This is a genomic window from Bradyrhizobium sp. DOA1 (assembly GCF_001593325.1).
Classification (GTDB): Bacteria; Pseudomonadota; Alphaproteobacteria; order Rhizobiales; family Xanthobacteraceae; genus Bradyrhizobium.
Map to the genome: position 1 here is coordinate 6,154,709 of NZ_JXJM01000001.1, position 91,207 is coordinate 6,245,915.

The window sequence follows — 91,207 nt, forward strand, 5'->3', positions numbered from 1 at the left end:
GCTTTGCCGCGCCATTCGCCGGAGCCGATATAGGCCTGGATGTCGTCCTCCGACAGGCGCTTGAAGCGGACGCGAGTCTCGACCAGACGCTGGCGGAAGGCCTCGCGCGGCGTGACCAGGCAGATCGCGGTGTAGACGCGGTGGTTGCGGCCCGACAGCAGCCGCAGGCACTGCGCGGCTTCGTCGACGAGGTTCGCCTTGGGCAGGATGCGGCGGCCGACCGCGACCACGGTGTCGGCGGAGAGGATGAAGGCGCCGCGGAGCTCGTCATCCAGCTGCACCGATTTGAGCGCCGCATCGGCCTTGGCCCGGGCGAGCCGATTGGCGCAGGCACGCGGCAGCTCGCCCCGCCTCGGCGTCTCGTCGACGTCGGCCGGCCGGAGCGCGTCCGGCTCGATGCCGGCCTGGTTGAGCAGCGACAGCCGACGCGGCGAACCGGAGGCAAGTACGAATTTGGGGCGGCCGAGCATCAGGTGATTTGGGGGATGAAGCGGGGTGGATTGCGCGCGGAACCTATCGGAAGGGGGCTGATTTCACAACCCGGGAACCGGAGGTGATTCAGTTGCCACCACGCGTGTGCCCTCAGTCTGTGACGCAGGTGTTACGGCAGGTCTCGTCTCCCGGACGCGTCGCGGCATTGAAATGCCGCGACGCTGAGCCGGGACCCATGGCCTTGCGCATGTGGTGAGATGGGCCCCGGCCTGCAGCGCATCGCGAAGACACAGCTGCGCTGCGTCCGGGGCTCGATCAGCCCGACGCCGCGCCCACCTTCGCGAATCGCCGGCGGATACGCATCAACAGCTGATCGCAGACCTCGCGATAGGCGGCGAGCTTCTGGTCGCGACTGCCTTCGATGGTGGTGGGATCCATGGTCGGCCAATATTCGACATCGGCCGCGAGGGTCCGCGTCAGCTCCAGGGCCTTGTGGTGCGCCTCAGGCGACAGCGTGATGATGAGGTCGAAGTTCAGCCCCTCCCAGTCCTCTAGCTCCTCGAAGGTCTGCGGCTTGTGCGCGGAGATGTCCTGCCCGAGCTCGGCCATCACGGACACCGCAAACGGATCGAGCTCGCCCTTTCTGGTCCCGGCCGATTTGACGTAGAGCCCTTGCGGAAACATGCGCTGCAACAGGCTCTCGGCCATCGGCGAGCGCACACTGTTCATCGCGCAGGCGAATAGCACGGACTGGGGATTGCTTGCGCGTGGGGGCGCAGCCATCGCTTACGCTCTTTTGTTTTTGCGCATGATCCGATCCGAAAACCGGTTCCCACTTTTCGGGATCATGCGCGCTCACCCCTTCCAATGCAGGACGGTGATGAGCGTGAACAGCCGGCGCGAGGTCTCGAAATCGACCCGCACCTTGCCCTTCAGACGCTCCTGCAGCGTGCGCGATCCCTCGTCATGGATGCCGCGGCGGCCCATGTCGATGGCCTCGATCTTGTCCGGCGTTGCGGTGCGGATCGCCTGATAGTAGCTGTCACAGATCATGAAATAGTCCTTCACGATCCGCCGGAACGGCGTCAGCGACAACAGATGCGCGACCACGGGCGTGCCGTCCTCGCGGCGAATGTCGAACATCAGGCGGTTACCGGTGATGCCGATATGCAGCGTGAACGGGCCCTGCCCTTCGGCGCCGTCGGGCGCGAACAGGTTCTGCTCGATCAAATCGTAGATCGCGATCGCGCGCTCATGCTCGATGTCGGGCCCGGAACGGCCGATCGAGTCCTCGTCGAGCGTGACGCCGACGATGCGATTGGTCGAGTCGTCCTGTTCGGGCGGCTTTGTCATGACAGATTGAGGCGCAATCCAATCGAGCGCGAATGGGCATCTAACCCCTCCGCTTGTCCGAGCGTCATCGCGGCAGGTCCCAGCGCGCGCAGCTGGTCCGGGCCGCATTTCAGGATCGAGGTGCGCTTCATGAAATCGGCGACCCCCAGCCCTGAGGAGAATCGCGCCGAACGCGCGGTCGGCAGCACGTGGTTGGAGCCGCCGACATAGTCGCCGATGGCCTCCGGCGTGTGCGCCCCGAGGAACACCGCGCCGGCGTTGCGGATCTTTGCAGCGAGCTCCTCGGGATCGACAGTCATGATCTCGAGATGCTCGGCGGCGATGGCGTCCGCGAGCGGGATGGCATCGGTGAGATTTTTCACCATGATGATCGCGCCGAAATCATTCCACGAGGCGCCTGCGATCGCGGCGCGCGGCAGTGCCTTCAGCTGCGCTGCGACGGCCTTTTCGACGTCGGCGGCAAGCCGCGCGGAATCGGTGATCAGGATCGACTGCGCGCTCGCGTCATGCTCGGCCTGCGCCAGCAAGTCTGCCGCGATCCAGTCGGCATTACCGGTGTCGTCGGCGATGACGAGCACCTCGGAGGGGCCGGCGATCATGTCGATGCCGACCTTGCCGAACACCAGCCGCTTGGCGGCGGCGACATAGGCGTTGCCGGGACCGACGATCTTGGCGACCGGTGCGATCGTCGCGGTGCCGTGCGCTAGCGCGGCCACGGCCTGCGCACCGCCGACGCGATAGATCTCGGTGACGCCGCCGAGATGGGCGGCCGCCAGCACCAGCGGGTTGAGCTTGCCGTCGGGCGAGGGCACCACCATGACCAGGCGCGCGACGCCGGCGACCTTGGCGGGCACCGCGTTCATCAGCACCGAGGACGGATAGGCCGCGGTGCCGCCGGGCACATAGAGGCCGGCGGATTCGATCGCGGTGTAGCGCCAGCCGAGCTCGACGCCGAGGGGATCGGTGAAGCGCTCGTCCGCCGGGAGCTGACGGCGGTGATAAGTCTCGATGCGGTCGCGCGCGAGCTCGAGCGCATCCAGCGTCGCGGCATCGCAGGCCTTTGTCGCGGCCTCGATCTCGGCGGCAGTGACGCGCATGGAGGTTGCGTCCAGCGTCAGCCGGTCGAATTTCTGCGTGGCCTCGAGCAGAGCCGCATCGCCGCGCCTGGCGACGTCATCGACGATCGCGCGCGCGGCGGCCTCGACGTCGGCCGAGACCTCGCGCTTGGCGGCGAGAAAGGCCGCGAATCGCTGGTCAAAATCGGCGCTGCTGCGGTCGAGACGAACGGGCATTTTAGGATGGTCTTTTGGCTGGTCTTTTGGAGCGGGCTGGCTCACCCGACCCCTGCTCAATGGCGCGGCGGCCCCCCGCCGTCAACCCTTCCACTGGTGCCGCCCGGGCGCTGGGGACCACCTCACCCCTCCCCCTCGACCCCCGCGCCCGTTCCCAGCGCGTCCGCCCCGAGGTCGGTCAGCTCGCATTCCAGGCATTCGACGTCGAGGCGGATGGCGCCGCCCTGGGCGAACAAGAGCAGGGCACTGCCACCAGGCTCCTCGTTGCGGCCGTCCCGGGGGTGAAATTCGATTCCGATGAGGTCCAAAACCTTGTCCGGCGCGGCGAGGTCGATATTGCGCGACTTGCAGGCGAGCACGCGGTCGAAGCGGAGCGCGGCGACCAGTCGGCGCGGCTCGGTCTCGCCCTCCAGCGTCTGCTCCCAGTCCAGCCGGCTCATGCCGACCACCAGCCGCTTCTCGTTCTGCCGCCAGATGATGTCGGAGGCCTGGACACGGGCGTCCTGGACATGGGTCGAGATGACCGCGAGATCATCGGCGTCCAGTGCAATCAGTTTGAGCTGGGGAGACATCGCCGGCGCTCCTCCTTCAGGATGGGGGGACTCAACGCGCGCGGGCGCCGAAATTTCCGCGACAAGCTAACGAGGCAGCGACCTAGAGGCTATTGATATCCTCCATCTCCAGCACTTTCCGCTCATATCCCTCCCGGGCGACGCGGATCATGCCGCGGCCGATCTGCTCGGTCGAAGTGACGAGCGACGGCGAGATTCGGCGCAGCACCGACCAGAGTGGCCAGGTTGCGGTGTAAACGGCCTGCACCCAGGCGGTCTTGGACCGGGCGCCGTGCAGGGGCTGGATGGCGCCGGGACGGAACATGTAGGCGGCTTTGAACGGCAGCTTGAACAGATCGTTCTCGGTCTTGCCCTTGATCCGCGCCCACATCCGCGATCCCTGCTCGGTGGAATCGGTGCCGGCACCGGTGACATAGACGAATGTCATCTGCGGATTGAGCTTCGCCAGCGCCGTCGCAGCGGCAAGCGTGAGATCATAGGTCAGGTGACGGTAGCGCTGCTCGCTCATGCCGATCGAGGACACGCCGAGGCAAAAAAAGCAGGCATCGAAGCCCGTGAGCTGCGCCTCGATCGCCGAATAGTCCGTGAAATCGTCGTGGATGATCTCGGCGAGCTTGTCGTTGCGCACGCCGGTTGGGCTGCGTCCGACCACGAGCACGCGGTCGATGCCGCGATCAACCAGGCATTCGCGCAAGACGCCCTGCCCGACCATGCCCGTCGCGCCGAAGACGATGACTTTCATCGGAACGGTCCCATCGGGCTCGCAGCTCCAACCGCGAGCCCCATCTTCTGAAGCTTTACGCCTTGAAAAAAGCTAGCAGGTCCGCGTTGATCGTCTCGGCGTGCGTGGTCGGCATGCCGTGCGGGAAACCCTTGTAGGTCTTCAGCGTGCCGTTCTTCAGCAGCTTGGCCGACAGCGGCGCGGAATCGGCGTAAGGAACGATCTGGTCGTCGTCGCCGTGCATCACCAGCACGGGCACGTTGATCTTCTTCAGATCCTCGGTGAAGTCGGTCTGCGAGAACGCGACGATACCGTCGTAATGCGCCTTGGCGCCGCCCATCATGCCCTGGCGCCACCAGTTCTGGATCACGGCTTCCGACGGTTTTGCGCCGGGACGGTTGTAGCCGTAGAACGGGCCGGCCGGGAGGTCGCGGTAAAATTGCGTGCGGCTGGCGGCGAGCTGCTTCTGGAGATCGTCGAACACGCTCTTCGGCAGGCCGCCGGGATTGGCCGCGGTCTGCACCATCAGCGGCGGCACCGCCGAGAGGATCGCGGCCTTCGCCACCCGGCTGTCGCCGTGGCGCGCGATGTAGTGCACGACCTCGCCGCCGCCGGTGGAGTGGCCGACGTGAATGGCATTCTTGAGATCGAGATGCGCGGTGAGCGCGGCGAGGTCGTCGGCATAATGGTCCATGTCGTGACCATCGGCGACCTGCGCCGAGCGGCCATGGCCGCGGCGGTCATGGGCGATGACGCGATAGCCGCGCGCGACGAAATACAGCATCTGCGCGTCCCAATCGTCCGACGACAGCGGCCAGCCATGGCTGAACACGATCGGCTGGCCCGAGCCCCAATCCTTGTAGAAGATCTCGACGCCGTCTTTGGTGGTGATGGTGGGCATTGTGGGCTCCTATGAGTAGAGACGTCATTCCGGGGCGCGCACCAGCGCGAACCCGGAATCTGGAGATTGCTGATCGAGATTTCGGGCTCATCGCTGCGCGATGCCCGGAATGACGAGAGATTGGTGATCAGGCGAACGCCATCGGCCTGAAGCGGCGCCAGGCACCGATGGTGAGCACGACGAAGAACACCAGCACGATGCCCTGCACCACGGCGAAGACCGGACCCGACGGCGGCGCCGGCGGCACGGCGGGCGCGAGCGCGGCGAGCGCCGGTACCTTCAGGAACGACTGGATCACCAGCACGAAGACGTTGAAATAGAGCGAGATCATCGCGGTCACGATGTACACCGGACGCCAGACACCTTTGAGCTTCATGCTGTAGAGCGCGAAGCAGGCGATGGCGAGCAGCACCAGGGAGATGATGCCGATGACGTGCGATGGCAACAGCTCCTTGAACGGAAACAGGAAGCCGGTGGCGCTGGTGAGAATGGTGAACAGCAGGAAGGTCGCGGTGAGGGCCGGCATCGGCTTCGAGCCTAGCAGGCCGAACATCACCACGAGGCCAGCAGCGATGGCGATCAGGCTGATGATGACATGGATCAGCGTTAGGGCTTGCAGGCTCAATCCAAGCATCATGGCATCTCTCCTACTCTCAGCATTGAGATGATGAGAGTAGTATTACGGTCCTCATCGGATTGCCACATGCGCTATCGCCGCATATGCGAAGCAAGCCATGCGCCGCCGTGCAAATTGACAACGCCTGCCCGGATTTCTTGCAGTGCTGCAACGTGCGACGGCAGGCTTTCGACGAAAGTTGAATCGAACGCCTCAACATCGGCCCGCGACCGGCGAGCCGATGTTGTTTATTTTGAGCGTCAAACTTCCTTGGTGTCGAAGATCAGCAGATCGGCGCCGCCGCTGGCGAATTTCGGCACATCGGCGCCGGTCGCCTTGCCTTCCGGGCTGCCGAATGCCGCCTGGACGTCGGCCACGCTGTCGAAGGTGAGGACGGCGACGAGATGGATTCCGGATGGTCCAGCGGGAGACGCGACCGGTCCCTTGCTCACGGCGTATTTCTTCAGGCCGGGAAGTTTCTTGGCGAGGGGAATGTGGGTCTCGGCATAGTATTTGTCGAAGGCGGCAGCATCTTTGGGCGTCTTGTAGAGCACGACGACTTCAGCCATTTGGTCCTCCCGTTGTGAATATTGTTCTTCGAAGCGCAATCGGCCTCGCGACGAAGCGATAGTCCGCAGGATGCGGCGCGATGGCAAGCCGGATTCCGCTTGCCATTCGCTTGTCTTGTCCTTGACTTATATTTTTGAGCACGATCTTGCCGGCAAACCGCTTCACACTTTGCCGGACCGTGCTCAAAGCGCCGGTTTGGCGGCGTCGCCGAGATAGCCGTGCAGGGACGCCACGACCTGGGCGCCTTCGCCGATCGCGCCGCCGACGCGCTTGACCGAGCCGGAGCGGACGTCGCCGACGGCGTAGACGCCGGGCACGGAGGTCTCCAGCGGCGCCACGAGCCGCCCCTGGTTCTGCTCGGACTGCGCGCCCGTCACGACGAAGCCGCCGCGATCGAGCGTGACGCCGCAGCCGTCGAGCCAGGAGGTGGCGGGATCGGCGCCGACGAACAGGAAGAGGTTGCGGATGTCGGCGGCGTCCTCATCCGACGACAGCCGGCTCTTCCACCGGATGCGCCGCAGCAGCGCGGCCTCGTCGCCTTCGAGCGCCGTGATCTCGGTGTTGAACATCAATTCGATGTTCGGCGTCGCTTCGATGCGCTCGATGAGATAGCGCGACATGCTGGCGCCCAAGCCGCCGCCGCGGATAATCATCAGCACTTTTTTGGCATGGCCCGAGAGGAACACGGCCGCCTGCCCGGCCGAATTGCCGGCACCGACCAGAGCCACCTCCTCGCCGGCGCAGAGCCGTGCCTCGACCGGCGAGGCCCAGTACCAGACGCCGCGTCCCTCGAACTTGTCGAGGTTCTCGATCTCAGGCCGGCGATAACGCGCGCCGCTCGCGACCACCACCGCGCGCGAGCGCAAGGGATCGCAGCCGTCGAGCGCCACCGAAAATGCGCCGTCCTTGCGCGTGCAGTCGAGCGACTTCACCGTGACGGGGATCATGATGTCGGCGCCGAACTTCTGCGCCTGGGTGAAGGCGCGTGCAGTCAGGGCCTGACCGGAAATGCCGGTCGGAAAGCCCAGATAGTTCTCGATTCGCGCACTGGCGCCGGCCTGGCCGCCGAAGGCGCGGATGTCGAGCACGGCGACGGACAGCCCTTCGGACGCCGCATACACGGCGGTGGCGAGTCCGGCCGGACCGCAGCCGACGACCGCAACGTCGTAAATGCGGTCGCCCTTCGCCCCGCCGATCATGCCGATGGCGCGCGCAAGCGCGGTCTCGTTGGGATTGCGCAGCACCGTGCCGTCAGCGGCGACGACGAGCGGCCAGTCTTCGGGCTTCGGCGAATAGCGCGCGATCAATTCGGCGGCGTCGGTGTCATGCTCGGGATCGAGCAGATGATGCGGCTGGCCGTTGCGGGTGAGAAAGCCTTGCAGGCGCACGACGCCGGTCGAATGCGACGGGCCGATCAGCACCGGGCCGCCGACGCCGCCCTGGATCAGATTGACCCGGCGCAGGATCAGCGCGCGCATGATGCGCTCGCCGAGCTCGGCCTCGGCCACCAGCAGCGCGCGCAGTCGGTCCGGCGGCAGCAGCAGCGTCTCGACATCGCCCTCGGCGCGGCCGTCGACCAGCGCCGGCTGTCCCGAGAGCTGGCTGAGCTCGGCCAAAAATTGTCCCGGCCCCTGGTCGATCACCGGGGTAACATGACCGAGCCCGTCGCGCTGAGTGATGGCGACATGGCCTTTCAGCACGACGAACATGCCGGGACCGGGCTTGCCGGTCTCGAATAGGAACTCGCCGTCTTGGTAGCTGCGGACCTCGCCGAAATGCCTGATGCGCTCGATCTCGGCGGGCGTCAGCGCCGGAAAGGTCTGCTCGGGGCGGGTGAACCGCGCCATCTGCGCGTCGCGGTCGGTTCGTTGCTGTTTGTCCTGCCCCATGGCCACTGTCATGCACTCCAAAATAATTCGAGTCGGCCTGCAACGGCCGGTCTTCACTTGCCGGACTTCAATTCCCGGTCTTGTCGGCGGCCCCCTCATCGAGGGAACCATGGTCGTCCTGCGAGGGGTCGGCGATTGCGGCGCGTTCACGCGCCTGCACCTTCCGCCGCTTCAGGTTTTCGCGCAGGGCCGATTTCAGCCGGTCCTGCCGCCCGTCCCGGCCGCGCGCTGCTTTATCGGTCTCGTCGGTCATACCTGGGCTCTTCAAGAGGGCTGCTAGCATGCCCAAGGAATACGACAGCTCAAGAGGCGAGCGCGAACCGATCGCGCGAACTTCAAAGTGGGCCGAATCCGCCGGCACGGCCAACTGGCCAGTTGGCTGGGACATCAGCGGGACCAAAATCGTTCAAAATCGGTCATTTCGGGGCAAACGGGCCGATTCCGGCCGGCAACGGCGCCGATTTTCTCAATTTGACGGGGCCGCCAAGCTTGCACATGAGGGGGCCTTGTGGCATCCATCGCCCCGCTTGGCGGGCCCGGTCGCGGCCCGATTCTGTGCCAGCATTTGCTGCCGTAGCTCAGTGGTAGAGCACTCCCTTGGTAAGGGAGAGGTCGACAGTTCAATCCTGTCCGGCAGCACCAGCTTTCCCCATTGAAGCGTGCGCAACACCGTACGGATGCCATCGTGATCAAACGTTCCCTGCCCTATGAAGGACTGCTCCACGAGATCGTCGAGCACAACGGCGTGCTCTATCTCGGAGGCATCGTTCCCGAGGATACCGCCCTCGACATGGCGGGCCAGGCAGACGACGTGCTTCGCCAGTTGAAGACGCTGCTCGAAGGGGCCGGCTCCGATCTTTCCTGTGTTCTCCAGGTGACGATCTTCGTGACTGATCTCGCCGACAAGGCCGCGCTCAACCAGGTGTGGAAGCGCTATTTCACCGCGGAGCATCTGCCGGCGCGCGCCGCGCTGGGCGTTGCGGACCTCGGCCCGGGCGTCAAGCTGGAGCTGACGGCAATTGCAGCGCGTCGCTGAGACAGGCCCATTGCATAGGACATCTTGTAGGGCTGAGCGCGGGCCTCGTCCTTCGAGACGACCGCTTCGCGGTCTCCTCAGGATGAGGCTCAGCAGCATCGATGCGTTGAACGGACAGCCACGCACTAGGTCCTCATCCTGAGGGCCCGCCAACGGCGGGCGTCTCGAAGGATGGCCGCGGGGGGAAGTCGATCCATATGCACCGGCGAGGCGCGACCGTTCGGTCATTCTGATGTCCACACATGACGCAGCGTTCTCGCGGCTGGAAGCGCCCGAGTTTTGCCCGTTTCCTTGACCCTCTTCCTTGAAGAGGGCGCAGGGAAGGCCGGGTGCCGACAGGCACCCGCGGTCCGCTGCGCGAAATGCACACGCAGGAAGAACCGCACAGCAGCATACAGGTGGTGCCGATCACTCGGCCTTCCCTGCGCGATGGTCGGACGGCTTATGCCGTGCTCTCCCGGGAGCCGAGTTCTTTCTGGCCTCCCTCGCCCCGCGAATTGATGCAGTCTGCCCGGTTGGGCTCGCTCGCATCTCCGCGAAAGGCTTGACCGTAGCAACGACGGCCAGGACCACACGGTTTTGCCGTACGCGCATTCGTCGGCGCCACAGGGTTCGACGGCATTGTGCACATCGCCATCGAAATGTCGGCGCGACGAACTGAACAGCGCCGCTCGTCCGCACGCGGGTGTCGGGCTCACAGGGACTACCCGCCCTGCCCGCCCCATCTCGTGCCGACGCTGCCGCGTCCACCGCAAGCCCGGCTCGCGATCAAGACGACCTCGAGATCGCCCCTCTTGGTGAGCCGGGATGAAGCGACACATACGCCAAAACCGAATTTCGGCAAAGTGGAATATTTTTGCGCCGGGGACTTGACGGGGCTTAGGTGCTTTGCCCGACGGGTCGCGATCGGCCGCGCAGGTAAGGTTAATCCTTCCTTTCGATTGTCGGTAAAATTTTATCCATTATCGTCTTTGTCATTCATGACGAACCAGGGGGCTCCGATAGTGCTTGCATTTTGCCTGATCGTGATTGGGACCGCGTTGCTTCTTTCCGGCATTGTTGCCTTCGGCTTCCATCGGAACTCGCTGCATTCGATGGCGTTGCTGTAGCCGCATCGAGGCGCCGGCGCGCAGGACGGGTGCGAGCCTTATGCGCCGTAGCGCGCAGCTCGTAGGATGGGTAGAGCGCAGCGAAACCCATCACGTCCTTGCAGCGCGGGCCAAAAACGATGGGTTTTCGCAAGCGCTCTACCCATCCTGCGCATCTACGCATCGTCATTGTCTTCACGCACCTGACGCGCGGTAAACCGCTCATCCGCCCGGCGCAGCCGCCGGCATAGCTCGCGGTTGATGTTCTGCAGGACGATCACATAGGCGTGGATGTCGGCCTTGTAGCAGGCGTAGAGATTCTTCGCGGTCAGCTCAAACAGCACCGTCGGCACCTCTGCGACCACCGTGGCGGAGCGGCTTTGCATTTCGATCAGCGTCATCTCGCCGAAGAAGTCGCCTCGCTCCAGAACGGAGATCGGGATGATGCTGCCCGAACTCGTCCGCTTGCTCACCGCGAGCCGACCGGATTCGACGATGAACATCGAGCGTCCCGGCTCGCCTTCGGCCACGACGGTCGCGCCGGCATCGAAGCGGCGCTCGACCAGCATCGAGATAAGGAGATCGAGCCCGGCCTCCGAAAGACCGCCGAAGAACGGCGTCGCGAGCAGGAACGTTTTCAGGTCGGGAGCGCTGACAGCCATGACCATCCTCCGCGCTGCGGAGCTATCTGGGCCTGCGCCCCTTGATCGCGTGTGCGCGCGCACTGCAGGTGATGCGGCCGTCGGCATCCGCCGGCAGGTTCGCACGGACGCGCGAGATGAGCATCTCGAGGTCGCCAGGCTTCATCGCGGCGATGGTAGGCCGAAGCGCCGGTGACTTCAGACCTGTGGTCCAGAAATCATCGAAATCTGCGAAAGTCCGGTGCACGGTGATCTCTCGCGTTTGCACCTCCTCCAGACCTGCTCCGATCCACAGGTCTTGCAACGCTTGCATTCGAGACGCGTCCATCCGCGGCGGACGGGTCGCCTCAAGACCCATGGCCTTTATCTGCTCGTAGATCGGATCAAGCGGAAAGCCGCCGCCCAACATGTCCCACATATACGTCGCGACGACGCCGCCGGGAGCAACGACTCGCACCATTTCGCTGATGCCCTTGGCGGGATCCGGAACGAACACGAGAACCAGCGCCATCACAGCCGCATCGAAGCTGCCATCGGCGAAAGGGAGTGCCATGGCATCGCCCTGGCGAAACTTTGCCACGCGCGCTCCAGGCCGAGTCCGTGCAAAAGCGAGTTGCTCTGCGGAGGGATCGATGCCCTGGACTTCGGCGGGGCTGCATCGCGCGACTAACAGCTCAGTGAAGGCCCCGTTGCCGCAACCGATGTCGATCCACCGCAAACCCGCGGGTGGTGCCATCCAGTCGAGGAATATTTCGCCGGCGAAGCGGCTCCAAATTCCCATCATCTGCTCGTAGGCGGCACCGTCGTCAAAGCGAATGGTCTGCTCTGCCATGTTGAGATCCTCCCGGCCCGATGACGATCCTTGGCGGGCGCATTCTGCGCACAAAGGTTGGGATCGGGAAAGTGTCTGGTGGACCCTGGCCCGCGTTGGCCTACTGCCGTGCGACACTCTCACCGCGCAGCGTCCGCCTCCGCCAAAGATCGGCTATCACCTTTGCGGCCGCCACAAGCACCAGCACGCACAGTGCCGCTTTCGAGATCGTCTCCATCGTCCCCTCGATCAAGAGGCAATGGACCACGCTGCCGACGACGATGACGATGGCGAGCGGGATATGGATGATGCGCCAGGTTCGCAGGCGCAGGCCCAATCGCCGGCGCAGCAGCGCCAGAAGCGCGACGATGAAGATGGCCCACATCGCGGTGACGCCGAAGGGGGAGAACGGGGTCGGCGACGCATAGGTCAGGGCGTCGATCATGTCGGGCGGGCTGGTGATCCAGAGGCCGGCGACGTGGATCACCACAGCCAGCACCAGTGTGCCGCCGATCCAATGATGGGCACGCCGCCCGCGATAGGCCGACAGGCCCGGCAGGTATCCGCCGATCAGCAGCGGCTGCACCAGCACGAGACCGAGGGCGATGATCCCGGCGAAGCCGGCGAGGATATAGACCGGACCGCGCCATGCGAGCTGCTCGCTGGTCTCGGCCAGCGCGACCGGCACGCCGATGGCCAGGGCAAGGGCGACCCAGATCAGGATCGCCCGCGCCGATCTCCACTCCGTCATTCGCTAGCCCGATCAGGCCGGCTGCAGCACGAAGTGCGCCTCGAGGCTGGTTTCCTTTGCGCTACGCATGATCGGCCGCAGAAAGACTGTCTTGAACTCGCCGCTGTCATAGGCGAGGTGGCCGTGCGGCTGGCCGAAGATGGGAATGATCTGCGGCATCTCGAGCCGGAACTTGCCGTCCTTGTCAGTGAGCGTGGCGCCGTGGCTCTGCGGCTCGTGCTCCTGCCCTTCCACCGTGTGCGCCCAGATCTGGATGCGCTGCCCGGAAAGCGGCGCGCCGTCGCCGGCGCGGCGGACGGTGCCGCTCATCCAGAAGCCGCCCTTGCCGATGCGGTCCACGATCGCCGCGCCCTTGCGGTAATTGTTCGCCCCGCCCGACATGGTTTCGGTCGGCGCGAGGCCTGCCGCACGGGCGGGCAACAGGAGGCCGGGAACGGCGGATGCCAAGACCCCGGTTGCGAGGACGGAGCCGCCCGCGACGAGCAGGCTTCGGCGGTTGAATACCGTGGTCATGTCGGTTCCTCCTGGCACCCCTGCGGCTGCCTCCGCAGGCTACAACAACAGGCGCAAAACGCCCAGTTGCGACGAAGGGCGCCAGAGGCCGCAATAACAGTGTTGTGAACGGGGACGGGGGCTGTCCGAACCTTCAAGCGAGAGTGTCTTCCTGACACTACATGTGTCCTTACGCGGCTCGCCGCGCAGATCCCCTCACGTCAGGTTTCCCACATGATACCCTTTTCCGTGCTCGACCTCGCGCCGATCCGCCAGGGCGGCGACGCGTCGCAGGCGTTTCGCAATTCGCTCGATCTCGCCCAGCATGCGGAGAAATGAGGCTACAAGCGGTTCTGGCTGGCCGAGCACCACAACATGACGGGCATCGCGAGCGCGGCGACATCCGTGGTGATCGGGCATGTCGCGGGCGGGACCAGGACGATCCGGGTCGGCTCCGGCGGAATCATGCTGCCGAACCATTCACCGCTGGTCATCGCCGAGCAGTTCGGCACGCTGGAATCGCTCTATCCCGGGCGGATCGATCTCGGGCTCGGCCGCGCGCCGGGCACCGACCAGTTTACGGCGCGGGCGCTGCGGCGCGACCTCGCCACCACGTCAGAGAATTTTCCGCATGACGTGCTGGAGTTGCAGGCACTGCTCGGCGATGTGCAGCCGAACCAGGCGATCCGCGCCGTGCCTGGGATGGGCACCAAGGTGCCGCTGTGGATCCTGGGATCGAGCACCTTTGGCGCACAGCTTGCGGCGATGCTCGGGCTGCCCTTCGCCTTCGCCTCGCATTTCGCGCCTCAGATGATGATGCCGGCGCTGCGCGAATATCGCGCCCGCTTCGAGCCATCGGCGCAGCTCGACAAGCCCTATGCGATGATCGGCGTCAACGTGTTCGCGGCCGACAGCGACGCCGAGGCCCGGCGGATGTTCTCATCGCTGCAGCAGCAGTTCATCAATTTGCGCCGCGGCACGCCCGGCCCGCTGCCGCCCCCGGTCGACGACATGGACGCGCTGTGGTCGCCGGCGGAGAAGGCCGGTGTCGGCCAGTCCCTATCCTGCTCGGCGGTGGGCTCGCCGGCCATGGTGGAAGAGAGGCTGAAGACGCTGATCCTCGAGACCGGCGCGGACGAGCTGATGACGACGGGGCAGATCTACGACCATTCCGCGCGGCTGCGCTCGTTCGAGATCGCGGCTGAGGTGCGGGAGAGGTTGGCGAAGCAGCCGGTGGTGTGAGCGGGATCGTGCTCGTCATTGCGAGCGAAGCGAAGCAATCCAGCCTGCCTCCGCAGAAACAGTCTGGATTGCTTCGTCGCTTCGCTCCTCGCAATGACGGCGGGGCTGTCTAATCCGTAAACCCGAACAGCCTGGCCGGATTGTGCACCAGGATCTTCTCCAGCTCGGCCTGGTCGCGCGCGTAGCGGTACATCAGCTCGAGCAGATCGGCGTCGTTCGGCGGCTGCTTGACCGAGACCGGATGCGGCCAGTCGCTGGCCCAGACGCAGCGGTCGGGGGCAGCCTCGATATAGGCGCGCGCGATCGGAATGACGTCATCATAGGGAGCGCCGGCCTTCGAGGTCTTCTCGCCGAGCGACAGCATGACCCAGAAATTGCCCTTGGCAAGGAGCTCCAGCATCTTGCGCAGGTTCGGATCGTTCCTGCCGGCTTCGGGATCGGGGCGCGCCATGTGATCGATCAGCACGGGCACGTCGAGATTCTCATACTTGGCGACGGAGGAAACGATGCCGTCCTTCTCCGGCTGGATCTTGGCGTACCAGCCGAGCTCGCGGATGCGCGCGATGGCGCGGGCGAAATCGGCGTCGGACAACACGGCGCCGAGCTCCTGGCGGAAGCTGAAGCGGGCGCCGCGCACGCCTGCGTCATGCAGCCTGGCGAGATAGGCATCGTTCGCCTCGGCGAACACCAGCGCATTGGCGCAGCCGCGATAGTTCGGGCCCATCGCTTTGAGCCCGTCGAGCACGACGGCATGGTCGGCGCCATAGGTCGTGGTCTGCACAATGATGCCGCGCTCGATGCCGAGCTGCTTGTGCATGCGCAGCGCCGCTTCCCAGGTCGCGGTCGGCATCCGATAGGCCGCACCGGGCCGCTCCGGATATTTCTCGATCGGGCCCAGCACGTGAAACTGGCTGTCGATGGTCTTCGGCGGCGGCGCCTTGACCGGGCGGCGCGGATTGGGATCGAACGGCAGATAGGTCGGCATGCAGGCGCTCCTTCAGTCGATCACGGCGGTGAAGTCGCACTGCACCAGCGCGCCGCCGTCCATGTTGTCCATCGGCAGCGCGTGGCGCGCGGGCCGAGAATGCTCGTCCGGAAACATCTTCAGCCACTCGACATTGACGGGGCCGCGTTGCGAGCGGTCCTTCAACCACACCGTCATCTTGATGATGTCGTCCGTGGTGCCGCCCGCGGCTTCCACCGTCGCCTTCATATGCGCGAACATGTTGGCGCATTGCGCGTCGAGGCTCTCGGGCATCGCATTGGTCGCGGGATCGCGGCCGAGGATGACGCCTGACATGACGAGATTACCGATGCGGCAGGCGTTCGGAATCGGATTGACGTGCTTGAAGCCGCCGATGTGAATGCTTCTGCGCCGCGATTGGCTCGTCATGGTGCGCTCCCTGCTTGTTGTTGCTTCAGACGAACTGGCACGACACCGAGCCGAACGCGCCGTAGTCGGCATGGAAGGTGTCGCCGCGGCGGATGTCGACCGGACGCGTGAACGACCCCGCCAGCACCACCTCGCCGGCGGCGAGATGCTCGTCGTGCGGCGCGAGGCGATTGGCGAGCCAGGCGATGCCGTTGGCGGGATGATTGAGCACGCCCGCGGCAAGCCCGGTTTCCTCGACTTCGCCGTTGCGGAACAAGAGCGCGCCGATCCAGCGCAAATCCGCATCCAGGGGACGGAAGGGCCGGCCGCCGAGCACCAGCGCGGCATTCGCCGCGTTGTCCGAGATCGTGTCCATCACCTTGCGGGTCCTGCCGGTCTCGGGGTCGACGCGGTGCATGCGCGTCTCCAGGATCTCCAGAGCGGGGGTGACGTAGTCGGTGGCGTTGAGCACGTCGAAGATGGTGCAGTCGGGCCCGCGCAGCGGCGCCTTCAGCACGAAGGCGAGCTCGACCTCGATCCGCGGCGCGTGAAAGCGGCCGAACGGGATCGGCGTCGCATCGGCGTAGAACATGTCGGCGAACAGCACGCCGTAATCGGGCTCGTTGATGCCCACCGCGTTCTGCATCGCCTTGGAGGTCAGGCCGATCTTGTGTCCCTTGATGACACGTCCGCGGCCGAGCTGGAGCTTGGTCCAGGCACGCTGGACGGCGTAGGCATCCTCGATGCTGAAATCGGGATATTCCTTCGTGAACATCGGGATCAGCGATTTCGTGCGCTCGGCCGCGTCAAGGCGCGCGGCAAGCCGTTCGATCGTGGCGGCATCCAGCATCGTCTATTGCTCCGCGGCAACGGTGTTGCGCAGCACGCCGATGCGGCTCGACTCGACCTCGACGACGTCACCCGCCTTGAGCCAGCGCGGCGGATCGAAGCGAGCGCCCGCCCCGGTCGGCGTGCCCGTCACGATCATGTCGCCGGGCTTCAGCGTCGCGAAGGTCGAGAGATAAGAGATGAGGAAATCGAACGGGAACATCAGCCGCTCGGTGGTGTCCTGCTGCCGCACCTCGCCGTTGACGCGCGTGACGATGTCGTGCGGACCGCGCGGATCGAGCTCGTCCGACGTGACGATCCACGGGCCGATGCTGCCGGAGCGGTCGAAATTCTTGCCCTGCGTGACGTTGAACTTGCCGTGGCGCAGCCAGTCGCGGATCGTGCCCTCGTTGCACAGCGTCATGCCGAAGATGTGCGACCACGCTTGCTCACGCGGGATGTGGCGGCCGCCCTGCCCGATCACGATGACGAGCTCGCCTTCATAGTCGAGCTGATCGGAAACCTTGGGCTTCTCGAGCGGCTGGCCCGAGCCGGTCATCGAGGACATGCTGCGCACGAACAGGCTGGGATATTTGGGCAGGTCCGAATTGTCTTTGTATTCTGCATTGCGCTCGGCGTAGTTGACGCCGATGCACCAGAGCTTTTCCGGCGCCAGCACCGGCGGCAGCAGGACGAGCTTGTCCAGTGCGTGGTCCGGCTTCTGCCCGGCCACCGCTTCCTGCACATAGGCAAGCGCGTTGGCCGCAATCAATGCCTTCACATCCGAATAGTCGCGGCCGATGCGCCTGGTCAGATCGACCACGCCGCCGTCGACGGCGGCGCCGTAGCGCGGCGCTCCGTCCAGGAGATAGCTCAGCAGTCGCATAGTCATTTCCTCCGATGATCTCGAGGCGGCTGGGCGGGATGACCGGCCCGCGCACTCAATCTTTCGATTTGGGAGTCTGGAACACGGTGTTGAGTGTCACGATCTCGCCGAGCCGGGCGTAGCGCGGGCCGCCGATGCGCGCGATCGGGTCGAGCGCTTTGGTCTCGACCTTGCCGTCATTCACGAGGCGGTCGCGCAGATGGAACATAACGACCTCGCCGACGATGAGCCGGCTCTTGGCATCGCCGAATTCGAGGCACTGCCGAAAACGGCATTCCATCGCAACGGGTGCTGCGGCGAGCCTGGGCACCTTGATGCGCTCGCAGGGCAGCGTCTCCAGACCGAGATGCTCGACCTCGCTGATTTCAGGCGGATGCTCGATCGATGAGTCGTGCACCGCATTCATCAGCGGCGTATCGGCGATGTGGATTACATATTCCTCGGTATCGAGGATGTTGTGCGCGGTGTCCTTGTAGTCGGCGCCCTTGCGGCCGACGCTGATGGCGAGCATCGGCGGCTTCTGCGAGACGAAGGTGAAGGCGCTGAACGGCGCGAGGTTGAGCACGCCGCTGCGCGACAGGCTGGTGACCCACGCGATCGGGCGCGGCACCACGATGCCGGTCATCAGCCGGTAGATGCGCTCCGCGCCGAGCTCGGTGGGATCGATCCGCATCGATCAATCAGCCCTGATATTGGCCTTGCGCACGACCGGAATCCACTTGGCGTCCTCGCGCACGAGGTAGGCCTTGAACTCGTCGGGCGTCATCGCGGTCGCCTCGCCGCCGAGCTTCTCGAACTTGTCGGCAATGGCCGGGTCCTTGAGGATCGCGACCAGCGTCGTGTGCAGCTTGTCGACAATTGGTGCCGGCGTACCCGCGGGCGCGAACAGGCCGGTGAAAGTCTGGCCGTCGAAATCCTTGTAGCCGAGCTCGGCGAAGGTCGGCACGTCGGGCAGTGATTTCAGGCGATGCGGGCTGGTGACCGCGAGCGGACGGAACAGGCCGGCCTTGATGTGCTGGAGGCTGACCGTGAGCTGGTCGAATGCGAACTGCACCTGGCCGCCGAGCAGATCGTTGATCGCCGGCGCGTTGCCGCGGTAATGCGCGGTGACCCATTGCAACCCGAGATTCGACTGCATCAGCTCGCTGAGCAGATGGTTGGTGGTGCCGGGACCGGGCGAGGCCATGGTCAGCTTGCCGGGCTCGCGCTTGGCGAGGTCGATGAATTCCTTGAAGCTCGTCGCCTGTACCGAGGGATGCACCTCGAGCACCAGCGGCGTCATCGAGATCGTCGAGATCGGCAGGAAATCCTTCTTCCAATTATAGGCTTCGCGCTTGTTGATCTCGGTCGCGAACAGCACCGGGCCGTTGGCGCCGACGAACAGCGTGTAGCCGTCGGGCGCGGATTTCGCGAAGGCCTCGCCCGCGATCATGCCGCCGGCGCCGGCCTTGTTCTCGATGACGAAGGGCTGGCCGAGCTTTTCCTGGAGCTTGTCGGCGATGATGCGCGCCGCGCTGTCGACATTGCCGCCGGCCGGATAGGGCACGATCAGCTTGACGTTGCGCGCCGGCCATTCCTGGCCAGAGGCGGGCCCCGCCAGCATCGCCGCCACGGCGGCAATGCCAATCCAGATTAATCTCATGTTAACCTCCCAGCAGCGCTTCCAAATTCCTTCGGTGCCCTGACGTCGTGCGGGGCAATCCAACCTCGGCGCAATCTTCAAATGCGTGCTTGTTCTGTCGAGAGAATTGTGGCGTTCTTGTCCATATTATGGACAGAACGGCACTCGCTCGCAATGCAACAGAACCGCGCGAGGGCGCGCAGGCGATCCGCCGCGCGCTCGCCGTGCTGCGCATTTTGGCCGCAGGGCGCGAGGACGGCGTTCCCCTGGCCGAAGTGGTCCGGGCCACCGGCCTCACCCGCCCGACCGTGCATCGCATCGTCCACGTGCTGATCGAGGAAGGCATCGTCGAGCGGCACGAGCGGACCGGCCGCTATGCGATCGGCAACCAGGTGCCGGAGCTGGCGCTCGCGCGTCCGCGGCCGTCGCGGCTGTTGGTTGCCGCCAATCCATCGCTGCGGCGCGCCTCCTCCGAGATCGGCGACACGCTGTTCCTGACGGTGCGCACCGGCAACGACACGCTGTGCGTCGACCGCAGGATCGGGGTCTATCCGATCCAGGTGCTGTCGATCGAGGTCGGCGCGCGCCGGCCGCTCGGCGTCTCCAGCGCGGGTGTTGCGATCCTCGCCGCGATGCCGGCACAGGACGCGCGCAAGATCGTCGCGGCGAACGAGAAGAGGTTCGAGGCCTACCGGACCGATGTGGCGACGGTGATGGGCGAGGTGACGGCCGCAAGACGGCTGGGCTACGGCAAGCGGGAGATCGGCCTCGTGCAGGGCACGAAATCGATCTCGACCTGGATCAAGACGGCGGACGGCCAGCCGGCGGCGGCGATGACGGTCTCCGCCGTTCGCACGAGGCTCGGCCCGCGCCGCGAGCAGGAGGTCGCCGAGATATTACTGCGCGAGGCGCGGATCATCGAGCAGGCGATCGGCGGTTAGGCGGCGCTGTCAATGGGCTGACGCCGCGTGCAATTTTGTGGCACAAGAACCACCTCCACCGATCGACCAACGAGGCCACGCATGCCCGCGCCGAAACCGCCTGCCTTCGAGACCCTGAGCCTGCATGCGGGCCAGCATCCGGATCCCGCAACCGGCGCCCGCGCGGTGCCGATCTACCAGACCACCTCCTACGTGTTCCAGGATTCCGATCACGCCGCCGCGCTGTTCAATTTGGAGCGTGCCGGACACATCTATACGCGCATCTCCAATCCGACCACTGGTGTGCTGGAGGAGCGGCTTGCGGCTCTGGAGGGCGGCGTCGGCGCGATCTGCACCGCCAGCGGCATGGCCGCGCTGCATCTGGCCATCGCGACGCTGCTCAATGCCGGCGACCACATCGTGGCGTCGAGCTCGCTCTATGGCGGCACCATCAACCTCTTGGCGCACACGCTGCCGCGCTTCGGCATCACCACGACCTTCGTCAAGCCGCGCGACCTCGACGCGTTCCGCGCCGCGATCAAGCCGAACACCAGGCTCGTGATCGGCGAGACCATCGGCAATCCCGGGCTGGAAGTGCTCGACATTCCCAAGGTCGCGGCGATCGCGCATGAGGCGAAGATTCCGCTGCTGATCGACAACACCTTCGCCACGCCCTATCTCAGCCGCCCGATCGAGCTCGGGGCCGACATCGTCATGCATTCGGCGACCAAGTGGATCGGCGGCCACGGCATCGCGATCGGCGGCGCCATCATTGATGGCGGCCGGTTCGACTGGCGCGGGTCCGGCAAATTCGGCGTGCTGACCGAGCCCTATGGCGGCTATCACGGCATCGTTTTCGACGAGCAGTTCGGCACCGCCGCCTTCATCATGCGGGCGCGCACCGAAGGCTTGCGCGATTTCGGCGCCTGCCTGTCGCCGACCAACGCGTTCCAGCTGCTCCAGGGCGTCGAGACGCTCGGCGTGCGCATGGACCGACACATGCAGAACACGCACCTCGTGCTGGAGGCGTTGAAAGCCAACAAGGCCGTCGACTGGGTGTTGCATCCGTCGCTGGAGGATCACACCGACTATCAGCTCGCCAAGCAATTGCTGCCGCGCGGCGCGGGCTCGATCGTCTCGTTCGGCATCAAGGGCGGCCGGCCCGCGGGCCGCAAATTCATCGAGCAGCTGCGCATGATCAGCCATCTCGCCAATGTCGGCGACGCCAAGACGCTGGTGATCCATCCCGCTTCGACCACGCATCAGCAGATGAATGCAGAGCAGCTCAAGGCCGCCGGCATCGGCGAGGAGCTGGTGCGGCTCTCGGTCGGCATCGAGACGGCAAGCGACATCATCGACGATCTCGCTCAGGCGCTCCGCATCTCGCAGAAGGTTTAAGCCATGAAGCTCTCCGTCAACGGCACCGAGGTGTTCGCCGCAACCGGCGGCCGCGACTTCGACAAGTCGCTGCCCACGGTCGTCTTCATCCACGGCGCCGGCTTCGATCATTCGACCTGGGCGCTGCACACGCGCTGGTTCGCCCATCACGGCTTTGGCGTACTGGCGCCTGATCTGCCCGGCCATGGCCGCTCGGCGGGACCGTCGCTGTCTGATATCGCCGAGATGGCCGACTGGACCGCCGCGCTGCTGGATGCGGCGGGAAGCGCAAAGGCGCACCTGATCGGCCATTCCATGGGATCGCTGATCTCGCTGGAGACGGCGGCCCGCCATCCGGACAAGGTCTCGGCGCTGAGCTTGATCGGCACTGCTGCCACGATGACGGTCGGCCCGGATCTGTTGAAGGCGGCCGAGGCCAACTCGCAGGATGCCAACGACATGGTCTCGATCTGGGGCCTCGGCTTCAACGCCGAACTCGGCGGCAGCCTCGCGCCGGGCCTGTGGATGCATGGTGGCGCGCAGGCCGTGCTGAAGGCTTGCGGGCCGGGCGTGCTCTTTAGGGATCTGTCCGCCTGCAACGCCTATGCGAATGCGCTGCAAGCCGCCGCGAGCGTAAAGGTCCCGACGACGCTCATTCTTGGAGAACGGGACATGATGACGCCAGCCAAGGCGGGCAAGGCCCTCGCGGCCGCAATCCCGCATGCCAAGACCGTCGTGGTATCAGGCGCCGGCCACATGATCATGGCCGAGCGTCCGGATGAGTTACTGGCAGCGCTGAGGAACTGAGCGGATCGATCCTGTGCCTTGCGCGTTGCGGTCAGATATCCCTCTCAACTCGAAGAAGGGGAACTCGACCCATGCCAAGACAAGAGATCATCCGCAAAGCCAAACAGGACAAGCGCGCCGGCAAATCGGCGAGCACGCAGGCCGGCGAATTCGTCAAGGACCAGATTGACAAGATCAGGAAAGGCAAACACGGCGCGCGCTCGACCAAACAGGCCATTGCCATCGGCCTCTCCGAAGCGCGCCGTGCCGGCGTCGATCTGCCGCCGCCGCGCAAGGGAAAGACCAAGAAGTCGACACGCCGCAGCGCCAAATATGCCTATGAGGTCGGGCAGGGCAAACGCACCCCCAAACGACGGCCTCGCGTATCACGTGCCGTGGAGAGCGTTCTGAAGAAGGAGCCGCGCTCGACCGCGTCCCGCAGCGCGCTGTCAAAGCAGGCCAAGAGCGCCGCAAGCCGCCGGTCGGCCGCATCGCGATCGGCCGCGGCGCGGAAAGCCAGCCACACCAAGGGCGCCAAAGTCCGCTCCGCCGCCGCCAAGAAGGCGGCACGCACCAGAGCGCGCCGCAAGGGCTGATCAGCTCAGACGCCGGCCCCGCTCCGCGAACACCGCACGGGCGGCGCGCTCAGCTTCGCGCGCCGAACGGAACTGTCGGCCTTCGAGGCTGTCGAACAGGCGCTCGGAGGAGAAGAAGCGGAAACCGCGCTCTTCTCTCGTGATGATGCCAGCGGCTCGGTCGTGAATCTCGATGATGTAGGCATTCGATTGCGCGTGGGACATGGCTGCTCATTCGCCGAAGTCTCGGCGTTCCTGGCTTGGATTGTACGATGCTGGGAGGCTGCTAGGAGGCGGTCAGCAACAACAACAGGCGCCGGTTGCCGCCGAGAAACAGCGCCGCACCATGCAGGCATGCATGTCGTTCTGATTGCGCTGGTGATCGGTTCTCATATCGCGGCTTGGGGGCTCGAGGAGCAGTTTCGATGCCGCGAATATCGTGCGATCGGCCTGGTTGGTCAATGAAATGGCTGTCCATATTTGCCCTGACGGCGCTGGAGCGCTTCTCCTGCGGCGAGCACCGGCAGCCGGATTCATCTCGCGATGAGTTCAACCCCGGACCGCAGCCGGCATGATAGGATTCCAGCGGCCACAGAACTGAAGAACCGGGAGGTCCAGCGATGACGCATGATCTGAAGGGACGCACCGCGCTCGTGACCGGCGGCTCGCGCGGGATTGGCGCAGCCGTCTGTCGCGCGCTGGCGACATCAGGCGCTGCGGTGGCGATCAACTGCCGCGAACAGATCGGCCAAGCCGAGCAGCTTGCGGGCGAAATCGTCCAGCATGGCGGCCGCGCCATCGTCGTCGCCGCCGACGTCTCACAAGCCGAGGCCGTGGCCGGCATGATCGAACGCGTGGCGGGCGGGCTCGGGCCGATCGACATCCTCGTCAACAATGCCGGCATCGCCATCACGCGCGGCGTCGAGGATCTCACCGAGGACGATTTTGACCGCACCATCCTGGTCAATCTGAAATCCGCCTTCCTGTGCACGCAACGAGTTCTGCCCTCGATGCGCGCGCGGAAATGGGGTCGCATCGTCAACATTTCTTCCGGAGCCGCGCGCGGCGCGGGGTCTATCGGCCCGCACTACAACGCATCCAAGGCCGGGCTGGAGGGCCTCACGCGAGGCTATGCGGCGCGGCTGGTGAAGGACGGCATCACGGTCAACGCGGTGGCGCCGTCGCTGATCGAGACCGACATGATGAGCGGACAGACACAGCTCGTAAGCCGCATCCCGCTCGGCCGCTTCGGCACGGCGGACGAGGTGGCGAAGGCCGTGATGCTGCTCATCGACAATGCCTACATGACCGGGCAGACCGTCGCGCTGAGCGGCGGGATGGCGTTTAATTAGAGGTTACACCGTCATGGCCGGGCTTGTCCCGGCCATCCACGCCTTTCAGGTGGTGCGAAGAACGTGGATGCCCGGGACAAGCCCGGGCATGACCGATCAGTTGCAGATCGAGAGCGCTAACACTCACCACATCGTCGCGGCCGCTCGCTCCGGCCAGATCCGATCATACTCCGCGCCGCCGACCTTGTTGTCGCTCATCTCGGCAAGGATCTGGCCCGGCGTCGGCAGCGTCTTCGGATCGACGCGCTTGTCCGGATTCCAGAGATCGGAGCGGACGATGGCGCGGGCGCATTGGAAGTAAATCTCGTCCACACGCATCACCATGACGCTGCGCGGCGCCTTGCCTTGGACCTTGAACGAGGCCAGCAGATCGGAGTCGATCGACAGATGCGCGCGGCCGTTGGCGCGGACGGCGTTGCCGGAGCCGGGAATCAGGAACATCAGCGACACCCTGGGATCGCGCACAATGTTGCGCAAGGAATCGACGCGGTTGTTGCCGCGGCGGTCCGGCAGCATCAATGTCTTGGGATCGTGGATGCGGACGAAGCCGGGCAGATCGCCACGCGGCGAGCAATCGATGCCTTCAGGACCGATGGTGGCAAGCGCAGCAAATGGCGCCTTCTCGATGAAGACGCGGTAGAGCGGCGTGACATGATCGGCGACTTTCACGGTCGACGCGTCATTGGTGGCACCGTAAATGGCTTCCAGCTGCTCGACCGTTTCGATCACCGACATTCCATTCTCCTGGTTGCGCCGGCTATTCCTGCCAGCCTTCGTTCCTGATCACGCGCAGGAGCTGGCGGCCGTGATACTCCGCGCTGCCCGCATTGAGGATGGTGATATCGGCATGCGCCGAGGCGTCGTCGATGCTCCGGGTGAGACGCTCGGCAATGTCGCCGTCGCTGTTGCGCCTCCGCGCGGCAAGCCGCGCCGCCAGCACGTCAGGCGGCGCCGTGATCGCGACTACGACGACGTTGGCATAGGCCTGGCGCAGGGCACCAAGCACGGTGCGCGAAACGTTGACCACGACCGTGCGTCCGGCGCGGATATCGTCGTTGATCTGGGCCGGCAAGGCGTAGGAATGCCCGTGTGCTTCCCAATGCATGGCGAAATCGCCGTGCTCCCGCGCGCGGCGGAATTCTTGGGGCGCCACCGCGACGTTGTCCTCGTCGGCGGAGGCTTCGCGCGTGACGATCCGGCGCGGAAAGACGATGTCGTGGTCGTCGACGCACGCCGCCCGTGCCAACCGCAGCAGCGTGTCCTTGCCGGCACCGCTGGGGCCGACCACGAGCACGAGCCGGCCGGAACCGATCCCGCCTGCTGCATCCTGCGCCGTGGCGGCGGTCTCGCTCATGCGACGCGGTGTCCTTCCCGCCAGACGCTGCGGACCACGGGAACGCTGCCGGCGACATGCACGCGGATCAGATCGGCGCGCTTGCCCATCGCGATCTCGCCGCGGTCGGTGAGGCCGACGGCATCGGCGGGCGCCTTCGTCACGGTGCGGATCGCGGCGGGAAGGCTGATCGCCGGCACGTGCTCGGGCAGCTGCAGCGCCCCCATCAGCAGGCTCGACGGGATGTAGTCAGACGACAGGATGTCGAGCAGGCCTTCGCGGGCGAGATCGACCGCGGCGATGTTGCCGGAGTGCGAACCGCCGCGCACGACGTTGGGCGCGCCCATCAGGATGTCGATGCCGGCCTGATGCAGGCCGCGCGCGGCTTCCAGCGTGGTCGGGAATTCCGCCACCGCGACGCCGTCGCGCACGGCGTCCGCGACGTTCTCCTCGGTGGTGTCGTCGTGGCTGGCAAGCGGGATCTTGTACGCCTGCGCCAGCGCCACGATCTCGCGCATGTTGGCTGCGGCATATTGCTTCTGATACTCGAAGCGCTTGGCGAACAGCTCGTCGAGCTCGGCGTCGGTCTTGCCGCCGCCCTTGCCGCGGTAATAGTCGCGCAACTTCACCTCGTCGCGGAACTGGCGCTGGCCGGGGGTGTGATCCATCAGCGACATCAGCTTGACGTCGGGTCGGTCGATCAGCTCCTTGGCTTCCTCGACCACGCTCGGCATCGGGATCTCGCAGCGCAGATGCAGGAAGTGATCGGCGCGCAACAAATTGGCATCGCGCGCGGTCGTGATCGCGGCGGCAAGCACGCCCGAACGACCATCGACCTCCTCGGCGCCGTCCTCGCGCCAGACCCGGAGCGAATCGAACACCGTGGTGATGCCCGATGTGGCGAGCTGGCCGTCATAGGAGATGACGGCCGCGACCGGATTCCAGAACACCTTCGGACGCGGCACATAGTGCGCTTCGAGATGATCGGTGTGGAGCTCGATCAGGCCCGGCATGACCAGATCGCCGCCGGCATCCTCGGCGCCGGCGGGCGCCCTACCCTCGCCGATCTCGGCGATGCGGCCACCGACGAGCGCGAGCCAGCCCTGCTCGATCACCCGGTCGGCGAGCACGACCCTGGCATTTGCGATGACAATGTCCTTGGCGTTCATGTCCATTTTCCTCAGGCCGCGGCGGCGAAGCTGGTGACGTCGACGATGCGGTCCGCAATCAGATGACGGATTTCGTCGTCATGGACAATGGCAACCATGGCGACACCCTGACGTTTCTTTTCGGCGACCAGCTCGACCACGACGGCGCGGTTGGCGGCGTCGAGCGAAGCGGTCGGCTCGTCCAGCAGCAGGATCGGCAGGTCCGAGATGAAGCCGCGCGCGATGTTGACGCGCTGCTGCTCGCCGCCCGAGAAGGTCGCGGGCGGCAGTTGCCAGAGGCGCTCGGGGATGTTGAGACGATGAAGCAGGTTGCCGGCGCGGGCCTGCGCATCGGCCCGCGACATGCCATTCACGATCAAGGGCTCGGCCACGACGTCGATCGTGGCTACCCGCGGCACGGCGCGCAAGAACTGGCTGACATAGCCGATGGTAGAGCGGCGGACGTTGAGCACCTGCCGCGGCTCGGCACTGGCGAGGTCGATCACCGCGCCGCGATGGCGGATGCCGATGCGCCCCGAGTCACAGCGGTAATTGCCGAAGATCATCTTCAGGATCGACGATTTGCCGGCGCCCGAAGGGCCCGACAGAACGACGCATTCACCTGGATTGACGTGAAAGGTCACGCCGCTGACGACGGGCAGCTCGATGCCACCCTGCAGGTGCATCGTGAAGGTCTTTCGGGCATCAGTGACGTCGATCATGGCAGTCATCGGAACACTCATCTGGGAAAGTTCATGGCGGCAGGATCGAGGAGACGAGGAGCTGGGTATAGGGCTCGCGAGGATCGTCGAGCACCTGATCGGTGAGGCCGGTCTCGATGACGCGGCCGCCCTTCATCACCATCACACGGTGCGACAACAGACGCGCGACCGCGAGGTCGTGCGTGACGATGATGACGGCGAGGTGCAGCTCCGCGACCAGGCCGCGCAGGAGGTCGAGCAGGCGGGCCTGAACCGAGACATCGAGCCCGCCCGTCGGCTCGTCCATGAACACCAACCGTGGCTCCGTGACGAGATTACGCGCGATCTGGAGGCGCTGGCGCATGCCGCCGGAATATGTCCGCGGCGCATCGTCGATGCGCGCGACGTCGATCTCGACGCGGGTTAGCCAGTCCGACGCGGTGTCGCGGATGCGGCCGTAGTGGTTCCACCCCACGGCCATCAGCCGCTCGCCGACATTGGCGCCGGCGGAGACCGCCATGCGCAGGCCCTGTGCAGGATCCTGGTGCACATAGCCCCAATCGGTGCGGAACAGGAAGCGCCGCTCGGCCTCGCCCAGCGTCGTGAGATCGCGGGTGATGCCATCGCGCATCCGGTAGGAGACGTGACCTGCGCTCGGGGCGAGCTGGCCCGACAGCATTTGCAGCAGCGTCGACTTACCCGAGCCGGACTCGCCGACGATCGCGAGCACCTCGCCGGGATAGAGCGAGAACGACACGTCGCGACAGGCTGCGATGCGTCCGAACGACTTGCTGAGCTTGTCCGCGATCAGAAGCGGCTGATCATTCTCAAGCGCATCAACCATGGGAGCCCGCCTTCTCCTTGTACGGCGCGGCGCTGAGGCTGCCGTGATGGCCGGCGGCCTGGCGGCCCTCGCAATAATCAGTGTCGGAGCACACGAACATGCGGCCGCCCTTGTCGTCGGTGACGATCTCGTCGAGATAGGAGTTCTCCGCCGCGCACAGCGCGCAAGGCGCGTTGAAGCGGTAGGGCTCGAACGGGTGGTCCTCGAAATCGAGCGACACCACCTGCGTGTAAGGCGGGATCGCATAGATGCGCTTCTCGCGGCCGGCGCCGAACAGCTGCAGCGCCGCGCAATTGTCCATCTTGGGATTGTCGAATTTCGGCGTCGGCGACGGGTCCATCACGTAACGTGCGTTCACCTTGACAGGATAGGCATAGGCGGTCGCGATATGACCGAACCGCGCGATATCCTCATAGAGCTTCACATGCATCAGCCCGTATTCGGCCAGCGCATGCATGCGCCGCGTCTCGGTCTCGCGCGGCTCGAGAAAGCGCAAGGGCTCGGGGATCGGCACCTGATAGACCAACACCTGATTCGCGTTCAGCTCCGCCTCGGGAATGCGGTGGCGGGTCTGGATCACGGTCGCATCATTCGTCGCCGTGGTCGTGGCAACGCCCGCAGTCTTGGCAAAGAACTTGCGGATCGAGATCGCGTTGGTCGTGTCGTCGGAGCCCTGGTCGATCACTTTCAGCACATCGTCAGGACCGAGGATCGCGGCCGTGACCTGCACGCCACCGGTGCCCCAGCCATAGGGCATCGGCATTTCGCGGCTGGCGAATGGCACCTGATAGCCGGGGATCGCGATCGCTTTCAGGATCGCGCGGCGGATCATCCGCTTGGTCTGCTCGTCGAGATAGGCGAAATTATAGGCAGGCGCGTTCATTCCGCGGCCTCCTTCATGGCATCGGGCGCATTGGCTTCGGCAAATTCCTTCCGCAACTTGCGAAGCAGGCCGAGCTCAGACTGGAAGTCGACATAGTGCGGCAGCTTGAGATGCTCGACGAAGCCGGTCGCCTGCACGTTGTCCGAATGCGACATCACGAATTCTTCGTCTTGCGCCGGGGCGAGTGCCTCTTCACCGAGCTCGCGGGCACGCAGCGCGCGGTCGACCAGCGCCATCGACATGGTCTTGCGCTCGCTCTGGCCGAAGGCGAGGCCATAGCCGCGGGTGAAGCACGGCGCTTCCGTCACCGAGCCCTTGAACTGGTTGACCATCTGGCACTCGGTCAGCTCGATTGAGCCAAGCGGCACGGCGAAGCCGACGTCTTCGGCGAAGAATTCGACCTCGACCTCGCCGAACCGGATCTCACCGGCGAAGGGATGGTTGCGGCCATAGCCGCGCTGGGTGGAATAGCCCATCGCCAGCAGAAATCCTTCGTCGCCGCGCGCCAGATTTTGCAGGCGCAGGTCGCGATCCGCCGGAAAGTTGAGCGGCTCGCGGGTGAGATCGCCGACGCTGGAGCCCTCCTCGGCCTGCGGCGAGGATTCGATCAGCCCGTCGCGACCGAGTATATCCGTCACGCGCGGCGTCGCCGCGGTGGAGGCTTCGGCCGTCGCCGGCGCCTCCGGCACGAAGCCTTCGGCGAGCGAGGGATCGAGCAGGCGATGGGTATAGTCGAAGGTCGGCCCGAGGATCTGGCCGCCGGGGATATCCTTGAATGTCGAGGACACCCGCCGCTGCACCCGCATCGCGCCGGTGTCGACCGGCTCGCTGGCGCCGAAGCGCGGCAGCGTGGCGCGGAACGCGCGGACCAGAAAGATCGCCTCGATCAGATCGCCGCGCGCCTGCTTGATGGCGAGAGCGCCGAGCTCGCGGTCATAGAGCGAGCCTTCGCTCATGACGCGGTCGACGGCAAGGCCAAGCTGCTCCGAGATTTGGTCAAGCGTGACTTCGGGAACACTGGGGTCTCCCCGCCGGGCGTTTGCAAGCAGGCGATGGGCGTTCTCGATGGCGCGTTCGCCGCCTTTGACTGCGACATACATGCTTTCAGCTTCCCTTGCTCACGACGCGCGTGGTGCGGGGGATCGCGACCACGGCATCATCGGCGACCAGCACCACGTCGATGCCGCGTGGAAACAGCGCCTCGTTCATGCTCAGGCGCTCGAACAGATCGAACGGCTTGATCGACGCCTGCAACGTCGCAACACCGTCGATGCCAGGGCCACGCAGCTCGAAGCTGCGGCCGGAATCCAGACCGTCAACCTGCAGGATCAAGGTGGTCGAGCGATCGGGATATTCGCTGGTGCCGAGCGCGAAACGCTCGAGCGGGGGCAGCGCCGCGCCGTCACTCATCAAGGCGAAGCTCGCGATCGAGGTGTCATGCACCACCGGCGCACCGGTGTGGAACTTGAGCCATTTCACAACGTCGGAGCTTTCCGCCATGCGCGCATCGAGCCAGAGCGGCGTGTCGTGATCGAACAGCGTCAGCGCGATCGCGGCCGTACCGCGCATCATCGCCGCGGGCGCTCCCGCCATCGGCACGATGCGCTGGACCGAACCCGGCCGCGCCATCGCGTCCATCACCGAACGAAAGGTCGACTGCGCCGACAACACCTTGTCGGCGAAACCTGGCGGCAGTTCCGCAATCGTGGTCATGATCTCAGCCCTCACCGCGCACCATGGTGTAGAAATCAACCTTCGTCGCGGCGGTCTCGGCCGCGGCCTGTTCGCGGCGAATCATAAGCTGCTCGCGCAACGGGGCGATAACGGCGCGCTCGACAGCCGAGCCGAAATCACCGGATTGCACCAGCGCATCGCACAGCGCGATCAGCCGCGCCTTTTCACCGTCGCGGCCGAGCGTGTAGCCGAAGCCGACCTCGCCGCTGGCGAGCCGCACCGCAGCGCGCGACACGGTGGCTTCGCCGAGGTTGAACGGCGCACCGTCGCCGCCGATTCGGCCGCGCAGCATGACGAGACCGTTTTCCGGTGCGCGCAGATCCTGATGCTCCGGCAGGGCCAAGTTGCGGAGGCGGGCGGCGATCTCGCCCGCCTCCGCGTGCGCCAGCACGGCCATCGCGGCCTTGCGCTGGGCTTGCTGGTTGTTGTGCTGGGTCACCGCCTCACCGATCTTGCCGCCATGAAGTTGTCTATGATACTAGACAACTTCATACGGGAGCGCCATGACTGTTTCGTGACAAAGCCGTGATTTTCGGGCTAGGCTGACCAGCGATATGAGCATGCAAGACACTGCATCGTCGGGCGTTGCGTTGTGGCGCCTCGTTGCCGACGGCATCGAGCGCGGCATCGCCGATGGCCGCTTTGCCGCCGGCGACAAGCTGCCGGGCGAAGTGGAGATCGCGGAAACCTATCGCGTGAACCGCCACACAGTGCGGCGCGCGCTGGCGGCGCTTGCCGAGCGCGGCCTGGTGCGGGCCGAACGCGGCAGCGGGACCTATGTCGAGGCGCAGAAGCTCGCCTATCCGCTGCGCTCGCGCACGCGCTTTTCCGAGATCGTCGGCGCCGAGGGACGCGAGCCGCATGGCCGGCTGATCGAGACGACCGGCGACGTCGCCACCCGCGAACTCGCGCGGGAACTCGGATTGAAGACCGGCGCGCCGCTGGTGCGGATCGAGGCGATCCGCCTCGCCGACCGCACGCCGATCTGCGTCTCCACCACATGGCTGTCAGCGGAGCGGTTTCCGGACGCCGGCACGGTGTTTGCGGCGAGGCGCTCCATGACCAAGCTGCTGGAGCACTTCGGCATTCGCGACTACCGCCGCGGCGCGACGCGGATCACGGCCGGCATCGTCGACGCGACCGACGCCGCACGGCTGGATCTCGCGCTGGGCCGTCCGATCCTGGTGGTCGATGCGACCGACCACGATCTCGACGGCAAGCCGCTGGTGACCAAGCATTCGCGCTTCGCGGCGGAGCGGGTGGAGTTTCTGGTGGAGTCGTAGGGGATTCTATCCACGACACGGGAGCCGTAGGGTGGGCAAAGGCGCGACAGCGCCGTGCCCACGATCATTCTCGATCGCAAAAGCGGTGGGCACGCTGCGCTTTGCCCACCCTACGGCACCGTCGATCACGCCACCGCGCGCTTTCCGATGATCGCGAAGCGCAGCTTGCTCGAGATGAAATCGATCGCGGCGACCGCGACCAGAATCATCAGGATCAGGAACGACACCTTCTGCCATTCGAGCACGCGGATCTGCTCGGCGAGCTGGAGGCCGATGCCGCCCGCGCCGACGATGCCGATGATGGTGGCCGAGCGGGTGTTGGATTCGATGAAATAGAGCACCTGGCCTGCGATCACCGGCAGAACCTGCGGCAACAGGCCGAAGCGGATCTCGTGCAGTGCGCTGCCGCCGGAGGCCCGGATGCCTTCGACCTGCTTCTGGTCGGCGCCTTCGATCGCCTCCGAGAACAGCTTGCCGAATGCGCCGAAATCCGCGACCGCAATGGCGAGCACGCCGGCGAACGGGCCGAGCCCGACCACGTTGATCCAGACCAGCGCCCAGATCAGCGTGTCGACGCCGCGGATCGAATCGAGGACACGGCGGACGGGGAAACGCAGGATTTTCGACGCCACCACGTTACGCGCGGCGAGCAGACTGACGGGGAGCGCGAAGATGGCGGCGAGCGTGGTGCCGAGCAGCGCGATCGACAGCGTCTCGCCCAGCGCCTTCAGGTAGACCGGCAGCGAGGAGCCGGGATCCGGCGGGATCATCATCAGGCCGATCCAGCCGAGCTGGCTGAGGCCGGCGACGAAGCGTGACGGCGAGAAGTCGAGATCGACCAGGCCATAGACGAGGATCGCGAACGCCGCCACGATCATCGCCGGCATCGCCAGCCGCGCCGAGGCGGGCCGGTCGAACACATCAGGGTAGCGCGCACGCATCTCTCGCGTGTCGACCTCCTGCTTCGTCACGCCCGCGCCTCCTTGCCGAACAGGCGGCCGCGCAGCCAGCCGGTGGTGATGTCGATGACGAAGACCGTGACGATGATGGTGAGCAGGATCGCGCTGACGTCGGAGTAGTAGAATTTGCGGATGGCGACGACGAGCTCCTGGCCGATGCCGCCGGCACCGACGAAGCCCATCACCGAGGCCTCGCGGACGTTGATCTCGAAGCGCAGCAGCGCATAGCTGGCATAGCCCGCGGTCACCTGCGGCACCACGGCGAAGCGCATGCAGGCGAGCCAGCTCGCGCCGGTGGAGCGGATGCCCTCGACCGGCTTCATGTCGGCATTCTCGACGATCTCGGAGAACAGCTTGCCGAGCGCACCGGTGGAGTGGATGGCGATCGCGAGCACGCCGGCCATCGGACCGAGCCCGAAGGCGATGACGAAGACGAGCGCGAACACGATGCCGGGAACGGTGCGGGCGAATTCGAGCAGACGCCGCACTACGAAGCGCAGCCAGGGCGCCGGCGAGGTGTTCTCGGCCGCGAAGAAGTTCAGGATGAAGGCGAAGGTCGCGCCGATCAGCGTGCCGACATAGGAGATTAGTAGCGTCTCGGCCAGCATCTTCAGCCATTTGCGCCAGCCCCACAGCCACTCGCCGACATCGGTCCAGACCCGCTGGCCGCTGTCGAGCGTGAGGATGCGGTCGAAATAGCTGACGAAGTTGCCGAAATAAGTGAACAGCGTGCGCAGATTCACTTCGGCGCCGACTGCGGCGAGGAGGAGCGCGGCGGCAAAGACCACGGTTCCAAGCAGGATACGCCACCGCCTGCGCGCGACCGCTTGCCGGTAGGCCGCGTTGAGCACGCCGAGCTGCTGCTCGGGAAGGATCGAAACCGCGACGGTCATCTTGTCAGGAATTGGCTCGCAAAAAAGAGAAAGAGCCGGGCCCATCGACCCGGCTCCAGTTGCATCGTCCTGAGATCAGGACGCCTTCTTCTTGCGCAGCGCGTCGACGAACTTGATCAGCTCGATCGTGCCGTCCCAATCCTTGGTCGTGGCGGCATGGAAGCCCTTCTTCTGGCCGTCGGAGAGACGGTCGAACGCGGCCTTGTCCTTGGTCGGCGCATCGAAGAAGGCTTTGGCGATGGCGGCCTTGGCGTCATCGGGCAGATCGGAATTATAGGCATAGGGTCCGTTGATGATCGGCGCCGATTTGTGGACGATGCGGAAATCGTCCTTCTTCATCGGCGAGCCGTCGGCATTCTTCAGCATGCCCTTGGTCAGCATCTGCGCCAGCGTGGAATCGTTGTCGCTGGTCCACTGGTTGGCGGCGACGTCGACCGTGCCCTGCGCCAGGGCCAGCATCGCGTTCTCGTGGCTGCCGGTGAAGACGACCTTGCTGAAATAGGTGTCGGCGTCGTGGATGCCCAATTTGTCGAGCTCGAAGCGCGGCACGTTGTTGCCGGAGGTTGAGTTGGGGTCGACGAGGCCGAGGTTCTTGCCCTTGAGGTCGTCGATCTTCTTGTAGGCGCTGCCTGCCTTGACGAAGAACACCGAGTAATAGCCGGTCGAGCCGTCGGCGTTAATGTCGTTGGCGAAGGCGTCGGTCTTGACGCCGGTCAGGCGGGCGCGGGCGAACGAGGCCGAGCCGTAGCTCGCGATCTGGATGTTGCCGGCGCGCTGGCCTTCGATGACGGCGGCGTAGTCGTTGGCAATGCGCAGCGTGACCTTCACGCCCAGTTCCTTTGAGAGATAGCTGACGAACGGCGCCCAGCGCTCCGTCACGCCGGAGGCGTTCTCGGCCGGGACGACCGCGAAGGTCAGCTCGGGATATTTGGCCTTCCAGTCGCTTGCCGAGGCGGAGGCCGTGAAAGCGAGCGCAGCGGCGCCGGCGAGGACTAATCTACGAGTGAACATGGTACCCTCTTCATCATCAGTTGGGGTCGGTTGACGCAAAAACTTGCAACGCAACACGGCTCAGGCAGCCGCAGCCGTTCCGAGTGCCGGAACGCCCTCGGGCGCCGGGACAGGCGCGCCGCCCATGACGTCGGCGGCTTCGAGATCGTACAGCTCGCGCGCCACGCGGTCGGTCAGCGCGGACGGTGCGCCGTCGAACACCACGCGGCCCGCGGCCATGCCGATCAGGCGGTCGCAATAGCCGCGGGCGAGATCGAGCGAATGCAGGTTGCAGAGCACCGTGATGCCGAAATGCTTGTTGATGCGCAGCAGCGCATCCATCACGATCTTGGTGTTGCGCGGATCGAGCGAGGCGATCGGCTCGTCGGCGAGGATGATGTCGGGCTGCTGCACCAGGGCTCGGGCGATCGCGACGCGCTGCTGCTGACCGCCGGAGAGCTGGTCGGCGCGCTGTGCGGCGAGCGTCGCGATGTCGAACTGCTCCAGCGCGGACATCGCCAGCGCCTTGTCCTGCTCAGGCCAGATCTGCGAGAGCGAGCGCCAGGCCGGCATCGTGGCGAGGCGCCCCATCAGGACGTTGGTCAGGACATCGAGCCGGCCGACCAGGTTGAATTGCTGGAAGATCATCGCCGAACGCGCCCGCCACTGACGCAGCTCCTTGCCGCGCAGCGCGGTGACGTCGAGACCGTCGAACAGGATCTTGCCCTGTGTCGGGGTCACCAGGCGGTTGACGGCCCGGAGCAGCGTCGATTTGCCGGCACCGGAACGTCCGATCACACCGACGAAACCGCCGGGAGAGATTTGAAACGAAGCGTCGTCCACCGCGGCTTTTGCGCCGAAGCGGCACGTCAGACCTTCAACCACCAGCATGCAGGGCTCCAGAGTAGCTGGGGCCCACCGCTAACGCCGGCGCTTGACACTTGTGTGACATCAGCGTTGCGGTGCGGCGATCCTACACAGCTCATCCCCTGTCATCGCTACGTCATGATATCGTCATCAAACCGCTCGAAGAGGAACGCTCCGCCCACGCCTTGGATACGATATGGCCGCCAAAGCTCTTTCGATTCAGCCGACCATCGACCCTTCGGCCACACTGCACGAGACGAGGCTCGGCGCCTATACCGAGGTCGGCGCGCGCACCATCCTGCATGAAGTGGCGATGGGTGATTACTCCTATGTCGTCAACGATGCTCAGATCACCTACGCCACCATCGGAAAGTTCTGCTCGATCGCGGCGATGACGCGCATCAACCCCGGCAATCATCCGATGCACCGCGCGACGCAGGCGCATTTCACCTACCGATCCAGCGCCTATTTCGAGGGCGAGAGCGACGACGCCGAATTCTTCGCCTGGCGGCGCCAGCATCACGTCCATATCGGCCATGACGTCTGGATCGGCCATGGCGCGATCGTGCTGCCGGGCCGCAACATCGGCACCGGTGCGGTGATCGCGGCCGGCGCCATCGTCACCAAGGACGTACCGGCCTACACCATCGTCGCCGGCAATCCCGCCCGTATCGTGCGGCGGCGGTTCTCGGAGGAGATTTCCGGACGGCTCGCGAAGCTGGCCTGGTGGGACTGGGATCACGACAAATTGCGCAAAGCGCTGCCTGATTTCCGCAAGCTCGGGATTGAAGATTTCCTGGCGACATACGAAGCACAGGCGAGCTCCTTCCCCGGTTCTCCCAACAAACGAAGCGCGGTCGCGTGACAGAGATATTCCTTGAAGGCGGCCGGGCCCTGATCGGCGCCGAGCTCGTCGAAACCTCCCTCCTCGTGTCCGGAGCGGACATTGCAGAGATCGATGGCTCCCGCGGCCGTTCGCGGCTGGCGATCGATGCGCGCAACCTGCTCGTGCTCCCCGGCATCGTCGATCTGCATGGCGATGCCTTCGAGCGCCAGATGATGCCGCGCGCCGGCGTCCACTTTCCGATTGACGTCGCGCTCGCCGACAGTGACCGCCAGGCGATCAGCAACGGCATCACCACCGTGTTTCACGCCACGACCTGCTCGTGGGAACCGGGCCTGCGCAGCGCCGACAATGCGCGCGGCCTGATGGAGGCGATCGAGCGACAGCGCCCGCAATTCGCCGCCGACACCCGCTTCCACCTGCGCCACGAGACCTACAATCTCGACGCCGAAGCCGAGATCAGCCAGTGGCTCGCCGAAGGCCGCGTCGACCTGTTCGCCTTCAACGACCACATGGACGGCACCGTCGCCGACATGGCCAAGCCCCGCAAGCGCAACCGCATGGTCGAGCGCACCGGCCTTTCGAGCGAGGATTTCGACCGGCTCGTCGGGCGCGTGGTCGCGCGGGCTGGCGACGTGCCGGCCTCGGTAGCGCGACTGGCCGCGACGGCTCGCGCGACGGGGGTGCGGATGCTCTCGCACGACGATGCGACGCCGGCGATGCGTCAGGAGTTTCGCGAGCTCGGCGCATTGATCGCCGAGTTTCCGATCAATGAGAAGACGGCGCGAGCAGCCGCAAGCCACGGCGATGCCATCGTCTACGGCGCGCCGAACGTCGTGCGCGGCGGCAGCCACACCGGCTGGACCAAGGCGTCGGACATGATCGCCAAGGGTCTCTGCTCGGCGCTGGCGTCGGACTATTATTATCCTGCACAGCTGCTCGCCGCATTCCGCCTCGCCGCCGACGGCGTGCTGCCGCTGACGGAAGCGTGGGACTTGGTCTCCGCCGGCCCCGCGCGCGCGGCCGGCCTCACCGATCGCGGCGTGCTCGCCGAGGGACGCCGCGCCGACATCCTGCTCGTCGACGACAGCGTGGCGCTGCGACCGCGGCTCGTCGCGGTGATCTCGGGTGGCAAGCTCGTGCACCTCACCGATGCGACGCGGCTGCTCGCAGCGGTGGCAACGCCGCGCGAGGCTGTCGCCGCGGCCTAAATTGGCTATGCTGAGGTGATGACAGGTTTTCCCCGCTACGCGATCTATTTTGCCGCCGGCTCTGACAGCGCCCTCTCCCGCTTCGGAGCCGAGCTGCTCGGATATGATGCCTACACCGGCGACGAGCTGCCGTTTCCGCGTCAGGCACTGGATATCGCGCCGGATTGGCGCGACGTCACCGCCGACCCCCGCAAATACGGCTTCCACGCTACATTGAAAGCGCCAATGGCGCTCGCGCCTGGCCGGACCGAAGCCGAGCTCGCGGCCGCCTGCGCGGCCTTCGCCGGCACGCCGCGGCCGATCCCGACGATCCGGCCGATCGTCGATTCCATCAGCGGCTTCATCGCCGTCATTCCGGCCGAACCGCTCGATGCGCTGCAAGGGCTCGCCGCCGATTGCGTCCGCGCGTTCGATTCGTTCCGCGCCGCGCTCACGGCGGAGGACCGCGCGCGGCGCAAGCCCGATAAGCTGAGCGAACAGCAGCGCGACCATCTCGACCGCTGGGGCTATCCTTATGTGATGGAAGAATTCTGCTTCCACATGACGCTGACCGGGCGGCTGGACGCCGCGCGACGCGGGCCGATATTGGAAATGCTGCGGCGACGGTTTGCAGCGCTGGGGCTTGATGCACTTGAGATCGACCGGCTCGCGCTGTTCAAGCAGGACGATGCCAAGGCTCGCTTCCGCATCATCGGTGAGTGGGCGTTGACGCGGTAGACTTCGCCGTCAACTCGCAAGATTGAAGGCGAGCGCCAGCGCGCCGACCAGAATGAGGCTGGTCGCCCAGACGGCATCCAGATTGAACCAGCTTCGCGAGACGAATTTCAAACCCAGATAGCGGTAAACCAACCACGCCAGACATCCGCCGGCGCTGACCATGGCGACGACGTGCACCAGGGACACCAGCATCGTCATGGCGAGACTCGCCTTCATCAGCGCGCCCGCCGCCTGGTGGCCGGCATCCAGCTTGTAGGCCTGGCAGAGCCCGAGATAGATCGGCACGAGCATCAAGGCGGCGCCGTGGGCAATGGCGACGGCAAACGACCAGAGCGCCAATTGCGTCGGCGGAATCCGTGCCAGCGCGCGAGGATGCCTCCGGGCGAACAAACGATAGGCGCCGAAGCCGATGACGACAAGGCTTGCGACGAGCTGGATCGGGCGCTGCCACTCGGCCAGCACGAGCAGAAATGCGAATGGCAGCAGCACGAGAAGCGTTGCCAGGAGATGGCCGGCCGACAGGGCCCACAACGCGCGGAAGAGCGCGCGTGGACTCTTGTCCATGAGCCCGGCCGAAACGGCGAGCGGCCATCCCATCCCCGGATTGATGCCGTGGTAGAGACCGCTCGCAACAAGCGCCAGCCAGAGCCAGCCAATCGCCGGGCTCGCCTGCCCCCAATCTAGACCGACGGGTAGCAAAAGGAGTCCGTCGAACAATCGCCGCCCTCCAGCCTGATCTGGTGCGCACGATATCCGTCGGGGAAGCTCACGAAGTAATCCTTGTCGAGTTCGAGACCGCCGTTGCGACCGGCATTGGCCATGACCTCAACGCCCGGAACGCCGTCGGGATAGAACTGGTCGTCCCAGGTGGAATAGAGCGAGTTGGTCCAGTACACGCGCCGGCCGTCGCGGCTGACCTCGACCATCTGCGGCCCGGCCGCAAAGGCCTTGCCATTTGGATGCGGGGTGCGGCGCGCGATGCCGCCGATATGGACCGAGCCCGCGAGCTTCGGCTTTCTGGGATCGCTGACGTCGTACTGACGCATTTCACCCGTGCCCCAGCACGAGACATAGAGGAACCGGTCATCCATCGACAGGTCGATGTCGGTCACCAGCGGCGGCACCGCGCCAAAGCCCTGCAGCAGCGGCGGGAGCTTCTCCTTTGGCGCGGGCTCGGGCGGGATCGTCGCCGTCTTCTCGGCATGGAATTTTCCGCCTTCGCGCCACCACGTCCAGATCGACGCCTCGAGGTTGGTGGTGTCGACCACGACACCAACGAAGCCGTATTCGCGAACCGGGTCGTGCGCCGGTCGTACCTCCAGCGCCATTTGATGATTGGCGCCGAGGTCGATGGTCTGGACGTTGCGGCGGGCGCGAAGATCCCAGAAGTGGAGACGGTGGCCGTATTTGTTCGCGAGCAGATCCTCCGGGACGATCCCGTTTTCGAACTGCGGCGGCAACGCCCACTCGCTCGTCACCATGTAGTCGCGCGGCAGGTTCCACCAGAAGTCATAATGCAGCGTCTGCGGACCGCGGTCGATCTCCCATCGTCCAAGAACCTCAAACGTCTCGCAATCCATGATGAAAACGCCTGGAGGTCCGCTGGTGCCGTCCTTGCCGCCGCCGCCCAGCGTGCTGACGTAAATGCCGTCGGGCCCGCAATGGATCGTGTGCGGCCGCGAGTAGCCGGTCTTCTTGAAGACTTCATCGGGCTCGATGATCTTGTGAATCTTGGCTTGGGTCGGATCGGGCTTGGTGTCGATGATATAGATCCGCGACGAGCGCAGCCCGGGGATGATGAGATAGCGCCGCTCGACAAAGGCGTGGCCGGTGAGCGGCGACAGAGCGGAGGAGCAGGCATTCCAGCCGAAGTGATGAAACTCGTCGCCCTTGTTGGGCATCGTCACGGTGTGGACGATCTGGCTGTAGGTCGGCGATCCCGGCTTGACGTCGATGACCGCGAGAGCATCGGGCTTCGAGAAATCCGGGCTGAGCAGCAAAGTGTAGGCAAAGTTTTCCGCAGGTGCTTCCATCGCAAGCCTGGGCGATGCGTGGAAGGTGGGATCCGGCCTCATCGTCATGGCACTGCCTCCCTTTGTCGGTTCGGGCCAACCTGGCTCGAAATAACGGCATAATGAAGAGGTGTTGGGCGATGTCTTGAGACTGCTCCGCGGCTTGGTTGGCGAGCTTACGATACTTGATCGCCGGGCCGGGGGAAACTGGCTGAATCGCGCCGGCTCGACGCTTCAGCCCAAATCGGCGCCGTCGCCGTCTCGCTTGCCGGGACGACGTTGTGGAGGGAGATCGGCTCAACTAGTTCCGTCATTGCGAGCGAAGCGAAGCAATCCAGGCCTTCTCCTCCGAGACAGTCTGGATTGCTTCGTCGCTTCGCTCCTCGCAATGACGTTGGAGAGACCTACTTCCCCCACCGAAGCGCGAGCGCATCACGCTCCTTGGCCAGCTCCAGCAACCCTGCGCGGGTCGCCGGATGCAGCGGCTGCAGCGGGTGGCGCACCGCATCGGACTCGATCACGCCACCGGCCTGCATCATGACCTTGCAGGCGATCAGGCCGCATTGACGGTTCTCGTAATTGATCAGCGGCAGCCAGCGCTCATAGGCGGCCTTCGCTTCCTCGCGCTTGCCGGCAAAATAGGGATCGATGATCTGGCGGATGCCGTCGGGATAGCCGCCGCCGGTCATCGCGCCGGTGGCGCCCGCATCGAGATCGGCCAAGAGCGTGATCGCCTCCTCGCCGTCCCAGGGGCCTTCGATGTCCTTGCCGCCGGCCTCGATCAGGCTGCGCAGCTTCGAAGCCGCGCCTGGCACCTCGATCTTGAAATAGCGGATGTTGGCGAAGTCGCGCGACAGCCGCGCCAGCAGCTCGACCGAGAGCGGCGTGCCGGCAACCGGCGCGTCCTGGATCATGATGGGAATGTCGATCGCACCCGACAGTACCTTGAAGAACTCGACGATGCCCTTCTCGGGCACGCGGAAGGTCGCGCCGTGATAGGGCGGCATCACCATCACCATGGCGGCACCGGCCGCCTCGGCCTGCTTGCTGCGCGCGGCGCAGACGGCCGAGCTGAAATGCGTGGTGGTGACGATCACGGGAACCCGGCCGGCGACGTGTTCCAGCACCGCATGCATCACGGTCTCGCGCTCGGCGTCGGTGAGCACGAACTGCTCGGAGAAGTTGGCGAGGATGCAGAGGCCGTTCGAGCCGGCATCGATCATGAAATCGATGCAGCGGCGCTGGCCCTCGAGGTCGAGCTCGCCGCGCTCGTCGAAGATGGTGGGCGCGACCGGGAACACACCGCGATAGGGGCGCTGGGCCTTGTGTTGTGGCGTGACCGGCATCGAACTCTCCATCCCTGATATCTTGCGTCTGTTGCCGCCTCCGTGACGCGGCGCCACAGATGTACCCGCCGCGCGAACTCGCGGCAATGCCGAACGCAGGGCGTCAGGATGGGAATGAGGCGAGACTACGCGGTCTTCACCGCGCCCAGGAAGCCCTCGACCGCAACGCGGAGACGATCGGCGTCGGCCGACATCTTCCTGACGGAGTCCGAGAGCACCGTGCCGGCGTTGCCGGTCTCCTGATTGAGGCTGGCAACGCTGCCGATGGTGTCGGTGACCTCGCGGGTGCCCTGGGCCGCCTGCTGGAAGTTGCGCGAGATCTCGGTGGTGGCCGCGCGCTGCTCCTCGACGGCGGCGGCAATCGCCGTCATCTTCTCGTCGATGCCGCTGATGGCGCCGCCGATCGAGCGGATGGCGGCGACGGCCTGGCCGGTGGCGCCCTGGATCTCCGCGACCTGGCGCGAGATCTCTTCCGTCGCGGTCGCGGTCTGCGCCGCGAGGCTCTTCACCTCGCCGGCGACCACGGCGAAGCCGCGGCCGGCCTCGCCCGCGCGCGCCGCCTCGATCGTGGCATTCAGGGCCAGAAGGTTGGTCTGGGCAGCGATGGCGTTGATCATCTTCACGACCTCGCCGATGCGGCTTGCGGTCTGGTCGAGGATCTCGACGGTCGCATTGGTCTGCGCGGCCTGCGCGACGGCCTCGCGGGCCTCGCGCGCGCTCGACTGCACCTGCGCGGAGATCTCGCCGACGGATGCGGAGAGCTCCTCGGTTGCGGCTGCGATGGTCTCGAGATTGTTGGTGGCCTGCTCGGCCGCGGAGGAGACTGCCGCGGTCTGGCTGCTGGATTCCGAGACCAGCGAGCGCACGTTGGTCGCGGTGGCATCGAGCTCCCGCGTCGACGCCGCGACGCTGTGGATGACGGCCTGCACGGTATCGTCGAAGCTGCGGCAGGCCGCATCGACCGTGCCGGACCGGGCGAGCTGCAGCGCCTGCTGCGATTCGCGTTCCAGGCCCAGGCGTTCCGCGGTCGCCGCGCTCTCGCGCAGGCTTTCCAGCGCAGCAGCCATGGTGCCGAACTCGTCGGGATGACGGGATTGCGGCACCGGCGTCGCATAGTCTCGCGCACTGATGCGGGCGATGGCATCGAGGATGGCGCGCACCGGGCGCATGAGGCGGTTGCGCACCACGAACACACCGGCCAGGGTCACGGCCAGCGCGAGCAGGAACGCGAACGATTGCACGATGAGATTGGTGAGGGCTTTCGCCTGAACCGCCTCCGCGCGCGCGATCGACAGGTCGAGCGCCTTGTGTGCGACCGCGACGATGGACGCAAACGGCGATTGGCACAGCGCGTTCCATTCCGAGGCCGGCATCGCCGGCCGGCCGCTACCGTCGAGATTTTTGGTGATATCACCGATCTGCTTGACGACGCCGTCGGTCTTGGCGCGTGCCTCCTTGGCCGTGTTGACGAGGTCCGGCGTCACGTCGGGCGCGGCCAGCAGCTCCTCCATACCGGTCCAGCCGGCGGTGACGATGCCGTTCCAGCCCGCGACGGTCTGCTTTTGGGCGTCGTCGAGCGGCTTGGAGCTGTTGACGTTCGAGCGCAATGTCGAGCACTGGATGCCGTAGCGATCACGCACCTGCCAGGCGAGGCGGCGCGCCTGAATCATGCGGGCGATGTAGGGATCGTTCATCCAGGCACGGTTCGACACCGCGGTGGACGCGAGATTGGCAGTCTCGATCACCTTGGTGACGGCGTCGTACCAGGGCGCGGTGCGCTCCACCTTGCGCTCGGCGCGCGGCAGCTTGGCTTCGTCGTAGAACAGCTGGAATTTCGGCGCGGCCTCGCTCCAGCGCTGCTTCAGCGTGCTTGCGAGCTCGTCGCGGCGGGCGAATTCGACGGTGGCGAGTGCGGCCGTGATGGCGTCGAAGCCGGCCTGCTCGGACTGCTCGGCGGTGCCGAGCTTGGCGCGCGGATCGTCCTCGCCGAGCAGCGCGCTCTGGGCATCGCCGCGATTGTTGCGCAAGGACAGCACGCCCTGGAAGATCGCCTTGTCGGCGTTCGCCAGGCGCTCGGTCTCCAGGCTGTCGCTGTAGCGGCCGAACGCCCCGAACATCTGGATCGCCGTGCTGGTCAGCGCGCCCACCGCCAGCAGGGCCATCAGGACCAGGAGAAGCGTGCTTACCGATTTCTTAAACATTGCCATGGGCGAGAGGCCTACTCTTCACAAGGAGGCCACCCTGCACCGCGACATGCCAAGGTTTGGTTAAGACTTTAATCAAATACCTGCGGTTGCGCCGCTGTGCCCTCCCTCAGGCTGTGTTCCCTCACGCAACCCTGGTGAAATCCGGCGGACGGCGCTCGGCAAAGGCAGTGAACGCCTCACGTGCCTCCGCGGTGCGCAGGCGCTGCGCGAACTGCTCGCCTTCGGCCTGCATCTGCGCGACCAGCACCTCGCCGTTTCGCATCAGCTTCTTGGTGGCCGTGAGCGCACCGGCCGGCTGGCGGGCAAGTCGCTGCGCGAGCGCCAGCGCCTCGGCGTCGAGCTTGTCGAGCGGCACCACGCGGTTGGCGAGGCCCCATTCCAGTGCGGATTTGGCGGGAACGGTCTCGCCGAGCGCGAACATCTCATAGGCGCGGGCATAGCCGATGCGCGCCGGCATCAACAGGCTGGACGCCGCTTCCGGCACCAGCGCGAGGCTGACGAACGGCGTCGACAATTGCGCGTTATCCGCGAGCACGACGAGGTCGCAATGCAGCAGCATCGTGGTGCCGACGCCGACGGCGCGGCCCTGCACCGCCGCAACCAGCGGCCGGATGCAGCGCGCCAGCGACTGGATGAAGCGCACCACGTTGCGGCTGCCTTCCGATTTTCCGGCTGCGACGGCCGCGAATTCACCGACGTCGTTGCCCGCGGTGAACATGTCGCCCTCGCCGCGGATCAAGATCACGCGGGTCGATGGATCGAACTCGGCGGATTCGATTGCGTCGGCGAGCTTGCCGTACATCGCATCCGTGAGGGCGTTCTTCTTGTCGGGGCGCGCCAGCGTGAGGGTGAGAATTCCACCGTTGTTCTCGATCCGGACGTGCTCGGTCATTGCTCTGCTCCTCTTGGAAACTTGTCCTGAATGCTCGTCAGCCAGCGCGCGACGATGTCGATCTCCGCGGCCGTAAATCCTTCCGTCAGCGCCGCATTGACCTCTGCCGCGCCGGCCTTCGCCTGAGCCAGCGCGGTGCGTCCCTTCGGCGTCAGCCAGATCCGCCAGGCGCGTCCGTCCTCACGGTCGGCCCGCCGCTCTATCAGCTTCGCCGCCTCGGTGCGATCGACCAGGCCGGAAATGCCGGCCGGCCCCAGATCGAGCGCCGCGCCCGCCTCGCCCATCAGCACGCCATCCTGCTTGCCGAGGATGAACAATAGCCCGGCCTGCGCCGGCGTCACCTCGCTCTCGGGCCGCGTCGCCATCCAGCGCTGCAGCCGGCGGTGCGCGACGCTCAGCAGGTAGATCAGCCGACGGTGCCGCGCGCCGGCGTTATTATTTCGCATGCGAAATATCTAGCTGAGCGCGCGGCGGTTGTCAAACGAGCGGTTCGTCTACGGCGCGCAGGTAAAGCTCGAAGCCTCCGTCACCGAACCACTCTTGTAGTGCGGCCAGGACGGCCAGCGGCACAGCGGCAGCGCACGCGTCACTGCAAAGGACGGCGCCTCCACCTTCTGCTCGGTGACTTCGAGGTCGCCCGGCGCCTTGCCCTTCTCGACCCAGTCGACCAGCACGCTCAGCATGTCGACATTGGCCGGCGCGCCGGAGCCGACATGGTCGACGCCGGGCGCGGTGTAGAGGCGGGCGAACTCGGCGGTCTCGGCCTTGCCGAGCTTGCGCTCCACGCTCTCGAAATAGCGGATGCCGGCATAGGGGCTCTGCGCGTAATCGGCCATGTGCTCGAGCATGATCAGCCGGCCGCCGCGGGCCCGGAAGCGGCTGAGATCGGGATCGGTCGAATCCATCAACCTGGAGACTTCGAGCAGCCGCGCTTTGTGCTCCTCCACCTTGTAGGTGGTGACGTCGAGCTTGGGATCGCGTGCGAACACATATTGAATGCCGCCGGCGCCGTAGATCCAGGCGATGCCGTTGTTGGGTGTCGGCGGCTGCGCGGGCGGCGCGGTGCCGAGCCACCAGGCGACCCAGCCGCCGGTCGGGCCAACGGCTGGTATATCCTCGCCCGAGATGCCCCAGCCCGGATAGTCGTCGAGACCATTGGCGAGCGGGAACGGGAATTTGTAGGTCCCGTGCAGCGTGTTGACGGCCTTGATCTGCGCCGCCGTCAGGCACTGATCGCCGCTTTGCCCCGCCGCGCAGCGCAGCGTCTCGACCTTGAACGCCGCCTTGCAGGACACGGGATCCTGCACCAGCGCATCGTCAGAGCCATCGGCCTTGTCGCAAGCCGAGCGCACCGCATCGCCCACGAGCTTGACCTGCGCCGGATTGATCCAGCCCTCGCCCATGGTCACGAGCCCCGCGCGCGTGCCGGCATGCTGCAGGCCGACCCAATTGATCACGGGCACGCGGGCGAAAATTCCGTCGAAATCGTCGGGATAGCGCTGCGCCATGGTGAGGCCCTCGCGGCCGCCCTCGGACGAGCCCATGAAATACATCTTCTCAGGCATCTTGCCGTAAGCGCGCTGCATCAGCGCGACGGCGGCATCGCGCACCTTCTTGTAGGAGCGATGAGCAAAGTTCTCGAACGCTTCGTCGTTGAGTGCGAAAACCTGCGGCGGCTCGCCCTGCTTGGTCTCGTGACCGGAATCGGTGCCGTAGGTGACGAAGCCACGCGCGAGCGGCGACGGCTTGTCGAACGGATAGGCCGGCGGCAACGCCAGGCCGGTGATCAGCACGCCGTTGAAACCGCCGCCGCCATATTGCAGCGAGCGGCCGTTCCACTCGACCGGAAGATTGACCTGGAATTTGATCGGCGGCGCCTTGGGATCGGTGGGATCGATATGCCCGAGCACCTTGCAGAAGGCGGGATTGGCCGGCGTGACGCGTCCCGACGGAGTCGGCCCGCGCTCGGCGACGGTGAGCGGCGACGGCGCCTGCAACGTCGCGGCATCGATCTTCACGATGTCCGCGACGCCAACGAGACCCTTGCAGACGGCCTTGGCATCTTCCGCCAGCGTCGCCGCCGAGGCGCAGTTTGCAGCCAGCAAGGCCGCCGCGCCGACGGGCAATGCACAGAGCTTCGCACGCAGTTGCGCCATCGTTTCCCCCGTTTCTATTGTTGTTCGATCAGGAGGCCGCATTGAAGTCGACCGACGGCCGGCCGTCAATGACGCTCTAGTGCTCGAACACCAGCCGCGCCCCGACCGTGCCTTCGAGGCTGCGGATCTGATCGAGCAGCGCCGCTGAATCCTGGCCCGCGAGATCGGCATCGAGCACGACATAGCCGAGGTCGCCGGCGGTCTCGAGATATTGCGCGGCAATGTTGATATCGCGCTGCAGGAAGACCTCGTTCAGGCGCCGCAACATGCCCGGCACGTTGCGATGGACGTGACTGAAGCGCGCGCCGGAGGGGCGAAGATGCAGCTGCACCTCCGGGAAGTTCACCGCGCCCATGGTCGATCCCGTGATGAAATAGTCGACCAGCTTGCGTGCGACTTCCCCGCCGATGCGCTCCTGCGCCTCCTCGGTCGAGCCGCCGATATGCGGCGTGAGGATGACGTTCTCCAGGCCCTGCACCGGGCTGTTGAAGCGATCGGAATTCGAGGACGGCTCGACCGGAAACACGTCGACGGCCGCGCCGGCGAGATGACCGTCGCGCAGCGCGCGAGCGAGCGCATCCAGATCAACCACGGTGCCGCGGCTATTGTTGATCAGGAACGAGCCGGGCTTCATCGCCCGCAGCTCCTTCTCGCCGATCATGCCGGCGGTTTCCGGCGTCTCGGGCACGTGCAGGCTGACGACGTCGCTCTGCGCCAGCAGGTCTTCCAGCCGCTCGACCGGCTCGGTGTTGCCGTGGCGAAGCTTGTCGGTGCGATCGAAATAGATCACGCGCATGCCCATAGCTTCGGCCAGCGTCGAAAGCTGCGAGCCGATATTGCCGTAGCCGACGATGCCGAGCGTGCGGCCGCGCACCTCGCGGCTCCCCGTGGCCGACTTGTCCCAGCCGCCGTCATGCGCCGACACCGACCGCGGAAAGATCCGCCGCAGCAGCATCACGATCTCGCCGATCACGAGCTCGGCGACGCTGCGCGTGTTCGAGAACGGCGCGTTGAACACGGGAATGCCGCGCTTGCGCGCCGCCAGGAGATCGACCTGGTTGGTGCCGACGCTGAAGCAGCCGATGGCGAGCAACCCATCGGCTGCTTCCAGCACGTCATCCGTGATCTGGGTGCGCGAGCGGATGCCGAGCAGGGACACGCCCTTGAGCGCCCGCCGCAAATCCTCGCCGTCCAGCGCCTTGGTTAGCCGCTCGACATTGGTGAAGCCAGCGCCCTTGAAAAGATCGACAGCGCTATCATTGACGCCTTCGAGCAGCAGTGCCTTCGCAGTCCGCTCGGGGCTTTGGCCTGGGGCTGGCATGGTGTCTCCGTAAGTAGCAGCTTTGCCGCAGCTCTTAGACCGCGGACGGTGCGCGGCACAATAGGGCGTGGATACGGGGAGAAGATGGCGGGCGGCAGGGACGGGCTACCAAACGGCATCGCCTTTGCGCGGAGTTGACGGACGACAGAATCAAATCACGTAGAATCCGTGCGTGCCGTCGAGCCGGAGCTGTTCGACCAGCCCATACTCCCAATCGAGATAAGCCTGCATTGCGGCTTCGGCGACGTCGGTACCTTCATAGGGCCGGCGATAACGATGTGCCGGGTCCGGCTTAGGCAGCACCAATGGCGGGCCGATTTCGAGCGCACCGTCATAGCCGCCTTCGAGCACATAGACCTCCCAGCCCATCTGGGCGAGCCATGATGCCGTCATGTCGGCACGGACACCCTTGTCGTCAGTCAGGAGAATGCGTGCGCCGCGCACCGGCGCCGCCATGTCGGTCTCCTGAACGAGCTGGCCGCCAGGATAGTGATGGAAGCCCGGCAGATGGCCGGCGGCATATTCCTCGGCGTCGCGCACGTCGAAGCGATAGAGCGTGCGATCAGTTTGCGCGAGCAGCGCGGCCATCTCGCTCGCACCGATATGCCGAACGCCGGCGCGGTAAGCGACGTCGCGGGCATTGGCCGGACCGCCCTCGAACGGTCCGATCGCGCCGCGCCTGTCGGCACCGTGGTCGAGTGTGTGTCGCGCCAGCGTCCAGCCGATGGTGCCGTTACGCAGCGCCCGCACCTTGTTGGGCACACCGGCATTGATCAGCGACTGCGTGCCGATGATCGAGCGCGTGCGGCCGGCGCAATTGACGATGATGGTGGTTTCAGGATCGGGCGCGGCCTGTCCCGCCCGCAGCACCAGCTCAGCGCCGGGCACACTGACCGAGCCGGGAATGTTCATGGTCGCGTATTCGTCGAAGCGGCGGACGTCGAGGATGGCGATGTTGGCCTTGTCCGCGATCAGCTTCGCCACTTCGTCGGCGCTGAACGAGGGCGTGTGGCGGCGCGACTCGACGAGCTCGCCGAAGGCCTTGGAATAGGAATTGACGTCCTCGAAGACCTGATAGTCCGCCGCGCGCCAGGCCTTCAGTCCACCGTCCAGCGCGCTGACGTTGGTGTAGCCCAGCGCCGCAAGCCGCTCCGCACCCACTGCGACGAGGCCTTCACCGTCATCATAAAGCACGATCGGAACGTCCTTGCGCGGCAGCCGGACCTCGGCCTCGACGCCGATCCGGTCCGCGGCCATGTTGGCGGCAAACAGTGGATGGCCGGTCGCAAACGCCGCCTCATATCTGAGATCGAGCAGCGCGATCTCCTCGCGCAACAGCAGCGCGCGCCGGATCTCGGCGGGGGTGACGGTGGAAAGCTTCATGGCGTGAACCTTGACGAGAACAGGCCATGGGCTTTTGAACGATTGTCGCGCGCTTGGCTAGCCTTCGTGTCCGCTCACTCGCCCGGAACGAGGCGGCCGAGCGGCGGCTGCGCCGGACGCCGCAGCTTGCGGCGCGACAGATAGAGCAGGATGCCGGTGACCGAGAACAACGGCATCAGCGCCGCCGCGATCATGAAGGCGAGCTTGCCCGCCCAGCCCAGGATGGCACCGCGATGGATGTCGAGCATGTTGGCGATGATCTTCTCGCCAAGAGTCTTGTCGGCGTACCGCTCCGCGGAAACCAATTGTCCCGAGACGGCATCGATGCGGAATTCGTCGCGCGTGGTGTCGAGCGTCGTCTCCTTCGCCCACGACCGGATCCGGATCACCGTGTCGGGACCCGCCGGCAGCGTCAGCAACGCCTTCGAGAAGTGGCCGCCCTCCTCGCGCTGGAACGTCATCCACGCACGATCGAAACCGATCGGCTGGGCCGGCTCGGGACGGTCAGTGCCCCGTGACGGCTTTGCAGACATCTTGGGCTGCATCTTGGCCGCGGCGACATGCGGCCGCGACAGCAGCCAGACCACGCCATCCTTGTACCAGTCGAACGAGTACCAGAGCCCGGTGAGCGTCATTATCAGATAGACCGGAAGCACCCAGGTGCCGATAACGGCATGCAGCGAGCGGTGCAGGGCGCGGCCGCCGAGCGAGAGATTCGGCTTCAGCCACATCTTCACGCTGCCGGCGCGGCGCGGCCAGCGCAGCACGAGGCCGGAGATCAGCATCACGATCAGGCCGAGCGCGGCGACGCCCGTGACCTGGCGCCCCCACCCCTTGGCATCGCCAGGGATCAGCAGCCAGCGATGCAGCCTGCGCACGGTCGCGAAGAACTCCTCGCCGCGCGGCGAGCCCAGCACGCTTGCGTCATAGGGGTCGACATAAAGCGAAGCCGGCCTCGCGCCCTGCTCGTCGCGGCCGAAGCGAACCCGCACAGCTGCGGACGGATCGCTCGACAGCATGACGGCGGAGACTTTGCCGACATCCTGCGTCGCCTTCAGCCGCGCGACCAGCTCGTCGGGCATCAGCGTCGGCGCTGCCCGCGGCGCGACGTGCATGATACCGGCGTTGAGATGATCGACGATTTCGTCCTCGAAACTCATGATCGCGCCGGTCAGCGCGATCAGGGCGAGCAGCAGCGCGAGCACGAGGCCCGCGATGGAATGGATCTGGAGGAGCGCCGCCTTGATTGTGTGGCCCGCTCTACTCATCGAAGCCGACCTTCTTGATCAGGACGATCGCGGCCTGCTGATGCGCGGCGATTTCATCGATCGGTACCGCATCCGCGGTGAACGTGCCGATATCAGCGACGATCGGGGCCTGCCTTGCCGAGGGCAGTACGGGGTATTCGAGCTCGGCGGCAGCGAAAATCCGCTGCGCCGCCGGCGTGACGAGGAACTCGACGAACTTCTGCGCAGCCTCCGGATGTGGCGCATGCTTCGCGAGCGCGGCGCCGGTGAGGTTCACATGCGCGCCGCCGCCTTTGAAGGCCGTCGGGACGGCCTTGACCGTCTCGGCCCAGGCGCGCCAATCGGGCCCTTCGCGCCCGTCGCGCAACTGCGCGAGCGCAACAGTGTTGCCGATACCGATCTCGCACCTGCCCTCCGCGATCTCGCGGATCACGTCATTGTCCTTGCCCTCGGGCCTATGGGCGAGATTTGCCTTCAGCCCCGCGAGCCAGGCCTCCGTCGCGGCGTCACCGTGATGGACGTGAAAGGCCGCAACCAGCGCGACATTGTTTTGATGCAGCGCCGAGCGCATGCAGAGCTTGCCGCGCCATCGGGGATCGGCAAGATCTTCATAATCGATCGAAGCGAGCGCGCTGCCGTTGCGCACGAATGCGACGCGCGGGCGGACGGCGAGCGCGAACCATTGTGCGGTGCTGCCGCGCAAATGCGCCGGAACCGCTTGTTCGACAGGTGCGGATGCCAAGGCCCGGGTCAGGCCGCGCTCCGCAAGCTGGGTGGTCTTATCGAACCCGATGGTCAACAGGACATCGGCGGGTGACCTTTCTCCTTCCGAGACGAGACGCTTGACCAGACTGTCCTCGACGAAGACGATTTTTACACCCACGCCAATGGCTTCCGTGAAAGCCGCAACAACCGGCGCGACCAGAGCGGCCTCCCTGGTCGAATAGAGCGTCATCTCTTCGGCGCGGCTCGCGGCCGTCGCGCAGGCAGACGACATCGCGACCAGAACCGCGATGGCTTTGCGCCGCGCCGACATCGCTAGAACTTCACCGTTGCCGACAACGACACCCGTCTGGCATCGCCGACGGCGACGTTCAGATTGTTGACCGCGGATGGATAGTAGACCTTGTCGAACAGGTTCTTGACGTTGAATTGATAGATCACCGGGAATTGCTCGTACCTGGTCTCGTAAGTCGCGAAGATGTCGGCGACCACGTAGGACGGCAAGAAGAAAGTGTTGATGGCATCACCGGGGCGGTCGCCGACATAACGCGCGCCGCCACCGAGGCGGAGCCGGCCCGGCAATGCGGTCCCGAAATCGTGGACCAGATAGAGCGAGGCCGTGTTCAGGGCGACGTTCTGCAGCTTCTTGCCGAGCAGCGTCAGATCCTCGGACGCCGTGACGCGCGCATCGGTATAGCCGTAACTGCCGATCAGCGCCCAACTGTCCGTGAGCCTGCCGGTGACGTCGACCTCGACGCCGCGCGAGCGCGCACGACCGACGGTGTGAAGCTCGACGATACCCGCGCTGTTGGTCTTCGTCGTCTGCACGTTCTTCTTGTCGAGGTCGTACAGCGCGACGGTGCCGGAAATGCGCTGGTTAAGATCGAACTTGAGGCCGGTCTCGTAGGACACGCCCTCTTCCGGCGCGACACGGGAATCGATCACGACGCCGATCGGCGCGATGGTCGAGTTCGGCTTCAGCGATTCTGTATAGCTCGCATACAGCGAGATCTGGTCGGTGAGCTTGAAGATGGCGCCGCCGAGCGGAAGCACCTTGTCCTGGGACACGTTGGTGTTGGTGACGAAGGGCTTTCCGCGCCCTGCGATCTGATCATAGTCCATGTAACGCACGCCGCCGACCAGCGCGAACCGTTCGGTCAGATGCAGCGTGTCCTGGACAAACAGCGACCACTGGCCGAGCTTGTCGGTCTGGGCGCTATCCGTGTTTGACACGGTCGTGCCCGGGCCGATCAGCCCGTAGACGGGATTGTAGATGTTGATGGCGGGCGTCGCCTGCCGGATCAGATTGTCGCGGTAGATGGTGCGATACTGTCCGTCACCCCCGAACAGCACCTCGTTGCGCATGTTGCCGAGCCAGAAGCCGCCTGAGACGTAGGACGTTCCATAGCTGACATTGCTGAGCGAGCCCTGCGTACCGTCATTGCTGCGCGTCTCGTTGCCAGTCGTGAAGTTGATGCCGGTGATGCGGAGCTGGTTGGCGCTGAAGGTTTCGGTGTTGTAGCTGTAACCAGCGTAGAGCTTCCAATCCTGGTTGAAGCGGTGCTCGACCGACGCCTGGATCAGGTCGGACGTGCCCCAGGTGTTGTTGAAGGGCTCATCGAGCCGGCGCGTGGCGGGCACGGCGAGCGGCGCCTTCGTCACCGGATTGAACGCCGTGCCGCGGTCGAACGGATAGATGAACTCACGGTGCTCGTAGTTGAGCTGCACCGTGGTGTCCTGGCCGTACCAGGCCAGTGACGGCGCCACCAGCATCTCGCGGTGGCGGCCGAAATTGCGCCAATAGTCCTCACTGACGCCGTAGCCGATGAAGCGATAGGCGAGGCCTTGGTCGCCGATCGGACCGGTGACGTCGAGCAGGCCGTCGGCTCCGGTTTTCGAGGCGCTGTAGGCCGAACCGAGCAGCGTGACCGAGCCGTGCTGATAGAGTTCGGGGCGCTTGCTGATGGTGTTGACGATGCCACCGGGATCCATGATGCCGTAGAGCAGCGAGGCCGGGCCTTTGAGCACCTCGACGCTTTCGACGGCGGGATTGAAGCTGCGGCCCTGCACCAGCGGCATGCCGTTGCGCATGATCGAGCCGTCGCGGTTGTCGCCGAAGCCGCGTCGGATCACGGCGTCCTGGCTGCCGGCCAGCGTGTTGGTCTGGGTGATGCCGGAGACGTTGATGAGCGCATCGTCGATGTTGCGTGGCAACTGGTCCTTCAACACCTGCTCGGGCACGACGTTGACCGCCTGCGAGGTGTTCAGGGGCGAAGCGCCGCTGCGCAGCGTGGTTGCGCTTGGCATCGCGCGATAGCCGAGCTTTGCGGCCTGTTGCGCGGCGGCTTCCGCGGCGGCGCGCTCCGAGAGCGTCGGTACAGCGGGCGCCGGATTGGAATTGCGACTGCGCTGGCGCATGGCGGTTTGCGCGCGGCGCGGCGATTGTTCGGATGCGCGCGCCGGCCGCGGCCGTTGCACCGGGGCTTCCACCGACACCGGCGGCAGCGAAGATTGCGCCCGCGCAATCGTCGTGTTGGAGGAGAATTCAGCGAGCAGCACGGCCGCGCCAATGAGAAGACTTGCACGGCTCTTGCCGGCACGAGTTCGACGGCCATCGACAGGTTGGCCGTCCAGATGAGCAGGCACGATTCACTTCCAGGTCAGACGCAGCATTGAAGCTGGCGCGTCTAACAGTCGCAGCGCGTCAAGAGAACCGTAGGTCGGCTTGAATCGCTCTAGTATTGAATCGTTCTAAGGACGAAGCGCATTGTGTCGCGATCAGCAATTTGCGACGGCGTCTACCGCGGCACGCAGCGCGCGAATTTGCTGCGGGATCACGCAATGGCAGGTGCCATCAACTCGTCGAGCTGTCGCTTGAACGCGGCACCGTCGGACAACGCACGCAGCGGCGGACGCACACGCAGCCAGCCCCCATCGCCGGTCTGCGCCGCCAGGATCGCCTTCAGCGTCGGGAGGAACGACGGCGTCTTCAATACGACGTCAATCGCAGCTTGCATGCGCGTCTCGATATCCTTGCCGTCGAGCATGCCCTTGACCAGCTCGGGTACGATGTTGGCCATGCCGCAGATGGTGCCGGCGCCGCCGGCGGCGACCGCACGGGCGATATCGGCCTCGTTGCCGACGGTGATGGCGAGCTCGGGCGCGGCCGCACGGAACGCCTGAAACTGCTTGAAGTCGCCGCTGGAGTCTTTCAGGCCTGCAACGATCTTGCCGTAGCGTTTGCGCAGGTTGGCTGCGACGCCGGTCGAGATCGCAACACCCGAGACCTGCGGGATGTGATAGAGATAGGCGCGCAGGCGATCGTCGGCGACGCCGTCGATGATCGCGGCGAAGGCATCCTCAACGCCCTCAGGCGTGACGCCGCGGTCGAAGTAAGGCGGCAGCACCAGCACGTGGCGCAGACCGAGGCCGAGCACCGCGCGCGAAAGTGCGATGCTGTCGGCAATGGCGGGGAAGCCGCCGCCGATGCCCATGCGCTCCGGTGCGATGCCCGCCTTGAGCAAGGCTTCGATGGTCGCAACGCGCTCGGCGACGTTGAACGAGGTCCCCTCGCCGGTGGTGCCGAACAGCACGACACCGTCGACGCCCTTGCCGAAGAGCTGCTTGGCATGAGCCGCGAGCTTGACGGCATCCACGCTGCCATTCGTTGCCAGCGGCGTCGCCGACGCCACCCAGAACCCGCGAATTGCCTCCGTCATCCCATCGCCTTCTTGCTGCGAGCTCGGACCCAAGCCTTTGATCCGGAATGATCTTAGGCTGTGTTCTGAGTCATTGTTTTTACTTTACTTTTGACCTTGTACCTTACATACAAGACAGGTGCAAATCCTTTCCACCCTCGCGGCGCGCATGAGGCGCAGCTGATTTTAGCGGAGGTCTCGCATGGACATGGCAACTCCCCTTGGGCGTGCTGACCAACTGCTCGGCGCACTGCGTGACAAGCTCGGCGCGGCGGCGGTGCTGACCGGCAGCGAAGTGCCCGCACGCAATTGCAACGATTGGAGCGCGAGCCTGCCGCAGACGCCGCTGGCGGTGATCCGTCCACTCGACGCGCAAGGCGTCGCCGATGCGATTGCGACCTGCCGAGAGGCCCGGCTGCCGTTCGTGCCGCAGGGCGGCTTGACCGGGCTGTGCCGCGGCGCCTCGCCTGAAGCGGGCTGGGTCGCGATCTCGCTGGAGCGCATGACCGGGATCGAGGAGATCGATCCCGCATCGGCGACGATGACGGTGAAATCAGGCACGCCGCTGGAGACGATCCAGAAGGCCGCGGACGAGGCCGGCTTCTTCTTCCCGCTCGATCTCGGCTCGCGCGGCTCCTGTGCGATCGGCGGCAATCTCTCCACCAATGCCGGCGGCAACCGCGTGATCCGCTACGGCATGACGCGCGAGCTGGTGCTCGGTCTCGAAGTGGTGCTGCCTGACGGCACCATCATCACCAGCCTCAACAAGCTGATGAAGAACAATTCCGGCTATGATCTGAAGCATCTCTTCATCGGCTCCGAAGGCACGCTCGGCATCATCACCCGCGTGGTGCTGAAACTGTTTCCAAAGCCGCGCTCGACCATGGCCGCACTTTGCGCGTTGAAGGACTATGCTGCGGTGGTCGCGTTGCTCGGCGCCGCGCGCAGCGGGCTCGGTCCGCTGCTGTCGGCCTTCGAGGTGATGTGGCCGGACTATTGGGACGTGATCACCAATCGTGCCGGCGTGAAGCCGCCGGTCGCGGCGGGTCACGGCCTCTACGTGCTGGTCGAAGCGCAAGGCACCGACGAAAGCGTCGATGGGCCGCGCTTCCAGGCCTGGCTCGAAGAGCTGATGGAGCGCGGTCTGCTGGCGGATGCCGCCGTGGCGCAATCGCTGGCGCAAACGCAAAGCTTCTGGCGCGTGCGCGACATCTGCGCCGAGTTCGGCCAGGTGCTGGGCCCGCACATCTCCTACGACATCGGCCTTGCGGTCAACCGGATGGATGAATTCGCCACGCGCTGCAAGGCCGCGCTCGCCGCCGGCATCGAGGGCTGCGAGAGCGTCTATTACGGCCATATCGGCGACGGCAATCTGCATCTGGTCTCCTGGGTCACCGGCCTTCCCGTCGAGCAGCAGCCGAAGGAGGAGATGGACGCGATCATCTACGGTCTCGTGCGCGAGCTCGGCGGCAGCGTTTCCGCCGAGCACGGCATCGGCACGCTGAAGAAGCAGTGGCTGGGCCATGCCCGCAGCGAGCCCGAGATCGCGCTGATGCGGACGCTGAAGGCCGCGCTCGACCCGGACCATCTGCTCAATCCCGGCAAGGTGATCTGAGGGCAGATGCGCTCGCTCAAGCTCGATACGCCGAAATCGCTGTCGCAGCGCGTGATGCAGCGGCTGCGCCAGGCCATCATCGACGGCGAGTTCGCGTTAGGTGCCGCCATCTCCGAGGAGATGGTGGCCAATTCCTTCGGCGTCAGCCGCACGCCGGTGCGCGAGGCGATGGGCCTGTTGCAGGCGCAGGGGCTGGTGGTGATCCGGCCGCAGGTCGGCAGTTTTGTCTTTACCCCGAGCGCGGAAGACATCAATGCGCTCTGCACCTTCCGGATCGCACTCGAACCCAGGGCGGCCGAGCTCGCGTTTCGCCATGATCGCGACGGCGCCATTGCGGTGATGAACGATGCGATCGCGGCGATGGAGCCGGCGATCGCCGCCAAGGACAACATCGCCTATGGCCGCGCCGATACCGCCTTCCACGAGGCGCTGTTCAGCCATTGCGGCAACCGCTATCTCGCCGAATCCTATCAGCTCGCATCGAGCCGCGTCGCCGCGCTGCGCACCAATCTGACCTCGCCAATCGACGTGCGCACCCGCACGTCCTTCGACGAGCATCGTAAGCTGCTCGAACTGTTCGCGCGCGGCGACTTCGCCGCCTTCGAAGCGGCGATGACGACGCACATCAGCAATTCGGGCGTCGTCTATGCCAGGGCCTTGAAGGTGGAAGCGGTGGACGCGGACTGAAGGCGCTTACTGCGCGTCCTTCGATCCCGGCCTGTCCAGGAAATCCAGCGCAGTGTTGATCTGTTCGAGCTGATGCTCGATCTTGTCGCGGTCCTCGACCGACGGCACCCTCTCGAGCTGTTCCACGAGCTTCTGCTTCCGCAACAGCAAGTTCTCAATGACTGTACTCACAGGTCCCCCATCGCCAGAGGCGACGCCGCGAACGCCGAGACGATGGAGGCGCGCGCAACCCGGGCCCGCACGGACCCTTGATCAGAATGTTTGCAGCCGCGGATGGTTCCTGCGCTTGAACCAGGACTCGTTCAAATGGAACTATCGGCGTAAGCTGGCCCAGACGCCGCCGAGGATCAGCAGCCCTCCGACGAGATGGATCGGCTTTGGAGGTTCGCCAAGGATCGCGAAAGACAATAGGGCGCTTGCAACCGGTCCGAGGTAGAGGACGAGCGAGGTTCGCACCGAACCGAATTTGGCACCGAGCTAGGCAAAGCCGGCATACGCAAGCAGGCCAGGAACGATCCCGGCGAAGACATAGGCTGATAGCGCCTTGGTGCTGAAGATTTGGGCCGGCATGGCCCACAAGGCGCCGGCGGCCGAGAACAGGCTGATGCGTGCGAGCAGCGACGCCTTCGGTGCGGCGCGCGATTGCAGCAGCGTATAGCCGGACCAGCCCAGCATCGCGAGCACGACCAGGCCGTCGCCCGACGCCGTCTCCAGTTCGAACAACGCCGCCGGATGGCCGCCGGAAATGATCAGCAGCGCCCCCGATAGCGCGAGTGCAGTACCGAGCCATTGCAGCGGGCCGACATGCTCGATCTTAAGAGCCGCAGAGATCATCAGCACCGTGATCGGCGAGAGCGCCATGATCAGCGCGATGTGGATCGCCGTCGTCGACACGCCCGCGGCATAGACCGGACCGCCGCACAGAAACATGCCCATGAAGCCGGCGGCAAGGATCGGCCAGATGTTTTTGCCGAGCGGCACGCGGCCTTCGCGGATCTCCTTGAGCGCGATCGGCGCGAGCCCGATGGCTACAATGCTCCAACGGAAGAAGGCGAGTGCGAAGGACGGGACCGAGCCCGCGAGCCCGCGAGCGAGAATCTGATTGGACGCCTGCGCGGTCGCCACCAGAATGAAGCCAATCAGCGCAATCGCGCCGAGCCAGGCGCCTGCGGATAGTGCAGTGCTCGCGACCGCGTCGCTGCCGCTGCCTGATGTTCCCTTGCCCATGGAGCGACCGAATACTCCATGGCCGCTGCGGTGAGAACCCGGATCGCCGCATGCGACGATTGCAGCGATCAAAGCCGATCGGCTCACCGGGCATGGATGCGGTGGTTAACGCGTACACGGGCGGATACAGGAGGCGGAACCGCAATCTTCACGCGCCCGTCGGTTGAATTCGCGGGCCTGGAGTCCTATGCGTAAGCGCATGGATACCCAGATTATCGCCGCCGAAAAGCCCCTGATGGCCCAGGCCCGCCCGCGCAAGCCGGCGCCGTTCCTCCCCATGAGCCGCGCCGAGATGGACGCTCTGGGCTGGGACGCCTGCGACATCGTGCTGGTGACCGGGGATGCCTATGTCGATCATCCGAGCTTCGGCATGGCCATCATCGGCCGACTGCTGGAGGCGCAAGGCTTCCGCGTCGGCATCATCGCGCAGCCGGACTGGCACTCGGCCGAGCCGTTCAGGGCCTTGGGCAAGCCGCGCGTGTTCTTCGGTGTCACCGGCGGCAACATGGATTCCATGGTGAACCGCTACACCGCCGACCGTCGCATCCGCAGCGACGATGCCTATACCGCCGGCGGCGAAGGCGGCAAGCGGCCGGACCGCTGCACCATCGTCTACGCCCAGCGCTGCCGCGAGGCGTTCAAAGATGTCCCGATCGTGCTCGGCGGCATCGAGGCCTCGCTGCGCCGGATCGCGCATTACGATTACTGGTCCGACAAGGTGCGCCGCTCGGTGCTCGCGGACGCCAAGGCGGACTTGCTGCTCTACGGCAATGCCGAGCGCGCCGTGGTCGAGGTGGCGCAGCGGCTTGCCGCCGGCGAAGCGCCGCGCGAGCTCGACGACATCAGGGGCGTCGCACTGTTTCGCCGCGTGCCGGAAGGTTACACCGAGCTGCACGCCGACGATCTCGATTCCGCGGACGAGGGTGCAACGCGCCAGAAGGGCGCGATCGTGATCCGCCTGCCGGCGCTGGAGCAGGTCGAGCAGGACAAGGAAGCTTACGCCCGTGCCTCGCGCGTGCTGCACCGGGAGAGCAATCCCGGTAATGCGCGTCCGCTGGTGCAGCGTCATGGCGATCGCGATCTCTGGCTCAACCCGCCGCCGATCCCGCTGACCAGCGAGGAGATGGACGCGGTCTACGATTTGCCTTACGCGCGCGCGCCGCATCCCTCCTATGGCGAGGCAAAGATCCCGGCGTGGGACATGATCAAGTTCTCGGTGACGATCATGCGCGGCTGCTTCGGCGGCTGCACCTTCTGCTCGATCACGGAGCACGAGGGCCGCATCATCCAGAACCGCTCCGAGGGGTCGATCCTGCGCGAGATCGAGAAGATCCGCGACAAGACGCCGGGCTTCACCGGCGTCATCTCCGACATCGGCGGCCCCACCGCCAACATGTACCGGATGGCGTGCAAGGATCCGAAGGTCGAGGCGGCGTGCCGGCGGCCGTCCTGCGTCTTCCCCGAGATCTGCCCGAACCTCAACACCTCGCATGACGACCTGATCCGGCTCTATCGCAAGGTGCGCGAGACCAAGGGCATCAAGAAGGTGATGGTCGCCTCCGGCGTGCGCTATGACCTTGCGGTGGAGAGCCCCGAATACATCAAGGAGCTGGTCACCCATCACGTCGGCGGCTATCTCAAGATCGCGCCTGAACATACCGAGCGCGGCCCGCTGGACAAGATGATGAAGCCGGGCATCGGCGCTTACAACAAGTTCAAGCGGATGTTCGATGAAGCGGCCGAGCGGGCCGGCAAGAAATATTACCTGATCCCCTATTTCATCGCGGCGCATCCGGGCACGACCGACGAGGACATGATGAACCTCGCGCTGTGGCTCAAGAAGAACCGCTATCGCGCCGACCAGGTGCAGACCTTCCTACCCTCGCCGATGGCGACCGCGACCGCGATGTATCACACCGGCGTCAATCCCCTGCGGGGCGTGCGGCACGGCGGCAGCGACAAGGTGGAGGCGATCAAGGGCCTGCGCCAGCGCCGCCTGCACAAGGCGTTCCTGCGCTATCACGACCCCGACAATTGGCCGGTGCTGCGCGAGGCCCTGATCGAGATGGGCCGCCGCGATCTGATCGGCTCGCAGCCTCACCAACTCGTGCCTGCGCACCAGCCGCCCGGCACCGGCAAGGCCGCCGGCACCAAGCGCCCCGTTCGCCCCGGCGGCAAGACGCAGAAGTTCACGACCAAGGGTCTGCGGGTGATGAAGTAGCGGGCGCTACGCGCCTGCTACAGCGCGAGCACGACCTCGCCCGAGACCGCATCCGTCACGCCGCGTCCATTGCCCTGGTCCTCGAGCACCGACCTGAAACTGTCGAGCGTCTTGATCATCGCCGCGCGCGCCGCGATCAGCGCATCCTGGCTCGCCCATGTGCCGATGAGGCAGAAGGTCTGATCGCCGGTCTTGATGATGACGCCGTGCTCCAGGCCCGGCCATTTGGCCTTGCCGTTCCCGTGCGCGTCGAGGAAGGCGGCTTCCTCGCCCGGCTTCACCTTGAACTTGACCACATTGTAAACCTGCATGATGCGCCTCCGGAAAAAATGAACGGATGAAAACGGGCGCCACGCGAGATCAGTGACGAAAGCCACGTGGTCGCCTAGCCGATTGTTGCCCTCACACGCGGCGCCGTCACCGTGACAAATCGGCGTGGCGATCTCGGTGTTTTCGGTCCACGAAAACAAAGTGCGAAAACAACCCCATGCACAGTAGACGGCATGAGCGGGATCAATGACTTAGCCGGATCGCTGAAACGCTGACGCGTCGGGCAGAGAGGCGTTGCGCCGTCGGGCAAAACAGGGGCAGGATGGCATGATCGGGCGCGCATGTGTGGCGTCCACTTGGCGCTGTTCTGGCAGCGCTGCATCTCCCGAAAATCTCACGACTTCTCCATGCTCTGCAGCCTGCGCCTGGCGTGGCGTGGCGTGGCGTGGCGTAGCCAGTCGTTGACTTTGGCTCAGCTATGCAACATATGAAGTTACATGAGACGCGATTCCCGATTGTCCGGCGTGCTCCACGTGCTGCTGCACATGGCGCAACAGCCCGGCCCGTTCACGTCCGAGACGCTGGCGAAGGCGATGGACACCAACCCGGTGGTGATCCGCCGCATCATGGCCGGCCTGCGCGAGCTCGGTTACGTCCGCTCCGAGAAGGGGCATGGCGGCGGCTGGCGGCTTGCATGTGACCTCTCGAAGGTGACGCTGCGCGACGTCTACGCCGCGCTCGGCAGCCCGGCGCTGCTGGCCATGGGCAACAGGACGGAGTCGCCGGGCTGTCTCGTCGAACAGGCCGTCAATGCCACCCTCGATCAGGCCTTTCACGAGGCGGAAGCGTTGCTGCTGTCGCGCCTCGGCGAGGTGACGCTGGCGATGCTCAGCGAGGATTTTCGCAAGCGCCTCGGCTCCCGGAAGCATCAGGGCCTGCGCGCCCACGGCGCGTGACTGCCGCATTCAGCAAGGACGACGCCATGACCAACATTCAAGACATGTTCTCCGATCCGCAGGCCGTGGCGCGATACACGGAAGGGCCGCCACGCTTCGTGCCCGGCTACAATGCCATGCTGTCGATGGCGGCGATCCTGCTGGCCGAGCGTGCGCATGACGATGCGCGGATCCTCGTCCTCGGTGCCGGCGGCGGCCTGGAGTTGAGGACATTTGCGCAGGCGCAGCCAGGCTGGCGCTTCGACGGCGTGGACCCGTCCGCTGCGATGCTGGGGCTCGCGAAACAGACCCTGGGGCCGCTGGCGCCGCGCGCGCATCTTCACCAGGGCTATATCGACGATGCTCCGGAAGGACCGTTCGACGGTGCCAGCTGCCTTTTGACGCTGCACTTCGTCGATGTCGCGGAGCGGCGCCGCATCGCCTCCGAGATCCGCCGCCGGCTGAAGCCGGACGCGGCTTTCGTGGTCGCGCATTTGAGTGCGCCCAGTGGCGAGGAGGAGCGCCCGCTATGGCTGTCGCGGTACTCCGCATTCCTGGCCGCCTCCGGCGTTGAGCCCGCCCAGGCGACAGCCGCGCGGAACGCCGTCACGAACCACCTGGAGATCCTCACGCCCGCGCAGGACGAGACGATCCTACGCGAGGCTGGCTTCTCCGAGCCGACCCTGTTCTACACCGGCTTCACCTTTCGCGGCTGGGCAGCTTACGCGTGAGGCGTGGCCGTTTCTTCATGCGGCTGGATCACCATGGGTATTCTCATCTCTACGGCCCCATGATTTTTCTCATCGTTGCTCTTTGCATTGACCGAGCGTCAGGCGGTTCGAGAAGGCGGCGCGTCTTGTTCGCCAGGCCCGCGACGTCTCCCTGCTAATCGCCATCAGCTTGCGGGATTGCTCGCCGTGACGATCCACGTCGCGCTGTCGATCATCAGCGACCGCTCGCCGGGGCGGCCTGCGAAGGCGGCGCGAACGGCGGCCGAGGCGCGGGCACGGATGTCGTCGGGCTGGTCAGCGAGCGCGCGCGACAGCGGGCCGACCTCGAACGTCATCTTTACTGCGTCGTCGATCGCCGCGTCCCGCGTCGCGCCTTCGCCAAACGAAACGGAAGCATCGAAGGGCGTGATCGCGATATCGGTGAAGCCGGCCGCCGTCAGGATTCGAGCCACCCGGCCCGGGTCGCCGAACGAGAATGGACCGGGCGCTTCGGGACCGGGCGGCGCCATCGGGACGATGCCCTTGATCGCGCCCATCGGCAGGCGCATCCAATCGTTCTCGGCCGTGCCGCGCCAGCAGACGAAAGCGACCCGGCCGCCCGGCTTCAGCGCACGGCGCATATGCGCGAACGCCTTTGTCGGATCGTCGAAGAACATCACGCCGAAACGCGAGAACAGGATGTCGAACGCGCCCTCGGGCAGCTCGGCGCTGCTGGCGTCGGCCACCCGGAACAGGGCCGGCGTATCCTGTGGCGCACGCGCGCGCGCTCGGGCGATCAGCGGTTCGGAGATGTCCACGCCCAGCACTTGGCCCCCCGCGCCGACGCGCGCGGCCAGAGCCAGAGTAGACGCGCCCGCGCCGCAGCCGACGTCCAGCACGCGCTCGCCCGTTGCGGGCGCGGCGGCTTCGATCGCGGCCTGGCCGAACATCTCCAGCCTGGCATCGAGCCGGGCCTCGTGGACGACCCAGCGCTCCCCGCTTTGGCCATTCCAGTCGGCGACCTGATCGGCATTGTGCTGTGCCATGACATATCCTTGTCTGATGGCGGCATCCCACGAATGATCTGCGTTAGCTCACGATTGGTCCAGCCGCAGCTTCATCCAAACCGGCACGAGCTTGGATGGCGAGGCTTCGCTCTGCAGCCTGCGAGTCGAAGTATTCCTCAATCGAATGAACCTTGCCCCATCGCAACTTGAAGACGTGGACGCCCCTGTTCACGTACGAGCTGTAGCCGTCAAGTAGTCTCGCGTTGGCCCGCCACTTGACGAACACTGTGGTGTTCGATGGCCAACCCGTCACCTCGATCTGCTCGATATCTATGTGGAGCTTCGGGAAAACACGGCCCATGCGCTCGAACCACTGCTTTACCGATTGCTTTCCATGTCGCTCACCTCCCAACGCATGATCTCCGGCAACCCAGTGATACGCGTTTGGTGTTAGGCCCTTTGCAGCATCATCCCAACGCTGGTTGTTGACATGATCGAAGCTCCTGCGGATCTCTTTTTTGACAATTAGACTGTAGACCATTGATGCCACCTGTTGTTGGATAGCCGACGGCTCTGCAAGACGGATGGATACTTTCCAGATACTGAAGCTGGTCCGGGTAACGACGGCGATCTGTTGGGAAAGCTGGCTGACGGGCGGCCCCGCAGGCGGCAGCGGCGGAATAGTCAGAGCCAGCGGCGAACCTCGGCCTTGTAGCGGCGGTAGTCGTCGCCGAACTTCGCTTCGAGATAGCGCTCCTCGCGAGCGATCACCTGCGTCTGGATCGCGACCAGCACCAACGGGAGCAAGGCGAAGGCGATCGGCCCGTCGAAGCCGATCGCAAGGCTGGCATAGATAAGCGCCATGCCGAGATACATGGGATTGCGGGTCCACCGATAAGGGCCGGTCGTTGCGATGAGGGTCGTTGGCTGCGACGGCGGAACGTTGGTGCCCAGCCGCCGGAACAGCCCCGCCGCCGCAAGCATCATCGCCGCGCCGGCAACAAACAGCGGCGCGCCCGCCGCGACCAGCAACCGCCCGTCCATGCCGAAAGAGCGCAGGGTGACGAACCGCTCCGCCGCCAACCCCAACAGCAGCACTCCCAGATAGACGAAGGGCGGAGGGAAGCGCACACCCGCGCTGTCTCGTTCGACGGCCATGCTCATCCTGCATGTGTGCTCTCAAACCAGCATCGACTGCTGGGCGAAGATACCCGCCATCGCGCCGTGCGATGATGCCAGGGTGACCGATGGCGGCGTGATCGGGTTGGCGAGGTCGCCGGCGGCGTAGATGCCGGGCATGCTGGTTTGGCGGCGCTCGTCGACCTTGAGGATGATGCCGAGGGGCGTATCGATCGTGGCGAGGCCCAGCGGTTCATGCAGGCTTGCGGACGGCTTGTTGCGCGGATGCGCGAACAGGATGTCGACCGCGACATCCGGGCCGCTATCGAGCTTGACGGTGGCGTTATGGCCCCCGTGACGAGCGATCGCGGTGATCCGGCCATCGACGACAGGTGTGTTGCGGCGCGCCAGATCGGCCCGGATATCGGGCGCAATGTCATGACCATTGGCGAACAGCGTCAACTTGTCGGTCCAATCGCGGAACAGCCTGACCTGATTGTGCGACTGCGGGCCGGACCAGACGAGGCCCCAATGCTGGCCAGCGACTTCAAAGCCGTCGCAATAGGGGCACGGCACGATGGACGTACCCCAGCTTTCGGCAAAGCCCGGAACATCAGGCATCTGGTCGACGATGCCATAGCTCAGGATCAGGCGGCGCGCCCCGAGGTTTTCGCCATCGCCAGTGAGGACGGAGAAATTGTCGATGGCGCCGGAGATACTGTCGGCCCGGGCATTGACCAGCCTGACCGTGGGATAGCGCGCCAGCTGCTGTCGCGCCTCGGCCAGGATGTCCAGCGGCGGCTTGTGATCGTGGCCGAGCAGGCCATGCGAGAAGCCGGCGAAGCGGTTGCGTGGCAGGCCGGTGTCGAGAACGATGACCTTGCGGCGGGCACGGCCGAGCTGCAGGGCGCCGGCGAGACCGGCAAAGCTGCCGCCGATGATGATGACGTCTTCCATGGTGATGGACTCCGTTGGAGGACAGGTTGCGACCTACCCGGCTTGCACATTTCAGATACTTCATGGTATCGTAATTCAAGAATTAGAATACTGTCAAGTACTGGAATTGTCGTGACCGAAAACAGCCAGGGCCGGCGCGGTCGGCCCGCCAACGAGGCGCTTGGCCAAACGATCGTCGACGCCGCGCGCGAACTCTTTTTGGAATTGGGTTTTCAGGCGACGACCTTGGACAAGGTCGCCCAGCGAGCGAAGATATCCAAGCTCAGCATCTACAGGCACTTCGAGAACAAGGAGGCGCTGTTCGGCGCGGCCATGGCGGCCGGCTGCCAACAGTTGTTTGCACCACAGGCCCTGCTTGAAGGCGTCGACGGTTCGGTCGAAGACCAGCTCATGGCGGTGGGATCATTACTGCTTCGCACGCTGTTGAGATCGGACGTCCGCAGCATCGAAGCCATGGTCATGGCCGACAAAACGAATCAAAACTCGCTAAGCAAGCTCCATTTCGAAGCCGGCCCTGCCCATGTCATCGCCCAGATCGAGGCTCTGTTGCGTCAGTTGCACGAGAAGGCGGTTCTGAACGTGCCCGATCCTCTCCGGTCCGCCCGCTTGTTTGCGGCGCTTTTCAAAGGATCCGATCTCCTGATGATCGCACGCTTCGATCAGGCGAAAGCAGAGGACGACAACGAAATCGAATCCTATTGCCGGTCGGCCGTCGCCATGTTCATCGCCGCGCACGGTCGCAACGAGCACGCGGGCGGATATTTGCCTGCCCCAAGATCAAAAAACAAAATCTGAGTCGTGCGTGACCGTTGTCGGCCAGCAGGTCAAGGCAGGCGGCCGATCATGAGAGTTGACGAGTCGGCCGTACGATCCGACCAACGTCCCCAGGGCTTTCTTCCCGACCGAGAGGTCGATGACGCTGAAATACGCCCGGCCCTCACTTTGCCTGAGAAGACGAGCAGAGCCCAGGTTGGTTTCGCGAGCGCAGCCACCAGACGTGCAAAGCGGGTGTCTACGCTGATGATCAGATCAAATTCGGCTTGCTGATGCATGCGAGGGGACCAATACCGGCCGCTGCTTCTGCGGTTGGCCCCGTGAGAGATAATTTCCAAGCCGATGCGTCGCATAGATCGTCGCAAACGCGATGCCCACGCCGGCAATGACGTCGACGAAGAAGTGTCCACCGCCAATCGGCGTCGCCGCCAACACGACGGCATTCCACAAGGTCCCTGCGACTCTCAGCCAAGGGATCGGCCCCAGGGCCCATGCGTAAAGGACGGCCGTGATGGCGTGGAAGCTCGGAAATGTCAGAAGGGGACCCAGGCTGAACGCGTCCAACACCCTGGTGGTACCATCACGCACAAGAGGAAGCTCGCGCAGGGTGTCATAGTAGACGGAAGGCTCGATGTTCGGATGATCCGCCGGCAGCAGGCCCAAGGCATGATAAACGCCCGTGACAGGAACCAGTGTTGAAATGACCGTGGTGATGATCAGCGTCAGCGCGAAGCAGAGAACGAATTCTGCAGCCCGTCGATAGAAACCGCACAAGGGCAGGAGAACGACCAGCACGGCAAGCTGCACGAATATGGAATTGTAGGTGGGGGCAAGCGCACGGATCAATCCCGGCCGGTCGTTCACAAACGACAGATATGCTCGAAAATCCAACCCCAGCGCTCGATCGAATGCAAGCAGTCTGGCTTCCTGCATTGGGAGAGCCGCCGACGCCGCGATATATCCCAGCGATGTGACGAGTATGAGGACCAGGATGATCTGCGCTAAGGTGAACAGGGTCGCATAGACCCGCGGATTGCCGCGCCCGGAGCTCGCGTTGCGATGTCCGATGTATCCGTAAAGCCCGGTCATTCCCATTATGGTGATGTAGCCTTTTGGTTCCACCCGGAAGCTGGTCAGCAGAACGCTGAGTGCGAGCAAGACCAGGACCACGCCGATGATGATCCAGTTCAGCTGGAATAGCCTGAGGGAAAGCTCCACATCTCCCTTGAGGTTCGAGAGCATCCCGGCTGAGTCGAAACGTCGTCCACCCTTTGTGGTTGTCATTTGACATTCCTGCATTCCAGGGGAATGTTTCTGCCAATACAACCATTAATAAACGTACAACACAGGCGTGCATCATTGGTTGGGAACAACTTGCAACAGGAGATGCCAAGTTTTCCCGGGCTTGGTCCGGAAAGGCGCCAGTGCACGTGGCGAAGCGGTCATTTCTTGCCCGCTGTTCGCAATGGGTTAACCTCACGCATCGCGTGGCCGGATTGAGCCGTCAATCCCAGCGCGGTTCAGCAACCAACCGCAACATTTGATTACCTTTCCCCTCTAGGTTGCAACGACCTGGGAGGAGGTTCCATCATGACCACCGTCGAATTGCCCGCGAATGCGCCGGCACAGACATCCGCTGCGCCCCATGTCCGCATTCTTTGCATCCTCTTCTTCTTCTCCGGCTTTCCGGCGCTGATCTATCAACTGACCTGGCAACGAAGCCTGTTCCGCATCTTCGGCGTCAATTCGGAATCGGTGACAATTATCGTGACCGCGTTCATGCTCGGACTCGGACTCGGCAGCTTGTGTGGCGGCTGGATATCCCGGCGCACCAACGTCAGACCGCTGCTGCTGCTTGGCGTGATCGAGTTCGCTACCGCCGCGTTCGGATTAGCCTCACTCCAAATCTTCGAAAAGGTGGGCGCTCTGGTGGCTGACCTGCCGTTGCCCGCCCTTGCCGCCATCAACCTTGTCCTGGTGCTGGTGCCAACCCTTCTGATGGGCGCAACGCTACCGATCCTGGTCGCCTATCTGGCACGACTTTCCGGACAGATCGGCGACGCCGTCGGCACTCTCTATTTCGTCAACACGCTCGGCGCCGGTGCCGCGTGCCTCGTATGCGCCATCCTGATTTTCCCCTTCCTCGGCATGCATGCGGCGATCACGATCGCGGCTGGAATCAATATTGCGGTCGGCGCCGGCGCAATTGCGGCGCACGCCCTGCCTGGCCGCAGCACGACGAATGATTCGCCGACCTCGGCCAACGCATCAGACACACCGCCAATTCTCGGCACGGGCCTTGTCGTGCTGCTCGCAATGGCGGGGGGATTCATCTCGCTGTCCTACGAGATCTACCTGTTCCGCGTGATGTCGTTCGCATCGGGATCGAGTTCGCTGGCTTTTGCGATCACGCTATATGCTTTTCTCACCGGGATCGCGGTCGGCGCCCGACAGGCCGGGCAGTCCTGCAGGACACTCGCGCCGCAAGCTGCGCTCCGCAAAGCCGCGAGCGATCTCATCTGGGCCAACTTGTTCGGTGCGCTGTTTCTTCCCTTGATGACGCAATTGGCATGGACCGGCGCCGGCGCAATCAGCGTTGCGGTGGTGATTACCTACCTGATAGCGCGGCAATGGGGCGCACTGCTCCCCTATCTCTCGCAATTTGGCATCGCTGCGGACGAACAGATTGGTCAGCGGACGGCGCTCCTGTATTTCGCCAACATCGTAGGCTGCGCCAGCGGGGCTATCCTCACCGGCTTCGTGCTGACGGACTACTTCGGACTTCGGCAAATCTCGGCAATCTTGCTTGTTGGTGGCACGATGTCCGCATTTGCATTGATTGCGGTCAGCGAAGCAACCCGGCAGGAGCGGTATCTTCTTGGCCGTCTTGCCGTTGCGGTTCTCGTGTTCGGCCTCGGCGCTAACTTCTTGTTGAGCCAGCGGCTATTGGAGAATCTGCAGGCGAAGACGCTCACTGACCGCGACTTCCTCCATGTTGTCGAGAACCATAGCGGCATCATCACCGTCGACAACGAGGGTACCGTCTTCGGCAACGGCATGTATGACGGCCGCTTCAACACAGACCTGAAGTCCGATCGCAACGGCATCGTCCGCCCCTACGCGCTGAGCCTCTTCCACCCTGCACCACGACAGGTGCTGATGATCGGTCTCTCCTCCGGTTCGTGGGCCCAAGTCATAGCCAACAATCCGGACGTGGAATCGCTCACGATCGTCGAGATCAATCGCGGATATGTCGAGTTGATCGCCAAACACGACAACGTCAAATCGATCCTGAACAATCCCAAGATCAGGATTATCGAGGATGACGGACGCCGTTGGCTGCGCCATCATCCCGACGCTCAGTTCGATGCGGTCGTCTCCAACACGACGTGGCATTTTCGGGCCAACGCCGCCAATTTGCTCTCGTCGGAATTCCTGGGCCTCGTGCAGCAACACCTGAAGCCCGGTGGAGTCTACTTCTACAACACCACCAATTCGCGGCGGGCGCAGCGCACAGGCTGCACTGCATTCTCCTATGGCGCCCGGTTCTTGAACCATATGGTGCTGTCGCAGACGCCGATCGCTTGGGATCATGCTCGCTGGCGGCGAACGCTGGAAACCTACAGCATTGACGGAAAACCTGAGTTTGCTTCCGATGAGGCTGACCGCGCTCGGCTGGACGCGCTGATGGCCGACTTCCGTCAGGATGGCCCCACGATTGAGCCATGCCCGCAGCTGCTGGAGGCTACTGCCGGCCAGCAACTCATTACGGACGACAATATGGGTACGGAGTGGCGCTACTTTCTCGGCTTGGAGTGACTTAGCCTCCCGATACCAGTATCCGGCAACGAAAGCCGCTAGATCGAGCCCCTCTGTGCCTCAGCACAGGGCAAAATCTGCGACAGCTTCCGCAAACGAGCTCCTACAAGCCTGTGGCTCTGGATCTGCATCCGTCGGAGGATCCGTCATTTGAGCCGCCGAGTTTGGTGCTCGTTTGCATGCCGACAAGCTTGGCTGACCGATATCGACTTTGCAGTGCGACGGCCGGCCGCGCGCCGCACGTTCACGGGGCCGTCGCCCCTGAGAAGGTTCTCTGCTCCAACATTACGGATTTATGACCGCGGCACTGAGGCGACCTTTATTTCGGGCGTTCTTCCTGCACCAACTCGGTCGCTAGTGCGCAAAGCACGTTTTCAGAAACGCGACAGGGGAAATATCTTTCCTGCCGCATGTGTGCCGTTTCACATCTTTTACGTGAAACAACGCTACGATCCAATCGAACGCCCTTTTACCAATGTCAGTGTTTTTCAGCAGTTGCAGCTATTGGGGCTCCTAATGAGTAGTGGTCGGATTTGCGACCGTATGGTCATTTTGAACCAACGGGTCGGGTTTCTCAACGCTCAACTTGCAGAACTCCGGAACCTCCGCGCGCGGGTATCGAGCACCGTCGACAGAAGCAGCCGGAAACGATCGGAAGTCCGAGGTATTTGGGCCAAGCGGCGCAGGCGACCGCTCTAACAAAGTTCTTGTTGTGTAGTGTCCCGTTAGGGACAATGACGACCCGCCGTCCCGTCACGGATTCTTCAGCAAGCGCCGATGGAGCGTTGCCGCATTGGGCTGCCTGGCAACCCACTCCAGGTTACGTTCGCCATCGATCTTCACTCAGAACGTACGGGTCGGCGCACCGACGTTAACCTTGTCGGCAAATGATTCCGCAGCCGCCGACAGATTGCCTCATTGGCGCGGAGAATTTTCAGCAGCACGAACCTCTATCAGAGGGGCATTATGCTGAGAATGGCGTTGTTGGGCCTCCTCATCCTGTTGAGTGCAGGAGTGCTGTCGGCGATGGAACTGAGCGCGCCACCGCGTCGCGCGGCTGCAATCGTGCAACCGCCTGCCGGGCAAGATGCGGGCATGTCTGATTCACACGACGCCTTGGCGAAGGCTGATCGCCTCGACCTTGCCGCTGTGAGCAGCGCGATGCCGGCACAGACTGCCCCGGTCGAAAGCAGCGTGGCTCCGGCGGAAGAGACCCATGCCGGCTCGTCCGGACCGGAGCCTGCCGTTCGTCCTCGGCATACTCCGAAGAAGATCGCGGCCGCAGAACGTCCCAAGCCCAATCCAAAGCCGAAGCCGAAGCCGAGGCCGAAGGCAACCGTTGTCAAGCAAACCGCCGACGTCCGGCGCTCAAAGACCGCAGGAAATGCCGAGCCCTGCCGGCTGAAGGCGTTTGGCGGCTTGCTCAAGGCATTGAATTTCAACGGTTGCGAAATCTGAGCACGCGCCCGCGCGGCAGATCGAAGCCGAACGATCTGAGTTCGTGCTCAGCGGCGGAAGCATCAGCGGTCCAGCTGTGACTCATCTTCCTTCCCCGAGGGGCGCTTACGGGTGCACGCCCGTGTCGCCATCTTTCCTCCGATCGACGCCTCGCAAACTCTTCTGATCATCCATATGTTGCCCTCATGAAAAAGATCGGATTCCTTTCCTTTGGGCACTGGACCCCCTCGCCGCAATCGCAGACCCGCTCTGCCAGCGACACACTGCTGCAATCGATCGAGCTTGCGGTTGCCGCAGAACAGTTAGGGGCCGACGGCGCCTATTTCCGCGTGCATCACTTTGCGCGCCAGCTCGCCTCGCCGTTTCCGCTGCTCGCCGCCGTCGGCGCGAAGACCGACAAGATCGAGATCGGTACGGCCGTGATCGACATGCGCTACGAGAACCCGCTCTACATGGTGGAGGACGCGGGCAGCGCCGACCTCATCGCCGGCGGCCGGCTGCAGCTCGGCATCAGCCGCGGCTCGCCCGAGCAGGTGATCGACGGCTGGCGCTATTTCGGCTATCGGCCGGCCGAGGACCAGAGCGATGCCGACATGGGGCGACGCCACGCCGAGGTCTTCCTCGACCTGCTTCGCGGCGAAGGCTTTGCCGAGCCCAATCCGCAGCCGATGTTTCCCAATCCGCCCGGACTGTTGCGGCTGGAGCCGCACGCGCAAGGCTTGCGCGAACGGATCTGGTGGGGCGCCGGCTCGAATGCGACGGCGGTGTGGGCGGCCAAGCTCGGCATGAATCTGCAGAGCTCGACGCTGAAGAACGACGAGACCGGCGAAGCCTTTCACGTGCAGCAGGCCGCGCAGATCCGTAGCTATCGCGCGGCATGGAAAGAGGCGGGACACAGCCGCGAGCCGCGCGTCTCCGTCAGCCGCAGCATCTTCGCGCTGATGGACGATCGCGACCGCGCCTATTTCGGCAGAGGTGGCGAAGGCGAAGACCAGATCGGCTTCATCGACCCGCGCACGCGGGCGATCTTCGGGCGCTCTTATGCGGGGGAGCCGGACGCGCTGATCGAGCAGTTGCGGCAGGACGAGGCGATCGCGGAAGCCGATACGCTGCTGCTGACGATCCCCAACCAGCTCGGCGTCGATTACTGCGCGCATGCGATCGAGGCGATCCTGACGCATGTGGCGCCGGCGCTGGGGTGGCGATAGCGCTGTCCAAGCGACGGAATAGCAGAGAGCCCCGGTTTCCGCGTCGCCGAGAAACCGAGGCCCTTCGCATCAATGCATGTGGCCGATGAGATAGATGCCACCACCGACGACCAGGATCGCCGGCACGGCCCAAAGAATCAAAACAGGCATTTTTCCTCTCCTCCAATTCTGCCCCGTCAAATAACGGGAAAAAATGGCAAACGTTCCGCCGCATGCCGGAACGGTCGCGCCAATGGCGAGTTCATCGCTGCGCCGCATGACGCGGCCAAGGAGAATACGATGAAGAAGTTCATGCTGATGTCAGCCGCCGCCCTGCTTGTCTCGACGAGCGCGATGGCACAGTCCACTGTCGTCACCACGACCGGCGCGGGCCATGGCGCGACCGTGCAGATCGAGCCGGAGTATCGCACCAGGATCCGGTCCTACGTCACCGAGCAAAAGATTCGTCCGGTCGAGACGCGCGAGAAGATCGTCGTCGGCTCGCCGGTGCCGCGCGATGTCGAGCTCGTGGCCGTTCCGAGCGACTGGGGCCCTTCGCTCACCAAGTATCGCTACGTCTATTCGGGCAGCCGCGTGATGCTGGTCGATCCCGAGACCCGCATGGTCGTCCAAGCGGTGGACTAGCTGCGCCGCCTGGCGGGCCGTCACACGGCGGCCCGCCCAATCGCCCTTGGTTCATTTCGCGGTAGCGCCTGATGCCCATCATTCGATATTTCCTCTTTGCAGGCGCATTCGTCGTGGCGCTGTTGTTCTTGCTCGATCGCAATCTGGCGCCGATGGCGACAGCATCCGCGGTGCCTGACGTCGACCGGACGGCCATTCGCATCCGCTCTGCCCGCGCTTTGCCAGAGAAGATCATACTGGATACGTCCACAGGGATTGTTGCCGCGGCTTCGTCACCCCTGATCGCCGCCGAGGCCCCAAGCCACGCTGCGAGCGATGCATTGGCGATGGCCGACTCGCCGAAGCCGGAGACGAAAATCATCCCCGCACCTCGACGCAACGCGACGCGGGCAACCGACCTTCGCCCAAATCGCACGGCGCGATCGGCGCCCTCGCGCCGGCTCTACGATCGCCAAGTGGTCGATCGCCAAGTGATCGATAGCCAAGTGATGGATCGCCAAGTGATGGTCGGCGCATTCTGAACACCGCTGGCGTCGCGTGATTGCGAAGCAACAGACGCATGGCCAGAACAATCGACTTGGATGAACGGTGGATGAATGAACGGGCGTCGCGCATTCTGGAACTGCATGACGCAGCGATCATCGCGTCAATGTTCTCGAGATGAGGAACGTTTGCGCGATTGCCAATTTATCCCGAGCCTGATTTGGCGATTTGTTTTTTGGAAACCCACTGGAGGAAAACGGACATGAGGATCCTGAAGCTTTCTGCGGCTGCGGCCGCGCTGTTGGCGGGCACGGCGCTCGCCGTTGCGCAATCGAGCTCGACGGTCGGCACCGGCGGTTCGTCGGCCGGCGGCGGCACCAGCAACTCGACCGTCGGCACCGGCGGCTCTTCAGCTGGCGGCAGCGGCTCCGGCTCGGCCTCGACGCTCGGCACCGGCGGCTCCTCGGCGGGTGGCGGCACCAGCAGCTCGACCGTCGGCACCGGCGGCTCCGCGGCGGGTAGCGGCTCCGGCAGCGGCTCGGCTTCGACGCTCGGTACCGGTGGCTCATCGGCCGGCGGCGGCAAGAGCTCGTCCAGCGTCGGCACCGGCGGCTCCGCCGCAGGCTCCGGATCGAACTCCGCGTCGACGGTCGGCACTGGCGGTTCGTCAGCCGGTGACGGCAAGAGCGGCTCGACTGTCGGCGCCGCAGGCTCCTCTGCCGGTCATGCCAGCGACAAGGGCATGGAGAAGGGCAAGGGCCACAACAAGGACGAGTGGAAGAAGGACAAGAACTAGTCCGATCCCGGGAGCGGCTTCGTGCCGCTCCCTTTGTCCATGTTGAGGAGGACACGCAATGAACAGATCAATCGTTGCGATTACAGCAATGGCTCTGATGAGCAGCGCTGCATTGGCAGAAACCATGGAAAAGACTGGAAAGACGGCATCCGGCCAAACCTGCAAGGTCACGGTCGAAAAACATGCCGACGGCAGCATCACTGCAGCCGGCTCGTCGCGTTCAGGCACGACAGGATCGACCTCGTCGAGCGGCTCGCTGTCGAGCTCGAGTTCGGCCGGCGGATCATCGGTGAACGTGCAGGCCGGCGGCGGCAGCGTTTCGAGCTCGTCGTCGACGGCGGGCGGGCCTGGCTCCACCAGCGCCAGCACCATCACCGTCAACGGCTGCACGATCTCGACCTCGTCACCCTGAAATTCATAGAGGATGGAAACATGAGAACGCTCCTGACGACTTCGGCAGTCGCAATTGTGCTTGCTGCCGCGACACCAGTTCTTGCACAGACCAGCATGACGGGCGGAACGGGCGGCTCGGCCGCAGCGGGCGGCACCTCCGCCTCCACCGTCGGCACGGGTGGCACCTCAACCTCTGCGACCGGCCGCACCGGCTCGTCGATCGCGGCCGGCGGAAGCGCCGCCGCGGTGGACGGCAAGGCCAAGACCGGCGTCAGCATGAACAAGGGCAACGGTCCGGTGATGAACTCCAACGCGCGGGCGCAGGCCCATGAGGGTGGCACGTTCAGCCGCTCGCATACGCGCACCAAGGTCAAGGCCGGCGAACAGGTCGGCTCCACCACCAAGACCATGTCGCATGTGCCGGGCTCGAAGCCGACGATGTCGCGGACGACAACGACTGCGCGCTAGACGCAATTCGTGCACTCATTCCGCAACTGCTGCCCGACTTGTTCGGGCAGCTTTTTGTTTGTGACCTGTCAGCCGCCGTGCAGGCTGTGGCTGATCCGGGTCACCACGGCGTCCCAGCGCCGCTTCTCGGCGGCGGGATAATTGATCAGGACGCAGTGCACATAGCCCCGGGTGAAGTTACAGCGGTTGTACCAGATCTTGTCACGCTTGATGCTGGAGACCACGAAGAAGTTCGACGTGACCCGTTTGTAGGTGATTCCGGACGGCGGATTCTTCCGTGCCAGGAATTCAGCCGGCGATGCCCCTTGCTGATTCAAGACGGCCTGAACGGTGAGGTCTGCGCTGCCGTCGGCGCTGCGGAAATGCTGGCCGTATCCGTCGGGCCTTCCGGCCGGCTCCGTGAAGATCGAGGCGGGGATGTCGACCGAAGTTCCCGATTCCGGGATGCGGTAGGTGGTCCAGCCGTTCGCGCAGGCGACAGATGATGTCGCACAGAGCGCGACGATCGCAGCAGCAAGTTGCTTCATGTCGGCCTCATCAATTGCGGGGCGCCAGTTGCAGCTCCATCAAGGCGATCCGCTGGAGCGCAGCGGGATTGCGTTCACCGGAGCCGGCGGTGCGCAGGATGGATTCGGCGAGCGCATTGACATGCGAGGACTGCACGGGCTCCGGCAGGGTGGCGACCGCAGCTTCCAGCGCGGCGGTCATCAGCTCGATCACCTCTGGGGAAAATTCGGCGTTGGAAAAGTTCTTCATCGTCCGGACCGGCCGCTTGTGGGGGCCGATGTTCAACGCCGGGAAAAAATGGAAGTTCCTGGCAGGCTCGCGCGATGCGAGATCTACGCTCTCACAGCATGGCTGCCTTCAAGGCCTGTCGGTAGATCATCGCGGCCGCGAAGGAGAGCAGCGCCGCCGCTCCCGCGAAGACCATGAGAATCTTCAGGGTTCCGGCGTCGATGTCGGTTCTCATCGCGCGGGATATTGCCCTTGCCAATGCGGCCATCATCGCCAGCTCCGAGCCAGGCCGCGCGGAGCGCGGTCCGGTTCGTGTAGCGCCATCGTGCGCACTTGCGTGTGAAGCAGATTACAGCTGAACTCGCGTGCTGCGCCTGGAATGGGCGAACGAGATTCTGGCGCGTGAAACGGCAAAGCGAAGCACCGGGTTATTGAGGCCAGCGAGTCTGGCCCGTGTTCCAGACGCCGCAGGGGAGTCCATCATGCCGACCAAACCGACCATCGCCCGCATCTGGCGCGGCCGCACCCGCCGCGATCGCGCCGACGCCTACCAGGCCTATCTGCAGGCGGAAGGCATTCCGCCGCTGCGAAAGACCGCGCTCGGCGTGCAGCAATTGCGCGAGGACCGCGACGATGAGACGTGGTTCACGACCATCTCCTATTGGGCGGACATCGCGGCCATGACGTCCTTCACCAAGGGCGAGCCGACCAAGGTCCATCATCTCGCGCGCGATGCGGAATTCCTGATCGAGCTGCCCGAGCGCATCGAAATCCATCGCATTCTGATCGATGAACAGGGCCTGCGGTGACGAGGAAGCGTGCATGCATGACACTCTGCTCGCGGCTGTGCGGTTTCGCCGCAATGTTTCCAGCGGGCTAAATCGCTATAGTCAGTGCGTCATGGCATATGTCGTCGACATAGACGCGCGCACCGCGCGTTTCGCTCTGCACGCCGGCCGCCTCCAAGCAGGCGGTTAGCCGGACGGCTGCGCGCCGTCCGGGCTCTTTTCCAGCTTTCGTGACCTCCACCGAGATGTCGTATTGAAGCAGAAGGAGTGCGCCGTGGTGCCTCTTCCAAAAATCATGCTTAGCGCAGCGGACTATCCGCGGCTCGAACAGATTGCCCGTCTTGCCGCACAGAAAGGCGATCTGGACGCGATCTTCCTCACAGGTGAAATCAACCGCGCCGAGATCGTGCCGGATGCGTGCGACGACGATCTAAGCTCAGTGGTAACCATGGGATCATGGGTCACGTATTGCACAAATTGGGGCGTCCCGCGTCGCACCGTGCAATTGGTCTGGCCCGAGGCGTGCTGGAATGCGGACAGCATTTCGGTCCTGACACCTTTGGGGGCGGCATTGATCGGACTGCGGGTCGGCGACCAGATGCCATATTTCGTGGCGGGCTGTCTGAACGTCGTCAGGGTTCAAAGCATCACCCAATCTCGCTCGAACGTCGTCCCATTCTCCCGCCGGCATCGTCAAAGCAAGCCGTTCGACGACGATCCCGGACCAACTGCCGCGTAGGAGACATCATGCGCAAGCTCGAAGCAGAGATTCAGCAAGGACCGCCGGCGTTGCCGCCGATCAAGATCGCAGAAGGTGAATGCCGGCGCCTCAGCTCACTGGCGAATTCGACCATGGACCTGTTTCCTCGCGTCGCCCAGTTTCTGGCCCGGGAAGTGGAACGCGCAACCGTCGCGCAAGAGGACGATTTGCGCGGCGTGGTCAGGATGGGTTCCAAAGTGACCTATCGCGATGACCGGTCCGGCGCGAGCCGGGAGATCGTGCTCGTCTATCCGCACGAAGCAAACATCGAGCTCAACCGGATCTCGATCCTGACGCCCGTCGGAGCGGCCCTGATCGGCCTTTCGGAGGGACAGCGCATCGAATTCGAGACGCCCGACAAGCGGACAAGAGGGCTGACCGTCCTCGCCGTCTCCGAGTGATGTTGTACGGCAATCATTGCAGACAGGAGCGCGCCCGTCAGGCGCGTTCCGCCTGCAGCTCGAACGAGCCACGAAGCTAAGCCTCGTAACAGGAACGCCTCCGCGCTCTCCACAATTGAGTCTCGTCAGGCACAACAACGGGAACCGCCATGAAGAACATCAGTGCCGGTCAGATTGCCCTGTTGGTCGCTCTCGGAGCCATGCTGATCCTCACGGGCGTTTGGGGATTCTCGGTCTGGGGAGCCAGCAGCGGGGTTGAGATGGGCAAGCATGGCTGGATCGCGCTTGGCCTTGGAGCTTTCTTCTCCCTGCTCATCGGCTGCGGGCTGATGGCCCTGATGTTCTTCAGCAACCGCAGCGGTCACGACGATGTCGCCGACCCCTTCCGGCGGCGGGATGGCGAAGATACTTAGCCGCGGGTCGCGCTTGCGCGCGACGCCTTCCCGTCCCGCGTGAAGCGCCCTGCTCGGCCACCATGTTACGAACGGTTCATTTTCTGCGGCGGTGTGACGCTCGCCTGCCGTTGGAGGAACGGAGCGGGCAACCCGACGTTGCTCCGGCATCCTCACCAACATGGAGCCAGACATGACAATGCGTAGAACTTTCGTCGTCCTCGCGGCCGCTGGAGCGATGCTCTCGACCGCCGCCTCGCCGGTCCTCGCGGCACCGCTGCCGATCGGCAATCCCGGTCCGGACTCAGGCGTGCAGCAGGTGCAGTACCGACACTGGCACGGACATGGGCATCGGCATGGCTATTACGGCCACAGGCACCACCACGGCTACGGCACCGGCGCAGCCGTCCTCGGCGGCCTCGCGGCAGGCGCGATCATCGGCGGCGCCATCGCCAACAGCCAGGCTCAAAGCAACGCCGCCTCCTACTGCGCGCAGCGTTTCCGCTCCTACGATCCCGGCTCCGGCACTTATCTCGGCCGCGACGGTCTCCGTCACCCCTGCCCGTGACGTAGCTGTGAAGCTGCGGCAGCCTTCTCGTTCCGCGAGAGGCTGCCGCTATGCGGCCTGCGCGCCAGGCGGCAAGCCTGTCTTGATTCCGCGCTCCGCGGCGCTATACGTTCACGCATGATGTTCATCTCCACATTCTTTCCGCTGATCTGAACGGCAGAACGTCGTTCGGCGCGCCTGCGCCAATCAGATCAAACGGCGGCGCGCGATGCGCTGGCCGAACGGAGAAATGTGCAATGCCCAAGACCAAACAAGCTGGCCTGACGCCTCGTCAGGTCCAGAGCTTCATCGACGACGGTTTCGTCAAACTCGAGAACGCCTTCAGCGCCGACGTTGCCAATCAATGCAGGAACGAGCTGTGGGCAGATATCGGCCTGTCGCCGGACCAGCCCGAAAACTGGACCCAGCCCGTTATCCGGGTAGGCGCCAAAGCTTCGCCTCCCTTCATTGAAGCGGCGAACACACAGCTTTTGCACAAGGCCTATGATCAACTCGTCGGCGAAGGGCGCTGGCTTGCACCCACGGGCCTCGGAACCTTTCCGATCCGCTTTCCATCATCGCAATCGCCAGGCGACGATGGCTGGCATGTCGACATGAGCTTTGGCACCGCCAATGCCGACTTCATGGAATGGCGCGCCAATGTGACGAGCAGCGGGCGTGCGCTGCTGATGCTCTTCCTGTTCTCGGATGTCGGCACCGACGATGCCCCCACGCGGGTCCGGAAAGGCTCGCATGCGACCATCGCGCGCGAGCTGCTGCCCTATGGCGAAGCGGGCGCGACGCTGCGGCAGCTCGCTGCCGAGGCTTGGGCGTCGACGAAGGATTGCGAAGTTGAACTTGCGACCGGCGCGGCAGGCAGCGTCTATCTATGCCACCCATTCCTGGTTCATGCCGCGCAACCCCACCGGGGGAAACGGCCGCGCTTCATGGCACAGCCGCCGCTGCTGCCGAAGGGCGAGTTCGATCCGGCACTGCCGCCTTCGCCGGTTCAGATCGCGATCCGGCGGGCTTGCGGGTTGATGTAGTCGGACGACATCCGGGGCGGCTGGGCGGTCCGGAAATCGATGGACTTGCCGCCGCCGAACGCGACAGCCACCAGAACGTTTGCTTTGGATACGAAGCAAACGTTCGGGTTGGGGCGATCAGATGCATATGGCGTATTATGCCATATGGCATGGCAGGCCTTCGCACGCTTCACGTGGCGCGGCACGGACCTTCGGCGCCACGTCCGCCCGACAGGACGAAGGCACAGAGTAGCCAAACCCGCCGTTACAGTTTCCCATAGACGCGCCCGGCGACCGCCTTCAGGCGCTCGACCGAGCCGGACTCCGGATGCGGCTTCACCGGGGCGAACACGATCGAAGCCTGCTTGCCGTTCTTCCAGACATAGATGGTGACGGCGTTGCCGTTGCCCTTGGTGCAGGAATGCTCGCCGAACGCTTCGCTGCCGAGCTCGGGGATCGTCACATGCTTGCACGGGCCTGCGAGCTTCATCATCTGGACGGCGGTGTCGCGCGAGGTCGCGATCACCGCGGTGATCATCGTGTTGGCCTCGCGATCGAACATCATGCAGCTGCCCGCGCCGGTGCGTTGGACCGTGAGCGTGCTCGTGTCGAGAAAACCGTCGGCATCCGCAGCCGCGAGCCACTCGCAATTGCCGAACCGCTCGCTGCTCCTGCTCACGTTGGCGACGGCAACGCGTGCGGCTTCGGTGAGCGGTCCGAGCAGGGCATCATCGGCACGCCGGCCGGTCGGATAGACGGTGATCTGCAGAATGTAATCGCCGGACAGAGCGACGACCGAGGCTTCCTGGCGCTCCGCGCCGGCGGCGCTCGTTCCGCGTTGGCCCTCCTCGCCGATCCCCGCCACCGCGCTCAGCGGCATGCGCTCGGCGAGCGTCTTGACGAAGGTCGCGTACAATTCCCTGGCGCGGTCCTTGTCGGGATTGCGGAACACGGTCAGCATCATCGTATCGCCGCGCCCGGCCTGATAGATGCAGCCGCGGCCGTCCTGATTTGAGATCAGCGACCATTTCAGCGCCGGCATCGCGCGGGCGAGCTCCTGGGCGCTGATGAACGGGCAGGTTTCGGCCGCACGCGCGGGAAGCGCCGGCGCGGCTGCGATTGCGAAGAAAAGAGCGAGGACGAAGAGCAGACGATCGATGGTACGCATGGGGACGTACTTACTACCGAAATGGCGCGCCCGGAACGAGGCGCCCTTCGTCACGCGAACATATTGTTTTCACTCAGATTTTCGGCGTCCCGCCAGAGGCATTGATACCACTTCAGTGTACCAGCGCAAGCGCGTTGTTGCGCAAGGGTTGCGAACGGAGCTGCCGCTCAAGCTCGGCAAAGCGCTCATCATTGAGCAGACCGCGCCGATATTTGAGCCGACTTTTAACATGCGCGAATGCCGAAATCCGAAACCGGGGCGAAGGTCGTACTTTCTCCTGCTCTCTAAGTCACTGCAGGAACGATAGATTGCACAGGCGCTTAACCGACGTGTCTCGACTGGCGAGGTGGGGAAGTGAACACAGGCATGATGCTTCGTACTGTCAGCTCACCGGATACGAAACACCCCGTCCTTGTCGTTGATGACGAGCCCATGATCAGGATGATGATGGCAGACGAGCTTCGCGCCTTGGGTCTGAAGGTTATCGAATGCGGAACTGCCGACGAGGCTCTTGATGTCCTCAGCAGCGGAACATCGGTCTCGCTCGTGTTCACAGATGTCCGAATGCCGGGGACGTTGGACGGGATTGGTCTCGCCCATGCGGTGAAGCGTGGTTTTCCAGAGTTAAAGGTGATCCTTACTTCCGCGCAGCAGATACCCCCAGGCACCGGTTGTGATGGCTTTTTTGCCAAACCGTGGGACATGCCTCATGTGATGCGCCACCTCAAGGCGATCCTAAGCGCGTAGGAACGATCCATCCGGCGTTCGGTTGGCTTACATGGAGACACAGAAACTCGCCAAATATACGCGGACGATCCTCCTTGCCGAGGATGACGTTCTCCTTCGTATGTCGATAGCTGATTACCTACGAGGTTGCGGCTATAAGGTTCTGGAAGCCGTCTCAGCGCACGAAGCGATTGAGTTCTTGCAGGATCAGGACATCCACATTGATTTGGTCCTTAGCAATGTTGAACTGGCAGGTGACGGCTTCGGCATCGCCAAGTGGATCAAAGATCATCGCGCTAATCTTGAGCTTCGTCTAACAGACACGGTAAAACGGGCGGTCGATGCGGCGGCGTCTCTGTGTGAGGACGGTCCGCTGCCTGCCCCTTACAACTCGCAAATCCTGCACAGCAGAGTGACGCGGTTGTTGGCGACGCGCAGACCCCCTCCTACCCGAGAGGGACGACGAATTTCCCTGAAGCGCACCTGATTGACGCAATGGTGGTTAGGTCCCGGGGATATCCTTGTTGAGGAGCTGGGAAATCGCTGTAACGGCCTGCGCAGGCGCGAACGGCTTCGAGAGCAAGATGCTGTTGGGGACACCTTCCACAGCCCATTCGTCTGCGTTGGCGCCAGTCATGTAGATCACGGGGAACGTGGGGTCTTCGTGACGTGCAATCTTGGCGACCTCCCACCCGTTGATGCCGCCACCGAGGTTGATGTCTGTTAGCAGCGCCCTGTAGTTCTTCTGGGCTCTGAGCAGCACCGCCGCTTCTTCGCCGGAAGACACGAAAGCGGTTTCAAAACCGGCATCTTTGAGCGCGTCTTCGAGAGGCGCGATCAATAGGTACTCGTCTTCTACGACAAGAACGGCAGGTCCCTCGGGCATCCCATAGTCCCCCGCCGCCGGTCCGCACGATAGCGCACCCGGTCCGCAAGACTACGAGCAGAGCAGCGGCTTGTTCCATTGCAATGTACAAAAGGATACACACCAAAGACAGCTCTACGCCGCACCTGAGCCTTTTAGGACCCGGGGCGCGAAGGCCCTCAAGCATCGAAAAAGCGTGACCCCTCAGGCGCTTGACAGGGATTGCAGGTTAGTTCGGGACATAACCCGACAAAGCACGCTCTGCCTTAACCATAACAACGGCCTTTAAACCCGATTTTTGAAACTCTCTTTGGGCGAAAGCGCCAAATGCGGCTGCGAGGGAGGGACCCATTGCTCCAACGGCCAGCATTGTGACTGAGAGATTGGGATCATTCTTTCCTCCACCATCGGCCAGCAGCACCACAGAGGCTTTACCGGCTTCTCAAAAGCCTCTTGCCTCTCTCGTCGCTCAAATGGGACCCGGGCAACATGGGACCCGCAAAGACTATGCCGCGCCGTCAAAGCAGCAAGAGAAGCCACAGAACCGCGCTTCACTCAGATGGAGGCATCTTCATGCACGTGGCCAGCAAGGTCGGCTGGATTAGCTTCAGATAGCGTCACCCATCGAGTGACGTCTCACTTGGTCTTTGGAGGCTTCTTTGGCTTCGACGGAGCCGAGGGCGCTGCTTTGCTCATCAAGGTCTCGCAGGAAAGAATGAGCTGCCTACCGTAAGACTTGGCTGCCTCAGCGACTACCGACCGGTTCACGCCAACCCCGATGTAAATGGCGTGCAGAACGGCGACAACCAATACGACGATGACGCGACCTTCGACATGGCTGATGTCCTGAAACGGCACTGAGCCATGATACAGGACCCCTGCACTAATCAGGACGACCAGAAGATTGAGCGCAAGCGCTGACCATTTCGTTCCCAGCAGGTTGCGTCGAAAACCGTAAGTGACGTTTTCATTGAAGAGGATATTGAACTTCTTGGTGTTGCGCGTGTTCTCGCGAAGCCAGTCGCCGCAGCGGGCGTAGAAGGCGTCAGCGGCGGCCGGATCGCTCGTTTCCTGCGCCTCGGTTGGCGGAGCCTCGTTGATCTTGCTGCCAAGGAAGGCGACGTACCGGGCCTTCGAAATGCCGTCCAATGTCTTATCCATGTGCCGCAGCATTGTGATTGACGGCGGGCCACCGAGCTGGGCGAAGAGCTGAGGTTGAATTTTCTTACCCTGCCGCCGCGCGATGTCGGCAAGAGCGAACAAGAGCGCCACCAGCCCGACCGTGGCGATGGTGTTAGAGAGAGAGAACTGTGTCCAAGAGATCAAAAGCGCTACGGCCGCGAATGCTGGCGCCGCGGCGATGATCGCGGGCGACAGCCGGGCGCGAAGCGTGTACGGGTCGAGGTACTTGAACATCAGTCCTCTTCCACGTCGTACGAAAAGCGCTCGGCATTCAGGTCCGTTCCGCGGGTGGTGAACCCGTAGTTTTGCCTAATCCATCCGGTCCGCCCGACATAAACCGGGTATCCACGACGGATGAAGGCATTTTTCACTTTCTTCCGCGGATGCTCCGTTTTTTTCGCGCCCACTGAGACCATCGCGTGACCGCGTGTGGACGTGCCGCCATTCGCCACTCCCAGCCATGCGTCGAGAACATCGGGCCTCACGTTGCGTCGGCTGCCTTGGTGCGGGATCTGGACCAGGTCGGGGGCGCTCAGGAAGCCTCGTTGATAAGCGTAGTTTGCTGCTTCAGCGAGACCTTCAGGGCCGACGTCGGCAGTAAGCAGGATTTTCTTGTTGTCGTACATCGCCAACTGCACGACGCTCGTTTCGTTGGAAGCAGACGTCGCAGGCGGATTTTTGTCCAGCGTCTCGATCTGCAAGGTCTCCTTAACGGCATCGAGCACGTTGCGCGCTGTTTGCAAGAACGACTTTGGCGCAGCATCGCTGCGGTACGGCGGGGGCGTCTTGTCGAGATCAGGGATCAGAGAGACGTAGCGAGCTTTGGATGGCGCGAGAACGTGGGAGCAGCCGATTTGAGCGCCCTGAAACACGGCGTTCGGCTCCATGCGGCGCGACCGCGCAAGGTCCTCAAGCTCGACGAGATATTCGTGGTTTGAGCGGACATGATCTATCCAGCCCTGCATCGTCCAGTTTCCGTGGAACTGGTCTATGACCTCGCTTGCGTAGAGCCAAGGGCGGTTCATCCACAATGCGCCGACCTTGAAGTGCTTGAACACCGGGATCAGACCGGCGGCATGGTCATTATCGGCGTGCGACACCACCATATCGTGGATCGTGATCCCTTTGCCGTAGGTCTTCTCGATGTGCTCAATGACTTGCTCGCCGACAGAGGCATAACCGCCGTCCACGACCGTCATCCAATAGCTCTCTTCGGTTCCATATTGGACGATGATGGCATCACCGTCGCTGTCACCAACCGGCAAAAACTCAACTGCAATGGCCATTCTGACCGTCCGTATTTAGTGAGCCTCCGCATTCTGCATGCCACATCTGGGGTTCCAATGAGTTCCGTGCAACCCCCGGTTACTCCGGTGCTGCCCCATCGAGGTTTGACGCGAGCGAGCCCAGTCTGGCGGCGGCAGCAGCCTTTACTCCGAGTTTTTTGAAATCGCCGTCGGAAGTCGCGGAGAAAGGGGCCCACCGCCCGATATGGGACCCGTTCGAAGCACGACAGCCTCCTTGCATACTGTTCGTAGTTCGGCCATTCTTCGAACAGTCACTAATCGCGCGTGCAGGAAATCATGGCGAAATCGCATCTCAAGCTCGTCAAGCCGTCCACCGTAAATCGAACAGTCACGCCGAAGCGCCTTCCCAATGCCGAGTTGCGGACCCGCGAGTATCTGACCGAGGCCGAGGTCGAGCGGCTGCTTGAGGCCACCAAGGGCAACCGATGGGGTCACCGCGATGGCGCCATGATCCTCGTGGCCTACCGCCATGGTCTGCGGGCGGCTGAACTGGCGGACCTTCGGTGGGATCAGATCGACTTCGCAACGGCCACCCTGCACGTCCGCAGGGTCAAGCAGGGCAGCCCGAGCACACACCCGATCCTTGGGGACGAACTGAGGCGGCTACGGCGGCTCCAGCGTGAGCAAGACCCCAAGTCGCCCTTTGTGTTCACCTCGGAGCGTGGGACGCCCTTCACCACGGCGGGCTTTGCGCGCATGGTTGAGCGTGCAGGGGCGCAGGCGGACCTCGGGTTCAAAGCCCACCCGCACATGCTGCGGCACGCCTGCGGGTTTGCGTTGGCCTCCAAGGGGCACGACACCCGCGCCCTTCAGGCCTACCTTGGGCACAAGAACATTCAGCACACCGTGCGCTACACCGAGCTGTCGCCGTCGCGGTTCCGCAGTTTCTGGCGGGACTGAGCGCCCGAATAAGTTCATAGCAAGATAACAATGTAACAAAGCGGGCCGGAAACGGGCCTCCGGGGAGGAAATCCCGGCCTCCGAGCGATGGACCCGAGACCGCTGCGCCTCACGCTTCCGGTGAAACCCGTCATCGGGCGCTGCTTCAGTTTATGTCTATGCTCCAGCGCGAGCGCATCAGAGAGAACGTAGAGTTCCCGACGATTGAGGTTTGCGTTCACACGGTGAGCTGACTATCTGGGTCACAGCCATCCCCAAGCGCAGCACGCAGGTTCACCTTGGCCCCACCTGGGCTGAAGAGGCCAATCTGCCATCAACAAAGCGATGCGCCGACATACGGCAGCACGGAGAGTTCCTTGGACGTGAAATCAGAGCTACAAGCCCAGCCCCTGAAACCCGCGAGCCCCGAAGCCGACCAGAACGAGCAACAGAGCCTGAGCGCTCTCAAGCGCGACTTGCCCCTGCAAGGGTCAGACGAGTTTTACGAGCGTTGCGAGCGGGCCATGGAGGCCGTCTGTCGGAAATACGCCTACACGGCTCAGCACGGCGGAATTGTTCTGCGGCGCAATCCGCTGAAGCTGGCTCCGCTCACCGACCATGTGTTCCACCGGATCAACAAGGCCGAACACGGCTTCCGTTACCGGGACAGCGGAGGCCGCGTGAAGGTCTGGTTTCCCACCTTGGAGAAGGTGTTATCGCAGTACTTCGAGCCTGAGTATCACGAGGAGGCATACGACGGCACGTTCGTGATTGCTGAGCGGGTGGAGTTCATGCCCGGCGAGCCCGAAATCGCCCACGACGACGACGGCTGCCGCGTGTTGAACCTGTGGAGACCTGCCCCATGGGTCGCACAAGAGGACGCCGAGGACCCCAAGGTCTTTCTGGAGCACTTGTCCTATCTGTTCGATAACGATGAGGCTGCGATCAATCACGTCCTCAATTTTCTGGCTCACCTCGTGCAGAAGCCGCATGAGCGCATTGGGCACGCCCTATTGTTGACCAGCGAGGCCAAGGGCATCGGCAAGTCCACCTTAGGCACGGTGGTGCGGCGTCTGGTTGGTGAGCAGAACAGCCGGGTGGCCCAGACCAAGGACCTCAAAGGCTCGTTCGACGGATGGCTCGTGGGTAAACTCGTGGTCCAAGTGGACGAGGTCTACGAGGCGGGCAACTGGGACTTGGCCAACAAGCTGAAGCCTCTGATTACCGAGCCTACAGTGAGCGCGAACATCAAGTACGGGCCACAGATCGAAATCGACAACTACGCCCGTTTCATCATGTTCTCAAATCACAGCGCGCCCCTGAACATCGAGGAGGGTGACCGCCGCTACTTCGTATTCAACAGCAAGGCCCAGCCCCGCGAGGACGACTACTACGACCGCCTCTATCGCTACATCGGCACTGACGAGGCGATGAACGACATCTTTACGTTTCTGAAGAACCGAGACCTCTCGGGGTTCAATCCGTTCCGTCGCCCGCCGATGACCGAGGCCAAACAGCAGGTCATTGCTGAGAGCGAGCACCCATTGCGCACCTACATCATCGAGGCGGTGAAGAGCGGCCATCTGCACGACAATCTCGGGGACGAGTTCACTTATGACGCGCTCCAGCGGCTGTTGGGAAAGGACGGCTACGGAGCGCAGGCGAAGAACACCAAGGAAGTTGGCTCCGCACTTGCAGCCGCTGGGGTTACTCACACCCGCAAGTCAGTTGGCGACGGCAAAAAGGCGCGGCGCTATACCCTGCCGCCAAGGCCCCAAGGAGCCCAAAAGGACCCTTGGTCGCTCTGATGCCAGTAGAAGTTCGCCCGGCCACCCGGCCTACCCGGCACCCACGCGGAATACCTATATTTCTTGAGGTATCCGATGGACCGGGGTCATGAAGATACCCGGTCTCTCAGGGGTGCATCCCGGCCATCATTGATCTGGATCAGTTCCCGAGCAGCCTCGGCACCGCAGGTTGGGCCATGAAGCTACGCTGGGACACGCTGGTCTTTATCGTGTGGTACTCGTGGGTCGTCTCGCTCGTCTGCGGGGCGGCCTATTTTCTCTTCGGGTGACCTCACCCGCCCACCGAACCTGCGAAAGGTCAAGGCCCGGGTAGCGGACCTTCTCGACGGCTTCGGAAAGCCTCTGGAAGCCAAACCGGCGAGCCATTTCCTTCCATCCGTAGTCCCGAGCTACCGTGTTGTTGCCGGTGTGCCCTGTGAGCGCATCGTTGATGTCCTCGTTCACACCTGCCGACCGTAAGGCGTCCTTGAAGCCATGCCGGAATGAGTGAAACACGCTGTCCGGGTTCGTGATGCCGAGCTGCCGCTTGTAGCGACCAAACCATTTTGAGAAGGCTTCACCGAAGAGCCCCTTGGAGCCGGGTGTGAGCTGTGGAAACAGCCGGGCTGATTGACCTCCCTGAGCCCTGACGTGCTCCACGAACTCCAAGAAGCCGATGCCGACCAGTTCGGAATGGACAGGGATGGCGCGCACGGACCGATCGGTCTTCACGCTTCTACCTTCTTCCTCCGCCTCGATCACGGCGAGGAAACGGACACCTGTAGCATCATCGGTCTTTACATCCTCCACGCACATGGGCGCGAGTTCGTTCAGGCGAGCACCGCTGAAAACACCGAGCAATGGCAGCCAGAACGCCGCTTCACCCTTTCCGCCTGTGGGCCGCTCTCCTGAGACGTAAACTGGTGAGGCGAAGAGGGTCTTCAGCTCCTGTGGCTCCCAAGGCTGTCGTGTGGATCGGGTCTCCCGCAGCCTCATTCCTTTGACCGGATCAGACCACGGCATGTCGTCGGGGATGATGCCGTTGTTTCGCGCCCAGTTGAGCACCGCGCCCAAGCAGTTCAGCCATTTGTTGATGGTTGCCGCCTTGATCCGAGGAAGTTCGGGATGCTTGCGCGAGTAAGCGGCAAGCTCGGGCAGAGGAGCCTTCAAGAGCTTCCCCGACCGCTTCGCTGGCACGAGCTGCGCAGCGTCACGAAACTGACGGACATGACCTCGGTTGATCTTGGTTACGTCAAGGTCACCATGCAGCTCAATGAAGCGCTCGATGCCGCGTTCGAACTCCATGCTGGTGCTCTTCCTGCGAGGTGTGACCTTGAGCCAACCTTCGTAAGCAGCACGAAGCCCTGAGCCTGACGAGGAGACGTTGAGGACGCCGCTGGGTTCGACTAACTTCGGGCTCTCAATAGGCTCACCACGGTGTCGCGCTTGAACCGCCTCCAAGGCGCGGACCTCCGCCCTCATGACGGCGAGTGCCAGCTTGCGAAAGTCAGGACTATCGGGGTCGAGATTGATGCGGAAGACCTGAAGCAGTTCGTTCACCTCATAGCGGATGAAATCGACCTTGCCGCGTGCCAAGGCTTCCTTGAGAGCGGGAAGCACGGTCGAGGTGTCTTCCTCGATTTTGTGCATCATGCGGTCGGAGAGACCGGAAGCTGTCTGCGGCACCTCAAACGGAGTTACGAACTCGACACCGGCTTCGGTGAGTTGGCGGTGAACATCTGCAAACACCTCGTCGGACCCGATGCCCTCCTCGCGAAGCTCTTCGTCCGCGCCCAGCTCATGCGCATAGAAATAGTCGCTGATGGTTTTGATTTCGGCTTCGGTCAGAGAAGTGCGCAGGGGCTGATCGACAAGCAGAGCCTCGGCTTGCGCGAGGACACGGTCGAACTCCATCATGACCGGCTTCGCAAGCACCTTGGCGCGCTTCTCGTCCTTGGTCCGCAATGAACGCTTGAGCCATGGTCTCCGCGCTTTGGTGGAGCCCTCAACTCTCGCCACCGCCTCTTGAAGACGCTTCGGCACCGCGCGGCGCACCTGATAGACGCCGTGCTCATTCTTGATCAGACCCATTCCAATACGCACCATTGATCCCACCGCTTGATACCAGTGCGGCAGGACGAAGCTATTGATTTGGCTAAATCTTCTCGGAAAACAAGTGCTTCGCGAGATGGTGGCGCGCCCGGAACGATTCGAACGTCCGACCCTCAGATTCGTAGTCTGATGCTCTATCCAGCTGAGCTACGGGCGCGTTTTTCGCAAACAGCGCGGGCTTGAGCCCGCACGCAGCCCCCGGCGGGGCCGGAGGGGGTGCGAAAGAGCGCTCTGACTAACCGCTCT

The 91,207-nt window shown here is 64.3% G+C and carries 100 protein-coding genes, 2 tRNA genes and 1 pseudogene; 36 read left to right on the plus strand and 67 right to left on the minus strand.

Annotated elements, in window-relative coordinates:
- The 11 genes from SE91_RS28380 to SE91_RS28430 form a co-directional block, all read right to left on the minus strand.
- The coding region (locus SE91_RS28380) for a Maf family protein (RefSeq protein ID WP_061851380.1) at positions 1-470 on the minus strand (470 nt) is incomplete at its 3' end.
- A gap of 277 nt (positions 471-747) precedes the next feature.
- Positions 748-1,215, minus strand: coding sequence for an arsenate-mycothiol transferase ArsC (locus SE91_RS28385; protein WP_061850002.1), 468 nt, complete (start codon positions 1,213-1,215; stop codon positions 748-750).
- Between the two features lie 72 nt (positions 1,216-1,287).
- Positions 1,288-1,785: a UPF0262 family protein gene (locus SE91_RS28390; protein ID WP_008543010.1), complete on the minus strand. Its 498-nt coding sequence runs from the start codon at positions 1,783-1,785 to the stop codon at positions 1,288-1,290.
- Positions 1,782-3,077: a histidinol dehydrogenase gene (gene hisD, locus SE91_RS28395; protein ID WP_061850003.1), complete on the minus strand. Its 1,296-nt coding sequence runs from the start codon at positions 3,075-3,077 to the stop codon at positions 1,782-1,784. The genes SE91_RS28390 and hisD overlap by 4 nt, the downstream gene beginning before the upstream one ends.
- A 122-nt stretch (positions 3,078-3,199) precedes the next feature.
- Positions 3,200-3,649 (minus strand): DUF2948 family protein, encoded by a 450-nt coding sequence (locus tag SE91_RS28400; RefSeq protein WP_061850004.1) that lies wholly within the window; start codon positions 3,647-3,649, stop codon positions 3,200-3,202.
- An 82-nt stretch (positions 3,650-3,731) separates the two neighbouring features.
- Positions 3,732-4,391, minus strand: coding sequence for an NAD(P)H-binding protein (locus SE91_RS28405; protein WP_061850005.1), 660 nt, complete (start codon positions 4,389-4,391; stop codon positions 3,732-3,734).
- A 55-nt stretch (positions 4,392-4,446) separates the two neighbouring features.
- Positions 4,447-5,271: an alpha/beta fold hydrolase gene (locus SE91_RS28410; protein ID WP_060734704.1), complete on the minus strand. Its 825-nt coding sequence runs from the start codon at positions 5,269-5,271 to the stop codon at positions 4,447-4,449.
- Between the two features lie 127 nt (positions 5,272-5,398).
- Positions 5,399-5,908 carry a hypothetical protein gene (locus SE91_RS28415; protein WP_061850006.1) on the minus strand — a complete coding sequence of 170 codons (510 nt, stop codon included), beginning with the start codon at positions 5,906-5,908 and terminating at the stop codon, positions 5,399-5,401.
- 239 nt (positions 5,909-6,147) lie between these two features.
- A complete protein-coding gene (locus tag SE91_RS28420) occupies positions 6,148-6,456 on the minus strand; it encodes an EthD family reductase (protein WP_061850007.1) in 309 nt (102 codons plus the stop codon).
- A gap of 183 nt (positions 6,457-6,639) precedes the next feature.
- On the minus strand, positions 6,640-8,346 hold the full coding sequence (locus SE91_RS28425) for an FAD-dependent oxidoreductase (RefSeq protein ID WP_061850008.1): 1,707 nt from the start codon (positions 8,344-8,346) through the stop codon (positions 6,640-6,642).
- Between the two features lie 67 nt (positions 8,347-8,413).
- Positions 8,414-8,599, minus strand: a complete 186-nt coding sequence (locus tag SE91_RS28430; protein ID WP_060737478.1) for a hypothetical protein — start codon at positions 8,597-8,599, stop codon at positions 8,414-8,416.
- Between the two features lie 314 nt (positions 8,600-8,913).
- Between SE91_RS28430 and SE91_RS28435 the strand changes: the two genes are divergently transcribed.
- Both SE91_RS28435 and SE91_RS28440 read left to right on the plus strand, forming a co-directional pair.
- A tRNA-Thr gene (locus SE91_RS28435) sits at positions 8,914-8,988 on the plus strand.
- 43 nt (positions 8,989-9,031) lie between these two features.
- A complete protein-coding gene (locus SE91_RS28440) occupies positions 9,032-9,382 on the plus strand; it encodes a RidA family protein (RefSeq protein WP_082813942.1) in 351 nt (116 codons plus the stop codon).
- A 1,264-nt stretch (positions 9,383-10,646) separates the two neighbouring features.
- Here the strand turns inward: SE91_RS28440 and SE91_RS28445 are convergent.
- The 4 genes from SE91_RS28445 to SE91_RS28460 all read right to left on the minus strand — a co-directional run bounded on the left by SE91_RS28445 (position 10,647) and on the right by SE91_RS28460 (position 13,186).
- Positions 10,647-11,132, minus strand: coding sequence for a cyclic nucleotide-binding domain-containing protein (locus tag SE91_RS28445; protein ID WP_061851381.1), 486 nt, complete (start codon positions 11,130-11,132; stop codon positions 10,647-10,649).
- Between the two features lie 22 nt (positions 11,133-11,154).
- Positions 11,155-11,943 (minus strand): class I SAM-dependent methyltransferase, encoded by a 789-nt coding sequence (locus SE91_RS28450; protein ID WP_061850010.1) that lies wholly within the window; start codon positions 11,941-11,943, stop codon positions 11,155-11,157.
- A gap of 100 nt (positions 11,944-12,043) precedes the next feature.
- Entirely contained in the window at positions 12,044-12,673 is a 630-nt protein-coding gene (locus SE91_RS28455; protein ID WP_061850011.1) for a ferric reductase-like transmembrane domain-containing protein, read from the minus strand.
- 12 nt (positions 12,674-12,685) lie between these two features.
- Complete coding sequence (locus tag SE91_RS28460) at positions 12,686-13,186, minus strand: peptidase associated/transthyretin-like domain-containing protein (RefSeq protein WP_061850012.1); 501 nt, start codon at positions 13,184-13,186, stop codon at positions 12,686-12,688.
- Between the two features lie 213 nt (positions 13,187-13,399).
- On the opposite strand from SE91_RS28460, the pseudogene SE91_RS28465 reads away from it, so the two are divergent.
- Positions 13,400-14,407 (plus strand): annotated as a pseudogene (locus SE91_RS28465) (LLM class flavin-dependent oxidoreductase).
- A gap of 109 nt (positions 14,408-14,516) precedes the next feature.
- On the opposite strand, the gene SE91_RS28470 reads toward SE91_RS28465, so the two are convergent.
- The 6 genes from SE91_RS28470 to SE91_RS28495 are packed head-to-tail and all read right to left on the minus strand — an operon-like array spanning position 14,517 to position 19,135.
- Complete coding sequence (locus SE91_RS28470) at positions 14,517-15,392, minus strand: amidohydrolase family protein (RefSeq protein WP_061850013.1); 876 nt, start codon at positions 15,390-15,392, stop codon at positions 14,517-14,519.
- Between the two features lie 12 nt (positions 15,393-15,404).
- On the minus strand, positions 15,405-15,800 hold the full coding sequence (locus SE91_RS28475) for a RidA family protein (RefSeq protein WP_061850014.1): 396 nt from the start codon (positions 15,798-15,800) through the stop codon (positions 15,405-15,407).
- 25 nt (positions 15,801-15,825) lie between these two features.
- On the minus strand, positions 15,826-16,629 hold the full coding sequence (gene hpaH / locus SE91_RS28480) for a 2-oxo-hept-4-ene-1,7-dioate hydratase (protein WP_061850015.1): 804 nt from the start codon (positions 16,627-16,629) through the stop codon (positions 15,826-15,828).
- Between the two features lie 3 nt (positions 16,630-16,632).
- Positions 16,633-17,493 (minus strand): fumarylacetoacetate hydrolase family protein, encoded by an 861-nt coding sequence (locus tag SE91_RS28485; RefSeq protein ID WP_061850016.1) that lies wholly within the window; start codon positions 17,491-17,493, stop codon positions 16,633-16,635.
- Between the two features lie 55 nt (positions 17,494-17,548).
- Positions 17,549-18,166, minus strand: a complete 618-nt coding sequence (locus tag SE91_RS28490; protein ID WP_061850017.1) for a flavin reductase family protein — start codon at positions 18,164-18,166, stop codon at positions 17,549-17,551.
- Positions 18,167-18,169: 3 nt separating this feature from the next.
- The gene (locus SE91_RS28495; RefSeq protein WP_061850018.1) at positions 18,170-19,135 is read right to left on the minus strand and encodes a Bug family tripartite tricarboxylate transporter substrate binding protein; all 966 of its coding nucleotides are present in this window, start codon (positions 19,133-19,135) and stop codon (positions 18,170-18,172) included.
- Positions 19,136-19,263: 128 nt separating this feature from the next.
- On the opposite strand from SE91_RS28495, the gene SE91_RS28500 reads away from it, so the two are divergent.
- From SE91_RS28500 to SE91_RS28515, 4 genes are all read left to right on the plus strand, one after another.
- Positions 19,264-20,055 (plus strand): IclR family transcriptional regulator, encoded by a 792-nt coding sequence (locus tag SE91_RS28500; protein WP_060734700.1) that lies wholly within the window; start codon positions 19,264-19,266, stop codon positions 20,053-20,055.
- A gap of 81 nt (positions 20,056-20,136) precedes the next feature.
- Entirely contained in the window at positions 20,137-21,432 is a 1,296-nt protein-coding gene (locus SE91_RS28505; RefSeq protein ID WP_061850019.1) for an O-acetylhomoserine aminocarboxypropyltransferase, read from the plus strand.
- Positions 21,433-21,435: 3 nt separating this feature from the next.
- Positions 21,436-22,218 carry an alpha/beta fold hydrolase gene (locus SE91_RS28510; protein WP_061850020.1) on the plus strand — a complete coding sequence of 261 codons (783 nt, stop codon included), beginning with the start codon at positions 21,436-21,438 and terminating at the stop codon, positions 22,216-22,218.
- Positions 22,219-22,289: 71 nt separating this feature from the next.
- A complete protein-coding gene (locus tag SE91_RS28515; protein ID WP_061850021.1) occupies positions 22,290-22,793 on the plus strand; it encodes a DUF6496 domain-containing protein in 504 nt (167 codons plus the stop codon).
- Here the strand turns inward: SE91_RS28515 and SE91_RS28520 are convergent, their stop codons facing one another.
- Positions 22,794-22,997, minus strand: a complete 204-nt coding sequence (locus SE91_RS28520) for a hypothetical protein (protein WP_061850022.1) — start codon at positions 22,995-22,997, stop codon at positions 22,794-22,796.
- Positions 22,998-23,392: 395 nt separating this feature from the next.
- Here SE91_RS28520 and SE91_RS28525 point away from each other — a divergent pair, with 395 nt between their 5' ends.
- A complete protein-coding gene (locus SE91_RS28525; protein WP_061850023.1) occupies positions 23,393-24,124 on the plus strand; it encodes an SDR family NAD(P)-dependent oxidoreductase in 732 nt (243 codons plus the stop codon).
- A 123-nt stretch (positions 24,125-24,247) separates the two neighbouring features.
- Here SE91_RS28525 and SE91_RS28530 read toward each other — a convergent pair whose 3' ends face one another.
- From SE91_RS28530 to phnG, 9 genes are read right to left on the minus strand one after another with little or no spacing between them, the layout of a single operon-like run.
- Positions 24,248-24,859 (minus strand): pyridoxamine 5'-phosphate oxidase family protein, encoded by a 612-nt coding sequence (locus SE91_RS28530; protein WP_061850024.1) that lies wholly within the window; start codon positions 24,857-24,859, stop codon positions 24,248-24,250.
- 22 nt (positions 24,860-24,881) lie between these two features.
- Complete coding sequence (phnN, locus tag SE91_RS28535; RefSeq protein ID WP_061850025.1) at positions 24,882-25,478, minus strand: phosphonate metabolism protein/1,5-bisphosphokinase (PRPP-forming) PhnN; 597 nt, start codon at positions 25,476-25,478, stop codon at positions 24,882-24,884.
- A complete protein-coding gene (locus SE91_RS28540; protein ID WP_144441131.1) occupies positions 25,475-26,632 on the minus strand; it encodes an alpha-D-ribose 1-methylphosphonate 5-triphosphate diphosphatase in 1,158 nt (385 codons plus the stop codon). The genes phnN and SE91_RS28540 overlap by 4 nt, the downstream gene beginning before the upstream one ends.
- 5 nt (positions 26,633-26,637) lie before the next feature.
- On the minus strand, positions 26,638-27,336 hold the full coding sequence (gene phnL, locus SE91_RS28545; protein WP_060734695.1) for a phosphonate C-P lyase system protein PhnL: 699 nt from the start codon (positions 27,334-27,336) through the stop codon (positions 26,638-26,640).
- 22 nt (positions 27,337-27,358) lie between these two features.
- Positions 27,359-28,150 (minus strand): phosphonate C-P lyase system protein PhnK, encoded by a 792-nt coding sequence (phnK, locus tag SE91_RS28550; protein WP_061850026.1) that lies wholly within the window; start codon positions 28,148-28,150, stop codon positions 27,359-27,361.
- Positions 28,143-29,033: an alpha-D-ribose 1-methylphosphonate 5-phosphate C-P-lyase PhnJ gene (locus SE91_RS28555; RefSeq protein ID WP_060734693.1), complete on the minus strand. Its 891-nt coding sequence runs from the start codon at positions 29,031-29,033 to the stop codon at positions 28,143-28,145. The genes phnK and SE91_RS28555 overlap by 8 nt, the downstream gene beginning before the upstream one ends.
- Complete coding sequence (locus SE91_RS28560; RefSeq protein ID WP_061850027.1) at positions 29,030-30,133, minus strand: carbon-phosphorus lyase complex subunit; 1,104 nt, start codon at positions 30,131-30,133, stop codon at positions 29,030-29,032. Before SE91_RS28560 ends, SE91_RS28555 begins: the two co-directional genes overlap by 4 nt.
- 4 nt (positions 30,134-30,137) lie before the next feature.
- Positions 30,138-30,746, minus strand: a complete 609-nt coding sequence (gene phnH, locus SE91_RS28565; RefSeq protein ID WP_061850028.1) for a phosphonate C-P lyase system protein PhnH — start codon at positions 30,744-30,746, stop codon at positions 30,138-30,140.
- Between the two features lie 4 nt (positions 30,747-30,750).
- Entirely contained in the window at positions 30,751-31,164 is a 414-nt protein-coding gene (gene phnG / locus SE91_RS28570; protein WP_061851382.1) for a phosphonate C-P lyase system protein PhnG, read from the minus strand.
- Positions 31,165-31,321: 157 nt separating this feature from the next.
- Here phnG and phnF point away from each other — a divergent pair, with 157 nt between their 5' ends.
- Positions 31,322-32,050, plus strand: coding sequence for a phosphonate metabolism transcriptional regulator PhnF (gene phnF / locus SE91_RS28575; protein ID WP_061850029.1), 729 nt, complete (start codon positions 31,322-31,324; stop codon positions 32,048-32,050).
- Between the two features lie 125 nt (positions 32,051-32,175).
- On the opposite strand, the gene phnE (SE91_RS28580) is transcribed toward phnF, so the two are convergent.
- From phnE (SE91_RS28580) to phnC, 4 genes are all read right to left on the minus strand, one after another.
- On the minus strand, positions 32,176-32,991 hold the full coding sequence (gene phnE / locus SE91_RS28580; RefSeq protein WP_061851383.1) for a phosphonate ABC transporter, permease protein PhnE: 816 nt from the start codon (positions 32,989-32,991) through the stop codon (positions 32,176-32,178).
- Between the two features lie 26 nt (positions 32,992-33,017).
- Positions 33,018-33,902: a phosphonate ABC transporter, permease protein PhnE gene (gene phnE, locus SE91_RS28585; RefSeq protein ID WP_061850030.1), complete on the minus strand. Its 885-nt coding sequence runs from the start codon at positions 33,900-33,902 to the stop codon at positions 33,018-33,020.
- A gap of 75 nt (positions 33,903-33,977) precedes the next feature.
- Positions 33,978-34,913, minus strand: a complete 936-nt coding sequence (phnD, locus tag SE91_RS28590) for a phosphonate ABC transporter substrate-binding protein (protein WP_061850031.1) — start codon at positions 34,911-34,913, stop codon at positions 33,978-33,980.
- 60 nt (positions 34,914-34,973) lie between these two features.
- Positions 34,974-35,783: a phosphonate ABC transporter ATP-binding protein gene (gene phnC, locus SE91_RS28595; RefSeq protein ID WP_061850032.1), complete on the minus strand. Its 810-nt coding sequence runs from the start codon at positions 35,781-35,783 to the stop codon at positions 34,974-34,976.
- Between the two features lie 172 nt (positions 35,784-35,955).
- On the opposite strand from phnC, the gene SE91_RS28600 reads away from it, so the two are divergent.
- From SE91_RS28600 to SE91_RS28610, 3 genes are read left to right on the plus strand one after another with little or no spacing between them, the layout of a single operon-like run.
- Positions 35,956-36,624: a transferase hexapeptide repeat family protein gene (locus SE91_RS28600; protein WP_061850033.1), complete on the plus strand. Its 669-nt coding sequence runs from the start codon at positions 35,956-35,958 to the stop codon at positions 36,622-36,624.
- Positions 36,621-37,814, plus strand: coding sequence for an alpha-D-ribose 1-methylphosphonate 5-triphosphate diphosphatase (locus SE91_RS28605; RefSeq protein WP_061850034.1), 1,194 nt, complete (start codon positions 36,621-36,623; stop codon positions 37,812-37,814). The genes SE91_RS28600 and SE91_RS28605 overlap by 4 nt, the downstream gene beginning before the upstream one ends.
- Positions 37,815-37,832: 18 nt before the next feature.
- Positions 37,833-38,531: a DUF1045 domain-containing protein gene (locus SE91_RS28610; protein WP_061850035.1), complete on the plus strand. Its 699-nt coding sequence runs from the start codon at positions 37,833-37,835 to the stop codon at positions 38,529-38,531.
- Positions 38,532-38,540: 9 nt separating this feature from the next.
- On the opposite strand, the gene SE91_RS28615 is transcribed toward SE91_RS28610, so the two are convergent.
- From SE91_RS28615 to SE91_RS28675, 13 genes are all read right to left on the minus strand, one after another.
- The gene (locus tag SE91_RS28615; protein WP_156490065.1) at positions 38,541-39,128 is read right to left on the minus strand and encodes a hypothetical protein; all 588 of its coding nucleotides are present in this window, start codon (positions 39,126-39,128) and stop codon (positions 38,541-38,543) included.
- A gap of 83 nt (positions 39,129-39,211) precedes the next feature.
- Positions 39,212-40,612 carry a selenium-binding protein SBP56-related protein gene (locus SE91_RS28620; protein ID WP_060734686.1) on the minus strand — a complete coding sequence of 467 codons (1,401 nt, stop codon included), beginning with the start codon at positions 40,610-40,612 and terminating at the stop codon, positions 39,212-39,214.
- Positions 40,613-40,947: 335 nt separating this feature from the next.
- Entirely contained in the window at positions 40,948-41,889 is a 942-nt protein-coding gene (locus SE91_RS28625; RefSeq protein WP_061850037.1) for a dihydrodipicolinate synthase family protein, read from the minus strand.
- 125 nt (positions 41,890-42,014) lie between these two features.
- Positions 42,015-44,096 (minus strand): methyl-accepting chemotaxis protein, encoded by a 2,082-nt coding sequence (locus SE91_RS28630; protein ID WP_061850038.1) that lies wholly within the window; start codon positions 44,094-44,096, stop codon positions 42,015-42,017.
- 121 nt (positions 44,097-44,217) lie between these two features.
- On the minus strand, positions 44,218-44,988 hold the full coding sequence (locus SE91_RS28635; RefSeq protein ID WP_061850039.1) for an enoyl-CoA hydratase: 771 nt from the start codon (positions 44,986-44,988) through the stop codon (positions 44,218-44,220).
- Complete coding sequence (locus tag SE91_RS28640; protein WP_061850040.1) at positions 44,985-45,434, minus strand: MarR family winged helix-turn-helix transcriptional regulator; 450 nt, start codon at positions 45,432-45,434, stop codon at positions 44,985-44,987. The genes SE91_RS28635 and SE91_RS28640 overlap by 4 nt, the downstream gene beginning before the upstream one ends.
- A 48-nt stretch (positions 45,435-45,482) precedes the next feature.
- The gene (locus SE91_RS28645; RefSeq protein WP_061850041.1) at positions 45,483-47,144 is read right to left on the minus strand and encodes a tannase/feruloyl esterase family alpha/beta hydrolase; all 1,662 of its coding nucleotides are present in this window, start codon (positions 47,142-47,144) and stop codon (positions 45,483-45,485) included.
- A gap of 76 nt (positions 47,145-47,220) precedes the next feature.
- On the minus strand, positions 47,221-48,465 hold the full coding sequence (gene serA / locus SE91_RS28650; RefSeq protein WP_060734683.1) for a phosphoglycerate dehydrogenase: 1,245 nt from the start codon (positions 48,463-48,465) through the stop codon (positions 47,221-47,223).
- Positions 48,466-48,615: 150 nt separating this feature from the next.
- Positions 48,616-49,848 (minus strand): rhodanese-like domain-containing protein, encoded by a 1,233-nt coding sequence (locus tag SE91_RS28655; RefSeq protein WP_061850042.1) that lies wholly within the window; start codon positions 49,846-49,848, stop codon positions 48,616-48,618.
- A gap of 74 nt (positions 49,849-49,922) precedes the next feature.
- Positions 49,923-51,116, minus strand: coding sequence for a PepSY-associated TM helix domain-containing protein (locus SE91_RS28660; protein ID WP_061850043.1), 1,194 nt, complete (start codon positions 51,114-51,116; stop codon positions 49,923-49,925).
- Positions 51,109-52,131 carry an extracellular solute-binding protein gene (locus SE91_RS28665; RefSeq protein ID WP_061850044.1) on the minus strand — a complete coding sequence of 341 codons (1,023 nt, stop codon included), beginning with the start codon at positions 52,129-52,131 and terminating at the stop codon, positions 51,109-51,111. Before SE91_RS28665 ends, SE91_RS28660 begins: the two co-directional genes overlap by 8 nt.
- Before the next feature lie 2 nt (positions 52,132-52,133).
- Positions 52,134-54,464 carry a TonB-dependent siderophore receptor gene (locus SE91_RS28670; RefSeq protein ID WP_061850045.1) on the minus strand — a complete coding sequence of 777 codons (2,331 nt, stop codon included), beginning with the start codon at positions 54,462-54,464 and terminating at the stop codon, positions 52,134-52,136.
- Positions 54,465-54,652: 188 nt separating this feature from the next.
- Positions 54,653-55,537 carry a dihydrodipicolinate synthase family protein gene (locus SE91_RS28675; protein ID WP_061850046.1) on the minus strand — a complete coding sequence of 295 codons (885 nt, stop codon included), beginning with the start codon at positions 55,535-55,537 and terminating at the stop codon, positions 54,653-54,655.
- 181 nt (positions 55,538-55,718) lie between these two features.
- Between SE91_RS28675 and SE91_RS28680 the strand changes: the two genes are divergently transcribed.
- Together SE91_RS28680 and SE91_RS28685 are read left to right on the plus strand one after the other, a co-directional pair.
- Complete coding sequence (locus SE91_RS28680) at positions 55,719-57,131, plus strand: FAD-binding oxidoreductase (protein ID WP_061850047.1); 1,413 nt, start codon at positions 55,719-55,721, stop codon at positions 57,129-57,131.
- Between the two features lie 6 nt (positions 57,132-57,137).
- On the plus strand, positions 57,138-57,818 hold the full coding sequence (locus tag SE91_RS28685; protein WP_061850048.1) for a GntR family transcriptional regulator: 681 nt from the start codon (positions 57,138-57,140) through the stop codon (positions 57,816-57,818).
- A gap of 6 nt (positions 57,819-57,824) precedes the next feature.
- Here the strand turns inward: SE91_RS28685 and SE91_RS37285 are convergent, their stop codons facing one another.
- From SE91_RS37285 to SE91_RS28690, 3 genes are all read right to left on the minus strand, one after another.
- The gene (locus SE91_RS37285; RefSeq protein WP_197489527.1) at positions 57,825-57,989 is read right to left on the minus strand and encodes a hypothetical protein; all 165 of its coding nucleotides are present in this window, start codon (positions 57,987-57,989) and stop codon (positions 57,825-57,827) included.
- Between the two features lie 141 nt (positions 57,990-58,130).
- On the minus strand, positions 58,131-58,274 hold the full coding sequence (locus tag SE91_RS37895; RefSeq protein ID WP_245318558.1) for an EamA family transporter: 144 nt from the start codon (positions 58,272-58,274) through the stop codon (positions 58,131-58,133).
- Positions 58,275-58,295: 21 nt separating this feature from the next.
- On the minus strand, positions 58,296-59,045 hold the full coding sequence (locus SE91_RS28690; RefSeq protein WP_245318559.1) for a DMT family transporter: 750 nt from the start codon (positions 59,043-59,045) through the stop codon (positions 58,296-58,298).
- Positions 59,046-59,244: 199 nt separating this feature from the next.
- Between SE91_RS28690 and SE91_RS28695 the strand changes: the two genes are divergently transcribed.
- A complete protein-coding gene (locus SE91_RS28695) occupies positions 59,245-61,266 on the plus strand; it encodes a YgiQ family radical SAM protein (RefSeq protein WP_060734678.1) in 2,022 nt (673 codons plus the stop codon).
- 17 nt (positions 61,267-61,283) lie between these two features.
- Here the strand turns inward: SE91_RS28695 and SE91_RS28700 are convergent, their stop codons facing one another.
- Positions 61,284-61,577, minus strand: coding sequence for an antibiotic biosynthesis monooxygenase family protein (locus SE91_RS28700; RefSeq protein ID WP_061850049.1), 294 nt, complete (start codon positions 61,575-61,577; stop codon positions 61,284-61,286).
- A gap of 456 nt (positions 61,578-62,033) precedes the next feature.
- On the opposite strand from SE91_RS28700, the gene SE91_RS28705 reads away from it, so the two are divergent.
- A complete protein-coding gene (locus tag SE91_RS28705; protein WP_061850050.1) occupies positions 62,034-62,492 on the plus strand; it encodes an Rrf2 family transcriptional regulator in 459 nt (152 codons plus the stop codon).
- 44 nt (positions 62,493-62,536) lie between these two features.
- Positions 62,537-63,202: a class I SAM-dependent methyltransferase gene (locus SE91_RS28710; protein ID WP_245318560.1), complete on the plus strand. Its 666-nt coding sequence runs from the start codon at positions 62,537-62,539 to the stop codon at positions 63,200-63,202.
- 164 nt (positions 63,203-63,366) lie between these two features.
- Here SE91_RS28710 and SE91_RS28715 read toward each other — a convergent pair whose 3' ends face one another.
- From SE91_RS28715 to SE91_RS28730, 4 genes are all read right to left on the minus strand, one after another.
- Entirely contained in the window at positions 63,367-64,227 is an 861-nt protein-coding gene (locus SE91_RS28715) for a class I SAM-dependent methyltransferase (protein WP_061850051.1), read from the minus strand.
- Between the two features lie 43 nt (positions 64,228-64,270).
- Positions 64,271-64,729: a nuclear transport factor 2 family protein gene (locus SE91_RS28720; protein WP_061850052.1), complete on the minus strand. Its 459-nt coding sequence runs from the start codon at positions 64,727-64,729 to the stop codon at positions 64,271-64,273.
- 143 nt (positions 64,730-64,872) lie between these two features.
- A complete protein-coding gene (locus SE91_RS28725; protein WP_061851385.1) occupies positions 64,873-65,346 on the minus strand; it encodes a methyltransferase family protein in 474 nt (157 codons plus the stop codon).
- A gap of 21 nt (positions 65,347-65,367) precedes the next feature.
- Positions 65,368-66,264, minus strand: a complete 897-nt coding sequence (locus tag SE91_RS28730) for an NAD(P)/FAD-dependent oxidoreductase (protein ID WP_061850053.1) — start codon at positions 66,262-66,264, stop codon at positions 65,368-65,370.
- 111 nt (positions 66,265-66,375) lie between these two features.
- Between SE91_RS28730 and SE91_RS28735 the strand changes: the two genes are divergently transcribed.
- Positions 66,376-67,059, plus strand: a complete 684-nt coding sequence (locus SE91_RS28735) for a TetR/AcrR family transcriptional regulator (protein WP_061850054.1) — start codon at positions 66,376-66,378, stop codon at positions 67,057-67,059.
- 234 nt (positions 67,060-67,293) lie between these two features.
- On the opposite strand, the gene SE91_RS28740 is transcribed toward SE91_RS28735, so the two are convergent.
- Positions 67,294-68,322 carry a phosphatase PAP2 family protein gene (locus SE91_RS28740; protein ID WP_197489528.1) on the minus strand — a complete coding sequence of 343 codons (1,029 nt, stop codon included), beginning with the start codon at positions 68,320-68,322 and terminating at the stop codon, positions 67,294-67,296.
- A 306-nt stretch (positions 68,323-68,628) separates the two neighbouring features.
- Between SE91_RS28740 and SE91_RS28745 the strand changes: the two genes are divergently transcribed.
- The 3 genes from SE91_RS28745 (at position 68,629) to SE91_RS28755 (ending at position 73,523) form a co-directional block, all read left to right on the plus strand.
- On the plus strand, positions 68,629-70,857 hold the full coding sequence (locus SE91_RS28745) for a fused MFS/spermidine synthase (RefSeq protein WP_061850056.1): 2,229 nt from the start codon (positions 68,629-68,631) through the stop codon (positions 70,855-70,857).
- A gap of 966 nt (positions 70,858-71,823) precedes the next feature.
- Positions 71,824-72,315, plus strand: a complete 492-nt coding sequence (locus tag SE91_RS28750) for a hypothetical protein (RefSeq protein ID WP_061850057.1) — start codon at positions 71,824-71,826, stop codon at positions 72,313-72,315.
- A 185-nt stretch (positions 72,316-72,500) separates the two neighbouring features.
- Positions 72,501-73,523: an LLM class flavin-dependent oxidoreductase gene (locus tag SE91_RS28755; protein WP_061850058.1), complete on the plus strand. Its 1,023-nt coding sequence runs from the start codon at positions 72,501-72,503 to the stop codon at positions 73,521-73,523.
- A 69-nt stretch (positions 73,524-73,592) separates the two neighbouring features.
- Here SE91_RS28755 and SE91_RS36665 read toward each other — a convergent pair whose 3' ends face one another.
- Positions 73,593-73,781: a hypothetical protein gene (locus SE91_RS36665; RefSeq protein WP_156489837.1), complete on the minus strand. Its 189-nt coding sequence runs from the start codon at positions 73,779-73,781 to the stop codon at positions 73,593-73,595.
- Positions 73,782-73,802: 21 nt separating this feature from the next.
- On the opposite strand from SE91_RS36665, the gene SE91_RS28760 reads away from it, so the two are divergent.
- The 5 genes from SE91_RS28760 to SE91_RS28780 all read left to right on the plus strand — a co-directional run bounded on the left by SE91_RS28760 (position 73,803) and on the right by SE91_RS28780 (position 76,287).
- Positions 73,803-74,147: a DUF1236 domain-containing protein gene (locus SE91_RS28760; protein ID WP_061850059.1), complete on the plus strand. Its 345-nt coding sequence runs from the start codon at positions 73,803-73,805 to the stop codon at positions 74,145-74,147.
- 113 nt (positions 74,148-74,260) lie between these two features.
- Positions 74,261-74,668, plus strand: coding sequence for a hypothetical protein (locus tag SE91_RS28765; RefSeq protein ID WP_156489838.1), 408 nt, complete (start codon positions 74,261-74,263; stop codon positions 74,666-74,668).
- 224 nt (positions 74,669-74,892) lie between these two features.
- Positions 74,893-75,426: a hypothetical protein gene (locus SE91_RS28770; protein ID WP_060734670.1), complete on the plus strand. Its 534-nt coding sequence runs from the start codon at positions 74,893-74,895 to the stop codon at positions 75,424-75,426.
- Positions 75,427-75,550: 124 nt separating this feature from the next.
- Positions 75,551-75,838, plus strand: coding sequence for a hypothetical protein (locus tag SE91_RS28775; protein WP_245318561.1), 288 nt, complete (start codon positions 75,551-75,553; stop codon positions 75,836-75,838).
- Positions 75,839-75,858: 20 nt separating this feature from the next.
- Entirely contained in the window at positions 75,859-76,287 is a 429-nt protein-coding gene (locus tag SE91_RS28780; RefSeq protein ID WP_061850062.1) for a hypothetical protein, read from the plus strand.
- Between the two features lie 68 nt (positions 76,288-76,355).
- Here SE91_RS28780 and SE91_RS28785 read toward each other — a convergent pair whose 3' ends face one another.
- From SE91_RS28785 to SE91_RS37290, 3 genes are all read right to left on the minus strand, one after another.
- Positions 76,356-76,814, minus strand: coding sequence for a hypothetical protein (locus SE91_RS28785; RefSeq protein ID WP_061850063.1), 459 nt, complete (start codon positions 76,812-76,814; stop codon positions 76,356-76,358).
- A 10-nt stretch (positions 76,815-76,824) separates the two neighbouring features.
- Positions 76,825-77,043 carry a hypothetical protein gene (locus SE91_RS28790; protein WP_008542786.1) on the minus strand — a complete coding sequence of 73 codons (219 nt, stop codon included), beginning with the start codon at positions 77,041-77,043 and terminating at the stop codon, positions 76,825-76,827.
- A gap of 91 nt (positions 77,044-77,134) precedes the next feature.
- A complete protein-coding gene (locus SE91_RS37290; RefSeq protein WP_210183120.1) occupies positions 77,135-77,293 on the minus strand; it encodes a hypothetical protein in 159 nt (52 codons plus the stop codon).
- 211 nt (positions 77,294-77,504) lie between these two features.
- On the opposite strand from SE91_RS37290, the gene SE91_RS28795 reads away from it, so the two are divergent.
- The 6 genes from SE91_RS28795 (at position 77,505) to SE91_RS28820 (ending at position 80,956) form a co-directional block, all read left to right on the plus strand.
- Positions 77,505-77,831 (plus strand): hypothetical protein, encoded by a 327-nt coding sequence (locus SE91_RS28795; protein WP_061850064.1) that lies wholly within the window; start codon positions 77,505-77,507, stop codon positions 77,829-77,831.
- Between the two features lie 232 nt (positions 77,832-78,063).
- On the plus strand, positions 78,064-78,549 hold the full coding sequence (locus tag SE91_RS28800; RefSeq protein WP_061850065.1) for a GreA/GreB family elongation factor: 486 nt from the start codon (positions 78,064-78,066) through the stop codon (positions 78,547-78,549).
- Between the two features lie 8 nt (positions 78,550-78,557).
- Positions 78,558-78,971 (plus strand): nucleoside diphosphate kinase regulator, encoded by a 414-nt coding sequence (gene rnk, locus SE91_RS28805; RefSeq protein WP_245318562.1) that lies wholly within the window; start codon positions 78,558-78,560, stop codon positions 78,969-78,971.
- A 149-nt stretch (positions 78,972-79,120) separates the two neighbouring features.
- Positions 79,121-79,384: a hypothetical protein gene (locus tag SE91_RS28810; RefSeq protein WP_061850066.1), complete on the plus strand. Its 264-nt coding sequence runs from the start codon at positions 79,121-79,123 to the stop codon at positions 79,382-79,384.
- A 172-nt stretch (positions 79,385-79,556) separates the two neighbouring features.
- A complete protein-coding gene (locus SE91_RS28815) occupies positions 79,557-79,931 on the plus strand; it encodes a BA14K family protein (protein ID WP_197489529.1) in 375 nt (124 codons plus the stop codon).
- Between the two features lie 236 nt (positions 79,932-80,167).
- Entirely contained in the window at positions 80,168-80,956 is a 789-nt protein-coding gene (locus tag SE91_RS28820) for a phytanoyl-CoA dioxygenase family protein (RefSeq protein WP_061850067.1), read from the plus strand.
- 244 nt (positions 80,957-81,200) lie between these two features.
- Here SE91_RS28820 and SE91_RS28825 read toward each other — a convergent pair whose 3' ends face one another.
- Positions 81,201-82,103, minus strand: a complete 903-nt coding sequence (locus SE91_RS28825) for a hypothetical protein (protein ID WP_061850068.1) — start codon at positions 82,101-82,103, stop codon at positions 81,201-81,203.
- Positions 82,104-82,469: 366 nt separating this feature from the next.
- On the opposite strand from SE91_RS28825, the gene SE91_RS28835 reads away from it, so the two are divergent.
- Both SE91_RS28835 and SE91_RS28840 read left to right on the plus strand, forming a co-directional pair.
- Complete coding sequence (locus tag SE91_RS28835) at positions 82,470-82,850, plus strand: response regulator (protein ID WP_061850070.1); 381 nt, start codon at positions 82,470-82,472, stop codon at positions 82,848-82,850.
- A gap of 31 nt (positions 82,851-82,881) precedes the next feature.
- Entirely contained in the window at positions 82,882-83,316 is a 435-nt protein-coding gene (locus SE91_RS28840) for a response regulator (RefSeq protein WP_063921363.1), read from the plus strand.
- Positions 83,317-83,331: 15 nt separating this feature from the next.
- Here the strand turns inward: SE91_RS28840 and SE91_RS28845 are convergent, their stop codons facing one another.
- From SE91_RS28845 to SE91_RS28855, 3 genes are all read right to left on the minus strand, one after another.
- The gene (locus SE91_RS28845) at positions 83,332-83,715 is read right to left on the minus strand and encodes a response regulator (RefSeq protein WP_061850072.1); all 384 of its coding nucleotides are present in this window, start codon (positions 83,713-83,715) and stop codon (positions 83,332-83,334) included.
- 615 nt (positions 83,716-84,330) lie between these two features.
- On the minus strand, positions 84,331-85,110 hold the full coding sequence (locus SE91_RS28850; protein ID WP_061850073.1) for a hypothetical protein: 780 nt from the start codon (positions 85,108-85,110) through the stop codon (positions 84,331-84,333).
- Entirely contained in the window at positions 85,110-86,162 is a 1,053-nt protein-coding gene (locus SE91_RS28855) for a ComEC/Rec2 family competence protein (protein ID WP_061850074.1), read from the minus strand. Before SE91_RS28855 ends, SE91_RS28850 begins: the two co-directional genes overlap by 1 nt.
- 297 nt (positions 86,163-86,459) lie before the next feature.
- On the opposite strand from SE91_RS28855, the gene SE91_RS28860 reads away from it, so the two are divergent.
- Together SE91_RS28860 and SE91_RS28865 are read left to right on the plus strand one after the other, a co-directional pair.
- Positions 86,460-87,083: a tyrosine-type recombinase/integrase gene (locus tag SE91_RS28860; RefSeq protein WP_061851388.1), complete on the plus strand. Its 624-nt coding sequence runs from the start codon at positions 86,460-86,462 to the stop codon at positions 87,081-87,083.
- Positions 87,084-87,445: 362 nt separating this feature from the next.
- Positions 87,446-88,870: a primase-helicase family protein gene (locus SE91_RS28865; RefSeq protein WP_061850075.1), complete on the plus strand. Its 1,425-nt coding sequence runs from the start codon at positions 87,446-87,448 to the stop codon at positions 88,868-88,870.
- Between the two features lie 204 nt (positions 88,871-89,074).
- On the opposite strand, the gene SE91_RS28870 is transcribed toward SE91_RS28865, so the two are convergent.
- Entirely contained in the window at positions 89,075-90,940 is a 1,866-nt protein-coding gene (locus SE91_RS28870; RefSeq protein WP_061850076.1) for a site-specific integrase, read from the minus strand.
- Between the two features lie 101 nt (positions 90,941-91,041).
- Positions 91,042-91,118, minus strand: a tRNA-Arg gene (locus SE91_RS28875).
- Positions 91,119-91,207: the final 89 nt, after the last annotated feature.

What these genes read in the sequence shown, in the direction of transcription:
- SE91_RS28810 (WP_061850066.1), top strand. Translation starts at nt 79,121, where the DNA reads ATGAAGAACATCAGTGCCGGTCAGATTGCCCTGTTGGTCGCTCTCGGA.
- phnD (WP_061850031.1), bottom strand. Translation starts at nt 34,913, where the DNA reads ATGTTCACTCGTAGATTAGTCCTCGCCGGCGCCGCTGCGCTCGCTTTC.
- SE91_RS37290 (WP_210183120.1), bottom strand. Translation starts at nt 77,293, where the DNA reads ATGATGGCCGCATTGGCAAGGGCAATATCCCGCGCGATGAGAACCGAC.
- SE91_RS28495 (WP_061850018.1), bottom strand. Translation starts at nt 19,135, where the DNA reads ATGAGATTAATCTGGATTGGCATTGCCGCCGTGGCGGCGATGCTGGCG.
- SE91_RS28840 (WP_063921363.1), top strand. Translation starts at nt 82,882, where the DNA reads ATGGAGACACAGAAACTCGCCAAATATACGCGGACGATCCTCCTTGCC.
- SE91_RS28510 (WP_061850020.1), top strand. Translation starts at nt 21,436, where the DNA reads ATGAAGCTCTCCGTCAACGGCACCGAGGTGTTCGCCGCAACCGGCGGC.
- rnk (WP_245318562.1), top strand. Translation starts at nt 78,558, where the DNA reads ATGCGCAAGCTCGAAGCAGAGATTCAGCAAGGACCGCCGGCGTTGCCG.
- SE91_RS28700 (WP_061850049.1), bottom strand. Translation starts at nt 61,577, where the DNA reads ATGCAGGTTTACAATGTGGTCAAGTTCAAGGTGAAGCCGGGCGAGGAA.
- SE91_RS28530 (WP_061850024.1), bottom strand. Translation starts at nt 24,859, where the DNA reads ATGTCGGTGATCGAAACGGTCGAGCAGCTGGAAGCCATTTACGGTGCC.
- SE91_RS28755 (WP_061850058.1), top strand. Translation starts at nt 72,501, where the DNA reads ATGAAAAAGATCGGATTCCTTTCCTTTGGGCACTGGACCCCCTCGCCG.
- SE91_RS28770 (WP_060734670.1), top strand. Translation starts at nt 74,893, where the DNA reads ATGAGGATCCTGAAGCTTTCTGCGGCTGCGGCCGCGCTGTTGGCGGGC.
- SE91_RS28845 (WP_061850072.1), bottom strand. Translation starts at nt 83,715, where the DNA reads ATGCCCGAGGGACCTGCCGTTCTTGTCGTAGAAGACGAGTACCTATTG.
- SE91_RS28450 (WP_061850010.1), bottom strand. Translation starts at nt 11,943, where the DNA reads ATGGCAGAGCAGACCATTCGCTTTGACGACGGTGCCGCCTACGAGCAG.
- SE91_RS28445 (WP_061851381.1), bottom strand. Translation starts at nt 11,132, where the DNA reads ATGGCTGTCAGCGCTCCCGACCTGAAAACGTTCCTGCTCGCGACGCCG.
- SE91_RS28520 (WP_061850022.1), bottom strand. Translation starts at nt 22,997, where the DNA reads ATGTCCCACGCGCAATCGAATGCCTACATCATCGAGATTCACGACCGA.
- SE91_RS28795 (WP_061850064.1), top strand. Translation starts at nt 77,505, where the DNA reads ATGCCGACCAAACCGACCATCGCCCGCATCTGGCGCGGCCGCACCCGC.
- SE91_RS28490 (WP_061850017.1), bottom strand. Translation starts at nt 18,166, where the DNA reads ATGCGGATCGATCCCACCGAGCTCGGCGCGGAGCGCATCTACCGGCTG.
- SE91_RS28405 (WP_061850005.1), bottom strand. Translation starts at nt 4,391, where the DNA reads ATGAAAGTCATCGTCTTCGGCGCGACGGGCATGGTCGGGCAGGGCGTC.
- SE91_RS28825 (WP_061850068.1), bottom strand. Translation starts at nt 82,103, where the DNA reads ATGCGTACCATCGATCGTCTGCTCTTCGTCCTCGCTCTTTTCTTCGCA.
- SE91_RS28410 (WP_060734704.1), bottom strand. Translation starts at nt 5,271, where the DNA reads ATGCCCACCATCACCACCAAAGACGGCGTCGAGATCTTCTACAAGGAT.
- phnF (WP_061850029.1), top strand. Translation starts at nt 31,322, where the DNA reads ATGAGCATGCAAGACACTGCATCGTCGGGCGTTGCGTTGTGGCGCCTC.
- SE91_RS28690 (WP_245318559.1), bottom strand. Translation starts at nt 59,045, where the DNA reads ATGGGCAAGGGAACATCAGGCAGCGGCAGCGACGCGGTCGCGAGCACT.
- SE91_RS28740 (WP_197489528.1), bottom strand. Translation starts at nt 68,322, where the DNA reads ATGACAACCACAAAGGGTGGACGACGTTTCGACTCAGCCGGGATGCTC.
- SE91_RS28515 (WP_061850021.1), top strand. Translation starts at nt 22,290, where the DNA reads ATGCCAAGACAAGAGATCATCCGCAAAGCCAAACAGGACAAGCGCGCC.
- SE91_RS28555 (WP_060734693.1), bottom strand. Translation starts at nt 29,033, where the DNA reads ATGAACGCGCCTGCCTATAATTTCGCCTATCTCGACGAGCAGACCAAG.
- SE91_RS28870 (WP_061850076.1), bottom strand. Translation starts at nt 90,940, where the DNA reads ATGGGTCTGATCAAGAATGAGCACGGCGTCTATCAGGTGCGCCGCGCG.
- SE91_RS28425 (WP_061850008.1), bottom strand. Translation starts at nt 8,346, where the DNA reads ATGGGGCAGGACAAACAGCAACGAACCGACCGCGACGCGCAGATGGCG.
- SE91_RS36665 (WP_156489837.1), bottom strand. Translation starts at nt 73,781, where the DNA reads ATGCGGCGCAGCGATGAACTCGCCATTGGCGCGACCGTTCCGGCATGC.
- SE91_RS28855 (WP_061850074.1), bottom strand. Translation starts at nt 86,162, where the DNA reads ATGGCCATTGCAGTTGAGTTTTTGCCGGTTGGTGACAGCGACGGTGAT.
- SE91_RS28780 (WP_061850062.1), top strand. Translation starts at nt 75,859, where the DNA reads ATGAGAACGCTCCTGACGACTTCGGCAGTCGCAATTGTGCTTGCTGCC.
- SE91_RS28385 (WP_061850002.1), bottom strand. Translation starts at nt 1,215, where the DNA reads ATGGCTGCGCCCCCACGCGCAAGCAATCCCCAGTCCGTGCTATTCGCC.
- SE91_RS28760 (WP_061850059.1), top strand. Translation starts at nt 73,803, where the DNA reads ATGAAGAAGTTCATGCTGATGTCAGCCGCCGCCCTGCTTGTCTCGACG.
- SE91_RS28475 (WP_061850014.1), bottom strand. Translation starts at nt 15,800, where the DNA reads ATGACGAGCCAATCGCGGCGCAGAAGCATTCACATCGGCGGCTTCAAG.
- phnH (WP_061850028.1), bottom strand. Translation starts at nt 30,746, where the DNA reads ATGACCACGATTGCGGAACTGCCGCCAGGTTTCGCCGACAAGGTGTTG.
- hisD (WP_061850003.1), bottom strand. Translation starts at nt 3,077, where the DNA reads ATGCCCGTTCGTCTCGACCGCAGCAGCGCCGATTTTGACCAGCGATTC.
- SE91_RS28820 (WP_061850067.1), top strand. Translation starts at nt 80,168, where the DNA reads ATGCCCAAGACCAAACAAGCTGGCCTGACGCCTCGTCAGGTCCAGAGC.
- SE91_RS28660 (WP_061850043.1), bottom strand. Translation starts at nt 51,116, where the DNA reads ATGAGTAGAGCGGGCCACACAATCAAGGCGGCGCTCCTCCAGATCCAT.
- SE91_RS28655 (WP_061850042.1), bottom strand. Translation starts at nt 49,848, where the DNA reads ATGAAGCTTTCCACCGTCACCCCCGCCGAGATCCGGCGCGCGCTGCTG.
- SE91_RS28635 (WP_061850039.1), bottom strand. Translation starts at nt 44,988, where the DNA reads ATGACCGAGCACGTCCGGATCGAGAACAACGGTGGAATTCTCACCCTC.
- hpaH (WP_061850015.1), bottom strand. Translation starts at nt 16,629, where the DNA reads ATGCTGGATGCCGCCACGATCGAACGGCTTGCCGCGCGCCTTGACGCG.
- SE91_RS28505 (WP_061850019.1), top strand. Translation starts at nt 20,137, where the DNA reads ATGCCCGCGCCGAAACCGCCTGCCTTCGAGACCCTGAGCCTGCATGCG.
- SE91_RS28775 (WP_245318561.1), top strand. Translation starts at nt 75,551, where the DNA reads ATGGAAAAGACTGGAAAGACGGCATCCGGCCAAACCTGCAAGGTCACG.
- SE91_RS28420 (WP_061850007.1), bottom strand. Translation starts at nt 6,456, where the DNA reads ATGGCTGAAGTCGTCGTGCTCTACAAGACGCCCAAAGATGCTGCCGCC.
- SE91_RS28695 (WP_060734678.1), top strand. Translation starts at nt 59,245, where the DNA reads ATGGATACCCAGATTATCGCCGCCGAAAAGCCCCTGATGGCCCAGGCC.
- SE91_RS28725 (WP_061851385.1), bottom strand. Translation starts at nt 65,346, where the DNA reads ATGGCCGTCGAACGAGACAGCGCGGGTGTGCGCTTCCCTCCGCCCTTC.
- SE91_RS28525 (WP_061850023.1), top strand. Translation starts at nt 23,393, where the DNA reads ATGACGCATGATCTGAAGGGACGCACCGCGCTCGTGACCGGCGGCTCG.
- SE91_RS28630 (WP_061850038.1), bottom strand. Translation starts at nt 44,096, where the DNA reads ATGGCAATGTTTAAGAAATCGGTAAGCACGCTTCTCCTGGTCCTGATG.
- SE91_RS28860 (WP_061851388.1), top strand. Translation starts at nt 86,460, where the DNA reads ATGGCGAAATCGCATCTCAAGCTCGTCAAGCCGTCCACCGTAAATCGA.
- SE91_RS28850 (WP_061850073.1), bottom strand. Translation starts at nt 85,110, where the DNA reads ATGTTCAAGTACCTCGACCCGTACACGCTTCGCGCCCGGCTGTCGCCC.
- phnL (WP_060734695.1), bottom strand. Translation starts at nt 27,336, where the DNA reads ATGACTGCCATGATCGACGTCACTGATGCCCGAAAGACCTTCACGATG.
- SE91_RS28645 (WP_061850041.1), bottom strand. Translation starts at nt 47,144, where the DNA reads ATGGCGCAACTGCGTGCGAAGCTCTGTGCATTGCCCGTCGGCGCGGCG.
- phnG (WP_061851382.1), bottom strand. Translation starts at nt 31,164, where the DNA reads ATGGCCGTGCTGGCGCACGCGGAGGCGGGCGAGATCGCCGCCCGCCTC.
- SE91_RS28720 (WP_061850052.1), bottom strand. Translation starts at nt 64,729, where the DNA reads ATGGTCTACAGTCTAATTGTCAAAAAAGAGATCCGCAGGAGCTTCGAT.
- SE91_RS28610 (WP_061850035.1), top strand. Translation starts at nt 37,833, where the DNA reads ATGACAGGTTTTCCCCGCTACGCGATCTATTTTGCCGCCGGCTCTGAC.
- SE91_RS28750 (WP_061850057.1), top strand. Translation starts at nt 71,824, where the DNA reads ATGCTGAGAATGGCGTTGTTGGGCCTCCTCATCCTGTTGAGTGCAGGA.
- SE91_RS28715 (WP_061850051.1), bottom strand. Translation starts at nt 64,227, where the DNA reads ATGGCACAGCACAATGCCGATCAGGTCGCCGACTGGAATGGCCAAAGC.
- SE91_RS28790 (WP_008542786.1), bottom strand. Translation starts at nt 77,043, where the DNA reads ATGAAGAACTTTTCCAACGCCGAATTTTCCCCAGAGGTGATCGAGCTG.
- SE91_RS28485 (WP_061850016.1), bottom strand. Translation starts at nt 17,493, where the DNA reads ATGCGACTGCTGAGCTATCTCCTGGACGGAGCGCCGCGCTACGGCGCC.
- SE91_RS28835 (WP_061850070.1), top strand. Translation starts at nt 82,470, where the DNA reads ATGATGCTTCGTACTGTCAGCTCACCGGATACGAAACACCCCGTCCTT.
- SE91_RS28705 (WP_061850050.1), top strand. Translation starts at nt 62,034, where the DNA reads ATGAGACGCGATTCCCGATTGTCCGGCGTGCTCCACGTGCTGCTGCAC.
- SE91_RS28745 (WP_061850056.1), top strand. Translation starts at nt 68,629, where the DNA reads ATGACCACCGTCGAATTGCCCGCGAATGCGCCGGCACAGACATCCGCT.
- SE91_RS28665 (WP_061850044.1), bottom strand. Translation starts at nt 52,131, where the DNA reads ATGTCGGCGCGGCGCAAAGCCATCGCGGTTCTGGTCGCGATGTCGTCT.
- SE91_RS28460 (WP_061850012.1), bottom strand. Translation starts at nt 13,186, where the DNA reads ATGACCACGGTATTCAACCGCCGAAGCCTGCTCGTCGCGGGCGGCTCC.
- SE91_RS28540 (WP_144441131.1), bottom strand. Translation starts at nt 26,632, where the DNA reads ATGGACATGAACGCCAAGGACATTGTCATCGCAAATGCCAGGGTCGTG.
- SE91_RS28815 (WP_197489529.1), top strand. Translation starts at nt 79,557, where the DNA reads ATGACAATGCGTAGAACTTTCGTCGTCCTCGCGGCCGCTGGAGCGATG.
- SE91_RS28680 (WP_061850047.1), top strand. Translation starts at nt 55,719, where the DNA reads ATGGACATGGCAACTCCCCTTGGGCGTGCTGACCAACTGCTCGGCGCA.
- SE91_RS28710 (WP_245318560.1), top strand. Translation starts at nt 62,537, where the DNA reads ATGTTCTCCGATCCGCAGGCCGTGGCGCGATACACGGAAGGGCCGCCA.
- SE91_RS28615 (WP_156490065.1), bottom strand. Translation starts at nt 39,128, where the DNA reads ATGGGATGGCCGCTCGCCGTTTCGGCCGGGCTCATGGACAAGAGTCCA.
- SE91_RS28620 (WP_060734686.1), bottom strand. Translation starts at nt 40,612, where the DNA reads ATGACGATGAGGCCGGATCCCACCTTCCACGCATCGCCCAGGCTTGCG.
- phnN (WP_061850025.1), bottom strand. Translation starts at nt 25,478, where the DNA reads ATGAGCGAGACCGCCGCCACGGCGCAGGATGCAGCAGGCGGGATCGGT.
- SE91_RS28560 (WP_061850027.1), bottom strand. Translation starts at nt 30,133, where the DNA reads ATGTATGTCGCAGTCAAAGGCGGCGAACGCGCCATCGAGAACGCCCAT.
- SE91_RS28625 (WP_061850037.1), bottom strand. Translation starts at nt 41,889, where the DNA reads ATGCCGGTCACGCCACAACACAAGGCCCAGCGCCCCTATCGCGGTGTG.
- SE91_RS28730 (WP_061850053.1), bottom strand. Translation starts at nt 66,264, where the DNA reads ATGGAAGACGTCATCATCATCGGCGGCAGCTTTGCCGGTCTCGCCGGC.
- serA (WP_060734683.1), bottom strand. Translation starts at nt 48,465, where the DNA reads ATGCCAGCCCCAGGCCAAAGCCCCGAGCGGACTGCGAAGGCACTGCTG.
- SE91_RS28640 (WP_061850040.1), bottom strand. Translation starts at nt 45,434, where the DNA reads ATGCGAAATAATAACGCCGGCGCGCGGCACCGTCGGCTGATCTACCTG.
- phnC (WP_061850032.1), bottom strand. Translation starts at nt 35,783, where the DNA reads ATGCTGGTGGTTGAAGGTCTGACGTGCCGCTTCGGCGCAAAAGCCGCG.
- SE91_RS28390 (WP_008543010.1), bottom strand. Translation starts at nt 1,785, where the DNA reads ATGACAAAGCCGCCCGAACAGGACGACTCGACCAATCGCATCGTCGGC.
- SE91_RS28455 (WP_061850011.1), bottom strand. Translation starts at nt 12,673, where the DNA reads ATGACGGAGTGGAGATCGGCGCGGGCGATCCTGATCTGGGTCGCCCTT.
- SE91_RS28675 (WP_061850046.1), bottom strand. Translation starts at nt 55,537, where the DNA reads ATGACGGAGGCAATTCGCGGGTTCTGGGTGGCGTCGGCGACGCCGCTG.
- SE91_RS28685 (WP_061850048.1), top strand. Translation starts at nt 57,138, where the DNA reads ATGCGCTCGCTCAAGCTCGATACGCCGAAATCGCTGTCGCAGCGCGTG.
- SE91_RS28430 (WP_060737478.1), bottom strand. Translation starts at nt 8,599, where the DNA reads ATGACCGACGAGACCGATAAAGCAGCGCGCGGCCGGGACGGGCGGCAG.
- SE91_RS28415 (WP_061850006.1), bottom strand. Translation starts at nt 5,908, where the DNA reads ATGATGCTTGGATTGAGCCTGCAAGCCCTAACGCTGATCCATGTCATC.
- SE91_RS28400 (WP_061850004.1), bottom strand. Translation starts at nt 3,649, where the DNA reads ATGTCTCCCCAGCTCAAACTGATTGCACTGGACGCCGATGATCTCGCG.
- SE91_RS28500 (WP_060734700.1), top strand. Translation starts at nt 19,264, where the DNA reads ATGGACAGAACGGCACTCGCTCGCAATGCAACAGAACCGCGCGAGGGC.
- phnK (WP_061850026.1), bottom strand. Translation starts at nt 28,150, where the DNA reads ATGGTTGATGCGCTTGAGAATGATCAGCCGCTTCTGATCGCGGACAAG.
- SE91_RS28785 (WP_061850063.1), bottom strand. Translation starts at nt 76,814, where the DNA reads ATGAAGCAACTTGCTGCTGCGATCGTCGCGCTCTGTGCGACATCATCT.
- SE91_RS28470 (WP_061850013.1), bottom strand. Translation starts at nt 15,392, where the DNA reads ATGCCGACCTATCTGCCGTTCGATCCCAATCCGCGCCGCCCGGTCAAG.
- phnE (WP_061850030.1), bottom strand. Translation starts at nt 33,902, where the DNA reads ATGACCGTCGCGGTTTCGATCCTTCCCGAGCAGCAGCTCGGCGTGCTC.
- SE91_RS28600 (WP_061850033.1), top strand. Translation starts at nt 35,956, where the DNA reads ATGGCCGCCAAAGCTCTTTCGATTCAGCCGACCATCGACCCTTCGGCC.
- phnE (WP_061851383.1), bottom strand. Translation starts at nt 32,991, where the DNA reads ATGCGTGCGCGCTACCCTGATGTGTTCGACCGGCCCGCCTCGGCGCGG.